This window comes from Martinezella lusitana (genome assembly GCF_900094565.1).
Lineage (GTDB): Bacteria > Pseudomonadota > Alphaproteobacteria > Rhizobiales > Rhizobiaceae > Rhizobium > Rhizobium lusitanum.
In genome coordinates, this window is sequence record NZ_FMAF01000017.1 from 1 (window position 1) to 115,343 (window position 115,343).

Sequence of the window (115,343 nt, forward strand, 5' to 3'; positions counted from 1 at the left end):
GTTCGGCTGCCGATATGTTCGAGACTGTTCGGGCCGGAAATATCCTGCTGGCTGATCGTGCCTACGACAGCGACGCGTTGCGCCAAAACCTCAAAACCCGTGGCGCATGGGGATGTATTCGCCCTATGCCAAACAGGGTCAATATTCCCGTCTTCAGCCCATGGCTCTACAAACAGCGCAACGCGGTCGAGCGGTTCTTCAACAAACTCAAACACTTCAGAGCAGTCGCAACCCGATACGACAAACGCGACGACAACTTCCTCGCATCCGTCCAGCTAGCCTCAATTCGAATTTGGCTCCGATCTTATGAGTCGGTCACCTAGACCTCAGCGCGGTTGTGCTTGCGATGCGGAGACAATTTGTTTGGACAAACTTGCGAAGTAGTCCTGCTGCCTCAGGTGCCTCTCGCACGGCATCAAGCAGTTCGTCTGGGTCTTTTCCTTCCTGGCGGAGAGCATCGGCCCTGAACTTGATAATTGCCGAAGAAGTTTCCGACGTGAACTCCGGATGAAATTGGGCTGATATCGCTCGAGGGCCAAATCGAACAATTTGGTGGGGATCATGATCTGATGCCGCGAGAGAATACGCACCCGGGGGCAGATCGATGATCGTCTGCATGTGGGTCAGATGTGCCTGGAATTGCTGAGGCAAACCGCTTAGCAGCACGTCCACCGGCGCGTCCGGCAGCAGGCGTATTGTATGGCACCCGATTTCGCGGCCCTGAGGATGATATTCCACTCGCCCGCCAAGTGCATGCGCCATGAGTTGATGTCCGTAGCATACGCCAAAAAGCGGCATCTCTAGCGCCATCGCATCGCGGATCCATGCAGCTGTAGCTTCACTCCAGGGTTCGCGGTCGGTCACCATGGACCACGATCCCGTAATGACAGCAATCCGGCTTGGATCGGGTTTCGGCAGCCCGTCGCCGTCGAATACACGTACGACCTCAATGCTGTCTGTCGCTCTGCCGAGGGCATGGCAATACCAGTCGGGCAAGTCGCCCAGCGGAATGCGGATTTCATCCGGAGGGGTGCCTGTCTGAATAAGGATGAGGTCGGGACCGTCTGCGAGCATATGCAAATTCCTGAATTGTTGTGAGCGCTCAGCTTGACGGAACAGACATAATGATGTCAAGTAAGTGCAAATGTGATCACAATAAGGGAATTGATATATGTCGTCGTACGAGGCGAGTCCGCCCGCGTTTCACGAATGGCTGGAGAAAAATGGTCCGATCGAAAGCATTCAGGCCGTCATCTGCGACTTGAACGGCATCATGCGTGGCAAAAGGCTTCCGGTTGAGCAAGCATCAAAGGTTTTGGGCGGTGGCATCCGCATGCCGCTTTCGATCGTCGGCGTCGATGTTTGGGGCGAAGACATAATCGGTAACGAGGAGGTTCGCGCGACCGGCGATCACGATGGTATCTGCGGCGTCACCGGACGCGGTGTGCTGCCAGTCAACTGGACTTCTCGGCCGAGTGCACTCGTGCCGCTGTGGCTGCAACAAGAAGACGGTAAGCCGTTCCTTGCCGACCCGCGCCAAGCACTGGCGGCAATCGTGCGGGAATATCAGAAGCTGAATCTTCGTCCAGTGGTGGCGACGGAGATGGAGTTTTACCTTATCGATCCGGAACCCGACAGCGCTGTTCCACCAATCTCGCCATATACAGGTAAGCGGCTCGATTCAGATGCAATTCTGTCAATCGATGAACTCGACGATTTTGGAGACTTCTTTTCATCAGTCTACGAGGAATGCGCCCGACAAAACGTGCCTGCGGACGCGGCAATTGCCGAGAATGGGATCGGTCAATTCGAGATCAACCTGCTGCACACTGACGACCCGCTGAAGGCGGCCGACGATGCGGTGTTCTTCAAGCGCATTGTAAAGGGTGTGGCTCGCAAACACGGGCTTGCCGCAACGTTCATGGCAAAGCCCTACGGCACGCGTTCGGGAAGCGGGATGCATGTCCATTTCAGTCTGCTCGATGAGAAAGGGAACAACATCTTCAACGACGGTACAGAGCAGGGCTCGTCGACCATGAAGCATGCTGTGGCAGGCCTGCTGCGTGGTATGGCCGAGACGACGCTCGTCTTTGCGCCGCATTTTAATTCCTATCGTCGGCTGAGGCCGGATACGCTAGCACCGACCGCAATATCGTGGGGCTATGAGAACCGTACGTCGGCGATCCGCATACCCGGGGGCAATCCAGTGGCGCGTCGTATCGAGCACCGCGTCGCTGGCGCCGATTCAAATCCCTATCTTGTCATTGCTGCGATTCTGGGCGCGGCACTCGTCGGGATTCGCAACAAGTGGCAGCCGCCCGAACCAGTTGAGGGCCACACTTACTCCATGGATAAACTCCCCAAAATCCCTGCCGAATGGGGGCAAGCGGTCGATGCCTTTGAGGCAGGATCGATTGCCGCCGAGGTCTTCGACCCGCTGCTCCGTTCCATGCTGATTGCCTGCAAACGTCAAGAGATCGCGGGCTTTGCCGAGCAGGTTACGGATTATGAATTTGGCGCCTATCTGGAAATCGTCTAATGCTTAAGAAACACAAATCCTATGCTGGCGACGGCAGCTATCCGACCAGCTACTATGCCGCCTCTCGCAACATCAGCCGCACGCCGGTTCGGCTGCAAGGCCGGATAAAGACCGACGTTTGCGTCGTCGGGGCGGGCTATTCCGGCCTGTCGACGGCAATCCATCTCGCAGAGAAGGGCTACAAGGTCGTCGTCATAGAAGGTGCTCAGGTTGGCTGGGGGGCCTCGGGCCGCAACGGTGGTCAGATTGTCAACGGCCTCAACGCCAGTCTCGCGACCATCCAGTGCCGCTACGGCGAGGACACAGCCCGTTTCATCGGCGGCCTAGTGCAGGAGGGCGGCAAAATCATACGCCGTCTCGTCAGCGAGTACCAAATCGAGTGCGACCTGAAGCCGGGCAACATCTACGCTGCTTATACGTCAGCGCATATGAAGGAGCTTGAAGCCAAGCAGGCGCTCTGGCGCAAGTACGGCATGGACGATCACCAGTTTCTTGACAGGGGGGCGCTTCGCAAGCTCGTCAACTCGGACGCCTATTGCGGCGGTATGCTCGACACAACTGGCGGTCACATGCATCCGCTCAATCTGGTGCTCGGCGAGGCGCGCGCCTTCGAGAGCATTGGTGGCACGATCTACGAAGGTTCGCCGGTTATACGCGTCGATCACGTTGCAGAGCGGCCGACTGTCTACACCGAAGGCGGCGAGGTCTCGGCTCCCATCGTCGTCCTTTGCGGAAATGCCTATCTCGGCGACGCGGTGCCGAAACTCGTGTCGCGCGTCATGCCGGTCTCCACCCAGATGATAAGCACGGCACCGCTCGGCGAACAACTTGCCAACTCGCTGATCCCAAGCGACATGTGTGTGGAAGACGTTCGCTACATCCTCGACTATTTTCGTCTTTCCGCCGACAAGCGGATGATTTTCGGTGGTGGTACCGTCTATGGCGGCACCGATCCCGCCGACGTTGTAGCGAAGCTGCGGCCCAACCTCGAAAAGGTCTTTCCACAGCTCAAAGGCGTGAAGATCGACTACGCCTGGAGCGGCAACTTCGCGCTCTCCTTCACACGCGTGCCGCAGATGGGGCGCATCGGTCCAAGCACTTACTTCGCCCATGGCTGCAGTGGCCATGGCGTCACCGGGTCGCATCTTTTCGGCCGCACGCTCGCTGAGGCGATCGACGGTGATGCGTCGCGCTTCGACATCTTCGAGAAACTGCCCTGGTATCCGTTCCCGGGCGGGCGCTTGCTTCGCGCCCAATACTCTACAATTGGTTCTTGGTGGTACTCGTTAAGGGATGCAGTCGGGTGGTAACCAGCGCTTCGCTGGAGCTGCTGGCCGCAATGGCAGGGATTGGAGGATCGAATGCTCGACAAATGGAAATTCTATATTGACGGAAAATGAGTCGAGCCCACCACGCAGAGCGAAATGCTAGAGATATCGATCTGGCGGTGGCCGCTGCCAAGAAAGCATTCCGAAGTTATAGCCAATCCAGCGTCGCGGAACGGCTGGGGCGGCATCGTAAAGTTAACGGAACTTGGAATTCGATGTGCAATTACAGGTCATGACGAACGGTGATCTGCTTTATCGCCGTCATCGCTTTCCCGCGGAAATCATCGCCCACACGGTGTGGCTTTGTTTCCGGTCCCCTCTCAACCTGCGGATGGTCGAGGATATGCTGGCTGCTCGCGGGATCATTGTCTCGCATCAGACGGTCTCATTGTGGGTGGAAAATTCGGCCCTACTTTTGCCAAGGAGATCCGCCGGCCTTCAACAGGCAAGTTTGGCGACAAGCGCCACCTCGATGAGGTAGTCATCGAGATCCGGGGCAAGAAGCACTGGCTGTGGCGCGCCGTGGATCAAGACGGCTTCGTCCTGGACGTTCTCGTGCAAAGCTGCCGCAATGCCAAAGCGGCCAAGCGCCTGCTGCGCAAGCTCCTGAAGAGCCACATCCGGGCGCCGCGTGTGATGATCACGGACAAGCTTCGATCCTACGGCGCTGCAAAGCAGGAGATCATGCTCGGTGTCAAGCATCGCTTCCACAAGGGCCTGAACAATCGGGCGGAGAATTCCCACCCACCAGTCCGGCGGTGAGAGCGGATCATGAAGCGCTTCAAATCGAAGCGGCATCTGCAACGCTTTGTCTCCATCCATGATCCAATTGCCAACCTGTTCCACATCCCGCGCCACGACATCCCCTCCAGCCATCACCGCGAACTGCGTGCCGCGGCGATGAACTTATGGACGAAAATCGCTCACGCATGAGCGATGTCTGCCGCCACCCATCATCCGCTTGCTACTCGGCTGTTAACTTTACGATGCCGCTTGTCCCTATGTCGTGCTGCGTTACGGCGATGCGGCGCTCACCTCGCAGTCAAATCCCGAATTTACCGCCGACTTCATCCGCGCGCTTGTCGCAACGCGCGGTCAGAGTTTGCCAGATGGGATCAAGAGCGGGGCGAGCAATGCCGATGATGCAGAAATCGCGCGCGCAAGGACAAGTGTGGAAATAGCTACGTTTGTGAAATCGCGTTGATTTCAACTGCCTGCTTTGACCAGCGTGCCGCGCTTCCGGTGTGGTTGGTCATCCATGATCCTATCGTAGATAAGGAGTCCCCATGCACTATCACTCCGATGCCGAACTCTTCATTGATGGCGAATGGCGCGATGCGCCGGCGGGTGAGACCCGCCACGCAAGACGCGGCAGAAAGCCCACGCATCCTGTTCAACATCCTCATTCCGAGGGAGAACCACAATCCGGCTCGATTACCGAGGCAGGCCCATTTAGGTGTTTGCTGTGGGCATGGCGGTTCACATCCTAATGTGCGGCTGCGCGGCTAACCTTATAGTGTGTCGTTTCCAAGCGTTTGCTTCAACAGGTGAATGGCGTCAAGGATATCGGCTTTGATCGCCACGCCCAGGGCTTCGGCATCCCTTCGGCGAATGGCTTCTAGCGTCATCTGGTGCTTATCGACAATGGATGTCGTTTCGCTCATTTCATAAACGCTGCGCATGAACGGACCAAACTGCATCCAAATGCTTTCCAGCAGAGCGACAATGACTTCGGACCCCCCAGCTCGGTACAATTCGAAGTGAAATTGATAGTTTTCGCGCATGTAGGCGTCTGCGTCCTTGGCTCCATAGCTTTGGTTCATGCGCGAATCGCAGGCCTCCATCACCCCAATAGTCTCGAGCGTCACATAGGGAAGCGCCAAACGTGCGCAAAGGGGTTCCAGCTGCAGCCGGGCATGCATAAGCTCTTCGAAACGTCGGCGAGTCAGCTCGGGAATGCAGACCCGGCCGTTACGACGCACCTCCAGAGCGCGCTCGCCGCCGAGCCGGGTAATCGCTTCACGGACAGGCATAAGCCCGACACCCATACTCTTGCTTAGGCCCCGTAGGCTGACGCTCGTGCCGGGAGAAAATCGGCCAGAAATAAGCTGCTCGCGAAGCGCCTGATAAACCTGTTGCTGTTGGGTCGATAGTTCTCTCATTATTTCATACGCCTTGATACCGCCGCCGCACGACCCCGCTGCGATGTGGTCAAGCCTTGCCGTTCCTCTTGGAGGCAGGAGGGCCATCTGCCGCGTAAGACGCGACGCCATAGCACAATCCAGTGCGCGACAACCAGTGCGTCGTTGCAACTGCCTTGCAAGGATTGCCAAATGACCAATCGAAACCCATCTGGTTCTGGGTGTTCAGTCCGCAATTCCGCTCACCGCCTTGGAAAGAGGTTCAAGCCAGTTGGACCTTGCGCTCCTGCAGGATGTTGCCGCCATCGACAACCAGCATCGCGCCGTTGATGTAGCTCGCTTCGCCAGAAGCAAGAAAGACGGCGGCGGCAGCGACTTCATCCGGGGTTCCAGCGCGTCCCAGAGGCGTGTACCGGGCAGCGACCTGCTCTTCCTCGGTTGATGAACCTGTCTCGATCCAGCCGGGGGCGACTGCATTCACGGTCACTCCGTAAGGGGCAACTTCGAGCGCCAGGGCATGGGTGAGCCCCACCATCCCCGCCTTTGCCACCGAATAGGCAGCCTCTCCCGGATTGGAAACCAGCGGGCCAGTCACGGAGGCGATATTCACGATACGTCCGCGCCGCCTTTCGACCATTGCCTCCAGAAAGGCGCGCGTGACAAGAAACGCGGTCTTGAGGGTGACGTCAATTCCGATGTCCCAATCGGCCTCACTCAGCGCCAGGAATTCGCGTTGCACGGCTGGCGCCGCCGTGGATCCCATGCCGGCATTGTTCACCAGAACGTCAACCGGCCCTACCAGTTTTCGCAGGCGCATGACCTCCTCGGCCTTGGTGAGATCTGCAACTTGGGCTATGACGTCAAAGCCTTGTGCCCGCAGTTCCTCAGCCCGCAGATGAATTCGTTCGCTGGCGCCGGTGATGCAAACGGCGAGACCTTTCTGTGCAAGCTTGCGGGCGATGGCAAAGCCTATGCCATGGGGCCCTCCCGCGCCGGTCACCAGAGCCGAGCGAAAGTCGCCTTCGCTCGCCGTCATATGACGTCGCCGTAATAGGCAAACTCTTCGTCTGTCACCTCGGCGGAAAAGAAGCGGTGTTCCACACGCTTCAACGCAATGAAGACCGAGGCCATGCGTTCGCCGAGAGCGTCCTTCAGGAATTCGGATTCAGCAGCCTGGTCGATCGCCTCGCGCCAGTCGCATGGCAGCAACTTTCCGGCGTCGTCGCTGTAGGTGGACGATTCTGCGTCTGGCTCGATCCGGTTATCAATCCCCTCGTACATTCCGGCAAGCACGGTCGCAGCAACCAAATAAGGGTTGGCGTCGACGCCGGCGGAACGATGTTCAAGGTGGCGGTTGGCTGGGCTGCCCGCAGGCACCCTGATGGCAACGCTCCGGTTGTTGCGCCCCCAGGTCGGCGACGTCGGTGCATAGCTGTTGCGCGAAAAGCGACGCCAGGAATTCAGATTGGGTGCAAACATCAGCATCGAATCCGCCATGGTCCGCTGCAAGCCACCGATGGCGTGGCGCAGCATCGGCGCGAGATCATCTTGCACGTCGGCGAAGAGATTGCTGCCCAACGGGTCCGCAAGACTGGCGTGAAGATGCATACCGGAGCCGGAGCGATGCGCGAAGGGCTTGGCCATGAAGTTGGCGCGCATGCCATGTCGGAGCGCGAGACCTCGAACGAGGCGCTTGAGCATCACGAGGTCGTCTGCCGCCCGCAGGCCTTGGGGCTGGTGACGCAGAGTGAGCTCATACTGGCCGGGAGCGTATTCGGAGATGATTGTTTCAACAGGCAGGTTTTGGACGGCGGCGGCGCGGTAAAGCGCATCGATAAACGGCTCGAACTGATCCAGCACGGCAACGCTGTAGACGTGGTTGCCACTTGATGCTGTTCCCGAGAGAGGCAGACGTGCTGCCTTAGGTTTTCCAAGAGCATCTTTTTCGGCGTCGAGAAGATAGAATTCCAGTTCGAAGGCTAACACTGGGAACAGATTTTTAGCCTCAAACCGCTCGATCTGGCGCACCAGAGCCTGCCGGGGATCGGCACCCATCGCAGATCCGTCCAGCTCATACAGCATGACACGAACTTCGCCGCGTTCGGGTGACGTCCAAGGCAAGGTGACAAGTGAACCGGCGATCGGCCATGCAATCCTGTCGGCGTCTCCATCGTCCCAGGTCAAACCGGTCTCATCGACATCGGCGCCGGTAACATCCAGCCCCAAAATGGAGCCGGGCAGATGCCGGCCGGAACGGAACAGTGGCAAGAGTTCATGGCGGCGGATAATCTTGCCGCGCGCAACCCCGTTCGGATCAATGAGCACGAGGTCAAAGGCTGCGATGTCTTGGTGTCGCTCCAGGAACGCTTCGGCTTCCTCGACAGGTGCCGCATTGAGTGGACGTGTTCCGGTCATTTCATACAGCCTTTGTCATACGATCGAGAACTTTCTCAAAGCTGGCGACAAGGCCAGCGACATGCTCTTCGCTGGTCGTCGGCGCCACAAGAACCATATTGTGGAAGGGGGTGACCAAATATCCCAGATTGAGGAATGCCGTATGCAACGCCTTCTGGATCACCGGATTGGCCGCGGCGCGTGCTTCACAGGCGTTCTGCAGGGGATGTGGCGCGAACACAACTTCGAGCCGGGCGCCGACGCGGCCGACGTGCCACGGTAATTCGTAGTGTTTGATGGCCGCGGAGAAGCCTCGCTCGACGGCATCAGCAAGGCGGTTCATTCTGTGGTAAGCCTCGGCTGTCATGACCTCTTCGAGGCAAGCTCTGAGGCAGGCAAGTTGCAAAGCGCTGCCCGAGAGCGTCGTGCCTATGCCTGAGTGGCCCGTGCCCGTACTCGCCGCGCGTACGGCTTCAAACCGGCTCGCCACATCGTCCGTCATGCCCCATACCGCGACGGGAATACCGCCACCGACGGGCTTTCCGACGACAAAAATATCTGGTTCGAGACCATGCACTTTCGTGTATCCGCCAAATCCGGTCGAAACCGTATGCGTTTCGTCGATCTGCAGCAGCGTCCCTGTAGAGCGAGTAAGATCCCGCAGGGCTTTATGAAACCCGGGAAGTGGGAGAATCATACCGCAATTGGTCATTACGGGCTCCGCCACGACGCAAGCGATGTCACTACCTTTCAACGCTGCTTCGAGAGCGGGAACATCGTTGAAAGGAATACAGACAGTCGTTTCGGCGAGATTCACCGTCTGGCCAAGTAGGCCATTGCGAGGGACCGTCTGCCCGTCGACGAGGTCCACCAGCGCTTCGTCGGCCGCGCCATGATAGCAACCATCGAATACCAGGATCTTTTTCCTGCCAGTCACCGCACGCGCCACCCGAAAGGCAAAGCGGTTGGCGTCACTTGCTGTCGTCGTGACCTGCCACATTGACATGCCGAATGTGCTGCGCAAAAGGCGGCCAACGGCATCCAAGTCTCTGGAGGGCAACATAGTCGTAAGACCCAGGGCGCCAGCGCCTGCCAGCACGTTCAAAATCGGCTGCGGTCCGTGCCCGAACATCGCACCGCTGTCTCCCAGGCAGAAATCAATCGCGCGATTGCCATCAATGTCCCAAACTTCGCTCCCGGCAGCCTTGGATATCACAATTGGAAACGGCATTGGCCAGTCCCGCATCCAGTACTGCGGGACTTGGTTGAAAAATCCCGACGATGCCGCGGCGAAAATCTCTTTGCTACGCGACCGCTGGCTCGCGAAGATCGACGTTTCTTCGGCAAGAATTCGCCTCGCAGCGGTGAGAAGGGAAGCGGAGTCTAGTGGTCCGCTAGGTAAGATGCTCGGCACTTGTGAGAACCTTTCGAAGTGATCATTGTGATCACATCTAGAAGCGATGGCGCTATCGTGTCAATGAGACATTCACGAAGGTGCAAATTATCGCGTTATGATACGTACTTTTCTTGGTGAAGCGTTTGGTGGTGAGAAAATCTCCTTTTATTATTGTGATCACGTTGTACCTATGCAGCCTTGTCGGAAATGGTAGGTAAAGAAAATTTGCGAGAAGCCAAAAACCCCTTGACGGCCTTCAAACTCGGTGTTTGGATAAGTGGATACAAAAATCCAGCGAGCGACAATGGCGATTTCATCTGCATCCACCACACATGTCGCCTCAACGGCCGAGGAGGAGGCTTATGCGTATCTCCAGCAGGCCCTGCGCTTCGGCCGCTACAAGCCGGGGGACCGCCTGATCCCCGAAGAGATCGCTACCGAAATCGGAATGAGCCGCATGCCGGTTCGTGAAGCCTTTCGACGCCTGGCTGCCGATGGTCTCGTGACGCTGCGGCCCAATCGGGGCTGTGTGGTGGCGGGACTCACGCTCGACGAGCTCAACGAGACTTTCGAAATCCGCTCTGTACTTGAGGGTCTTGCAGTCCGCATCGTCATGCCGCGTCTGACGCTGGAGAGCTTCGAGGATCTGGACCGGCTCCTCCTGCGCATGGAACGCGCGGGCGAGGCCGGAAGCAGCGACTGGGTGCTGCGCCACCAGGAGTTTCACGCCTATCTCTATGGGATGAGTGGGCGACCGAAGCTCATCCGCCAGATTGCCGCGCTTCACGTTGCCATCGAGCCCTACATGCGTATCTGGTTCGATTATATCGACAAGCCGCTTTCGGCGCGCGAGGAGCATCAGAATCTCATCGATGCGCTGAAGTCGGGCGATAGCGCCAAGGCCGAAAGGGTTATGCAGGAACACGTTCTCTTCACGGCGCCGCTGCTTGCCGATTTCGCAAGTCCCAGCCGGCGCTGATTGCCGGTTGGTCAAATTGTCCGAAGCCGGAGGGACATCCGGCAAGGACGGGGAACGCCGCTAATGCGGCATAACAAAAAGGGAAAAGCCATGACATTTCGTCGTATGGCCGCAATTGCGGCTGCCTTCATGACAATCATATCCGCGCCGCTTTCAATGGCGGCGGATGCGCCGAAAGCCATTACTATTGCCACCGAAGGTGCCTATGCGCCGTGGAACTTTACCACCGCCGACGGTAAGCTCGACGGGCTTGAGATCGACCTCGCCAACGATCTCTGCGCTCGCATGAAGATCAAGTGTACCATCATCGCGCAGAACTGGGACGGCCTCATCCCCTCGCTGACGGTGGGCAAGTTCGACGTGATCATGGCAAGCATGTTCATCACGCCGAAGCGCCTGGAAACCATTGACTTCACCCAGCCCTATGCGGTGGACCCTTCGGGCTTTGCAATCGCCAAGGACAGCGACCTCGGCAAGCTTGGCATCTCCAAAGAGAAGTTCAAGCTGGAGGACGAGGCCGCCGCAATGGCAGCGATTGAGAAGCTGAAGCCGTTGCTCAAGGGCAAGGTCGTCGGCGTGCAGTCTGGCACGACTAACCTCGAATTCCTGAAGAAGTATTTCGGCGATACCGTCCAGATTCGCGAATACAAGACGACGGAACAGCACGATCTCGATTTGGCTGCCGGCCGCGTCGATGCTATTTTTGCTCAGCAGACGGCGCTCGCCGCCACGCTCGCCAAGCCGGAATTTGCCGACTACACGATCGCCGGTCCCGGCTTTGTCGGCGGCATCTTCGGCCTTGGAACCGGGGCAGGGCTGCGCAAGGAAGACAAGGCGCTGAAGGACATGTTCAATACGGCTATCGATGCCGCGATTGCCGACGGCACGACCAAGCGCATCTCCGAAAAGTGGGTCCATACCGACGTCACGCCGGTGAAGTGAGCCGCGCGGGATCGGGTGGCCGAGGTCATTCGATCCCACCCATCTTTCACAAAGCGATCTCGCGGCGCCTCCGTCGTGCCCAGCCGAGTTACAGGTTTTGAGCCCTCATGTTCGATAAATTCAATCTGCTCGGTCTTGGAACCGGAGGCTGGGGTGCGGCGCTGCTTGAGGCCGCCGCCATCACCCTGCTCCTTTCCGCGGCAGGTTTTGCGCTCGGGATCGTCTTCGGTGGGATGGCAGCAGCCGGCCGGCTCTCCACCATGCGCTTTCCGCGGGGCATCGCGTCTGCCTACGGGATCGTGTTCCGCGGCGTGCCGGATCTCCTGACCATCTATCTCTTCTACTATGGCGGCAGCGTCGCGCTGACGGCGTTCGGCCGTCTCTTCGGCGCGAAGGGCTTCACTGGCCTGCCGGCGCTTGCCACCGGGATCGTGACGATCGGCTTCATTTCGGGTGCCTATCAGGCTGAGGTCTATCGAGGCGCGTATCTCGCGGTCGAGCGCGGCCAGTTCGACGCCGCCAAGGCGCTTGCGCTGACGCGCATCCAGATGCTCCGCCTCGTGATCTTGCCGCAACTGCTGCGCCACGCAATTCCCGGTCTTGGTAACGTCTGGCAGCTTGTCCTAAAGGATTCGGCTCTGATTTCCGTCATCGGACTTGTCGAACTGATGCGCCAGTCGCAGATCGGCGCGGGCTCGACCCGCGAGCCTTTCTTGTTCTATTGCGCTGCCGCGGCGCTTTATTTCGCCATTGCCGGCCTCACGGGCCTTATCTTCGGACGGGCTGAGGTCAACGCCTCGCGCGGGGTTATCCATTGATGATCGATCCCGGCTTCTTATTCGAAATCATCCCCACCCTCCTTTCCGGCCTGCCGCTGACGCTGGAACTGGCCGGCTCCTCGGTCCTCCTCGGCTTCGTCCTCGCTCTTCTTCTCGCGCTGGCTCAGCAGGGTAAATGGCCGGTCGTGGTCTGGCCGATCCGGACATTCGTCGCAATCTTTCGCGGTACACCGCTCCTGGTGCAAATATTCCTCATTTATTACGGGCTCGGCCAATTCCGCCCGACCCTGCAATCGGTCGGGCTCTGGTCATTGTTCCGCGAGCCCTATTGGTGCGCAATCCTGGCGCTGACGCTGAACACCGCGGCCTATGGCAGCGAGATCCTACGTGGTGCTATCCGCAATGTCCCGCGTGGGCTTTCGGAAGCGGCCTCGGCGTTGGGTCTGTCGCGCATGTTGGCTTTGCGGCTGGTGATACTGCCGCTGGCGCTGCGCCAAGCGCTGCCTGCCTACAGTAACGAGATTATTCTGATGGTGAAGGGCACCTCGCTTGCCTCCATCATCACGCTGACGGAAGTGACCGGCATAGCGCAGGAACTGATTTCCCAGACTTATCGCGCCATGGAGGTGTTCATCGCCGCCGGCGCAATCTACCTCGCCCTCAACTTCCTCATCGTGTGGGCGCTTTCGCTGCTCGAGGCAAGGCTTTCGCATTACCGCGTGCGCGCCTGAACCACCCGCCATGACCGCATACTACGGAGACTTAAAGGCAATGCGCAATTTCGAGAAGCCGACGCGATCGGTGGCTGTGTCCGCCCGGGCAATGGCTGCGACATCGCACCCGTCCGCCACGCTGACGGCGATCAACATCCTACAGGCGGGCGGCAACGCCATGGACGCTGCCATTGCCGCCTGCGCCGTCCAATGCGTTGTCGAGCCAGGATCGACCGGCATTGGCGGCGACTGCTTTGCGCTTTACGCGCCGAGGGGCGGAGCCGACGTCATTGCCTATAATGGTTCGGGCCGTACACCGGCAGCCCTGACGGTGGACTGGTTCGAGGAGCGCGGCCTGACCGAAGTACCACGCCAGTCGCCTTCCTCCGTGACCGTCCCCGGGGCCATCGACGCATGGACGCGGCTTCACGCGGATCATGGCCGTCTTCCCTTTGCCAAGGTTCTCGCGCCCGCCATCACCTTTGCCGAGACCGGCTATGCCATTTCGCCGCGTGTGCATCATGACTGGGTGAAGGAAGAGCGGCTGCTTGCTGCGGACGAGGCAGCAGCGCGCATCTTCCTGCCGCAGGGCCGCGCGCCGCGCGTCGGCGAGATACATCGCCAGCCGGAGTTGGCCGCGACCTTCGACAGGATCGCCACCGAAGGTCGCGACGGCTTTTATCGCGGACCGGTTGCCGAAGACATAGTCGAGCGCCTGCGCGCGCTCGGGGGGCTTCATACGCTCGAAGACTTCGCCGCCGCCAGGGGCGAGTACGTGACGCCGGTCACCACGACGTTCCGGGATTACACGATCCATGAATGCCCGCCTAACGGGCAAGGCATCATCGCGCTGATGATCCTCAACATCCTGTCACATTTCGAGGCTGCGGGCGCGCCGGACGCGATCGACCGCATTCATATCGAAATTGAGGCGACGCGGCTTGCCTATGCTGCGCGCGATGCCTGGCTGGCGGACCCCGCCAAGTCCGATGTACCGGTCGAGGAGATGCTGTCCGACGAGTTCGCCGGCCGGCTCGCCAGTATGATCGACCTGACGCAGGCGATTGCTGATCTGCCGCCGTTCGAACTGCCGCGCCATCGCGACACGGTCTATATTTCCGTGGTCGATTCAGAGCGGAATTCGGTGAGTTTCATCAACTCGATCTTCGACAGTTTTGGCACGGGCATCGTTGCACCGAAATCGGGGGTCATCCTGCACAACCGTGGCCAGAGTTTCTCGTTGAAGCGCGGACACCTCAACATGATGGCGCCGGAAAAGCGTCCGCTGCACACGATTATCCCGGGCATGGTGACGCGCAACGGTCGGACTGAAATATCATTCGGCGTCATGGGCGGGTACTACCAGGCCATGGGTCACGCGCATCTGATTTCCAAGGTGCTCGACTATGGCATGGACATGCAGGACGCCATCGACCTGCCACGCCTAGTGCCGGCAAGCGGGCTCGCGCCGAAAATCGAGGTGGAGCAGACCGTTCCGGCCGCGACCATTGCAGAACTTCAGGCGCGCGGCTTCGAGATCGTACCGACTGAGGACCCCATCGGTGGCGCGCAGGTGATCCGCATCGACTGGGAAAATGGCACGCTGACGGGCGGGTCGGAATCACGCAAGGACGGGGTTGCACTTGGCCTTTGAAGAGAGACGGGTGCCCTCAGGGGACGCCCTGCGGCAATGAATGCGCACCTTCGAAACAAGACCAAATAATGTGATCAAATCCTGAATATCGTCGATCCCAACGACACTTCATATATCCGCAGGAGTTCCAGATGAAAAAGTTCGGCCAGTTCTACATTGACGGCGCCTGGGTCGATCCGATCGACCCGCAGGGATTGCTCGAGGTCATCGACCCTTCCATCGAAGAGGCCTTTGCGACGATTGCGCTGGCGGGCGGGGGCGATGTCGATCGCGCCGTTGCAGCTGCCTCGCGAGCCTTCGAGGGCTTCTATCTGACGAGCCCATTAGAGCGTCTGGACCTGCTGAAATCGGTTCTGTCCGTGTATCGGAAGCGTTCGCAGGATCTCGCCTGGGCAATTTCCCATGAAATGGGTGCTCCGAAAAAAATGGCGCTCGAAAATCAGGTCAGCAGCGGCGCCGCGCATATACGTACCATGATTGACGTCATGAAGGACTACCGGTTCGAGCGCATGGTCGGCAAGACGATGGTGGCCAAGGAAGCGGTCGGCGTCGTCGCGATGATCACGCCGTGGAATTGGCCGCTCAACCAGATCACCTGCAAGGTCGCGCCCGCGCTCGGCGCCGGCTGCACCATGGTATTGAAACCGTCCGAGGTCGCCCCGGTCAGCGGGCTGGTCTTCGCAGAAATCATGCACGAGGCAGGCGCTCCCGCCGGCGTTTTCAACCTCCTCAACGGCGACGGCCCGACGGCGGGTGAGGCGCTGGCCGCGCATCCCGATGTTCACATGATCTCGATAACGGGATCGAACCGCGCCGGTATCGCCGTCGCGAAGGCCGCTGCCGCGACCGTCAAGCGTGTGCACCAGGAGCTAGGCGGCAAATCCGCCAACGTCATCCTCGAGGACGCCGACTTCGTGATGGCCGTACGCCAGGGTACGCTCGACTGCTTCGACAATTCGGGCCAGTCCTGCAACGCACCGACCCGCATGCTGGTGCCGGAAGGACGCATGCAGTCGGCAGCAGCCATTGCTGCAGAAGCGGCCGGTTCGCTGGTCGTCGGTCCGGCGGAGCGTGAAGGCGTCGATCTCGGCCCCGTCGTGAGCCAGGCGCAGTATGATAAGATTCAGGGCATGATTGCCGCAGGCATCGCTGAAGGCGCGACGCTGGTTGCTGGCGGCGAAGGCCGCCCGGACGACCTCAATCGCGGATATTTTGTACGCCCGACCGTCTTTGCCGATGTCAAGCCCGGCATGCGTATCGAGCGCGAGGAGATCTTTGGGCCGGTGCTCTCGCTCATCGGCTACAAGGACGAGGACGACGCGATCCGCATTGCCAACGACAGCATCTACGGTCTTGCGGCCTATGTATCCTCGTCGGACAGGGACCGTGCCAGACGCGTCGCCCGCAGGCTGCGCGCCGGCAATGTCCACATCAACTCTCCCGCCTGGGACACCTACGCCCCGTTCGGCGGCATGAAACAATCCGGAAACGGACGCGAATACGGGGAATTTGGTCTTGACGACTTCCTGGAGATCAAGGGCATCAACGGATATGCCGAATGAAATGGCGGGACGCGTTCGGTCAGGCGTTTTCGAAGATCAGGTCCAGAAGGCCCCTGATCTCCGGAAGAATCCGCGCCAGATGCGTCTCCAGCGTCATCGTTTCGTCCTTCAGGCAGGCCTGATAATGGCTGAGCCAGTGGTTGTAGATGATGGAGGCGAGGGCATCGGCGTCAAAACGGCCGCCGCGCCGCGTCCTGCAGGCATGTGCGACCAGCATCTCATTGATCGTTCTGATCAGTGTCGCGTCGATCTGGCTGTAGCGTTGCACGAATTCGGACTGAGGGTAGCGGATCGCGGTCGATTCCGCGTAGAGCCAGACGGATTTGCTGAAAATTTCCAGGGAGCGCTTGGTCAGGTCGCTCAGAAGTTCGCACAGATCGTCCGCGAGGCTGTCGGATTGGCGCTGGATGTGCGTGCGATAATGGTCGATTGCTTTCTGGTGCCCCTGGAAGATGATCGCCAGCAGCAATTCATCGCGGCTGCCGAAATAGTTGAAGACCGTGGGCGTCGAAACGCCGGCCGCCGCGGCGATCATCGCCATCGAGCATTCCTCGATGCCAAGGCGTTCAAAAAGAGTGCGCGCGCTTTCCATGATTGCATCCCTGCGCTGCTGCTTTTGCCGCTCGCGCAGGCCTGCCGTCGCTTTCTGAACCAATGTCTCGCTGCCTCCCCAATAAAATATTTTACGTCGTAAAACATTTTATTGACACAAATTGTTGACGCCATAAAGTAGGTGGCGTCCACTAATTAAAATACAAGCGTGGGAACAACACAAATTTCGCGGGCCATTCCGGTCTGCGGAATACAGCAGATAACTCCGTACAGGAACGCTAACGAGAAGCTCGTTCAGGCCGATTGTCCTCTGCGAAGTCAATGTATTCAATTTGGACTGATGTCGACTGCGGAGATATTCTTCGCGGCTTTGGATTTCTGCATCATTTTCGCTCTGACCCCAACATGGAAACTTGAAACTGGGAGACTGAACCGATGGATTTTCGGCCGAGTTCAAACTGGGTGGCTCTTAAAATATGAGCAGTATTACGCCTTTAAGGGCCGCCAAGGGCGGTGCTGTCTCGATCCTCAGTGTTCTGAAGGATTTCGGCAATTTCCGCGCCGTCGACGACGTGTCCATAGAGATCCGTCCGAACGAGTTCTTCACCCTTCTGGGGCCTTCCGGCTGCGGCAAGACCACACTGCTTCGAATGCTCGCTGGCTTTGAAGCGCCGAGCGACGACAAGATCCTGCTGGACGGCACAGACATTTCGATGCTGCCGCCGAACAAACGCCCGATCAACACGGTGTTCCAGAACTACGCGCTCTTCCCGCACATGACGGTCGCCGAAAACATCGGTTTTGGCCTCAAAATGCTCGGCAAGAGTGCCGCCGAAATATCGTCGTCAGTCGAGGAAATGCTTCGTCTGGTCCGGTTGGAGAATGCCGGCAATCGCTCCGTCACTCAGCTTTCCGGCGGCCAACAGCAGCGCATTGCGCTGGCCCGCGCGCTCGCCCCGAAACCGAAGCTTTTGCTTCTCGACGAGCCGCTTTCGGCCCTTGACCTGAAGCTTCGCAAATCCATGCAGATCGAGTTGAAGCGCCTGCAGCAGGAAACCGAGATAACCTTCATCTTCGTTACCCACGACCAAGAGGAAGCCCTGACCATGTCTGATCGCATCGCAGTCCTGAATGGCGGCAAGGTCCTGCAGATCGGCTCGGCGCCTGATATCTACGAACATCCCGCCGACCGCTTTGTCGCCGGCTTCATCGGGGAGACGAACTTCCTCGAGGGCGACCTGATGTCGAGCGCCGACGGCGTCGGCACGGTGGCGCTGCGTTGCGGTCCAGTCGTCGAGGCGTTGACCGCCAAGTCGGTAGCCAGTTCGGGGGCCGTCACCATCGTCGTGCGCCCTGAGCATCTGGAACTGGTCGCGCCCGGCTCGCCGCAGGCGGTGGACGCGACCGTCGAACAAATCGTCTATTTCGGCACGGACACGCATGTCCACGCCCGCCTGAGCGACGGTACGGCGCTGACCATTCGGCAGCAGAACCGCCCTGGCCCGAAAGAAGGCATTGCCGTCGGCCGGACGATCGGGGTAACCATTCCGCCCCGCGTCGCCCAGATCCTGAAGGACTGAGGCCATGTCGGAGATCGCCACCGCTCAGGACGAACAGGACGCCAGGCGTCATCTGCTGCTCTCGTCACCGGCCATCGTCATCATGATCCTTCTGGGCTTCATCCCCCTGATGATCGTGGTCGCATACTCCTTCATGGCGCCTGGCGACTACGGCGGCGTCGTGCCAAAATTCTCTTTCGAGGCCTACGTCTCTCTGATTTTCCAGCGCGACATGTTCGATGACACCCTTACGTTCTCGTCGTCCTATCTAGAGATCTACATTCGCACCGCCGTCTTTGGCGTGGCGACGACGATCTTCTGCGTGCTGATCGGCTTCCCAACCGCCTATTTCATGGCGACGCGCCCAGCGAAACAGCGCAATCTCTGGGTTTTACTGCTGACGATCCCCTTCTGGTCGAACCTCTTGGTGCGCACGATCGCGGTCATGTTCATTATCCGCGACGAGGGGCTCATCAATACGGTGCTGATGCATCTCGGCCTCATCGATCGCCCGATCACGCTGCTCTACACGAACTTCGCCATCCTGCTCGGCCTGGTCTACAGCTTCCTGCCCTTCATGGTGCTGCCGATTTATGCCTCGCTGGAAAAGTTCGATTTTCGCCTCGTCGAGGCGGGCTTCGATCTCTATGCGAGCCGTTTCAAGGTGCTGACACAGATCATCATACCGCTGGCCAAGCCCGGCATCGTTACCGGCAGCATCCTCGTCTTCGTGCCCGCCTTCGGGGCCTATGTCACGCCGCTTCTGCTCGGTGGCGGCAGCCACCTGATGATCGGCGACCTGATCGCGCTCCAATTCGGCTCGTCGCGCAACTGGCCGCTGGGCTCGGCCTTCTCGATCGTGCTCATGGTCTTCGTTTTGCTTGCGCTTCTCTTTCAGATCCGTCGCTCGGGACAGGTGAAACATGGCTAGCTTCGCGTCCACAGGAAAGATCGACATCAAGCGCCAAACGGGGTTCGGCTTCATCGCTGTCACCTGCCTGGTCAGCCTTTATCTGCCGATCCTCGTTGTCCTCATCTTCTCATTCAACAATGCCATGAGCATCGGCGCGTCCTGGCAGGGCTTCTCCATGCGCTGGTACGTGGCGCTGATGCGGAACGAGGGGTTCTTCAACTCAGCCATCCTGTCGGTGGCGATCGCCATTGCGGCAACGATCATGTCGACGATCATTGGCACGATGGCGGCGCTGGCTACCACGCGGGTCAAGCGCTGGCGGGGGCAGTCTGCTACCATTCTGGCAATCACCTCGCCGCTGATCGTCCCAGAAATCGTCAGCGCCGTGTCGCTGCTCGCCTTCTTCTCCTTCATCGCGCAGACCTTCGGCATCAGCTATGGCATTCTGAAGATCGTTCTGGCGCACACGTCCTTCTGCATCCCCTTCGTATACCTGCCGATTAAGGCGCGGCTCGAGGGCATGGACGTGACGCTGGAAAATGCGGCGGCTGATCTCTACGCTGATCGCTGGAAAACGTTTCGTTATGTCACGCTGCCGCTGCTGTTGCCGGGCATTTCTTCTGGCGCAGCGCTCGCCTTCATCGTCTCCTTCGACGATTTCACGATCACGCAGCTGATTGCCGGTCCCGGTGAGACAACGCTGCCACTCTTTATCTGGTCTCGCATCCGCAACATCGTGACGCCCGAACTCAACGCCATGTGCACGGCGCTGCTCGTCGTCTCCATCGCTTTCATTGTTCTCTCTTTCCTCCTGACAAAGATGAAGCAGAACCAAAACTAAAAACCAACCAGAAGGGTACAACAGAAATGAAGAAATTGTCATCTCTTGCCATCGCGGGTCTTCTGCTCACAACCAGCACGTCTTTCGCCGCCGGCGAACTTCACATCTATAACTTCGGCAACTACACCAGCGCCGACCTGATCAAGAAGTTCGAGAAGCAGTTTGACGTAAAGGTTACGCTCGACACCTATGACACCAACGAATCGATGATGGCGAAGGTCAAGGCTGGCGGCTCCGGCTACGACATCGTCATACCGTCCGACTACGCCGTCGACATCATGAAGAAGGAAGGACTTCTTGAGGCTACCGAGCCCGACAAGATGGAAAACTTCAAGAACATTAAGCCGGAAATTGTGAACCTCTATTACGACGAAGGCCGCCACTACACCGTTCCGTGGCAGATCGGCGTCACTAGCCTGCAAGCCGACACTGCTGTTTACAAGGGCGATCTCGACACCTGGGGCGTTCTCTTCAATCCGCCGGCTGAGCTGAAAGGCCGTATCAACGTCCTCGACGACATGATAAGCGTCATCCACGCGGCTGAGCACTACAAGGGCTTCAAGCTTTGCACCTCCGACAAGTCTGAGCTAAAGCAGATCAACGAACTTCTGCTCGCCGCCAAGCCTTCCTGGCGCACGTTCAGCTACGATGCCCCGACGCTGTTGCAGTCCAAGGATGTCGATGCCTCGATGATCTGGGACGGTGCCGCCTATCGTGCCCGCGCAAGCCGGCCGACGCTGCAATTCGGCTTCCCCAAGGAAGGTGTCGAGGGCTTCGTCGACAACGTTGCCGTGCTGAAGGGCGCAACGAACCTGGAAAACGCCAAGCTCTTCCAGAATTTCGTCATGGACCCGGAAAACGCCGCGATGATTTCCAACTTCGCGACCTATAGTAACGGCATCGTCGGCTCAGAGAAGTTCCTCGATAAGGATCTGGGCAACGCGCTGGAACTCCAGCGCCCGGCAAATTTCAAGGTCTCTTTCTCGCCGCCCTGCAGCCCCGAAGTCATCGAGCTCTACAACAAGATCTGGACCAACCTGCGCAAGTAGCGCTGGGTCTGGAGCCATTCCGCCATCAAAGGACATCAGCGCGCCGGCCAGACCGGCGCGCTACATAACAAATTTACCTAAAAGGGAAGAACGCTATGGGTCAGTCTGCGAACATCGTCATCAGGAACGGCAAGGTCATCACCATGGACGATGCCGCGCCGCGCGCTCAAGCCGTCGCCATTATCGGCAACCGGATCGTCAAGGTCGGCTCGGATGCCGAAGCCATGGAGCTTGCAGGCCCAGTCACGCACGTGATCGATGCGGGCGGCGGGACGATCGTGCCCGGTTTCAACGAATCTCACATGCATATTTTTGGCGGCTCCCTCAGCCTCATCCAACTGCCGCTGATGGGCGTTCGCGGCGAAGCGGCGCTCACAAACGCCATTGCGGCCTATGCTGCGCAAAACCCGGACCTGCCGCTTCTCGTCGGCAACGGCGCCGACTATCTCATCTTCGGCGATACGCCATCCGATCGCCGCAAGCTCGATGCGATCATGCCCGACCGGCCGCTGCTGCTCATCTCCCCCGACTATCATACGGCCTGGGCCAACACCGCTGCACTCAAGGCCGCCGGTATTCTCGAAGGTGCGAAACTGAGCATCGGCAATGAGATCGTCATGGGAGCGGACGGCCTTGCCGCCGGCGAACTGCGCGAGAGCGAAGCCATGGGACCCGTGCTGGAGCTCGGATCGACCGGCGGGCGCGAACGCTTCGGCATCGCCACCGGCGGCAACCCGGATTTGGTCACCGACGCTCAACGCGCCAGCGATATTGCCCTCCTCAAGAAGGGGCTCGCCTATTGCGCCTCGCTCGGCATCACCTCGTTTCAGAACATGGATGGCAACCTCTACCAGCTTGAGCTTCTCGACGAGATCGAGAAGACGGACGGCCTGCCGGTCCGTGTTCGCATGCCATACCACATGAAGAATTTCATGCCGCTCAGCGTCATCGAGGAAAAGGCCGTCGTCTGGCGCGAGCGCTACAATACGGACCGTTTGCGCTGTGACTTCGTCAAGATGTTCGCTGACGGCGTGATAGAGTCCGGAACGGCCGTCATGGTCGGCGGCTACGGCGACCGCCCCGACGAAAACGGCGATCTGCTGTTCCCGGTCGAACAGTTCAATGCGGTCGCCGTCGAGGCCGATCGCCTTGGCTTCCAGATGGCTGTTCACGCCATCGGCAGCGGCGCAGTCCGTGAGGTGCTGGACGGCTATGAGCATGCGCGCACGCTCAATGGTGCACGCGACAACCGCCACCGCATCGAACATATCGAGACCATCGAGCCGGATGACGTGCCGCGTCTGTCGGCGCTCGGTGTCGTCGGCTCGATGCAGCCGACCCATCCGCCGGGAACGGGCGACCTGCCGCTGCAGCCTTATCTCGGTCGTATCGGCGAAAAGCGCTGGCCGCTCGCCTTCGCATGGCGAACCATAAAGGATTCCGGCGTCACCCTCGTCCTTGGCACCGACTGGCCGGTCACGCCCATCGACCCGCTCGCCTGCATCCAAGGCGCGCTGATGCGCAGGCCATGGCGCGACGACCTGAAGGATCAGCGGCTTTCGCTGACGGAGCTACTGGAGGGCTATACAAAGAACTGCGCCTGGGTGGAGTTCATGGAGGACCGAAAAGGTGTGCTGAAGCCCGGCTATCTCGCCGACGTCGTCGTGCTGTCCGGTGATATCGAGGCGACCGCCCCAGAGGAGGTCTCCCGCCTCAAGGCCGCTTTGACGATCTGTGACGGTCGGGTCACGCACACCTCTCTCTGAAGCGCGTCAGAGCTACCGCTCCGCGCGAGCGCGCAGCATAGCGTTCAGTTTGGAGAATGCGTTTTCGATGAGATTGAAGTCGGGACTATAGGGCGGCAGGAAACCGCCTAGGTGTTCCAAAATTCGCATTACCACTGACAAGCTATCCAAGCGATCTGAAATCGCATGTCTATTTCACATCGCTCCCAAAATCGGCTGAGGTTTGCCGTTTGATTCTCATCAAGACCATGGGGTTGAAAGCAGCTCTAACCAGACCACCGCTTGGCCTTCTCGCCGGTCGGCACACGCTCATAAGTAAACTCCGAAACAGACGAATATAAGTTCCGGATCGGACGAGGTTGAAATCCGAACTGGACGCGTGTAGCTTCCGAGCCGAACGCGCCGGCTATCCTAGAATTTTGTAGCGCTCAGGAGGAAGAACAAATTGAAAGCGGAAAGCCCCTTTGACCTGCTTTATCCGAGAGGCGTGGCCGAGAGAATTAGGATTGCCTTGGAAGATACGCCAGTTGTACTCGTGAACGGACCACGTCAATGTGGCAAGACGACGTTGGCTCGAACCTTGCTTCAGACAGATCGTCCGTATTTTACGCTAGATGACGAAACGACCTTACTGTCAGCAAAGGCCGACCCAGTCGGCTTCATTCGTCAGATTGATACCGGCATCTTAGACGAAGTGCAGCGCGCGCCGGAGCTGCTACGTGCCATAAAACAATCCGTCGACAACGATCGGCGACCTGGCCGATTTTTGTTAACGGGCTCAGCAAACATTCTCGCACTTCCGACGATTTCCGACAGTTTGGCTGGGCGGATGGAGGTCGTCACCTTGTTGCCTCTAGCTCAATCCGAAATTCGACGTAACCGGTCGAACTTCCTTGATTCTGCCTTTGCTGGAGAGGCTATAGTTCCCCACAGCCCAATAGTCGGGAACGCCTTGATTGAGCAGGTGCTTATTGGCGGATATCCTGAGATGGTGGGCCGGGGCGATCCCCGCCGCCGATCCGCATGGGCTAGGGAGTACATCCGCGCCATCGTTGAACGAGATGTGCGCGACATTGCCGACGTCGAACGCCTGGACCAGATGCCGCAGCTTCTTCGGGCACTTGCGCATCATTCAGGACAGTTGCTCAATTTCACCCAATTGGCCGGCCAAGTCGGTATCGATGACAAGACCGCTCGCCGTTATATCGGGCTATTTGAACAGTTGTTTCTAGTTCGTCGCATAGAGCCCTGGTTTCGAAATCCGTTGAAGCGCCTTGTTAAGACTCCAAAGCTCCTGTTTCTCGACAGCGGCCTTTTGGCTGCGCTTATCGGACTGACAATGGATCGAATTTCACGGGACCGTTCACTATTCGGCTCATTGCTGGAGACGTTTGTCGCCGACGAAATCCTCCGGCTTGCGACCTGGAGCGACATCCAATCAACCTACCATCACTATCGGGATAAGGATCAGGACGAAGTCGATATCGTTCTCGAAGATGAAGCTGGCAATATGGTGGGACTTGAAGTCAAGGCTGCGGCAACGGTGACCGCCTCAGATTTCAAAGGCTTACGCAAACTAGCCGTAGCCACAGGCCGTGCCTTCAAGGCGGGCTGGGTTCTGTACGACGGCGACAAGATTCTGCCGTTTGGTGACAATCTTGCGGCGATACCGCTATCTTGTCTCTGGGGCCACTGAGACAAGCAGCGGGAATTAAGGTTCGGATCCCATCAAGACCTCCGTGTACTACCTCAGATCGAGTACCAAGATTCATCCACATATAGTATGCAAAAGTCGCAAGCGTCGCCTTTGATTCACCATCCGAATTCGTGCTGTTACAGCATGGACTGGCACGCGAATAACCGCTATTTCCTCGGCCTGTGGCGATGTTGAGTATCGCTGAATCATCCCGTGATACCCGAGGCGTCTTCCGGTGAAAAAAGTCCAACGCAGTTTCGTCGTCGAATATAAATCCGGTCGGCAGAAACCCGACCCGAAGTCGAACTCGATCTGGGGCAAGATCGATCTAAAGTCCGTTGCCCGCGATGTCGAGGACGACGCGGTGTCATTTTTGCCGGGTGGGCCAACAGATGGTAGTTCCGCCAGCGGAGTGTCTGTATCGAAAGCTGAGCCAGCGGAACCATTGTTGACACCGCCGACTGGGCATCACACAACACCAACAGTGACCGAGGAGACGATCATGGCCGACGAAATCGATACGATGACCACGACTGATGCGTCGGCCGTTGCGGAAACGCCAATCGCGACGAAAAAGCAGCGCCAACCGCGCGCAAAAAAGGTGAGTCCTCAAGTCGCCTCGGTCGATGATGCGGTGGAACCAGCCGGTACTTCTGCGGGCACGCCCGAGAAACAGAAGCGTGGACGCAAGGCCAAGTCGATCGAAGGTGCCGGAACCGCAAAGCAGGCACCTGTGAAACGCGCTCCCAAGGCCGTACCGGTGGCTCTCGCAGCACCGACGGCACCTGCGTTGCCGACAGCTACCGCAGAAGCGAGTGACGAGATGGCCGATCTGCTGCAGTTGGAAGAAGAGAACCAGAGGCTGCGCAAGCTGTTGGCCGAAAAGCTCCGTGCTGAAAACGCCGATCTGCGCAAGCGCCTCGAGCTCGATTAAGAAGCAACCGGCGGCCCATCGCCGGCCGCATTTGCATGCAACGAGCCAAATAGTCCGGTGGGCGGTCACGGCCGCCGCCAAACCATCAACTCGCAGCCTGCATGCGGGATTAACCGCGAGGTCGAATTAATGGCGTCTCCCTGGAAATTCCTTGCCAGACTTGTGTCGCCGCGGCGCCAGCCAAATCAGGACAACAGCGCGATCGAAGGCGTCAAGCCAAACGTTTTGGCGATAGCGGGTCCGACCGAAACCACAGTCGAGGAGAGCCGGCATAGCGCCGATCACCTGGCAAGAGAACAACTACGGCCGATCGATCGATCTGATGCGGTTGCCATCGCGCCTGAACCATCCGATGAAACCCGCAACGATTCTGCAGGCGTGTTGGAAAACGATAGCGCCAAGCTGGAGCCAGCTTCTGGCACAGTTTTGCCGGATGTCGGCGTGATCGTTGAGGAGGTCGAAGGCACCGCCGAAGCCACGCGCCGCGAGCGGAGAACTCATGCCACAAAGGTTGAAGCGGCCGCGGTCGTGTTACAGGTCTCTCCAGTCGCTGCCTCTGTTTCCGACGAAATGGTCAGCCTGGATGAAGAGATCGCCATGCTCCGGACCCAGTTGGCGGGCAAGCTCCGACTGCAAAACGCTCAGTTGAACAGGATGCTGGCACGTTTCGAGCGCTGATCTCTTGCAATGTCGATGTCTGCGGAGAATGCCAAGCGGAAATCAACAGACAGGTTCAAATGGATTGCTGCGGCCTATCTCTTTAGTCATATCTCCTCGTCGGACGGGACAACCGCGTTTATGGACTGGGTAACCTCTGATGAAAAATAGGTCGTTTTGGGTATGGATCTCTACACTCGCCGTACCCGTTGTTTCGCTGATCGCAGTTCAGATCGATACGAATTCTGGAGCATCTATCGGCGGTGGTGGCTACGATCTTGGTCCGTTCCTATATTCCTGGCTGCTGATCATAGTCACAGGCGGTTGGTCGCTTTGCACTTTTTCGGCGGCGTTAATTCATCGCGACCGAGCAGCTTCGATGCGGGCCGTCGGCCTGACTGTTATTGGGTTTGTCACATTCGTCACTGTCCTGCTTCTCTACCGACAGAACCTTTCCTAGAATAATCGGGGATCCGGGCAGAGTTCATCCTGTGTTCGGCGAAGCTCGAGATTCATTAGAATGGGAGCCGGCGCAGTTTCTGGTCGATGTTCGCTTGAAAGCTCTTTGTTCAAAACCTTATAGATTTCAGATGTCGGCCAAACGGGGGTTATGGGTTCAAGTCCATTCAAGGCGTTCACATTTGACGGCCCAAAAGCGCACTTCTGCGGTCGCTGGTTTAAGAGCGGACCCGCGCGCCGGGGGCTGTCGGTCCCGGTTTCCGGCGTTGCCGTCGCTATGCTAACCCTCCTGCGGCAACCCTTTTGACCGGTCTTGTGGGAGGCGAACGGCTTTCGCGGTTCCCGCTACAGCTGGTGTGCCCTTTATATTCTGGACGTTTCTGCCCAACGACCCAAGAGCTGTCACTGCGTGAAACCGTGCGATTATAAACCTTGCTCCCAGGTTGGCTGAACCCGCACCCCACCAACAAGGTTGATCTGCCGATCGTGCCGTGTTTTGAAGGTGGAAAATTAGCGGCGAGGCTTTGACAACAGGAATGGCAGAACAGTTTGACATGTTTTCGGAGCAGGCTCCGCGCGACCATGCGGTCACGCGTGGCTCCTCCAAATCCGTCAAACCCGACAAGCATACCATCCCCCTTAGTGAGGACGACATGGTCCGACATCTGTCGGAGACAGGCCGATATCGGATCCTGCAGAAACTCGTGCCGCGCGCGATCGCGCCAGTCCCCCGGCCAGGGTACCCGCTCAAGGGCATCATTCTCGACACCGAGACCACGGGCCTCAATGCTCGCAAGGATGAGATCATCGAGATCGGCGTGATCGCTTTCACCTTCGATGCAACAGGAAGTATCGGTGACGTGACCGGCATGTATGGCGGATTACGGCAGCCGAGCGTTTCCATTCCCGCTGAGATCACCAGGCTCACCGGGATTACCGACGATATGGTCGCCGGGCAGTCAATCGATATGGCGGCGTTGCGGGCGCTGATTGGGGCTGCCGATCTGCTGATCGCCCACAATGCCGGTTTCGACCGGCCATTCTGCGAGGCCTTTTCTCGCCTGTTCTCCGGCAAGGCCTGGGCTTGCTCCAACTCCGAGATCGACTGGTCGTCGCGGGGATATGAAGGCACCAAGCTCGGATATCTGCTCGGGCAAGCAGGATATTTTCATGAGGGTCATCGCGCGGTCGACGATTGCTTTGCGCTTCTGGAGGTTCTGGCCCGCGAAGTGGACGGATCGGTTTCCACCGCTTTTGCCGAGCTCTATGAAGCAAGCCAGAGATCGCGTGTCCGGATCTTTGCAGAGAACAGCCCGTTCGACATGAAGGACCAGCTGAAGGCGCGAGGCTATCGCTGGTCCGACGGAAGTGACGGTCGTCCCAAATCCTGGTGGATCGAGGTTGGAGAAGAGGCGCTCGATGATGAGCTCCGCTATCTCAGGGCCGAAATCTACCGTTATCCAGACGCCGATCCTCCAATCAAACGCCTCACTGCCTTCGACCGATTCCGGGCCTGATGACCCCTTCAGCCCCTCTCTGATTGGACCCATGCTTTGAGCACATGGCCGACCTGAGACCTTGTGCCTTATCGACGGGCGGGCAGGGGCCAATATCCCAATCATCGAAACGACGTTGGGACCAAGCATGGTTGCTGGCGTCAAGAGACCTCACGAAAGGGGATCATCATGAACGTAGCACGCTCTTTCAACACTTGGCGCAAGTATCGTCAGACCGTTAGCGAACTTGGCCGCATGAGCTCGCGCGAGCTGCAGGACCTCGGCATCGATCGCGCCGACATTCATAGCGTGGCCCGCGCATCGGTTGCTCGCTAAGCGACTGTTTCCAAGCCAAGCTGAATGACGACACGCCCGCTGATGACGCGGGCGTTTCTGTGTCTGGCCGCCGCGAGGCGCTGCGCTGGAGATCTATCTGAGGCCGTGTATTTTTCGCATGGCTGCACTGCAGCAAAGTCTATTTAATGTGCGGACGGAATGGGTATTCTGGTTTTCATCGAAGCGATGCACCTCCTCCCGCAGAGCTTTGATTTCAGACGGCCCACTCCTCCTCCCAGGGCGCGTCTGTCGGAACAGCGGCGCTCCTCCTCCCAGCCGTTGTTCGGTTCTTTTCGAAAAGCCTGCCGCACCTCCTCCCGCGGCAGGCTTTTTCGTTTTGGGCAGGGGCAATCACGGGAGCGACCGCTTGCATCGCGCCAGCACGATCACCACAACGCCGACCAGAGCTCCCCGATAAATCCAGGGCGACTGATCGATCATGAAGCTCTCGGCCGGATATGGCAAATACCCGCTGCCCTGACCCATCCAGAGCAGACCGATCAGAACGAGTAGTCCTCCTAAAACATACCCGTGCGGCTCTGGTCGAGCATTTTGCCGAGGGAAAACTGGTGCATCCGGCAGCGCTGCTTGCGCCATCAGCTGAAGACGTGCGGTCGTGGGCCGGAAGCTACACCATCACCATCACCGGCGAAACCTGGAAGCCTTACGAGCGCACGGTCGAACAGCCCGCGAACTCGGTCGGCAGACAAGCCGCGACTGCCCAGATGTCAGCCTTCGAGTAGCCGAGCCGCGGGGCTCAGGCCCCGCTTTTCTCCAATGCCCGCAACGCCGTTGCGACCTGCTTCTGAAAAGAAAAAAGGGCCGACGGAAAACCGCGGCCCATAAAGTGTGAAGGTCATGGACCTCCAGAGGGGAACAGCTGCTGCGGCGGAACTGGGAGGAAGCCGCCATGTGCATCAGCTGAAGTCTGTATGCCCTATTTTTCATCATGCTGCACCTAATTTTTGTGCAGTGCAGCTATGCGATCGCGGCTTGGGTGACCGCGATCCCTCCCGCCTGCATCTTTCGCTTCGACAGGCCATTCCAGCCAACCCTACCAGGTGATCAAGGGTGACCTATGTAGCCACCGATCCGTGGTGACTTGATCCAGCACGAAGGTCGCAACGTCTTCGCGCGAAATGGAGCCTCCGCGGAACTGGTTCAAATCCGTGAGCGTCTGGATCGTGTTGTGACGAGGCTTGTTGTTGAGAACTGAAGGACGGACGATGGTCCAATCCAGATCGCTGCCCTTGATGATTGCCTCCTGACGGTCCTTGTCGGCGTAAACCTTGCGCAGAAGCAGAGGGAAGATCAGCTTGTCGAAGAGGAAACCGCCGTGTCCTGCGCTGTCGCCAGCGCCCATACCGGTGATGGCGACGAGACGCGCGACGCGCTCTGCCTTCATGGCGCTGACAAGCGCTCGGGTCGCGGTCGAAAGAAGCGTGACTTCGCGAAACGGACTTGCGGGTGTGCCGAGCGCGCTAATCACGGCATCGCGACCCTTGACGGCCTGGCGCAACACCTTCTCGTCACGGGCGTCTCCAACGGCGATCTTCGCTCCCTTCATGTCTGCGGCCTTTTCCGGCGAGCGCACCAGGAGGGTGACATCGTAGCCGCGGCTGACGGCCTGGTTGACGATGTGACGGCCGGTTGGCCCAGTTGCGCCGAGGATCAGGATCTTCGGCGCAGCGGCCAGAGTTGTATCAGTCGTAAACGTGGTCATTGTTGTGCTCCTCTTGGAAAGCAGGCGCCTCTCAGGAGGCCGCCCTGTTGGGTTGGATGCTGGTGATAATCAGAGCCGGCCCTCTGCGAGAAGTTCGCGGGTCCGCTTCAGCGTCGACAGCAGGGCCGATCTGTAGCCCTTGTCGCTGTCGAACTGCGTCTGCTCGGCCTGTTCCTCTGGGCCGCCAGGTTCCTTACCGCGCAGGCCGAGGTAGCAGTAGAATTTCAGCTGCAGGGCGCCGGCTTCGTCCTCGAACAGCTCATTAATAATGGCGCCTTCGCGTGGGCCGGTGGCCTGGAAGAAGGTGACCTTGCTCTGCGGCTCGAGGGTGATGATCTCCCTGATGTCGGAGCCGGCGATGGTGGCTTCGCGCACGAAGTGCGTCGCGCCTTCCTCCACGACGTCGCAGCGGGTGCAGAGGCCGGGCGGGAGAAAGAGGCGCGCGTCGCGCGCCTTCAGTTCCAGGCCCTTCCAGACCTGCTCCCGGGTGAGTTTTGTTTCGCCTTCCGGATTCACCGTGACGGTTGTGGTCGAATAGATCATGACGATGGTCCTTGTTTAAAATTGTGGGCGCCTGCCTCAGGCAGAAGCAGCGGTTTCCAAGGCGAAGTTGCGATAGGAGCGGAGCGGACGGCCAAGAAGTGACGTCAGTCGCTCGACGTCACCGCCCTCGGGCAGCATTCCGTCGGTCAGGAAGCGCTCGCCCATCAGGCGCATGTCGTAGGCCATCCAGGCCGGCATGAATGGCTTGAGGTTCTGCTCGAACGCAGCAGTATCGCCACCGCCATAGTTGATCTGGCGAGCGAGAACGTCCGACCAGATGGCGGCGATGTCCGCTCCGGTGAGGGTGTCTGGACCGACCAAATTGATGCGAGTGAACGGGAGCGGCTGTGCGGCCTGTTCGCGTCGCAGCAGCTCAATGGCGGCAATCTCCGCAATATCGCGCACGTCGATCATGGCGAGGCCCTTGGTCCCGACGGGCATCGGATAGACGCCGTAGCCAGTGATCACGTCCTTGATCGTCAGATCGTTCTGGATGAAATAGGCGGGACGCAATATCGTCGCTGCCAAGCCCATCTGCTCGATCATCCGCTCGACGCCGAACTTCCCGGCGAAATGCGGCACGTTCACGTAGACGTCGGGGTGGATGACCGAGAGATAGACGATCCGTTCGATTCCGGCCGAGCGGGCGACATTGAGCGCGATCAGAGCCTGGGTGAACTCGTCGGGTACGACCGCATTCAACAAGAACAGTGTGGACACGCCATCGAAGGCACTGCGCAGGGAGTCGACGTCCAGGAAGTCGCCTTTTGCGACGGAGACACCCGCCGGAAAACTGGACTTCGAGGGATCGCGGACGAGAGCGCGGACATCGGCTCCGCGGTTGACAAGATGTTGAATAACTTGGCCGCCGATATTGCCTGTGGCGCCGGTAACGAGAATGGTCATGGGAGTATCTCCGGGTTGGTTGGTTTCGCTTGACACCCGGAATATGGATGGTTCATTGATGGCCCGATAGATCGTTAATTTGGACACTCCGTCTCACAGGTGGAACATTCATGGACCTCCTCGCTCTTGCCGATTTCAATCTCGTTGCGCGCCATGGTGGCTTTGGCAAAGCAGCGCGAGCCTCCGGCCGTCCGAAGGCGACCCTGTCGCGACGGGTAACAGAACTTGAGGCTGCCCTTGAGCTTCGGCTGTTCGAGCGTGGCCTGCGCAACCTAAAGCTCACCGAGGAGGGACGTGCCCTGCACGTGCGGACAGCCGCTCTCCTTACGGAACTTGATGAGACGGCAGCCAGTATCGCTTCCGGCGCGGAAAAGCCGCGTGGCAGGTTGCGGATCAGCGCGCCACTCTTATTGTCCCAGACCGCCATGGGAAAGATCGCCGCAGGTTTCGCGTTGAAACATCCAGATGTGAGACTGGAAATCACCACTGACGACAGAGCCGTGGACATGATCGAGGAAGGCTATGATCTGGTCATCCGGGTCAACCCGGAACCAGACGAAGCCCTCGTCGGCCGAGTCTTCCTGCGCGACCGGCTCGTTGTCGTTGCAAGCCCCGAGCTTATCCGCCCGGTTGGAGACGCTCCAGTGCCGGGCGTAGTGCGAGGTGCAGGTCATCGGCAGACCTGGAAATGCACGACATCAGCAGGGTCAGCGACATTCAGTATCGAGCCAGTCCTTGCATTGTCGTCGATCATCATGGTGCGGGATGCGGTACGGGTAGGTGTCGGCGCTGCACGCCTGCCGATCTCGCTGGTGAGCCACGATCTTGCTGACGGCACGTTGCTACATTGGGGAGATATTGAGGAATCGGAGGTCGCGCTATGGGCACTCTACCCATCCCGGCGACTGCTGAGCGCTCGCGTGTCGGCGTTCCTGGACTACCTGAAGCAGGCTTTTCCCAACGGAACGCCGGACGAACTGTCTGCTTATATTGGCAGGTAGTATTATCTGAGCCAGCTCTATGCAACTGCGCCTTTCCTGGAATAGGCTCCGGGAGGCATTCCGACATGGCGGTTGAACGCGACGCTGAAGGCGCTTGCGGAACCGTAGCCGACACGTTGCGCGATCTCCGCCGTGGCGACATCGTCGCGGAGGAATTCCTTCGCCAGCGCCATACGCCAGCCGGTCGCGTATTCCATCGGGGGCACGCCAACCTCCCTCCGGAAACGATCGAAGAAGGTCGAACGGGACATGGCGGCATCCCGCGCGAGTGTTTCCACCGTCATGCTGCGACCTGGATCTGCGTGAATCCGGCGCAAGGTCGGTGCCAGTAGCGGATCGGCCATACCGCGCAGAAGACCGGGCGGGGCCGCCGCACTTGCTGTTGATCGCAAAGCTTCGATTAACAGCACCTCCAACAACCGGTGAAGCACCATCTCACGCGCTGTACGGTCGGCACTCGTTTCGTCGTTTATCATCCCCACGAGCATCATCAGTCGCTCTTCGCCTTGGACATGGATGACCTCCGGTAGCAGCGAGACAAGAAGAGCCTTGTCATCCGAGCCAAAGGCACAATGGCCAACCATCGCCTTGATTTCGGCGGGCGCTTCTGGGTCTCCGAGCCGGAAGACACCCGGGCTGGTCTCAAGACGCTGGGCAAGCGCTCCGCGCGGCGGCGGTTCCAGGCTGCTCATCGTGAACGAGAAGATTTCCGGAACCAGAACGAAGTCGCCGGCAGTCAAAAGCATCGGCTCACGACCTGTGATCGTCATCCGGCAATGGCCTTCGACCACCGCGCAATAAAAGGGGCTTCCAAGTTCCGTGCGCTCGACGAGCCACTGACCGCCGCCTGTCACCAGCTTTGAGATCGACGGGCTTGGCTTGAGTAGGGAAACGACTTCGGCAACTGGATCGGTCATGGTTTCGGACTTACGCTAAAACATTACGAACAATCAAACATAGCAAGTCCGAGTCGACTGGTCCATCTCTTGGAAAGTTAATCGTCAGGAGACAGAACATGCCAAACATCCTCATCACCGGTTGCTCATCCGACTTCGGTCTCGCCATCGCGCAAACATTTGTGACGGCAGGATGGGACGTGGTCGCCACCATGCGTACTCCGCGGACCGATCTGATACCCCATAGCGAAAAGCTCAAGATCCTGGCACTGGACGTGTCCAACGCGGATAGCATCACGAAGGCGGTCGAAGCGGCCGGGCCGATCGATGCTCTGGTCAACAATGCAGGCGTCGGCATGCTCAACGTACTGGAAGGCGCCGAAATGTCGAAAATCCGCGAACTGTTCGAAACGAACGTGTTCGGCGCGATGGCGATGACCAAAGCCGTTCTTCCGCACATGCGTATCCGTCGCTCAGGCGTCATCGTCAACGTCAGCTCCAGCGTCACCATCAAGCCGCTGCCCGCACTCTCCGTCTACAGCGCCAGCAAGGCAGCGCTAAACGCTTTCACCGAAAGTCTCGCTCTTGAAGCCGCTCTATTCGGAGTGCGTGCGAAACTTGTTCTCCCGGGTTCGGCGCCGACCACAGGGTTCGGCAAAAATGCCGTCGCCCGTATGGGAATGGATGTCCCCGAGCCGTATAGCGCATTCGTCCACGACTACCTGACAACGCTGCGTTCCGGCACAGAATTCACGACGCCGGAAGACGTGGCAGAGGCCGTCTGGCGTGCTGTCACGGAACGGGAAGCGCCGATGAAAACTCCCGCCGGCGCGGATGCGCAAACCTGGTTCCGCGAGGCAGGCCACTCGGTGGCCTGAAGACGCTTACCCGGAAATCAATGCTTACGGATCCCGACCATGAACAATCTGATCGGTCTCGCCGAACATATTCCTGCGCCTGAGGCCACTCTCACCGTGGCCCATACCCCAATCCGTTTGCCGATGCCCGGCCGCCAACCGCTGGAACTGCGTCTGACCGCACCGGCGACCGGCGGCAACCTTCCCATCGTACTGCTGTCGCACGGGTTCGGCCCGTCCAACTATATCCCGTCGAAAGACGGTTACGCCCCACTTGCGCAGTTTTGGGCGGAACGGGGTTTCGTGGTGATCCAGCCGACGCATGCGAGTTCGCGCGTTGGTGGCTTGCCTTCAGATTCACCCGGCGCGCCGTTCTTCTGGCGCGAGCGCGTCGAGGAGATAAAGGCTATTCTCGACCAGTTGCCGGAGGTGGAGCGGCAGGCGCCCGCCATTGCTGGCCGGACGGATCACTCGCGCATCGCCGCGGCCGGTCATTCCTTCGGCGGGCATACCGTTGGCCTCCTGCTAGGCGCGCTGCTGAATGGTGAGGATTTCTCCGATCCACGCATCTCGGCGGGTATCCTGCTGGCTGCTCCCGGACGCGGCGGAAAGGACATGACTGATGAGAACGCCGCACGGTTTCCGTTCTTCGACGTTGAATTCTCGACGCTGACGATACGCAGCCTTGTCGTTTGCGGTGATGCGGACGATCCGCATTTCACCACCCGGGGGCCGGACTGGCATGCGGATGTGTTTCACGATGCGCCGGGCGCAGAAGCGCTGTTGATGTTGCACGGCGTCGGTCACGGGCTGGGCGGGATCGCCGGGCTTGACGCAAAGGAGACCGAGACCGAGGCGCCTGACGTTCTGGAAGCTTTGAGGCGTCTGACGCTCGCCTGGCTTCAGACAGTGCTGGGAGCAGATGAAGGTGCATGGCCCGGCGGCTGCCTCGCGCTCAAGGGTAAAGCGGCCCCGCTTGCGGATGTCACGCAAAGCTAGCACTAAATTTGGTGAAGTCGATTGGCGGCCAGGTTGCTCCTCGCGACCCCGCCGTTCGTGGTTTCAAGGAATGGGTTGACCGGCGGAAAACATCGCGCGGCTTGAAGCTCTGATTGGTCTTCCGGCCGGGGCGTGGTCCGTCTGAAGCTGCGAGTGGGGGAGTGATCGCTCCTCAGTCCTGTCATTCAGGCGTGGCATCACAACCAGCTACGCGAGGAAGCAACGCACCGTTTCCGGCAACCTCCCACATGCGGCGTTGGCTTCGATCACTCGGTCGGTGCTTGTGGGCGTTGTGCACCCATTTCCATTGGTCACCACTCGATGAGGCCATTGCCGTACCCCTTTATCTGACAGCTGGCGCGTCCACTGCGGTCTCGATGGGGCATGTCTGACCGAAGACCGCGTCGCGATGCTCGGCTCGATCGGCATCCGCAACGGCCGGATCGTTTTCTTCCCCTGTGCGCGGAAGCGCCCATTCCTCGCGGTGACCAAGAAAGCCTCTCCTTTGGCCGTCCTTCACTGCGTTGCGGCCCTTCAGGTGCAGGCCGATCGCCTTCGGTCTTGTCGACAGCCATCGAGATCGCGGTGGGCGCGATCCGAACAACCGAAAAGGAATACGACAATGGCAACCATCGGCTCTTTCACCGCTTCCGGCAACGGCTTCAACGGCACCATCAAGACCCTCAACCTCAACGTCAAGGCAACCATCCGTGCAGTCGAGCGCGCCACCGAAAAGGGTCCCGACTTCCGCATCCTCGCCGGCAATGTCGAGTTCGGCGCAGCCTGGAAGAAGACCTCGAACGAAGGCCGCGACTACCTCTCGGTCAAGCTCGACGACCCGAGCCTCCCGGCCCCGATCTACGCAACCCTGATCGAGGTCGAAGGCGAGGAAGGCTTCTCGCTCATCTGGTCCCGGCCGAACCGGGACTGATAGCAACGACGGCCCCGCCGAAAGGCGGGGCTCTCCCTTTTGGGGATCACTTGTTCAGTGCATCCTTGAGCGCCTTGGCAGGCGCAAAGGTCAGCTTCTTCGAAGCCGCTATTTTCACGGTCGCGCCAGTCGAAGGATTACGACCTTCGCGCTCCGGCGATGCCTTCACCTTGAATTTTCCGAAGCCCGGGATGGAGGTTTCAGCGTCGGAGCCGGCAGCGTCTGCGATCGCCTTGAACACGGCTTCGACGATGCCTTTGGCCTGCACCTTCGTCAGGCTGTTGTCTGCTGCGATCTTGTCGGCAATTTCATTGGTGGTGGTCATGGAAGTCCCTCGCTTCATTTATGAAGATGGAATCCCTCTCAGCTTGCGATGAGTTTGTCATTGACGCGCTGCGATGACAAATGCCGGATAGTCCGGATTTCCACAGGTGGTTTCGGTCTATAACCCCTTTTTCGCCTTTCGCGTAGGAGTTCGAGGAACAGACCGATGGCCTGTTTCTCTTCATTGAAGATGTGAACCTTCTGCTGGCCGTGTGTGCCAATCCTTCCCCAGCGACGCACCAGCGACACTTCCCCGAACAGTGTCGGCTGGACTGCGAGTACGCAGAACCGTGCCATGTTCTTCTCAGGCTCGATACGCTCGACATAGAGGTGGTAGGGCTGAACGATCATGACAGCAGAATCGCGCGTTTGGATTCCGCCGTCCAATGAGAGTTTTGAATCGGATAGGTATCATCGATTCACAACAGTGATCCGTCCGTGCTCGGATCATTCACACTAACCCCGGCGCGATCCTTGCCACTTCTGGGCCAGCCTTTCGCCGATGAGGATACCACCGACCGAACGCCGATCGCGGGCAGCTGCTTCCGGCACATGGCCCTACCGTGGCTGCTGTCTCGCACGGTCTCCGGTGCGGGGCAAATTCTCACTTGATCTCGTCGGGATCGCAGATCGCGAACATCAGGATTTGCGAGAGGCCAAAAGGCCGGCAAGCGTTGCGACGGCGATAATGGCGCCCGCCTGTATCAGGATCCACAGCTCCGGCCCGTAAACAATGCACCACAATGCTGCCAGGCAAAACACCAACGCACTGAAGATCAAGCACGTGACCTTGAAGGAAAGCCCCTTTCCTCTCTGCGACAGTAAAATGTAAAGCGCCACGGCGATTGCAACCAATCCGGCGAATGTAAAAAGCAATTCCATGAGCGTCGATACCTCGCGATATTTCGATGTGATGAGAGCTGGCACTTTCTTCCGAAATGACAAACCGTCATGGCTTTATTCCGAGTGATCTGGCACGTAGAGCGTCTTACGCTGGCGGACCCGTTGCGCTCCGCTCGATCAGCGGGCTTCAGACGTCTTACCGACCTTGTGAAATCTGTTCTGCCCGACACAGGCCTTCATGTCCTCGCGCCGGAACCAGATAGCGCGACCGCAGCGCAGCGGAGCATTGCCAGCCGTAAAGACGATCTGCTCATCGCCACGCATGCGCATCACCTCATGCGGCAGGATCAGCGGACGGCGCGTGAGTTGCTTTGACCGCGAGCGCGATGATCCTTTCATTCCGGAAGAGCGGTTTGTCTGGTCGACCTCGACCGTTGTGTCACCGCAGCGCTTCGAAATGTACTCGGCCGTTTCCGGGTCGTTGATCGCAGCAAACGAGATCCATGACGCGGATTCGAACCATTTGGAGCTGGCGTCACGGCCACCATAGGCCTCACGCATCTGACCGATCGACTGGAAGATCAGCGCCAGGCTGATCCCATACTTGCGTCCTGCGTCACGGGCCGTTTCGAGGATGCGCAGATAGCCGAGACGCGCCACCTCATCGAGCAGGAACAGCGTTCGCCCAGCAACCTCGCCATTGCGATTATAGATCGCGTTGAGGAAGGAGCCGATCACCACCCGCGCCAGTCCCGGATGCGCTTCCAGCACCTTCAGGTCGAGAGCGATGAAGATGTCCGTGACGCCGGTTGCCAGTTCGTCGGTCGAGAAACTGTCGCCTGAGACGAGGGCGGCATAGTTCGTGTAGGAAAGCCAGTGCGTCTCTTTCACCGCATTGGCGTAAACGCCGCTGAATGTCTCAGGCGTCATGTTGACGAAGACGGCAACGTTCTCGCGCACGAAGGTGGATTCCGACTGCTCGTAGATCCGTGTCAGCCGCTCGCGAAGTTTTGGCTCAGGCTCAGAGAGATTGGCCCGGACACGGCGCAGCGTCTGATCCTTTGCGTCCGTATGCCCCGACAGGCAAACGTCGGCGATCAGCGCGGTCAGCAACTGCATGGCGGAAGCCCGGAAGAAGTCGTCGCGCGCCGACGCGGCGCGAGCGTTGTCGGTCATGATCCATGTCGCGACCGCGACGATGTCCTCCTCTTTCGTGGCGCCGAAGCGGCCGATCCAGTCGAGCGCGTTGAAGCCGATGGCGGGGTTTGTGGGGTCGAGCACGATGACCTTGCGGCCGGCCATTCGTCGATGCCCCACAACCATCGGCGCGACCTCGCTGGACGGATCGAGCACGACGAGCCCGCCGCCCCATTTGAGCGCGGTTGGAATTGTCACCGACGTCGTCTTGAAGCCACCGGAGCCGGCAAAGACGATGCCGTGCGATGAGCCGAACGAACCATCGAAGCACAGAAGCGGAGATTTGCCGCCCGCGCCCCATGTGTGCTTCGCATCGGCGCTAAACGATATCGCCGACACACTGTCGCGGTCGACGCGGTAGCGCTCGCCGATGACGATGCCGCCGGCGCCGGAGAAGAGTTTCCCGGCCTCCTGCATGCTCATCCAGTCGGCATCACCATGCACGGCCCGCTTGCCGCCGATCCGCGTTGGCCGTCCTCGAGCAAACGCGGCATTGCCTTTGATCGCAACGCGCGCCGCAAACACCCCGCCAATCAATGCAGCGCTTGTGCCGACCCCTGTCGCGGGATCGGCATAGGCGAGAACCGATCTCCCCGCCGGCACGCTGCTGGCGATGCCGGCAAGTCGGATTGCTTCCCCGGCGACTGCGCTGATGATGACCGCGCCGTTTCCGGCAAGCACACTCAGCGCGGCAGCCTTGATATTTACCGATCCGTTCGAGGCGAACAGCACGATCACGCCGATTGCGGCGGCGGCGATGTAGGGCAGGGCGAGACCGGCCCGCCCGAGGAAAAGCTTTGCCTGCGGGCTGGTCCCCAATGCCGCCAGCCGGTGCTCCAAGCCTGTTGTCCCAACCATTGCGGCTAACATGATGACCGCCGGAAGGATCCCGAGAAGCAGTCTATTCGCTGTCATCGCCAAACGCCTCCGCGCCGAGAGCCGTCAGGCGCAAGCGCTCGGCCTCATTGCCTTTAATCCGCTTTCGGGCCTCGATCAGCAGGCCGAGGAGCAGTGCTCGCTTCTCGTAGCGCAAGCCCGCCTTCACGATCAGGCCACCGAGCTCGATCTTCTCGCGAGTGTCCTTCCTGCGCGCTTCCGTCGACATTCCCTTCGCCATCCGCTCAAGCCTCACCAGGCCCGCCCGCACCCGAGCCAGACGCGAGCGTCGAGGTGGTCTCGCTACCGATCCTGCCGCCGCTGGGTTTTTTTCTCGGCGTTGCCGCCGCACTACCTCCGCGAAACTGTCCTGCAATCTCTTCGAATGCCGCCTGAAGCTCTGCCTCCTCGATCTCGATCTCACCAATACCGGCCTTCAGCGCAATCCGGCCGATGCGTTCAGCCTCGCGCGTCTCGGCGGCTCTCAACTGATCCAGCAATCTGGCGATTTCTTCCCTGATCTTGGATGATGGCTTCTTCATTCCGGACGATCTCCTTGAGGTCCTTGGCGTTGCTGTTGCGACGCCAAACTCTCCCGGATGAGCCTGAATTGAAATCTGCAGATCTGCAGATCGCCAACGGCGATGCTTTTGTGGATGATCCCGCCGTTCCGAAGGAGCGGTTCCAAGGGCGCAATTATACGTCGCTGATGCGACGCGTGCTCAGAGGCCTCAGATGGCCCGCCGCTCCCAACGAACAAGGTTCATATCGGGGAGTTTCACCGCTGTGGCCATCGCCCACTTCTCAGTTAGCATCGTCAGCCGCGGCGACGGCCGCAGCGCGGTGCTGTCGGCGGCTTACCGGCACTGCGCCCGAATGGACTACGAGCGTGAGGCTCGCACAATCGATTACACCCGGAAGGAGGGCTTGCTGCACGAGGAGTTCGTGCTTCCTGCGAATGCGCCGCAATGGGCACGGAAGCTGATCGCCGACCGTTCGGTGTCCGGAGCTTCGGAGGCGTTCTGGAACAGGGTCGAGGCCTTCGAGAAACGGATAGATGCCCAGCTTGCCAAGGACGTAACCATTGCTCTGCCACTTGAACTCACGCCCAAGCAGAACGTCGCGCTCGTCCGGGACTTCGTGGAAAAGCACATCCTGTCGAAAGGCATGGTGGCCGACTGGGTCTACCACGACAATCCAGGCAATCCGCACATCCATCTGATGACGACGCTGCGGCCGCTGGCCGAGGCCGGCTTTGGGCCAAAGAAGGTTGCGGTCATCGGCGAGGACGGGCAGCCGCTTCGAAACGCCGCCGGCAAAATCGTCTACGAACTATGGGCTGGCGACAACAAGGACTTCAATGCGTTTCGCGACGCCTGGTTCGAACGTCAGAACCATCATCTGGCGCTGAATGGGGTCGCGCTGCACGTCGACGGCCGGTCCTATGAGAAGCAGGGTATCGAGCTCCGGCCGACCATCCATCTCGGCGTTGGCGCCAAGGCGATCGAGCGGAAAGCGATGGTGGAAGGGGAGCGGCCTTCGCTTGAGCGGCTCGACCTGCAGGAGGCACGCAAGGCCGACAACCTGCGGCGCATTCAGGCGCGCCCGGAGATCGTGGTCGATCTCGTCTCTCGTGAGAAGAGCGTCTTCGATGAACGCGACGTGGCCAAGGTGCTGCATCGCTATATCGATGATCCCGGCACTTTCCAGCAGCTTCTAGCACGTATTCTGCAGAGCCTAGAAATCCTGCGTCTGCAGCGGGACACGATCGAGTTCGCGACCGGCCAGAGGCTGCCGGCGCGATACACGACGCGAGAGCTGATCCGGCTGGAAGCGGAGATGGCACGGCGCTCGCTCTGGCTCTCCGAGCGGAAAACACATGGTGTATCTGAGTCGGTGCTGGAAGCGACGTTCGGGCGCCATGCCCGCCTGTCAACTGAACAGCGAGTAGCGATCGAACATGTCGCAGGTCCGGCGCGCATCGCCGCTGTCGTCGGTCGGGCCGGTGCGGGCAAGACCACGATGATGAAGGCAGCCCGTGAGGCTTGGGAACTTGCCGGATACCGTGTCGTCGGTGGCGCGCTTGCCGGCAAGGCGGCAGAGGGTCTGGAAAAGGAAGCAGGGATCCAAAGCCGCACGCTCGCGTCATGGGAGCTGCGCTGGAAAAAGGGACGCGACGCACTCGATGCCCGGACGGTATTTGTCATGGACGAGGCCGGCATGCTGGCGTCCAGGCAGATGGCCGGCTTTGTCGAAGCGGTCGTCAAGTCCGGTGCCAAGCTCATACTTGTCGGCGATCCCGAGCAGCTCCAGCCGATCGAAGCGGGCGCCGCGTTTCGCGCCATCGCGGACCGTGTTGGCTACGCCGAACTCGAAACCATCTATCGCCAGCGAGAGGACTGGATGCGAAAGGCGTCGCTCGATCTGGCACGCGGCCGCGTTGGCGAAGCGCTCGCCGCCTATCGTTCCGAGGGCAGGGTGGTTGGCGCGGAGCTGAAAGCTCAGGCTGTGGAACACCTCATCGCCGACTGGAACCGTGACTACGATCCGGCAAAGTCCATACTGATGCTGGCGCATCTCCGACGCGACGTCCGAATGCTCAACGTGATGGCGCGCGAGAAGCTGGTCGAGCGAGGCATTCTCAGTGAGGGGCATTCCTTCAGGACTGCCGACGGTATCCGCCATTTCGACGCTGGCGACCAGATCGTCTTCCTCAAGAACGAAGGTTCGCTCGGCGTTAAGAACGGTATGATCGGCCGTGTCGTCGAGGCAGCGCCGAACCGCATTTCTGTCGTGATCGGCGAGGGCGATCAGCGTCGCCAGGTGTCGGTCGAGCAGCGCTTCTACAACAACCTCGATTATGGCTATGCGACCACGGTCCACAAAAGCCAGGGCGCCACCGTCGACAGGGTGAAGGTACTCGCGTCCCTCTCGCTGGATCGCCATCTGACCTATGTCGCGATGACCCGCCATCGCGAGGACTTGGCACTCTATTATGGCCGTCGTTCCTTTGCCAAGGCAGGCGGTCTGAAAGAGATCCTGTCGCGCAGGAATGCCAAGGAGACCACGCTCGACTACGAGCGCGGCGAGCTTTATCGCCCGGCGCTCGCCTTTGCGGAGAACCGCGGCCTGCAAATCGTCCAGGTCGCTCGAACCCTGCTGCGTGATCGGCTCGACTGGACGCTGCGCCAGGGCTCGAAACTTGCTGATCTTGCTGTTCGCCTTCGAGCAGCGGGGACACGTCTCGGCTTGACGCAAACCCTAAAAACTCAAACGACAAAGGAGATCCGCCCGATGGTGTCAGGCGTAAAACTGTTCCCAGTACCGTTGAGCGATGCCGTCGATCGGAAGGTTGCGGACGATCCCGCCGTGAAGAAGCAATGGGACGAGGTCTCGACACGTTTTCGCTATGTGTTCGCCGATCCGGAGCCCGCCTTCCGTACCATGAATTTCGACGCGGTCCTTGCCGACAGCCAAGTTGCGTCGCAGACGCTGAACAAGCTTGCCGCGGATCCGTCGTCGATCGGCCCGCTCAAGGGCAAGACCGGGGTTCTCTCCAGCAAGTCTGACCGCGAGGCCCGCCGCGTCGCCGAGGTCAACGTGCCCGCGCTGAAGCGCGACGTCGAAACCTACCTTCGCATCCGCGAGGTCGCCGTGCAGCGGCTCGAGAGTGAGGAGAAGGCGCAACGCCAGCGCGTCTCGATCGACATCCCGGCGCTGTCGCCGGCAGCGCTAAGCGTGCTGGAACGAGTGCGCGACGCGATCGACCGCCACGATCTTCCCGCCGCGATGGCATACGCGCTCAGCATACGCGAAACCAAGGCCGAAATCGACGGCCTCAACAAGGCGGTATCCGAACGGTTCGGTGAGCGGACCCTGCTGACCAACGCCGCGCGCAATCCGCAAGGTCAGCTGTTCGACAGGCTCTCAGAGGGGCTGGCACCTGAGGAGAAGGAGCGGCTGAAAGAAGCCTGGCCGGTGATGCGCACAGTTCAGCAGCTATCGGCCCATGAGCGCGCAGTGGCAACGCTGAAGCAGACCGAGGACCTGAAGCTCGCTCAGCGTCAGGCGCCGGTGATGAAGCAATGAGCAGGCGAGGGGTGATTGTGTTCGTCACTGCCAGTGCGAGCGTCATGGTGGCTCTCGCAGGGATCGCGTTTGTAGGCGGCGTCAGGCTGAACCTGACGCCGAGCGAACCACTTGGTCTCTGGCGCATCGAGCCTTTTGGTCGAGACCCCCTCGTTGGCAACCTTGTGTTCATCTGCCCTCCGCCCACGCCGCAGTTTGAGGAGGCCTGGCAGCGCGGTTATCTCCGACGTGGGCTATGCCCCGGCGGCTTTGCTCCCCTCATCAAGACCGTCGTGGCGCTTCCCGGCCAGCATGTGGAGGTCGGCTCCAATGTGGTCATTGATCGGCTTCCTCTGCCCAACTCCGCTGTTCGTTCAAGCGACGGTGCGGGTCGTCCGCTCCTCCATTTTGCTGGTGGCATCGTGCCGTCGGGTCACCTGTTTCTCCACTCTTGCTTTGCGAGCTCCTATGATTCCCGATATTTTGGCCCTATCTCGATCAGCGGCCTCCGCGGCCTCGCCAAGCCGATCCTCACCTTCGATCCCTGACCGTTTGCACGGACCGATCCTGATCGCGCTGTCGATCGCGGTGGGTACCGTCGGCTGGAGCGGAAACATGCTGGCCCTTCCGGTCGCCATGTTTTTTCCATTGCTCTGGGCGAAATCGCCGACGCGTGTCGTCGCTGCTGTAGTCTCGGGTGGGTATTTTCTGGCGGCCTCGCGTGGGCTGCCGCAGGGCGTTGCAAATTTCTATGCGTCCGATCTGTGGCCGGGGCTCTTGCTCTGGATCGTCGCCTCGCTTGCCTTTGTGGTCGTCCACACGACGCTCTGGACAGATCGTCCGGGCAAGGGAAGGGCGCTGCGCTATGTGGCGGCTGCCGTCCTGATGGCAGTTCCTCCTTTCGGTATAGCAGGCTGGGCGCATCCGATTACTGCCGCTGGCGTGCTGTTTCCGGGATGGGGGTGGTTCGGCCTCGGCGCGACCGCGATTCTATTGGTCATCATGACCGGTCGAAGGTGGCAAATCGCGGTCGCAGTCCTGGGGGGACTTTACGTCTGGTCCGCCACGACCTGGACGCCATCCAACGTACCAAACGCTTGGGCGGGGGTCGATCTTGAGCTCGGGAAAAACCTCGGCCGTGACGCATCTCTCGAGCATCACCGTGGCCTCATCGCAACGGTCAGACAGGTCGCAGACAATGGCGCGCGCGTCGTCGTGCTTCCCGAAGGCGCCCTTGGCTTCTGGACACCGACTGTCGAGCGGTACTGGCAGGGAGAGCTGGCGGACAGCCGCGTCATCGTGATCGCCGGCGCTACAGTCATCGAGCGCGCCGGCTACGACAATGTCTTGGTGGCGATCTCCAGCGAAGGGGCACGCATCCTTTATCACGAGCGGATGCCCGTCCCCGCGTCGATGTGGCAGCCGTGGCTTGCCTGGAGTGGACGGGGTGGCGGCGCCCGGGCTGGCTTTTTCACCAACCCCGTCGTCGAGCTCGGTGGCCAGAGGATCGCGCCGCTGATCTGCTACGAGCAGCTCATCGTCTGGCCTGTGCTGCAGTCGATGCTGCACAGGCCAGAGATTATTGTCGCTGCCGGCAACGGCTGGTGGACATCCGGCACATCGATCATCGCGATCCAGAACGCCAGCACCACCGCCTGGGCCCGGCTGTTCGACTTGCCCCTCGTCACCGCCTTCAACTCCCAAGCAGAGGAATAGCAACTATGGTCGATGCCGCTCTTATCCGGCAATGCGCCGATCCGACCTTGAAACCTGCCATCGTCGAAAAGTTCATCGCGCAGGCCGGGTCGCCCGGTCCGCTCTCCGTCTCGGTTCGCTCCGGAAACAGCGTTATTCTGGTACCGCAGGCAAAAACGCCCGAGGAGGCGATGGCACTGATTGGGCAGTATGTCGGACAGGCCGTTGTCCGCGTGGGGATCACGCAGTATCCGGCCGGTCTCGGGATCAAGGATGTCTCGCAGCTGAAACCGGACCTGGTCGATTCTTGCCAAAACATTAGCATGGGCACGGCGCTGTTCGGAAAGGTCTACCGTATCGTCACGACATGGTACGGCAACGCCGTCGACGAGGCGTTTGAGGACGCCATCATCTCCTGGCGGAGCGGCTATTTCGAGGGAAAGGCGGTGTTTACTGCGGCCGATCCTGGCGAGGTAAAACTCGCGGAGCCGAAGGAAGGCGACCCTGTCATCGAGCCGGATGCAAACGCAAGTGCAAAGCCGCAGGACCAAGATGGCCAGGATGGTCCGAAGGCCGACGGTGCAAGCGATCCCAACAGAGCAGGGATGCGCATCGATCTCTCCGGGATCGGCGGCTCGAGATAAGCCGATTTCCGCCGCGTCACAAATGAAACGTTGATGATTCAACGCCGAATACGCCCACACCAAGCGGGATGGCAGATCGCCCGATATGCGGAGACAGTAAACGCGTCGCGCTTCTCGAAAGGAAACCAATGGAAAATCGACAACCGTCGCCATTGTCATGGTCGCTGGCGATATTGCGAAGGGTAGGCAGCAGAGCGGATTTGAATGTCGCTATCGCTGATATTCGAGAGCGATACCATTTTGCTCATCTGGTCTTTTTGGTGGTCCGGCCAGCAAATCGGGCAGACGCCTATCCCTTCTATTGCACGACATATCCAGAGGAATGGACATCCCTTTATCTTCGAAAAAACTATTTCGAGATCGACCCTGTCATCGAACTCAGCCGCAATGGCTTCCTGCCCGTCGATTGGTCAAGCCTCGATCAGAGATCCCCTGGGACGCGCTACTTTTTCAAGGAGGCGGCGTCATTCGACATTGGCCGGCACGGTCTGACAGTCCCGATCAGAGGCCCGGGCGGCGAACGCAGTCTGTTTTCGGTGACGTCGAACCTGCCGAGCCCTGAGTGGCGGAAACTACGCATATCGAGGAACCACGACCTGCAGATTCTATCCCATTATCTGCACGAGAAAGTGCTGTCCGTGTCGGGCCTACGCCAAAGTGGTGGCTACCGGAAACTATCCCGGCGAGAACAGGAATGTCTTCAACTCCTGGCGCGGGGCCTCGTTTCGAAGCGCATCGCCGCGAGACTGCAAATTTCGGAGAATGCCGTGCGCCTCTACCTCACGTTAGCCAAACGCAAACTCGATGCCAGGACGATGTATCAGGCTATCGCAAGGGCAAGCTTCCTTGAAATAATCGAGACCTGACACCGCGCAAATACGCCTTTTCGGCGTTTTGACGACGTCTTTGAGCAAGTCAAAGTTGCGAGTCAATCTCTCGATATCGGTAGATTGCATCGAGTCTCCCGGGCAATCAACTCTACGCAATCACGGTTAGTCGCGAAAAACGCCCTTGGCAGGGACGATCGGCGGAGCTGTGAGCCCTGATCCGAAAATCGGATCAAGGCGGCACCTGTCGTTTGGCTCGAAACGAGGATCGCACCATGGTGGACAGCAAGACAATAGATGCCTGGCGGAAGGCTCCGCGCCTCAATTCGTTTGCAACCTTCTTTGAGCAAACGGCCAGCGGACTGGGAGGGGCGCCCGATCTGGACAGGCCCGAACCTGAGATGGGTCTTCTGTCGTTCGATCTCGCTTGCATGACATTCTGGGATACGCACCGACGTTTGTGGGGACATTTCGATAGCCACTATTTTGCAAGCATTCCCTATCGGTTGGAGGAGGAGTGTCGCCTGGGCGCCGCTATCTTCTCGTTTGCGCAGAAGACGTGGGCGCGCCACGGACGCCCTGCGACGATCTACACCCTGGGGGCGGGCGCCGGCACCCTTGCGAGGACACTGGCAAAGCTGGGTGACGGGCGCCTGAGAACTCTCAATTGCAGTCCCACGGACGGCAACCGTATCTCCTTTTTCGCCCGGAGAGGCAGCGACAACGCGCAGTTTTACCACGGGCCATTCTTCGAACTGGACGATGAGCGGTACGCGACGGATGAAGCCCTTCAGCCTTTTCGGGACGGATATGATGTCCTTCTCGAAGACACTACGTTCCAGATGTACGGGCGTGACAGGGACAATCAAACCGGCTTCATCGCGCCCCGTGTCCGTTCCAACGGCGTATTGGTTCAGGTGCAAAAGCTCGCCCACGGAAACACTGAGGCCTACCTTGAACGAGAGCGCCAAAAGGACGAGGTGTTCAAGTCGAGGTTTTTCACGAAGACGCAGATTGTTGAGAAGAAGCGCGGTGTTCTGGATACGATGTTCGACTTCCAGGTCGATCTGGAGGCATCGCAATCGGCTCTGCGATAATACTTCCGATATGTGGTCGTCACCTGGAATAGCGGGAATTTCTATACGATCGTCTCCTCCAATTCCTTGAATTCGCTGCGAGACTTTATCACTTCGATGGTGAGACCGGCGATACCGTCAGGGTTTTGCTACGAGCAGGTGCCGCACATCCTCGTGAATGATGAGAAAAATCCGATACCGTTAGACTGGGCGTGGCGACCGCCGCAGTCGATCGACAGCGAAACCTGAACGGTCGGTTGATCATGCGAGAATAGCAAAAATGAGCAAAGAGCTGTCGAGTGCCATGAGCGGTCAAAGTGCTGCGGAGGATGTAAGACAGGCGTTGTCTTTTCTGATGCCCGACCTTGCCCGGTTCTGGGCGCTTCCGCTCAAGGACTACGCATCTGCAGTTTACGCAGAAGGCCGCCGCGGCCGATGTTCGATTCGCGATGACGCGATGATCCGGTTGCGGGCGTTTGTCACGCGTATCGCATTGAGGTCAGGGGCCAGTCAGGACGATGCAGAGGATGCAGGCCGGCAAATTTCGGCTTCGCCAGTTATCCAAACCGGCCCACATTGTCATTTGCTGATCGAGCCCGATGCTTTCTACACGCACCTGTTCAGCGCACTCGGTCTCACCGCCCATGCCCATCGTTGGCACATCTGCTACAATTCCTCGACGGTGAAGTTCACAGAGAAGTCGAAAAAAGGCCCCGGATGGCTTTCGCTGGGCGGCGAGGTTGTGAACGTGTTCGGCCTGTCTCGAAGCCGGATGGATCCTTACAGTATCTGTGGCTTCAACGGACCTTATCGGTTCACGCTGACGGAGCGAAATGCCGGCGGAGCCGCCAATCCCGCCGCTGCCCAGCTCAAGGCTATTTTGCCGGACAGTGACTTTCCGTCGGCAGCCGAGGCGATCAGAGCCGCCAATCAGGTCCTATGGCGAAGATCATTTCCGTCGTCTCTACGGCTGCTGCAATTTGACGATATCGATGTTGCCGATCTCGTCGCGGAACATTTTGAGGATCCGACTTCGTGGCTGTCATCTCGCTTTGCCGGCGGTGGCGAGTTCGCGGAAAACATGTTGCGGGCGCTGGACCGGCTGAATAGCGGTCCGTGGGCAGGATGGGTTCGCCAATCAACCGATTTTTTCTGGGGATTGGAGGGCGGCCGGATATTCCCCTTGCGTTTGCAGGACGGCGTTCTTTCAGGCGGATCCCCTTCGTTCCGTGAGGTGGGGTTCGATCCTGAAAGCATCGCGGCCCCGCTGCGCCAGCGCAAATTGGTGCCTAGTCTGCTGCTGACGTTTCTGGTGACGTCGATCCTGCCCGGCATTCGTGTTCTCGGCGGATGTCGGCAGACCGTCTACTATCCCCTCATGCGGTACCTTATCGCAACCGCACTCGATGTCGCAAGGGATCGGGAGCTTCTGGATGCGCTACATGCCGACGAGCAGCCCGGGATGTGGGGACACCGCGTCTTGCGCCAAAAGGACGGGTCTCCGTTCATGGAGATCGAAGAGAGCGGGGTGGCGATGGAGGTGGCTGACAGATATGGCGCCCATTCGCTTAAGGATGCCGCCGGCGACCTTGCGAGTTTCACCAGCGATCCGATTTGGGCGGAACTGTCGGCGCATATCAGGGCTGAAGCAATTCATCCTGCGTCCGCAGAGTGGCAGTGGGCATAATTCTTGCGGCTTTCTGGGGAGCTGCCGCCTGGGAGATTTGGGAAGAAAAAGCCCCTCCATGCGGCAAGTGGTCGATTGGGCTCGAAACTCTCCACGGTCGGAACTCGGTTCACGTTTCTGGAGTCCGTCATGGGAGTAGAGCGAGTATTGATCAGGCGAATTGTTCCTGACGAGATCGACGTTTTCCGGCGCATTCGGCTGGAAGCCCTTCGTTGCGAGCCGGCGTCGTTCGCAAGCAGATTTGAGGATTGGGTCATGCTCCCTGATGAAGCATGGCGTCAAAGGCTGAATGATCCCGTATTTGTCGCGTTCAGCAAAAGCGAGCCCATCGGCATTATGGGATTGTTGCGTTTTCGACCGAGAAAGATGGCCCATCGCGCCACCCTTGTGATGGTTTATCTGCGTGAATGTTTTCGCAGCACCGGTCTTGCCAAAGATCTTCTGGATGCTGTGATCGACTTTGCAAGAGGCGAGGGAGTTTTGCAGCTGGAACTCGCCGTCAACGCCGAAAATCCCGCGGCGTTGCGCTTCTACCGGCGCCATGGATTTATCGAGGTTGGCCGGATCCCCTGTGGGCTGCTGGACGGTGACAGGGAAATCGTGGACGTCATCATGGTGCGGCGACTGAGCGGATGAGCATTTACCGCGCTTCTATCGGGTTTGGAATTTGGTAGCGGCTGTCATCCGCAACCGCCTTGGTTAAAGACTCGGCGATTGGGTACTCGGCCCTGCGTTTGCCGCCGTGGGCGACGAAACGGTGCATGTTGTCAGTTGAAGGGCGATTTCGCGGCGTCCTCACGCGGCGTTCTTGGCACAAAACCGACAGCAAATCCGAACAGGCGGCCGATCTTGTCCAGTGTTTCAAGTGTCGGGTTTGCGGTGCCAGCTTCGATTTCTGCGACTTGCCGCCGCGTAAGACCGAGGGTTTTGGAGAACTCCTCTTGTGTCATCCCAAAGCTCTTGCGGATCTCCACCACTGCGCCCGGCAGACGCAGGGCACCCTGGCGCGCCTGCTCGGCCAGATTCCGACGGTGCTCCAGAATTTCTTCTTTCGTGGGTTTTTTCCAGCGGGCCATTTGATCAGCTCCTTTCTGATGTCACGCGCAGGCCACTGAAACGCTGTCCGCGATCTCAATGCAGCGGCTCATCGCCCGATCGAGAATTTCGAGCGGCGCGCCGATGTCTTCGGCAATTTGCGGCGCCTGCCTCAAGCGTTCGCCAAATTGGCCGAGCGCGGTTATGAGGCGCGCCTGTTCATCCGGATCGGGCATAAGCTCGGCGCAGATCAGTTTCCAATCCGGAAGGTGATCGCGCCCTGCATCGCGCATGGAAGCCCAGCGCGTGGAACGAATAATTCCTTCCTTGGCCAGTCGCATGGGTGCGAAATCGAATAGCGGCGACAGCCGGATCCGCCCCTCGGGAAGCTTGCTCAATGCCGAGTTCCGGCCATGATTGTCGGGATTGCCGAGCGCCAGGTTGGCAATGTCGCGCTTCAGGTATTCGACTATGTCAGCGAACGGATCGGACGAATATCGCTTCAGAACGTCGATATAGATTTCGTGCGATCCGATATGGCCGAAATCGGCAACGCCAATGGCAGAGACCAGGCTTTCCTGCCCAAGGTGTATCGTCTGGCCATTCTTCCCCTTCTGCCGATCGAAACGAGGAATAATCAGCACGCCTTCCGCATACGTTGAGACTTCGCTGACATTCAGGCCGATTTCAACAGCAATACGGGAATACAGTGCTTCGCCTTCGAGAATCAGGCGATCTACTGGCTCGGTGCTACGAACCAGTTTGACGATGACATGACGCATTGCCTCGTCGTCGTCGACGAAGCTGTCAGGGTAGTATAGTCCGTCGCTTGCTTGGGTCATCGACACTTTCGGCCACTCGCCCTGCAGGCCGCTTGAACCGGAGGCAAGCATTCCAAAACGATCGGCGACTTCCATGAAGCGGTCCGAGCGCGCCAGAATATCCGTCTCGGTAACGCCTTGGCGCTGCACGCCTTGCAAACGCTCCGCTTCCGCTTCCGCCGCTTCCCTGATTCGAAGATTGCCTATTCCGCCCGCCGCCGATCGAAGGAGCAGGGGAAGATCGGATGCCCGGGACGCTTCGATGAGACCAAGATGTTCGGCGAGCTTCCGCCGTGCGTGTCCCTGCGGCATCAGGTCCAGAAGGAAGGGAGGCCAATGACGGCCATATCGGTTTTCGAGGTCCACCGGGTACCGGACGGACAGCGCGCGAAAGTCGCAGACCGCCTTGCCTAGCGCGAATTCTTGGGACGCCGCCGCAATGAAATAGTCGAGGTCATAGTCAACGATCGACGCGCCTTGATAGCCAGTATCGTCGTCGCGTATCTCGAGTGTAGCAGCTTGATGCCACTCACCACTAAAATGGATTTGAAGCGTTAATCGCATCGCATGACCCTTTTAATGGTTCAATTAATGCTTCTTTGCGAAGAAATCAACCCAGTAAAATGGATCAATAATCTATTCCGATAGTCACCTTCCAATTCCCGAGGCGACCTTGTGAGCCTTTTGCTGGACTTTATACGGTTTGAAATTGGCATGGGCAAAATGCTGATTAAGGCACTGGCTGAACGCTGATTGAGGTCTGGCCGAACGTCAACTAGCATGCGGGCGAAATGTTAAGTAGAACACCGACAAAACGTTGATTTGCAAGTCGGCGAATACAAATTTCCTTACCAGAGCTGCCATGTGTTTCCAGCTTCATCCGCCATGACGGAAAGAGCGTGAAGTTGTCGCTACAGCCTGTGGTATTTACTTTCCAATAGGGCAGTTTTCATATGCTTCCGCCTGATGGCATCACCGCCTTCCGGTGACTCACGACATCGGCTTCATGAAGCGAACGCCGACGCCACTTCCATTTTCCCGGATGAATTCGATCCCGGCCTCTTGAAAGGCTACAATGATACTCGCGAGATTGTTGCTTATGGGCAGATGTGCCCCACGTTCAAAATCAGCAATAGTTTGGCGAGAGACATTAGCTGCCTTCGCAAGCTCTGCTTGGCTCCAGCCCAACATAGCTCGTGCTCCACGGCATTGCTCCACTGTGAGAAGGTTGTTACTCAAGGCAAACTTTCTGATTGACTTCTATCATTTTGTAGGAAAAACTGCAACTCAACGATCGAGTAGGTGCGCGAACACCTACCCGATCTAGCCACAACCAAGCTTACGGGAGCTCGGATCATGACTGATTCCGACAATAGCAGAACTTTGCCTCCGGTCACCCGGGGAGAATTCCATTCCTTCGTGGCGGCGTCTTTACCCACATATCCGGAGCTTGCAGCCTCACTCACCGGGCCGCTGGAGGCTTGCAAAGGCGATCTCGCGTTCACGATATGGCATGAATGGTGTGCGGCCCGGCAACATGTGATCGAATCATGCTTGCGACAGCAGGGCCTGGAAACCAAGCTCCTTTCGATTGTGGGCTCACCGCTGCAAGCTTCCGAAGCCGGAAAGGCTGCCGACGAAGTCGGATACAGCGAGGCTCTCCAAGAAGAGCGCCATGCATTTGCCCTCGAGGGAGAGATGGCGGAAACCCTGTGGGATACGCCGGCGGAATCGATCACCGGCGCAACCGCGAAACTCCATGCCGTCGTCACAAAGTGGCAACCCTCGCTCATCAGCGATGAGTATCCTTGGCCGCAAATCCGTTCCGTCATAGCCGATCTGCTGAAGATCGATGTGGAAATGTCCTTCTCGCAGTCCGGCGCAGCGACGTAGGAGCGATCAACACCAGCTTTCAGTCCGAGTTGCGCTTGGGTCAACTGGCATCCGCGATGCCGGATTTCTGAGGACTTCGCTCCAGTGATGAACGCGTGGTGGAACGCCTTCCGCCGCGGCGGTGCTGGCTGTGCCAAAAATCAAAAAAATTGGGAACTCGATAATGAAACAAGAAAATTCATTTCGTCCGCTTCTTCTGTCGGCCTTGCTGATCTCGCTTGCGTTCTGGAGCATTCTTTCGGGGCCGGCCCAGGCACAGGAGCTTCGCATCGCGACCTCCTACAAGCTGATGACGCTCGACCCGCATTACGCCAATCTCAACGAAAACACCTCGCTGCTCTCCCACATCTACGAGCGGCTCGTCTATCAGGATGAGCGTCTCGATCTGAAGCCGGGCCTTGCCGTCTCCTGGCGCGCGACATCCGGCACGCAATGGCAATTCAAGCTGCGGGAAAACGTCCGCTTTCATGACGGCTCGCCCTTCACCGCAGACGATGTCGCCTACACGATCGCGCGCATCAGGGATTTCCTGAACTCGCCAAGCGGTGGCTTTCGTTCCTATGTAAGCGAGATCAAGGCGGTCTCGGCGCCCGATCCTCTCACCGTTGTCATCGATACGAACGGCAATGTCCCCAACCTGCCGCTGGCCTTTTCCTCGATCTTCGTGATGCATCGACCGGGGCAGGGGTTCCAAGCCACGGAGGAGCTCAATGCCGGAAGCCCTCCCGTCGGCACCGGGCCTTATAAGTTCGAGAGCTGGAGTTCCGGTGAGATGCTGAAGCTTACGAGGAACGACGACTATTGGGGCGGCAGACCCGCTTGGTCCGAGGTGACGTTCCGGATCATCGAGAATCCTGCGGCGCGGGTGGCGGCTTTGGCCACCGGGGATGTCGACGTTGCGGACGCCATTCCGGCACGCGACGTGGCCTCGCTCAAACAGCGGGGCGCGAGGATCGAGAGCGTCACTGCGGCGCGTGTCAATTTCCTGCAGTTCGACGTGGAAAGAGAGACACTTCCCGGCGTGACGAGCAAATCCGGCGAGCAGATCCCCAACCCCTTCAAGAACCCCTTAGTGCGGCGTGCGCTTGCGATGGCGACGGATCGCGGAATTATGGTCGACAAGATCCTTGCCGGTTACGGTACGGCCGCGATACAGGTTTTCCCGGGCGGTCTGCCGGGCGCTTCGTCCAATCTGAAGCCGGAGGATCCGAATTACGACGAAGCGAAGGCGCTCCTCACAAAGGCAGGCTTTCCGAACGGCTTCAACGTGGTTCTCGCCGGACCCTCCGGTCGCTATCCCGGCGACGGTGAGAGCCTCCAGGCGATCGCGCAAAGCTGGGCGCGCATCGGGGTCGCCGTCCAGCCCACCGCCTTTCCGTTCTCGGTCTTCAACACCAAGCGCGCTAGCGGCGACTTTGCCGCCTGGTACGGCGGCACATCCGGCGAGACGGTCGACATCATTCTCCATGCTCTCCTGGCCTCGCCAAATCCCGAACGGGGAACCGGAGCCTTGAACTTCGGGCATTATCGGAACCAGGCCTTCGACGCGATGCTTGCAAAGGCGGAAAGCATCCAGGAAGGCCCGGAGCGGAACAAGGCGCTTGCCGAAGCGACGGATTTCGTGATGGCCGACCAGCCGATCATTCCCCTCTATCACTTCCATCACATCGTCGGCTTCGGCCCGCGGATTGGCTCCTATGTGATGCATCCCCGCGGCTGGACGACCGCGATGCAGACGCTTCCAACGACGGAGTGAGAACCATGGCCTTGATTTCAGCAGCATTCGGAAGACTGGGCCAAGCCTTCCTTCTCCTCCTTGCCATGTCGTTGATCGGTTTTATCGGCATTCACAGCATCGGCAATCCGGTCTTCAACATCGTCAACATCGAAACCGCCACGCCTGAGGATATCCAGCGCGCGACGGTCGCGCTGGGACTGGATCAACCGATCTGGCGCCAGTACTTCCTTTTCATCGACAACGTCGTCCATGGAAACTTCGGAACCTCATACATCTATCATCTGCCGGCTCTGGAGCTGGTGATGAGCAAGCTTCCCGCGACGCTTGAACTCGCATGTATCGCGATGCTCATCGCGGCTCCGGCCGGAACAGGAGTGGGGCTCCTGGCCGGCCGGAGGAGGGGAACACTGCTCGACCGGAGCGTGCTCAGATCGAGCGTGTTCGCACTCAGCGTCCCGTCATTCTGGCTGAGCATGATGCTGATTCTCATCGGCGCCGTCCTAACAGGCTGGTTTCCATCCGGGGGCAGGGGCGCGACGGCGAGCTTCATGGGCCAGGAGTGGAGCGTCCTGACCCGGGACGGCCTCTGGCACACGGTTCTTCCGGCGCTTGCGCTGGCAATACCGAACATCGCGCTGATCGCGCGGCTTTCGCGATCCGGCACGATCGAAGTCGAGAGCCTGGACTTTACGAGGTTTTGCCGCGCGAAAGGGCTTTCCCCACGAAGGATCCTGCTTCGCCACACTCTACCGAACATCAGCGTGCCGATCATGACGATCATCGGCCTGCAATTCGGCGGCATGCTCGCCTTTGCGGTGGTGGTGGAATCGATTTTCTCGTGGCCGGGCGTCGGCAAGCTCCTGATCGACTCCATCCAGCTCCTCGACCGGCCGGTGGTGATGGCGACACTGACCTTCATCTCGGTCGCCGTCGTCGCCCTCAATGCCTTTGTCGATCTCTTCCATGCCGTGCTCGACCCGCGCGTGCGCCTGTCTTCATAAAGGGAACTGCCATGAAAGCTCACATTCTCCGGGCGTTGAACCGGCGTCCTCAATGGCAAACGCTGACCCCGTCCAAAATCCTGCTTGTGGCCTACATCCTGCTTGCCCTTGCCGCACCGGCGATCGCGCCGCAAAACCCATACGACCCCCTGCAAATCTACGGGTGGGAGGCATCCTCTCCTCCGGGTACGTGGGGCAGCGGCGGCTATCTTTACCTGTTCGGAACGGACGGGCTCGGCAGGGATATCGTCAGCTGTATCCTCTACGGCTTGCGCATCAGCCTCGTGGTGTCAGTCACAAGCGCAGCGGTCGCCGCCCTGATCGGGCTAACGGCGGGTGTTAGCGCTGCCTATTTCGGCAGGTGGGCCGACATCGTGATCATGCGGCTCGTCGACCTACAGCTCAGCCTGCCGACGATCCTGATCGCCTTGATCGCGATCGTCACCCTCGGGCCTGGAATTGACCGGATCATTCTGGCGCTGATTATCGCCCAGTGGGCAAGTTATGCCCGGTTGGCGCGCAGCGTGGCACTCAGTGAGACGAACAAATCCTACATGGATGCGGCCCGGCTCATGCGGTTGCCGACCTCCAGGATCATCTTTCGCCACCTGCTTCCTAACAGCATCGCGCCGGCCGTGACCTTGATCCCGATCGAGGTCGGCCATGCCGTTGCACTCGAAGCGACCCTGTCCTTTCTTGGCCTCGGCGTTCCGATCGACAAGCCGTCACTGGGCTCCACAGTCGCAAACGGGTTCCAGTACCTTCTGACCGGCCAATACTGGATCAGCCTTTTTCCTGGCTTGGCTCTCTTTGGGCTGATCGCAAGCATCAATCTCGTCGGTGAAGATGTCCGACGCCGTCTCGATCCAAGGAGCCGTCCGGTATGACTCAAAACACTGGAAGAACGCCTCTGCTTCAGGTGAAGAACTTTAGCCTTCGCCATCGTTCGGCGTCCGGACCGTTGACGATCCTCACCGACGTGAGTTTCGAGCTCGGACGCGGCGAGATCCTCGGCGTCATCGGTGAATCGGGGGCCGGAAAGTCAACATTGGGCAATGCCGTCCTCGGCTTGCTTGCGCCTGAGTTTGAGGTGATGTCGGGTACGATCGAATTTGACGGCAAACCGATCGACGGCAGGAAAAAGGGGGAGGGCGCCATCCGAGGACGCCGGATATCCGCCATCTTCCAGGACCATACCGCCTCGCTCGATCCCTTGATGAGCGTCGGCGCACAGGTAGAGGAGACAATTCTGGCGTTCGACGGCTCACTTTCGAGGCGTACCGCCCGTCTACGTGCTCTTGACCTCCTTGATCGCGTCGGAATTCCGGAGCCGCGGCAGCGATACAGTAATTATCCTCACCAATTCTCTGGAGGGCAACGGCAACGGGTGGTCATCGCGATCGCGCTGGCGGGATCTCCCGACATCATCATCGCTGACGAGCCGACCTCAGCGCTGGATGCTACGGTCCAAAAGCAGATCCTCAAGCTCCTTCGAACCCTCGTCGACGAGACGGGCGTCTCCATTATGTTGGTCACCCACGACATGGGTGTGGTGTCCGAGATAACCGATCGGGTTCTCGTCATGCGAAAGGGCCAGGTGGTGGAACAGGACCGCACCGCGATCATTCTCGATGCGCCCGAAAACGACTACACCCGCAGCCTGCTTGCCGCAGTTCCGCGGCTGCGGATATCGGCGGCTGCAGTAGAGCCAGGAACCAATGGCAGCCGGACCATGTCCTCCGATTGCGGAGAGGGCGCCAAGGTTCTTCTCGTCGCAGAGGGTGTTTCGAAAACTTTCTCCCCACAAGGGTTCTCATGGAGCCTTGGCCGGAACGCGGCAAAGTTTGCGTTGCGGGACGCAAGCATACGGCTGCCGCGCGGCGAGATCACCGGCATTGTCGGAGAGAGTGGAAGCGGAAAGACGACGTTCGGCCGGATCATCGCCGGACTGGACATGGCCTCAGTGGGACGGGTGACGATTGGCGGAAACGAGTTCGATGTTTCAAAGAGTGGCCGTAGCAATGGTCTACTGGGCCGTGTGCAGATGGTTTTTCAGGATCCCTCTGTTTCGCTCGATCCCAGGATGACCGTCGGCGAGACATTGCATGAAAGCATCCGCTTTGGCGTGGATATGTGTTCTGGTGAAGAACCCGCGGACGTCGGGACGATGACGGATCAGCTTGGTCTCTCCCGGAACTTGCTCGCCCGTTATCCACACCAACTGTCGGGCGGCCAGAAGCAGCGCGTTTGCATCGCACGGGCGCTGCTCGCGAGGCCTGAGATAATAGTCGCCGACGAGCCGACCTCCGCGCTCGATGTGTCCGTACAGGCCGAAATCGTCACGCTTCTCAAAGACAGCATCGCCGAGAGGGATATGACGATGATCTTCATCTCCCATGACCTTGCCGTCGTGCAGCAGCTCTGCAGTTTCGTATATATTTTGAAGGACGGCCGGGTCGAGGATTTCGGGTCCTCCGACTTCATCTTCTCGCAATCGCAAAATCCATACACGCGCACCCTCATCGACGCCCGGCCCCTCCGGTTCACGTGCTGAGTGCTGCCGGGCCGCAGCCCCGCGCCAGCGGCCCGGTGTTCCACATCCGTTTCTCAGACATTGGTGGTGTCTTGCAGCCACAAAAGGTGACATATGAATGACAGGTTCACATTGGCCGTCACGGGCCAATCCCTTATAAAATACGACATCCGTGCTATCCGTGCTCCGGCGTTTCAGGAGGTACAGACCCTGCTTAACCGCGCGGATCTTTCGTTCACCAATTTTGAGGGAACGATCCTTGGAAGCCATGGTGGATGGCCGCTCAAGGGATCATTCTTCGGCTGTAGCGATCCTGTCGTCCTGGATGCGCTTCAGGCGACCGGGTTTCGGGCACTTTCGCTCTCGAACAATCATGCGTTTGATCTTGGCCCGTCCGGTGTGCTCTCGACCCTGGAAGAGGTCGAGAAGCGAGGTTTCCTCCATGCCGGCCTCGGCCGCAACCAATTCGAGGCTTCGCAGGCAGGCACCGGAACAATCGGCGGACGACGTGTCGCCATCGTTGCGATGGACGGGGGGCCGGGTCCCGACTTCATGTATGCAGCGAATGCAGACATAGGCCGCCCTGCGCGCCCCGGCGTGAACCGGCTGCGTCTTTCGCAGGTCATCAAGGTTGATGACGCAGCCTTCGGGCAGCTTCGCTCCATTCGGGAGAGTGTTGGCTACACCGCGATTGACCTCACCAATGACAGCCAGCCCGACGACCCTTCGTATGTTGATCCGCATGAGGAGATTGGTATCGCTCGCACAATCTTCAAACGATCGGAGATATTCGGCAGGAGCGTCAAAATTGACGAGTACGATATTACTCGGAACCTCGAGGCAATTGCTTCCTCTGCCAGGGATGGCTGCCTCGTCATAGCCTATCTGCACCATCACCACTGGGCATCTGACTGGTACGAGGTACCGGAGTGGGTCGGCGGCGTTGCAAGACAATGCATCGACGCAGGTGCGGCGATGTTCGTCAGCCACGGCGCTCCGGTCCTACAGCCCATGGAAATCTATCGTCGCCGTCCGATTTTTTACAGCCTCGGCAACTTCATCTTCCATGTCAGGTCGGAAAAATCGTCATGGCGAGCGCCTGAGGTCTGGGAGAGCGTTGTCGGTGTGTGCTCTTACGGGCAGGATAACGATCTGATCGACATCAGCTTCTATCCTATCGTGATCGGCGGAGAATACGGATTGAAGGATCGCTTGCTCGAAAGCCGATTGGTTCCACACCTCGCGACGGGAGGCAGCGCCGAAAGAATCCTGCGACGATTCAAGGAGCAATCGGCAAGTCTGGGCGTACAGATCGAATTGGAAGGCGGGATAGGTATTCTTCGCATCTAATTTTTCGGCCTGATCGGTATGTGGTTCCGGGCTTTGGACGCTCCTGTGATCTGGAGGTGAGGGGACGGATGACAGCCATCGGATACTTACCGGGCATCGCCACCCAAGAGCATAATCATTCATCGCCTATGAGGGAATTGAATGTATTCGACTGAACAAGAAACGATGGGCGTTCGCGACGAGCTTATCGGCCGATTTTTCCGCTACGTTGCCATAGAAAGCCAGAGTAATGCCGCTTCCACGCATTTGCCATCTTCTCCGGGGCAGGTTGAACTCGCCAGGCTGCTGGCGGAGGAGATGCGTGGTCTCGGCGTTGATGACGTCGTGGTCGACGAGCATGCGATCGTGACGGGCGTAAAGCGCGGCAATAGCCCGGGCGCCCCGCGCATCGGTTTCATCGCGCATCTCGATACGGTCGATGTCGGCCTCTCTCCGGTAATCCGGCCTCAAATCAAACGCTTCGAGGGGCTGGATCTGTGCCTCAATCCGGAGAAAGACATATGGTTGCGGATCTCAGACCATCCGGAAATCCACGGCTGGCGGGGCGAGGACATTATTGTCGGCGACGGAACGAGCGTGCTCGGAGCAGACAACAAGGCAGCCATCGCGGTCATCATGACACTCCTTACCAGGCTTGAGCCGTCGCGGCCTCACGGCGACATTTTCGTCGCCTTCGTTCCGGACGAGGAAATCGGACTACGCGGCGCCAAGGCGCTCGATCTGAGCCGCTTCCCGTGCGACTTCGCCTATACCGTCGACTGCTGTGAGCTTGGCGAGGTCGTCGTGGAGAATTTCAACGCCGCATCCGGTGAGATCGTCTTTACCGGCGTCAGTGCTCATCCGATGTCGGCAAAGGGCGTGCTGGTCAACCCGCTGCTGATGGCGCTCGACTTCATTTCCCATTTTGACCGCAACGAAACACCGGAACGCACGGAGAAACGCGAAGGCTATTTCTGGTTCAAGGACCTTGTTGCGAACGACAGCGAGGCCCGGCTCAAGGTCATGATCCGTGACTTCGACAAGGTCAAATTCGAGCAGCGGAAACAGCGTATCGGTGATGTCGTGGAACGGATCGCCTCGCAATACCGTTCAGGATCGGTGCAGTACAGCGTGACCGACACCTATCATAATATCGGCGACTACCTTCAGAAGGACAACCGCTCGGCCGAGCTGCTGTTCAACGCCCTGGGTCGGCTTGGGATCGAAAAAAAGCTCACTCCGATGCGTGGCGGAACCGACGGGGCCGCCCTGTCTGCCCGAGGTCTACCGACCCCGAATTTCTTTACTGGCGCCTATAATTTCCATTCGCGCTTCGAATTCCTGCCGGTTCCGGCGTTCGAGAAATCCTACGAGACCGCTCTCATGCTCTCCACTCTTGCTGCGGAAGGGGGCAGTGATCCCCGGACGTCAAAGCATGATTCATGAGCTAGCGAGCCCCGTATGCTCATGTGGCAGAATGGAATTTATCTGAGCCAGGTGTTTGCTTCACAAGAATGAGTGGATAGGTGAGGGGCATCTGTGAGAGATGTCACATCGTTTTGATTTGATGTATGTCCGGGCGCTTCGGTGCCAAAGGTTACAGGGCTCCGGGTGGAGGTTTCAACCCCGGTTGGGGATCATGGACAGACATTTGCGGGGCGGACCGCAGACGAAACGTCGGGAGGATTGGTAATGAATTTGAGTGACGCGACAGTGTCGGATAGCAGTGAACTGCGCCCGGTGATCGGGCTTACCCGGGGCCTGGATACCGCAGATATCGAGACTTTAACGATCAATGCCGTCCGGCTCCACAGGCTACTCGTGGACAAGGCTGATCAGTTATTCCAGGCATTGCCAGCAGACCATAAAACGGGAAAAGCTGTTGGAGGCGAGCAGCACCTCGAATACGTGGAGGCTATGATCGCGATGCACGCGCAGATGAACGCGCTGAATACGCTGGTTGGAGTTCTGGGTTATATCCCAAACGTATCCGTCAATTGATGCGTTCGCTCAGATGAGCCCTGCCCGAATGGCCAGTGCAACCAGGTGCGGCATGGTGTGAATCTGAAACCGCTTCCTGGCTTCTTCGAGCTTGCTTTTGACGGAGTTGTATTTGACACCCTCCAGATCGGCGGCTTCGTCCATCGTTTTACCGACGGAAATCCAATGGAGATAGGCGGCTTCCTTGGGATCCAGCCAGGCTGGGTGCTGTTCACTCGGCGTCAAGGGCAGGAAAGACATACGGGCATGGAGTTGCCCCACAGCTGCGGCGGCGGCCACAGCATCGATATCACGTTCAAGCTCGATCATGGTTTTTTCGGAGGCAAGCGTGAACATTGACGTAGATCCGTTTGCTGCCTTGACGGGAATGGTGATGCCGGAGCGAATGCCGAAGTCGGCGGCCTCGGCGTAAAACGCCCGCTCAGCTTTGGACAGGCGGTGTCTGTTCTGTTCGCCGCTCCAGGTGAAGAGCTGTTTGAAGGACTTGGCGCGTCTAACGACCGGATCGATGGCCGCTAAATTCCGTTGGAAATAAGTCTCTCGCCATTCGGGATGATAGTTGGACGCAGCAATCGTGTGACCGGGCTGGATGTGTAGATAGGCGTAGCCTTGGAAGCCGGCTTGTTTCGTAAGGTGTGCCAAGGCTTGCTTGAGGATTTTCTCGTCACCCCTGATCGCCGAGAGATCAGTCAGTCTGTCCAACCAATGCTGCATTTGGTCACTCCCTTCGGTGGTCAGTTGGGACAGGTCATTGTGCACCACTAGACTTTGTTATTGCAAACCAAATGGAGAAGCTCACCCAAGTGCATCATGCCGGCGTTTAGGGTAGGGGATCAGCCCTCTTCGTGCAAATGCGCCATGAACACTTCGGCTGGCGTTTTGTAGCCGAGGGACGTTGGTGCGCGGATCGTTAATCGCGGTGGGTTAGGTGCGGTGGCCAGCTCAATAACCGGTCTCCGCCACGATGCCTTTCAAGCACGACGCCTCCCGCCGCCATCGTATTGGCAAGATGAAGTTCCAGGTCACGAACTGGGCAGAGTATGAGGCTGGTCTTCGCCGACGTGGCAGCCTGATGCTTTGGATGACGCCGGAGGCGCTGTCGTCCTGGCAGGCGCCGAAGCGGACAACGCGCGGTGGACAGCCGCGTTATTCCGATCTGGCGATTGAAACTGCCCTGACGCTGGGACTGGTGTTCGGCCTGCGGCTGCGCCAGACGGAGGGCTTTTTGACTTCAGTGCTGACCCTGATGGGACTGGATCTCGCCGTTCCCGATCATACGACCCTGAGCCGTCGGGCAAGCAAACGGCGATTGCCGGACGGGCGGCGACAGCACCAAGCTCGGGGAAAGGGACATGTCCACGTCCTCATCGACAGCACAGGGTTGGAAATCTACGGTGCGGGCAAATGGCTGGAGGAGAAACACGGTGCCAAATCACGTCGGAACTGGCGAAAATTGCACCTGGCTCTGGATGCCGGCAGCGGCGACATCATCGCCCACGTCATGACCGACCAAGATGCCGGCGACGCCTCGCAGGTGGAGGCGCTGCTTGACCAGATCGATGCGCCGACCGGACAGTTCACGGCCGACGGCGCCTATGACGGCAGTCCAACTTATGACGCCGTGACCTGGCATAGTGCCGGTGCTATGGTGGTCATTCCGCCACGCGCAAACGCGGTGAAAGGGCCAGATGCCGATCCCTTGAGCCAACGAGACCGCCACATCGCGGCGATCAACACCGATGGCCGGATGAAGTGGCAGGCTGCGACCGGCTACGGGAAACGATCTCTGGTCGAGACCGCAATCGGTCGCTACAAATCGATCATCGGATACAGGTTGCGGGCGCGCTCATTCGGAGCGCAGCAAAGTCTCCATAGGCTGTGCCGTCCTCAATCGAATGCTGGCATGCGCACGCCCGAAATCCGTCCGCTATAAAACCGTCACCGCGTAGCCAGAGCATCAAAGACAGAAATCGTTCTTTCAGCGACCGATGCACCAACGCTGCTGACCGGTCATTCGTGCGCCGAGGGCGCCTCCATTTCCGAAAACATCCGTCAAATTCAAAACCCGTAGGAGGAAATTTCTACGTTATGGGGGCATCAAAAAAGTTTGCGAAAAGCCCGTGTAGAGGATCATCCACAGAAGGAGAATATCGTGAAACTTATCCAAAAGTCCGACCGGGTGCCTCGCCTCTCTGCGTGCCCTAGGTGAGGACGGCGAGGCAGAGGGATCACTATAATCTTTACAATCATGCCTAAGCACATTATATGTTCTCCACAAGGAGAATGATTATGAGTGCCACCCTTCGAGAATATACGCCTGCCGAGGCGGCTGCGGTGAGTCAGGTCGGGCTCAAATCGGTGCATAACGCTATCGATAAGCGAATTATAGATACCGGGCTTGCGAGCCATCGTGGGCGTGCGCTGACCGATGATGATCTTCTTCGTCTGAAGTTGTGGTATGGAGTTGGCTCAATCCTTAGCGCCGAACGCCGCAAGCGACTGTTCCAAGCCATCAAGGACAATCCGATGGCGCCGACCGTGAGAGCGGACGATTATCTGATCGTCGACGTCGCAAGGGCGAGGGAGCAGCTTTCCGCTCGCGCGGACGCCCTTAGGGAAGCCGAAACCATCATCCAGAGCGTCAAAGGTATAGTCGGCGGTGATCCCGTATTCACAGGAACGCGCGTACCGGTCCGCATGATTGCCTCGATGAAAGAGCAAGGGGCTACGACCGAGGAGATCCTTGAGGGCTATCCTTCCATTACCTCACATATGGTGGAACTCGCCGAGATTTGGACCGCCGCCCATCCTTCACGTGGGCGGCCCAAGAAACTTTCGGACCAGGGACTGACAGTAAAATCGACGAAGCGCCTTTCGCTCAAAGGGGATCCGAAGCCAAAATCGTCGGGCGTCTCTTCTTGAAATTCTTGATTGATGAATGCCTTCACACCTCACTCGTGGCCGTCGCGCAAGATCTTGGCCACGAGTGTTCCCATGTGAACTGGCTGGGACTGAGCGGCGAAACTGACTGGGATCTTATGCCTCGCATCGTTGAGGGCGATTTCACGTTTGTGACCAATAACGCACGGGATTTTCGGAAGCTCTACGCGAAGGAAGAATTGCACGCCGGCCTTGTCATAATCGTGCCGCAGGTCCTTCCTGCAAGGCAGCGCGAGCTGTTCAGCGCTATAGTCGATGAACTGGCGGCCACGGACAATCTGGTCAATGAGGTCATTGAAATATCTCTTGAGGATGGTGCGGCTGTGGTGACCAGATACGTGCTTCCGCTCGCTGAGTAAGGTTTTTGGAGAACCTAGTCCAAGTGCACCAAGTTTTGCCGAGATGTGGGTAGCAAACAGCACCAGCAGTACGGATAAATGTCTTATATTTTAATGACTTAGTGAATCGCACGTAATAGTAATTATGGAACTTCTTTAAATCACTGCCTTTGTAGGATGAGGGGTGCCGCGGTCCGATTCCGGTCAAGGAGTGCGTCCTTTGAACAAGCAATCATTCTGAAATCATCAGTGAAAATTCCGAATCTTCACCTTCAGCATATCGATAGAAAGGGCGGGAACGAAAATATCCCTTGGCTGGACCGCCGGCGCTCGATACCGCGAATCCGGACTTCCCGGCGATCCGTGGGCGAACTCGTCGCCCCGGCCCGTCGGCAGTTTGAACTCCCATCACGATCCGCCAAGGCGGATAGGTCGCCCGAGAGATCGAACAGTTGCTGGGCGATGAGGTGCACGACGTCCCCTTCCCGCTGGATGCGGCCGTTGGTCGCCATCATGCTTGATCCGAGCACAACGCGTCGGCGTCGCGCGCAGCTTCGGCCAGACGACGACGTTTGCCGGACCGGTCTCGTCCTCGATCGTCAGGAACATCACGCCTTTTGCCGATCCTGGCATTTGACGGACCCGAACGAGGCCCCCGGTCATCAACCACCGGCCATCGCGGGCAGACATGGCTTCACCGCAGGTGACGAGGCTTCGAGCGGCGAGATCCTTGCGCAAGAAAGCGATCGGGTGTTCGCGCAGGGTCAAGCCAGTATGGCTGTGTATACAGCCGGCGAAAGCCGCGGCCTCATGCGTCGCCTGCAGCAGGCCACGTCGAGAAACAGTACTCAACCGTTGCGCTTGCTGTCTCTTCCTAGTTGATACAAATAGCTCCGTACACTCTCTCCAAGGGATAAAACGATATTCGAGATATCCGTCATGTAGATCAGCGTGCTCATCATGGCTCTCCACCTTCGATTTATCTGCAAGCAGGTTGAAAGGATCGCGATGTCGAAGCAATGGACAGAAACACGGAAGTTTTGGATTATTTTGGTGATCGGTTGGCTATTCCCTGCAGAAGCCGGTGCTCTTGAATGGCTTTCGGACGCTGCGAAGTAGTTGCTGCATTCGTGGCCCCGGTAATTGCGAAGAGGCGTCCGTCGCGACGCCTCGCATTTTCGACTGGCAACACTCCCATCGAGGTTTGCCGCTTTGCCTTCGGCAGAAAGGCAGTCTCAATAAGTACGTGCTTGATCTCTTGCGTCAGTGGGTTAGTGGAAATTTTTACATCAGCAAATCTGCCAGGGAAGTCCGCGCAGCACCTCACATATTCGGATAGACAGGCCCTTCGCCACCCTGTGGAGGCACCCAGTTGATGTTCTGGTTGGGGTCCTTGATGTCGCAGGTCTTGCAGTGGACGCAGTTCTGGGCGTTGATGACATAGGTCTCCTTGCCATCCTTCTCCACCCATTCATAGACGCCTGCCGGACAGTAGCGCGTCGAGGGGCCGGCAAAAATGTCGTGCTCCGACGATATCTGCAACGCCATGTCCTTGACCTTGAGATGCACCGGCTGGTCTTCCTCGTGGTTGGTGTTCGACAGGAACACCGAGGACAGCCGATCGAAGGTCAGGACGCCATCCGGCTTCGGATAGTTAATCTTCTCGTGCTTGGACGCGGGCTCGAGAGATTGGGCATCCGTCTTGCCGTGCTTCAGCGTGCCGAAAATGGAGAAACCGAACAGCTGGTTCGTCCACATGTCCAGACCGCCAAGGCCGACACCGACCAGCGTGCCGAACTTCGACCACAGCGGCTTGACATTGCGCACCCGCTTCAGGTCCTTGCCGATATCCGTCTGGCGCCATTCGGTCTCGATCTCGATCACTTCGTCATTGGCGCGGCCCGCGGCGACCGCCGCGGCGATCTTGTCGGCTGCCAGCATGCCCGACAGCACCGCATTGTGGCTGCCCTTGATGCGCGGCACATTGACGAAACCGGCCGAACAGCCGATCAGCGCGCCGCCCGGGAAGGTCAGCTTCGGCACCGACTGATAACCACCCTCGGTGATGGCGCGTGCACCGTAAGAGATGCGCTTGCCGCCCTCGAAGGTGCCGCGGATCGCCGGATGCGTCTTGAAGCGCTGGAATTCCTCGAAGGGATAGAGATAGGGGTTCTTGTAGTTCAGGTGCACCACGAAGCCGACGGCGACCAGATTGTCTTCCAGATGATAAAGGAATGAGCCTCCACCGGTCTTGAAGCCGAGCGGCCAGCCGAAGGAGTGCTGCACCAGACCCCTTTTGTGGTTCTCCGGCTTGACCTGCCAGAGCTCCTTGATGCCGATGCCGAATTTCTGCGGCTCGCGATCTTTCGAGAGGTCGAATTTGGCAATGAGCTCCTTGGCGAGCGAGCCGCGCACGCCCTCGCCGATCAGCACATATTTGCCGAGCAGTTCCATGCCGCGCGTATAGTTCGGGCCGGGCTCGCCGTTCTTCTCGATCCCCATGTCGCCGGTGGCCACACCGATGACGGCGCCTTTGTCATTATAGAGCACTTCGGTTGCGGCAAAGCCGGGATAGATCTCGACGCCGAGCGCTTCCGCCTTCTCGGCCAGCCAGCGACAGACGTTGCCGAGCGAGACGATGTAGTTGCCGTGATTGTTCATGAGCGGCGGCATTATGAAGTTCGGCAGACGCAGCGAGCCGGCGGGGCCGAGCAGCAGGAAGTGATCGGCATTGACCTCGGTCTTGAAGGGGTGGTCAGCCTCCGCGCGCCAGCCGGGCAGCAGGCGGTTGATACCGATCGGATCGACCACCGCGCCAGAGAGGATATGGGCGCCGACTTCGGAACCCTTCTCCAACACGACGACCGATAGTTCCGGATTGACCTGCTTCAGGCGGATCGCCGCAGACAGACCGGCAGGTCCACCGCCGACGATTACGACGTCGAATTCCATGCTTTCGCGCACTGCTTTACTCAACGTTCATTATGGAGCACAGGTGCCGGTTTAAGCCGGGCAAGCCGCTTCAGTCATAGTGATCATTTAACCATTCTATAGATCGGGCCGCGCTCTATGACTGGATCGAGAATTCCATTTGAGAGTTCGTCTGCGGCATCAAATAAACCTGGTGGATTGCGATGAGGAACCGGATAATTCAGTTCTGCCTTCATTTCATCGGAATAGATGTACGCACCGACGATCAAGGTGGAGAGAATATAAAATCCATCTCCGTCCTCGTCCGCCAGCCTTCTCAGCCTGGCCCACATCTCTGTCGCAGGCGTGAAGCCCAACACCTCTAGAAGAGCTGTCAGCATTTCGAAGTGTTTGTCGAGTATCGCAGCGGCCTTCGTCACGAGTTCGTTGAATTCGGCAACGGAACTGCCAGAGCGAAAATCACCTTCTTGTGGAATTAAGGTATCCGCGATGATGCGCAACGTCTGCAGTTCCCGTTGCGTGAACGCTCGTGGCGGAGCGGAGGCGGGCCTGGAAACAGACAGGCGCTTGTCGCTGTTCAACTTACCGCTGTTCGTCATTGTGAAGCACCACCTTTGAGGTTGCGAACGAGTTCTTTGGCATTCCGGAGTGCAAGCGCGGCTATTGTACTGGTTGGGTTCGCGGCTCCGCCGGTGACAAAAATGCTCCCATCGGAAATGACCAAGTTCGGAACGTCGTGGCTGCGACCGTATTCGTCTACAACAGACGATTTTGGGTCTTTTCCCATTCTTGCTGTTCCAAGCAGGTGCCCCGGCTCGCCCTGGAGATCGGCGATCTCGATTGTCTTCTTCGCGCCAGCTGCCGCATGGATTTCACTGAGCCTTTTAACCGTGAAGTCCCTGATCTTCAGCGTATTCTCACTGTAGCGATAACTGATCTTCGGTGCCGGGATGCCATCGCCATCTGTCAAAATAGGATCAAGCGTCACGGTGTTCGTTTCTTCGGGCAGGTCGTCAATGTTGGCTGCCCAGAATATCGCGTTGCGTGCATCCCTGATGACGCGATGGAAACTCTTGCCCCAGAGCTCATCAAACGCTAACAACCTGTGTGGGTCTACGCCGTTGAATAGTAGGCCCGGCGTGGGACAGGCGTGCAATTTCGAACCGCGAACAAACCCCCGCGAGAGATCGGTTTCGTAAAACTGCATCGAACTTGCCGCGGATCCGGCCGGACCGCGCCAGGACTCCAGTTCATCGTCATAATAGCCGATGACCGCGCAATTGGGGTGCAGCATCAGGTTCTTACCCACTAAACCAGAGGAATTGGCCAGCCCCAAGGGATGTCTGTCGCTTGGCGAAAGCAGAAGAAGCCGGGGGGTGCCAATACCATTCGCGCAAACAACGACTGTTTTCGCTGATGTGTGATAGCTAGTGCCATTCGAGATCCAGCTTGCACCCGAGGCCCGGCCGTTCTCGTCCGTCGTTATTTTCGACACCCTTGCGCCGGTAATCAATTTCGCTCCGGCTTTAATCGCCGCGGGCCAATAGGCTAGGTCAAAAGAAGCTTTGGCTCCCTCTGGACAGCCCTGCGTACATGTGGCCCATCGTGCGCATGCTGCAAGGGACCCTATCTTCTGGCTTGGTATCGCATTTGAATGGGGCCACCAGTGCCAGCCAAGAGCGTTCATCGATTGCGCGGCCTTCATGCCATGTTTGCCAAGGGGCATCGGCGGCATTTTTGGAGCATAACCCTCGGGATAGGCAGGATCTCCCTCAAGCCCGGAAACTCCGATGAAGTCGTCGACTTCATCATAGAAGGGGGCCAATTCGGCGTAGCTGATAGGCCAATCGTCAGCCACGCCATCCGTTGTGCGTACACGGAAGTCGGAAGGTGCTAGGCGAGACCACAAAGCGCTGAAGTGGATGGTCGATCCTCCAACCGCGCTGTACATCGAAGGCGCCAAGTCTGTGTCGGAAACATCCAAGGGATAATCTGCGGGATTGCGCCGACGATTGGGTTCTGCTTGCCAATGCCCCCGGGCCACGAGCTCCCACATATCGAAGTTCGCGGCATAATCGGAAGGGAGCGCGTAGTCGCCCTGTTCCAAACATACGACACGGAGTCCTGCAAGCGCGAGGGTGTGAGCGGTTATGGCCCCCGATGGTCCTGAGCCGATAATTACGGCATCGTAGATATCTTCTTGCCCTGTCATTTCATTCATATCCGTCATCCATCCCTCTGTATATCGCTATCGTTTCCCGCCGCTTCGATAAGGATCTGAATCCCAATTCCCGGCGCGTAAAAATTCGGCTATCGCGTTAGATGGCCTTTTGTAGCTCAGGCAGCACCTCGAAGAGATCTGCCACGAGGCCATAGTCGGCGACCTGGAAGATCGGCGCTTCCTCGTCCTTGTTGATGGCGACGATGACCTTCGAGTCTTTCATGCCGGCGAGATGCTGGATCGCACCCGAAATGCCGCAGGCGATGTAGAGCTGCGGAGCGACGACCTTGCCGGTCTGTCCGACCTGCCAGTCGTTCGGAGCGTAACCTGCATCGACGGCAGCGCGCGATGCGCCGACGGCAGCACCGAGCTTATCGGCGACCGGCAGGATGACTTCCTTAAACTTTTCGGCTGAACCGAGCGCACGGCCACCGGAGATGATGATCTTGGCGGATGTCAGTTCCGGACGGTCGGAGGTCGACACCGCATCGTTGACGAAGGTCGACAGACCCGGATCGGACACGGCGGGGATCGCCTCGACCGAAGCCGATCCGCCTTCTGCGGCAGAACCGAAGGATGCAGTGCGCACCGTGATCACCTTCTTGGCGTCGGTCGACTGCACCGTCTGAATGGCGTTGCCGGCATAGATCGGCCGCTTGAAGGTGTCGGCCGAGACGACTTCGATGATTTCCGAGATCTGGGCGACGTCGAGAAGGGCTGCGACGCGCGGCAGGACGTTCTTGCCGACCGAGGTGGCGGCCGAGATGATGGTGTCGTAGCTCGCTGCCAGCGAGACAATCAGGTCGGCCAGCGGCTCTGCCAGATCGTTGGCGAGCTCGTCGCTTTCGACGAGCAGGACCTTGGAGACGCCCAAGAGCTTTGCGGCGGCATCGGCAGCAGGCTTGACGCCTTTGCCTGCGACCAGCACATGAACGTCGCCGCCAATCTTGGAAGCAGCCGTGAGTGCCTTGCCGGTCTGGTCGGAAAGGGTCGCATTGTCGTGGTCAGCCAGAAGAAGAATGGCCATTATCGTGTTCTCCCTTTCCAGATCTCAGAGTACGCCGGCTTCGTTCTTGAGCTTGTCGACAAGCTCGGCGACCGATTTCACCTTCACGCCTGCCTTGCGGCCGGATGGTTCTTCCGTCTTCAGCACCTTGAGGCGCGGCGCGGTGGAGACGCCGAAATCAGCCGGGCTCTTTTTGTCAAGCGGCTTCTTCTTTGCCTTCATGATGTTCGGCAGCGAAGCATAGCGCGGCTCGTTGAGGCGAAGGTCGGTGGTGACGACAGCCGGAAGCTTGACCTTGATGGTCTGCAGGCCGCCATCGATCTCACGGGTGACAGCGGCGCTGTCGCCGGCGATTTCGACCTTAGAGGCGAAGGTTGCCTGGGCGGAGCCGAGAAGGGCTGCAAGCATCTGGCCGGTCTGGTTGGAATCGTCGTCGATCGCCTGCTTGCCGACAATGATGAGGCCTGGCTTTTCAGCGTCGGCAACACCCTTGAGGATCTTTGCGACTGCGAGTGGCTCGACGGCGTCATCGGTTTCAACGAGGATGGCGCGGTCGGCGCCCATGGCGAGCGCGGTTCGCAAAGTTTCCTCGGCCTTGGCCGGGCCGATCGAGACGACGACCACTTCCTCGGCCTTGCCGGCTTCCTTTAGGCGAAGGGCCTCCTCAACCGAAATCTCGTCGAACGGGTTCATCGACATCTTGACGTTGGCAAGGTCGACGCCCGATCCATCCGGCTTGACACGGATCTTCACGTTGTAATCAACCACCCGCTTCACTGGGACGAGAATTTTCATGCGCTCTTACCTACACCTATGTATTCAAATCTGCCGATTGGACGCGGTCCAAGCCGAACTAACGCGCACTTTCAAACGACGACGGAGCTGAAGTGCCGTACAATCGCCTCTTGGATACTCAAAGCGGCCAACCAAGATGTTTTCGGGTTGTCCGGTAAAGGTTGGTTTTGTAGCTCGATTGAAAAACTGCCAAAGGCTCCCGTCGCCTCCACGCGATGTCCGTTCGTCGCTGTCCCGGGGTCTGCCAAAAGTGCTACGCTGGTTGCGTCAAACCCGACACCTGCGAGCGCCACCGCGGCGGTTACATTTGCGTTTTTTGGATAAAGCTGCGCGGCTTGTCGTGCGTTGCCTTCGAAGATGACCGTCGGCTCAAGAAGCGCCGTCAAGTCCATCCTATCCGCAGCCGGAGTGCCCGCCCAAGCGATTGGTGGCTTGATGCCAGTATAGGCTACTTTACTCAAGCCTGCGCTTCTCGCCGATCTCAAAACATCAAGTCCTCCAATAGCGCCTGACACGACCGTTAGACGGCAGCGTCCGACTTTTGCGGCAACCTCAAGATCATCGAACAACGATTTGTCAGCCAAGCTCCCGGTTGAGACAATGATTGTGTCGATCCCGTTCCGCAGCAAAGTCGGAACAAAATCGCGCACAGCATCGTGGCTTGCGCACTCAACGACCAGTGAAGGACGCCAGGCGACAAGATCCGCAACATCGTGAAATAGCTCTAAACCAGCAATTTCACTCGCCGGCGGCGCGAACTCAGCTGGTACGAGTACCGCTGCCACGGCCACACCGGCTTCGGACCGAAGAAGCGAAGCCTGCAAGCTGCGGGCCATCGCACCATATCCAATCAACGCAATGCGCTTGCTCTCGTCTGCCAAAGCAAACTCCCTTCCTTTGATTTAGCTGATTGTATGAGCAAGAATCGGCTGACGGGCACCCAACTTCACGTAGGTCTGCTTGGTATCCAGATACTCATTAAGTGCATCCAAACCGTTTTCACGACCAAAGCCACTTTTCTTGACACCACCTTGGGGAAGCTGCGGCGCCGCCTCCAGAAACGTGTTCGCAAATACGGTTCCAGACTTCAACTGGCGGGCAACCGTAAAGATTTTGTCGATGTCTTTGCTCCACACCCCGTTTGCAAGACCGAATTCGGTACTATTAGCCAAATGTATTGCTTCTTCCTGTGTTTTGAATTTTGTCACACAAAGAACAGGCCCGAATATTTCCTCCCGGAAAACGCGCATGCTAGAGGTAACTTCAGTAAGGATCGTCGGACCCACGAAAAAGCCATTATCGTAAGCTTGGCCCTGGAGACGCTCTCCGCCACACGTGAGGATGGCACCTTCTTTCTGTCCGTCGGCGACGTACCCGAGGACCTTGTTCATGTGCCCCTCATGGATCAGCGCACTCATATCCGCATTTTTGTCCATGGGGTGGCCAACAACGATCCGCTTTGCGCGTTCGGCAAGTTTTGACACAAATGCGTCGGCAACACTCTCTTCGATCAGCAGGCGCGATCCGGCCGCGCAAACTTCGCCCTGATTGAAAACGAACCCAAAGAGAACGCCATCCAATGCGGCATCAAGGTCCGCGTCGGCAAAAACGATGTTGGCGCCTTTACCTCCGAGTTCCAATGCTACGCGCTTAACGGCCTCCCCACATTTTCCAGCGATGTGCCGACCAACACCAGTGGAGCCCGTGAAGGATATCAGTGATACATCGGGGTGACTGGTCAGAGCCTCGCCCACGGCAGTCCCTGTGCCAGTCACGACATTAATAACACCTTGAGGAAAGCCCGCTTTGCTCGCCAACCTCGCAATCTCAATGGCGGTACTGGACGTTAGCTCGGAGGGTTTGATCACTACCGTGCATCCAGCCGCGAGCGCATACGGGAGCTTCTGAAAAAGGCAGATCAAAGGGAAATTCCACGGCACGATCATGCCGACGACCCCACATGGTTCTTTCGTTACAAGCCCCAGCGACAGAGGCCCGAGCTGTGTATGGGTTTCTCCTTTTTCGGTCACCGCAAGTGATGCTGCAAAGCGCGTCATTTCGACAACCATTGCAAGCTCGTATACAGACATCTTCGTCGCTTTGGCGGATTCCTCCGCTTCAAGTCGAACAAGATAGTCCGCGTTGTCTGCAATCAAGTCAGCAAATCTATTAAGCAGCCCAGCGCGGCCCGAGCCGCTCAGATCCCGCCAATTTTCCTGGTTAAATGCCTTTAACGCCGCCGCTACAGCAGCATCGACGTCTTCCGACGTACCTGCTGAAAAGCGCGCGAGTAACGTGCCGTCGGCGGGTGAGTGGCGGTCGATCAACGTGACCGAAGGATCACACAAGACCCCGTCGATAAAATGGCCGTAAGTACGGTGCGAGAGAGCGGGGTGCGCTTGCAACAAGTGAGCCTCCATCAACAAAAATTTTACTAGGGGTCAAAATGCCGGTACGTGTGTCGACGACGCGGCTCTCTTTAGCGGGGACGTCGAAACGGTCTCAATTTGCAACGACACGCACACTCTCCGGGGGCGCGTACACCCCAACGACATCACCTACTTGGCTGGCGCATCGATCGGTAACCGCAATCAGCCGCGTGTCCCCGATTGCGAGATAGACATTGGTGGTCTGGCCCAATGGTTCGACGAAGTCGACAACTGCACGCGCCGATCCAGGCGAACCAGGTTGGACGAGCTTCAGGTGTTCAGGCCGAATACCGAGTGTAAATTGGTGTGCTGGATCCAGTCTCGCGGCAATCAACTCGCGCTCGGTAATTGGAAGCGTATCAACAAACTCCTGGATCTGACAGGTCGGCTGACCCGGCGTCTTCATGACAGCCGGGAACAGGTTCATGGGCGGTGATCCCATGAAATCAGCGACAAAGCGCGTCAGGGGCCGGTCATAGATTTCCATGGGCGACCCGATCTGAACCATGTCGCCCCGACGCATGACGGCAATTCGGTCTGCCATAGACATAGCCTCGATCTGGTCGTGCGTGACATAAATCGTGGTGATTCCCAGTTCGGACACGAGCTTTTTGATTTCGGTCCTCATGACGGCACGAAGCTTCGCGTCAAGGTTCGAAAGCGGTTCGTCCATCAGGAAGACTTTAGGGTTTCGTACTAAGGCGCGCGCTAGCGAAACTCGCTGCCGCTGACCGCCGGACAGTTGAAACGGCTTACGGCCAAGATAGTCCGCGATACCGAGCTTGCCGGCTGTTTCCTCAACCTTCCTCTTGCGATCCGACTGAGGCACCTTTCTGATCTTGAGCGGAAAGGCAATGTTTTCAAAGACTGTCATGTTGGGATAGAGCCCATAGTCTTGGAACGCCATGGCGATATCGCGATGGCGCGGCTCTGCGAAGGTCACGTCCCTGCCGTTGATGTGCACGGATCCCGAGGTTGGTAATTCGAGCCCTGCGACCATACGGAGTGTTGTCGTCTTTCCGCAGCCAGATTCCCCCAGCATGACGAAAAACTCGCCTTCGGCTATGTCAACTGACACGCCGTTAACAACAGTTATCTCGCCAAAACGCTTTTGCACGTTTCTAATTTGAATGCCCACGATAGCCTCCTTAGCCTTTTACTGCGCCAAATGTCAGGCCGCGAACAAGATAGCGTTGCATAAGTAGAACGAGGATGACGACAGGCAGCGACATGACGACACCTGCGGCTGAAGCCAGACCCCAGGCAATTGACTTTGCGCTCAGAGTATTTGCAGCGATGACCGGTAGCGTTTTCGCAGCGTTCGACGTCAACATGGAAGCCAGGAGAAATTCGTTCCAGGCAAACATGAACACGATGACCATTGTCGCTGCCAGGCCGGGCAACAAGAGCGGGAGCGTCACCCGCCAAAAAGTTTCAAGTCGTGAACATCCGTCAATCAGTGCGGCTTCCTCAATTGACTGCGGGATATCCTGAATAAAGACGCGCATTACCCAGACAACAAATGGTAGACCGGAAAGAGCGTACGCCGCAGTCAGCAACCAGTAGGTATCGAAGATACCCAGCCACCTCGCGAGGATAAACATTGGAACGACACTGACGATCGGTGGCAGCATACGGATTGATAAAATCTCGAAGGCAATCATCTGCTTGCCTTTTATATCGAACCGAGCCAGCGCGTAGGCGCCCAAAGTTCCGCAAACCATCGCCAGGCTCGTGGACAATCCGACGATGACGACACTGTTGATAAACATCTTGGCGATGCCAATGTCCGTGATGAGCTTGGCGTAGTTTTGCAAGCTCGGGGTGAAAACCCATACAGGTGGGAATGCTGTAATTGCCTGGTCGCTCTTCAAAGATGCTGTGACCATCCAAAATATTGGAAAGGCGAAAAACGCTGTCGCAAAGAGTGCAAAAAAGTACGCCAGCAAGATTTGAGAATATCGGCGAATAGCGGGCCTTTTCATAGACATGCTGGGCTCCTATCGGCTTTCTTTTTCAGAAATAATTCGCGCAAAGCCAGAGAGCTTGGTGAATATCAAAATTATAGCCGTCACGATTAGTAGGGTAATCCACGACAATGCCGATCCGTAGCCGAGATCAAAAAAGCGGAAATTTATCCTCTGCAGGTAGACGCTGACGAGATCAGTGGAAAAATCTGGCCCACCTCGCGTCATGATGAACGCCGTGTCATAGGTTCGGAAGGCATCTACGATGCGCAGTAGCGTGGCGATAACGATGACCGGCCGAAGTAGCGGCAAAGTGACGGAGAAAAACACACGTATCGGCCCGGCCCCGTCAATGGCAGCGGCTTCGAATGGGCTGCGTGGGAGCGATGAAATGCCCGCGAAGACAATAAGAAACATGAAGGGAGTCCACTGCCAAATGTCGACAAGTACAATCGATAGCAGCGCGGTGCTTGCCGATGATGTCCAGAGCTGGGGTTGAAAGCCTAACACGGTCAGGAGGTAATTGAGGACGCCGAGGTCGGGCATCATCATGACCCGCCACACGATGCCAACAGCGATCGGCGTAACCAACATTGGCACCAGGATGATCGTCCGCAACAGGAAAAATCCAGGGTACCGCAAGTTGAACAGAAGCGACAAAAGTACTGCAAGAACCAATGACGACGTCACACTTAAGGTTACAAAAACACAGGTGAGGCCAATGGCATGCCAAAATTGTGGATCTAAAAGGGCGTTGGCATAGTTTTTCAAACCGATGAATTGAGAGGCTCCGCCATGGGTCGGGTTGTAGTTCGTCAACGAGATGTAAAGAGAATAGATCATCGGAAAAAAGCCGACGAGGTTCATAAGGACAAACGCCGGTGTGAGGAGAAGTACGCCTGTCCGGCGCTCTCCCGCCCGTTCCGCTTTATGGGTGCCAGTGACAACTGGCGTAGAGATTGAACGCGTCATAGCCATAGTAATTTCCCATTGCATGATAGGAACGGCCGCGGGCCGTTCCTTCACGTCAGTTCAAGCGGCCTTAACGAATGATGGCTTTGACGCGCGTTTCGGCGTCTTTCATCGCTAGGTCAGGCGATTTTCTGCCGAGAACGGCGGCCAGAATTTCCTCATATAGGACCCGTTGCACTTCCACCGAGTTCGGAACGCGGTAAGGGGGTAGTGCGATCGTGGTGGTTCCCCGCTTCTTGAAATCCTGATAGACGGCCAGCGAGGGGATTCTTGCTTGCACCGCCGGATCTTCTAGCTGCGATTTGAACACCAGATTCATTTCGCCGTTATCGAGAAACAGCTTGTACCCCTCTCCCTTAAGCATCCAATCGAGGAATTTATAGCTTTCGATTGACTTTTGTGAAAAAGCGCTGACGCCGATTGAAAAGCCACCGGTCATTTGCTGCTGATATTTTTCGCTTGGAACGGCGGCATAGCCGAACTTGCCCTTCAGTGGTCCATTCTCCAGGCCGGAAAACACATCCGACCAACTGATAAACATCGCGGCTTTTCCTTGGGAGAAAAGGGACAGACCGTCTGGATAGTCGAGACCTTCAGCGCCCTTGGGTGCAAAAGGAAACACCTCCTTGATCCGTTCAATCGCCTTCACACCCTGTCCCTCAGTATTGAAGGCAGGCTGATTTGAGCCATCCAACACGCCATCGTCGGTGGGCCCCAACTTTGTCATGCTCATTAACCGGGTAGCCCAGTCGCCTGACATGTGAGCATCCTGACCACCTAGTAGCAGGATGTTGCCAGCCACCTCATTTGTATGAAGCGCTTCGGCACACTTCCGATAATCGTCCCAGTTCGTGGGCACCGAAAGACCCTTTGCTTCGAACAGATCCTTTCGGTAAACAAAAATAGGGGTGGCGAGCGTCAGCGGTATTCCGTAATGCTTCCCGTCGCGCTGCACAAATTTCAGGGATTCCGGAATTACATTCTGATATTGCAAAGGCTGCAGCGATGCATCCTCAGCCTGGATATCCTCCACGGCCTTCACCCACTGATTGCCTAAAACCTGATTGATGAACAATGCGTCCAAGGTCAAAAGGTCATAAGTGGAAGATCCTTGAGACATTTCTACAAGGAGCTTTTCGTAATGCTCATTTTGCGGAACGGGGTCAGCGCTGATTTCGGCAGCGGTATAGGATTTCGAAATTTGGTTACCCAGCGTTTCGCCGAATAGGAGGTTCATATTCAGAATGTTAAGACTTTCACCGGCGGCAAGTGCACGCGTTGAACGAAGGTTGTAGGCAGCAAGCAACGCCGCTGCTGCTTTCAATGCCATTCTGCGGCTCATTTCACGATGATTTTTTACTATGGTCATGTAGGCCTCCACCATTGTTCCCGTATGGTTTACGACTTGGCAACGTTGCGTTGTCAGCTAAGAGGGTCCGTCTTCCGCGGCTTCCACTTGAACTTCGGAGCCGCTGATACGGCGGTTCCCATGCTCCTGTTATGGCTAACCTGAAAGGTCGCCGAAGCTTGGAGTCCAGTAACCATGTGGCGGCTTCAGGGACAATGGTAAAGTACCCCAAAATATTGGACAAATTGCTCAATTCCACGGTGACTGCCCTGCATGTTCGGCATCTTATAGCCGGCCGAGGTCTGTAGGTACCGCATCAAGTCGAGGCGGCAACGACGAGCGCGACCCGTGTAACCCAGCCGAGACTAGCACCGGACGGTCCTCTACACGCAGGAGCCGTCGCTCCTCGGTTTCGCAGGTTCAGATCTTCTTTGTCCGCAGCTCACGAAGACGGACTGGGAACTACGCCCCAAGCTGTTCCCCGCAGCGGGGTCCTATCTCACTATGGCCGAGAATTCTTGATGCTCGACACACTGAGCCAATTTGACTGGAAATGAAATAAGGACTTCGTTCGTGGGTTGATCAGGATCAATCCCGGACTGCCTGCATGGCCGCATTATACCTTAGCACCGATGATGAAGCAGGGCTCTCAAGCCGACGGCCAACGCCCATGCTCGAGTGTCAATGATCTTAGACGATCGCGCCTGCCGACAGCAAGATTTATGAAACGGGGCAGCGTGGCAATTCACGCGACTTTGGCGCCGTTGCCTGGAGGGATTGGAGGGACTTGCTGACGTGGAACCTTGCTTCTAGCCCGTCGCGTCAAGCCGATCCATCGCACTCACGTCTACGATGTCTAATCCCAAGCTCACTCAACTCGGTCGGATTTGGATTGGACATAGTACTTTTCCTTCCGAGCGTCCTTCGTGGCAGCGCCAGCAGATGGCACAACAGTCTGCCCGGCTGCGGTCAATTGTTCGTACATACTTCGCAATGCGCGCCGTGTCACGGCCATGTCGCTCTCGCTGAGGCCAGCCAGCATAAATGTATCGAGTTCGATCGCCTGCGGAATCAAGGCGTCCACCAACCCCTTGCCTTCAGATCGCAACGATACAACGATCTCTCTCTTGCTCTTTGTCGAGCGGACTTTCCGGATAAGTTTGCGTTCATGCATCCCCTCGGTGAGCCGCGACAGCGTTGAAGCATCGATTGATGTCAGCGAGGAGAGATCAACCAGTTTTGACTCTCCGAAATCATGAAGCACAACGAGAACGCGCCACATCGGTATCGTTAACGAGTGGATCTGCAGCTTCAAAACGAACCGCTCGTTTATTGCAGAGGCAACCCGGTTCGTGAGAAAAGAGAGACGGTCCTCGAGCTTGTAGTTTTCTTCACCCATGCGTCTCTTCACTTTTGTCGAAGTTCATCGTGCAGCGAGGTCGAATACCACAAACCTGTTTGGAATCCGATCCGAAAAAAGATCGAGATAACCGAGATTGAGGCGCGTCTCGGTCAAAAGTGGATAAATATGATTTCGGAGCGGCGGCCTACTGGCCGCCGCCCGCTACAGTAAAAGGGTCAGCTGCGTTCCTCGCGCAGGAGGCCCAACTTTTCATGCACCGGCCGATCGGAAAATGAGAAGAGAATGGAATCCGAACTGGAGCTTTCAAATCGATGGCGCAACCAACCGGGAACAGCGAACACGTCGTTCGGGCCCAATACGACTGGCGCCGATCCCTCCACAATCACGGTCGGCTCCCCTTCGATGACCACGAATACAGCGCTTTCGGTCGACCGGTAGAATGTCGAGTTAAAACCTTTAGGGAGCAGTCGGATCGTCGTGCCAAGCGTTGGGATTGCCCAATCCCCGTTCACAGGGTTCACATAACGCATGCAAATGCCGAGGTGCTTGTCGATGTCAGTGGACCGCTGTAAAACGTCAAGCGCCTCACGGGTTCTGGCGTAGGGATAGTTAAACACCGGCGACGTGCCGGACATGCTGGGCATGACCACCGGAAGCAGGCCGCTTCCGAAGCGAGCGAGAGAGTCGCCCTCCGGTTTGCTCAACACCTGCCGGTTGGCTTGATGTTCTTCGCGAAACCCTGCCTTTAGAAAATTGACCAATGGCACGTCGAGCCCGTCCAACCATATGACCGGCTCGTCGCCGTCATGCCCGTGATCATGCCAAGTCCAGTAAGGCGTGAGGACCAGGTCTCCACGATGCATCGTTGTCTTCTCACCCGATACTGCAGTAAAGCCGCCCACGCCTTCGAGCATGAACCTCAACGCCGATTGAGTATGCCGGTGAGCTGGGGCGACCTCACCCGGCATGATCAACTGCAGTCCAGCGTAAAGCGTATCGGTGATCTGAGATTTCCCCTCAAGCCCTGGGTTCTCCAGAACCAGAACACGACGTTCCGCCTCCTCTGCGGTAATCGCGCGACCTGCGGTCAACAACTGAGGGCGAACCAAATTCCATGCCCAGTGATAGGGGACCGCGTTCGGGCGAGGGTCGGTTGGGACAAGCCCCTTCAGGCGTTCCCATAGAGGCGCCAGCTGAAGAGCGCTGAGCTCAGCGTAGTAGGCCGATCGCTCGATAGTGTTTGGCGTGTTGGATTCCGTAGTCATCTAACAGTTCTCCTTGCACTGGATGGTGATCATCGTTGACAGACAAGGCATAGCGATATACTGCATATGCAATAAATGCAAATGCAGTAATTTAGCCGGAGGGAGATGCCATGAAGATTTGCAGGTTCAATCACAACCGGATCGGCGTGGTAGTGGGGGATACGGTCATAGACATCACTTCGGCCTTTGACCTGAATCCAGCATGGCCCTTGCCGCCCGGCGACTGGCTTGCCCGGCAGCTGCTGGATCTCCCCAAGATGCGCGCGGCTGTTTCCAAAAGTTCGTCGCGACTGGCGCTACACGAAGTCTCCTTGGCATCGCCCATCGCAAATCCAGGCAAGATAATTGGCGCGCCAATCAATTATCGCGCTCACATTGATGAAGCGAATGCCGACAGTGAGATCAACAACGGCACGACCTATACAAATATCGACGAGTTCGGCCTGTTCTTGAAGGCGGGAAGTTCGTTGATAGGACCTTCCGAAACTGTCATGCCCCGCTTCAGCGAGCGTCGGACAGATCACGAAGTAGAACTCGCGGTCATTATCGGCAAAGAGGCCAGCTTTGTGAAAAAGGATCGGGCTTTCGAGCATATCCTAGGCTTCACAATCGGTCTGGACATGACCGTTAGAGGAAAGGAATTTCCATCGTTTCGAAAGTCCCCAGACACCTATACCGTCCTCGGGCCATGGCTTGTAACCTTCGACGAAATCCCCTCTCCCGATGCTCTGGAGCTTCGTCTCAGCGTGAACGGAATTGAGAAACAGAGAGCGAATACGTCGCAACTCATCTTCAGCGTTGCACGCCTTATCGAGTATGCCTCGAGCTTCTACACCCTCTTTCCGGGAGACATCATAATGACTGGAACCCCTCAGGGAGTGGGACCTGTTCAGCCGGGCGATACTATCGACGTGCAGATAGAAGCCATCGGGGAATTGTCGATTTCAGTAGGGCGCGCCGCCTCCTGACGATGACGCTGAATGGCAACAATTGATGAGCTCGCTCCAACACACAACAAGGTAATTATATCAGATGACTAAAGTTCTCGTTCTCTACCATTCTGCTTATGGCCATATTGAAACGATGGCCAAGGCGGTTGCAGATGGCGCACGTTCCACTGGCGCCGAAGTTGTTATCAAGCGGGTCCCCGAGTTGGTGCCCGACGAGGTTGCCAGAGCTTCGTTCTTTAAGATGGACCAGGAAGCTCCAATCGCCGACCCGAACGAACTGGATCAATATGACGCGATCATCGTGGGAGCAGGAACACGATTTGGCACTGTGGCATCGCAGATGCGCAATTTCTGGGATCAAACCGGGGGACTTTGGGCCGCTTCGAAGCTCGCTGGTAAAATAGGCGCGGTGTTTACAGCTTCCGCGACGCAGCATGGCGGTCAGGAATCAACCATCCTGGGCTTCCTCCCGACACTGCTTCATCACGGAATGATCGTGGCCGGTCTTCCCTATTCCTTCCAGGGACAGCTCGGGTTGGAAGAGGTTAAAGGTGGAACGCCGTATGGTGCGACAACAATCACCGGGGCTGACGGTTCGCGTCAGCCTTCATCCGTAGAACTGGACGGTGCGCGTTATCAGGGCGCTCACGTCGCCAAGATCGCGGCCAAGCAGGTCGCCTAACCATCAGCAAGCCTTCGGAAAGCGGGAGTCTAAAGCGCGGCCTCCCTTTGCGCGCGAGGCTTCGTTAAGCCACGACTGTCGAGCGACAATCGGGATGAGATCACGTCTCATGTTGGTTGTCGCACTACGCACGGCCGTAACTATAGCTCGCTTGCGACCACACTGCACAATCGGCCAACCGACGGTGTGCACCAAGCATCAATGATCAAGGAAGACTGTGCGGCGCTCTTGTCCGCATGAACGGGATTGTGGCCCGAGCCGATGGTTCAGGGCATCAGGAAAGGCAAATATCGCATATCTTCAAATTACCCGGTCAAAACCGACAAGCTCATCCTTCGAGGCTGGGCCCGAAGTAGTTCGACGATGCTGATTCCGATGATCATTTACAAGTCCGTCGCCAGAGGCACGAGTTTGCGAGCAGATGCTCATTGTGGGGCGCAACGTCGTCGCTGATCTAACCGTTCGAGCGACAGGTTGTTGTGTCAGCCTTGCCCTTCCGTCTCGTGCAGATCGGTGCGTTTTACAATCGCTCATCGTCCCGTGAAGACAGGAGGACGTTTTTCGGTAAAAGCAAGCATGCCTTCCTTTGCGTCTTCAGTCATTGCTAGGCAATTAACGCTAAAGCGTTCGAACGCTAAGCCATTTTCTAACGTGGCACCGACAGCATTGCGCACGCAAGCTTTCGCCGACCTCACTGCGGCCGGAGCCCGCGCCGCTATTGCGCGGGCGATCTCGATAGTGCGTGTCACGGTAGCAGGTGGATCACAAACCTCGACGGCGAAGCCGAACTGAAGCGCTCGCTCCGCACCGATGGCTTCTCCAGTCATCAGCATATAGTTCGCCAGGTTCGGCGAAAGTTTGCGCGGCAATCGCTGCGTTCCACCGTCGCCTGGCACGCCGCCTAGACGGATCTCCGGCTGGCCAAACTGGGCATTCGAGCCTGCGACGACGAAGTCGCATACCAGGGCGAGTTCACAGCCTGCCCCGAAGGCGAGGCCGTTGACGGCAGCAATCAACGGCTTTTCAAAGGACTCGATCGCCGCCCAAGCGGCGACACGGGATGGGCTGTTTGACACTTCAACAGGACCTAAGGCCACCATTTCCTTGATGTCCGCCCCGGCTGCGAAAAACGCCTCCGTCCCCGCGAGAATTACGCAACGCACGCCATTGTCTTCATCAAGCTCGCTAAGCAAGCGTCCCAGCTCAATGATCATCGAGCTGTGCAACGCATTTTTTTTATCCGGGCGGTCGAAGCGAATAAGGGCAACGCCATCTGCCGGTCGTTCCAGGACGACTTTGTCGGCGTAATTCTCGGTCGGGTTCATGTTATCTCCAGTTGCTACGCATGCAGCCATTTGCTGCCCCAAGGGTCGCGTCTTTTCGTGCCAATCAAGCAATGACCGCCGTCCCGCGAGGCTAGAGGCGGTTGTCCTTCAAAATTGAACGAGCGCAAATGTAACCCCATGTCATATATGGTCCGATTGTCGTACCAACCTGGCTTGGCGTACGTGCTCCCGTGGGGCTGGCCATGACATTGCCGGCGCAATAAAGGCCGGGAATTATGCTGCCGTCCGCCCGAAGCGCTTGACCATACTCATTGGTTCTCACTCCGCCTTTGGTTCCGAGAAGGGACGGACGGAACCGATAGGCGACATACGGCGGCTTTTTGATCTCCGCCATAAGACCGACGCTCGATGCTACGCTCTTTTCATAGAAGCAGGAGCATCCTCGCTGATAGTCCTCGTCGATCCCGGTTCGAGCGAAGGCGTTGAAGCGTTCGACTGTCTTGCGCAGAGCGCCGGATGGAAGGCCCGTCTTTGCCGCCAGCTCTTCCAGGGAATCTGCTTTGAGTAACCAGCCGGGTTGGTACCGACGGTACCACCAGATCAGTGGAGTACGTTTGATCATCGGCCAATGGCTGATCACCCAAGCGGGTTGATGAATGAGACCTCCGTCGTCATCCCGATCCATGATGCGATCGTAAACCCAAAACTCATACTCGCTGGCGAACCGGTTACCAGACTGGTCGACAATGATCGCGTCCGGCTCAGCATGGATCCTGAGCGGCAAGCCGTGCAGTTTGCCCTCGTATTTTGTGGGCGGCTGGATGACGATATTACCCTGGTCCATATGTGCGAAGGTGGCGCCAATAGCCTGTGCCATCTTGTGGCCGTCACCCTCATTGCTGCTCGGAGAGCTCTTAAAGTCGATCTCGCTTGGAAAATACGTGGCCAGCATTTTGCTATCCCACTCGAAGCCCCCCGTAGCAAGAACGACACCGCTCCGCGCTTTGTAGGTGTGGCGCCGTCCATCGCGCTCCACCTCTACCCCTTTGACCACACCCGCGGCATCGACCTTCAAGGCGATCGCCCTTGTTGATAATTCAAACATGCACCCGGCGTCGATACAGCCCTTCAGAAGACCGGTGATAAGGCCGTTGCCCTGTGCCATTGAATCCGTGAGCCAGCGCCGGATTAGAGTAGGAAGGAATTTCAATGTACCTCTTATGGGCTGACGATCAAGCTTAGCAGCGACGGTTTCATGATACGTCAGCCTTTGCGGTATCGTCGAACGCCTGACCTTTTTACGCAAAGGCCCGAGAATCTTCTTGCTCAGTGGCTCGACGGAGAGAATTCGGGTTGACTTTGCGCCCACGCATTCTTGGAACGGATCTGGAACCGGCGTGAGGCGAAAACGAAGGGGGCTAAGTGCCTCCACCAACTTGAGCATTTCTGGCCCGTTCCTAAGCTGGCTCTTCCATAGCTCGTCTTCTGTCTCCCGCCACCCTATTGGAGACGCTGCTCGCATATAGGCTAACGCCTCTTCGAATGAATCTTCAACGCCAGCTGCCTGCGCGTAGTGATTGCCAGGCAGCCAGGTCATTCCGCCTGACATGGCGCTGGTTCCACCCAATTTGTCGGTTTTCTCGATGACCCGAACGGACTTGCCAGCCGATGCGGCTGTTAGCGCTGCCGTGAGCGCCGCAGCTCCCGATCCAACGACAATGATGTCTGTTGTGCCCTCCATTTGCCCCGGAGGAGTCGTCCTGACTGATCTACTGAACATCGTGTGCTCTAACTTTCGGCATAGCGGCGGCAAGCGACAACCCAAGTTATCGCCCTCCACGAAATAGGCGCTAAAGGGCGTCTGTGGACTGAAGGAAGGAGCCAATCAGTTCACGATAGCGGGCAGCGCGAGTATTGGGAAAGAAATGCCCTCCGTCGATTATTTCAATCTGAGAACCTCTCACCAGACTGGCAATTTCCCTGGATTGATATTCCGCTGCCAACATGTCATCCGAAGCTCCCACAACTAGGCTTGGCAAACCTTCAATTGCCCGAAGCTCATCGCGGCGATCGAAGTTGAAGGGTGCTTTCATCCGTGCTGCGAGGACATCGTCGGCCATGGTCTGGCGGATCGTCTTGATTCGGCTCATAAGGTCATAGCTCGGATCGAGCACATTCCCACCTGGCATTGCGAGGATGGCCGAAAGCTGCCCGCAGGTTTCCGTCCCCGCCGTATCAAGGACGCGCTGGCGTAGATTGTTGATGAATTCCATATAGCGATCAAATGCGCAAAATGTCCCGCTGAACACTGCTGCCTCGACCCTTTGCCGATGGTCGAGAACCAAGCACTGGGTAATGACGCCTCCCATGGAATGACCGATCACGGTAGCCTTTTTCACTTGAGCATCGTCAAGGATGCCGACCGCGTCGGACACAATTTCACGCAGGGTGTGAACTCCCTCCACATCGCGGTTGGCGCCACACCCTCTTTGATCGAAGCTTATGACGGTGTATTTTTCCGCGAGATAGGAACGATGAGCATCCCAGAAGTTTGCATGCCCACCAAGCCCGGTCACAAGGAGAACAGTGCGCGCACCGCTCCCCTGAATGTTGTAGTGTAAGGTCATTGAGTTGACGCCTTTTCATCTATGTCAAGTTTGCTGAGCCGTATTCGGTCGTCTAACGAGCAATGACGTCGCTATCGAAAAGCTTGGCAATTTGGTCTTGGGAGAAGCCGTACTCGGTCAGGATTTCCTCGGAGTGTTGACCCAGCAATGGAGGGGCTTTGAGTGCAATGTTGGGAAAGGCCGAAGACTTTATCGCATTCCCGACGGTACGGAAATTTCCGTGTTTTGGGTGGTTGATCTCGACGATAATCTTGTTCTCGTCGATCTGCGGGTGCTGCAGGACCTCTCCCAAGGGGAGTACCGGGCAACACAAGATGTCTGCCTTGTCCAGCCGCCTCACACATTCTTCCGTGGTGAACTTGCTAAAGCCGGCACTCATCCGCCGGCGATATTCACCGCGTTTGGACATTTGCTGGGAAAGCGTAGAAAACTCGGGATCCTTGGTAAGATCGGGGATCTCAAGCGCGTTACAGATATCGGACACTGGATTTGGCCTCAAAACCGCAATTACAGCGACGCTGCCATCTGAAGTCGTGAAGATGTCCATTGGGTCTTGCTCAAGAGGATTGAAGTCGTGACCGGTCCGAAGCTTTTGCGTGACTTCCTGTTGCTGCATCACCAAAAAAACGTCGAGAAGATTGATCTCAAGCTTCTGTCCCTGACCGGTGCGCTCGCGGTGGTAAAGCGCCATGAGCACCCCTTGAGCCAAGATCATGCCCGCCGAAAAATCCGCTGTCGAGATCGGGAACAATTGGGGTTTACCATCCGGATCCTTATTCCCAAAGGCAACGCCCGCCATCGCCTGTGCCACGAAGTCCATGCCGGCTTTGTGCGCGAGTGGACCCGTCGCCCCAAAGCCCGATCCCTCGACATAGATGACCTTTTCGTTTATGGCTTTGATATCTTCGTAGCCGAGGCCGAGACGCTCGACCACACCCGGCCGGAAGTTGTGCACAAACACGTCGGCGTTCCTGGCAATCTTTTTGACAATATCACGGCCTTCCTGGGATTTGATATCCAACGCCAGACTCCGCTTGTTACGGTTCATGGCCATGAAGTTCGCGCTTTCGTCGCCTTTGTTAGGGCGATGGCGGTCAATCGCCCGGCTGATGTCTCCGATGCCGGGCTTTTCGATCTTGATGATATCCGCGCCATAGTCACCCAGAACCTGAGTACCGCACGGGCCGAACATGATCTGCGACAGATCACAGATCCGAATTCCTTCCAGTGGAAGTGTCATTGAAGTTCCCTCTTAGACGTTTGTTAGACGCCTACAGTACGTTGATCCGAAATGCCGGGAATGATGAAACCGTATTTATCCACGAGGAGCTTTTCCGTCGTCGGATTGCGTGGAATTGACGCCGGACGGGGTTCGCCCGGAAGTTTCCTGACGCCCGTCTCTCGTAAGGCGCCTTCCACGCTAGGCGGAAGGAATACGCCGCCGTATTTGAGAGGCTCAGTTCCGTTATTGATGAAATGATGCATTAGCGTCGGCGGAAGGACAATGACGTCGCCTTCTGCAATCGGAAACTGTTCATCACCCAGAACCACGATACCTTTTCCGTGGGTAACGATCACTATCTCTTCGGACGCCACGTGGCCGTGATGGCGCACATTGGCCCCTGGTTCAAGCAGCTGTGACGCTGCACAGAAGTAGGTTACCGGCAAAACAGGCGCAGCGATCATGATGCTCACGTAGCCCAGGCTGGGTGCAGCCTGCCAATACTCCTCGCCTTCATCATCTTGGACGATAATGAAATGGCCGTTATCACGCTCCACGAGATTGTTCCCCGCACGAACTCCGACCGAGGCGCCACCATCGGCGGGGGTGCCGCCGCCGAGTGGAAACAGATCGAAGCGCGAGTCAGGTGCCGGCGGAAAAGAGATAACCGACAGGCGAAGAGGCTCGTCACCATCCTGCACGACTTCAACGCCAACACCCCGACCCCAGAACATGAAGGTTCCCTTGGACACCGGATGCTTTTGTCCGTCTACGATGACATGACCTCGGCCTCCGAAGCACAGAACCATCCGCTCGTTAAGTTCATAAGCATGTGGGCGAAGGTAAGCTCCTTTGGGAAGGTCGATGCCCACGACGGCAAAGTGCGAGAATTGATGGCTCACTGGCGACACTTTGACCAGAGCGCTCCCGCCGCCTTCTGAGCCAAGGCTTACGGGTGATCCCTCATCCGCCCGGACCACAACTGCCTCGAGTGGAATTTCAGTCGATGTCTTCTTTGTTAGCATGTGCATAATACTGCGTCCCTCGCATTGATATTATCTGCGCCGGCCGACGTACGATGGCTGCCACCGCACGATCCATTTCCGGCGCCTCGCCCAAGCGAAAATTCGTGGGATAATTGCCAGTTCCCGACCGCGGCACATCTAAAAACGAGAGCGGCCCGACTACAAAATCCGTCAAGTCTGATTTCAAAAAACCATTTTCTCGCAAAGGGAACAATGGTAAAAACTGACAAATAGCTGGACGTTTTGCTCAACGCTTCGTCCCGCGGTGAAGGGGTACTGGATGCCGAACGCGAGTCGAATAAACGTCGCCCAACCCACTTATGGCGGCGCTGCCACGCCTGCTTATTCACTCTATGGCGAAGGCCCGGAACTGGGGCAGTCGATCTACTCGAATGCGGAGTCGATCTTCGTCAGAAGTAAAAATCTGACCAACAATATCGAAATGCATTTGCATCGCGACCTTTACCAGTTCGTGTATATTTCAATAGGAAAATCTACCCTTGTAACACCTGCGGGTAGGAAAGACTTTGGGGATCGGACACTGTTGTTGGTCCCTCCGAATTTCGAGCATGGCTTCAATTCATATCCCGAGATCGAAACCCGCGGCCACGTCATCACGATCAGCGATTTTTTCTTTGGGCGCATGGCACAAAGGGGGCTGCTCGTCGCAGACGTGCTCGATAATATCATGATCTTCGAAGGCATAGATCCAATCAACAACGCCCCGCTGATCGAATCAATTGAGAAAGTCATTCAAGAACATCATGAGTTCCGCTACCCCCATGTCTTGGCAAGGGAAGCTTCCGTGCAGGCGTTCATCGTTGAATTTCTTCGCCTTCTGCATGAACGGAACGCCTTCAAAGAAGGACTGGACGCTGGAAAATACAGAGATCTGTCCGATGGGGGTCGGATCAAGCAGCTTTCATGGCTGATTGATAAATACTACAAATCCCACAAAAACGTCAATTTTTATGCTACGCAGCTCGGTGTTTCCGCTTCCAACCTTAACAAAATGTCTGTCATAGCAACGGGCGGAAGCGTTCATGCCAACCTCAGGGCTCGCATAATGGAAGAGGCTCGGGCTTACCTTGCAAACACAAGCTTGAGCGTTAAAGAAATTGCATACCGACTGGGTTACGAAGACGCTGCCTACTTCACTCGCTTTTTCACCAAAAATGCTGAGATGTCACCAATCGAGTTTCGCCGTATTGCAACCCAAACACAGGGATAGTTGTAAGGCCCGCTTGATTTTCAAACGCGGCATGGGCGGGTTGGACGGGCGAACGAAATTCTCTTTGAATCTCGTCACGTGGAATGCGTAAGGCTCCATGCCCGGCGTCTTGGGGTGGCTTGCGCGCGGTCCCTTAACGGCCCTTTCAGCAATTTTCGTGGCGGCTGTCGGTAGTGACTGCGACAAAGTGCATGCGCGCGGGCTAAATGTCCATTGTTCTCCTCTCTTGATGCCGTAGGCTCCCAGTATGCAGAGCAAGCGAACTGAGCAGCTCTGCCAGCTCAAGTATGCCCCTTCACGGGGGCAATCTCATAACCGCGTCTGACCGAAGCAATGCCCTAGACGCAAGAACACCTGATTTGAAACACCAAGACCGAGATTGGAACAATGACATTTTTTTCCGGCGTGATCCCTTACCTGGTAAGTCCAGTAAACTCTGACGGGAGTATCAAGGAGCGAGTATTGGGTGATCTCTGCTCTGACCTTATTCGAAAACGTGTGAGCGGCTTAACACCGCTTGGAAGCAGTGGAGAATACGCCTATCTGTCCGAGACGCAAAAGATGCGCATCGTTGAGGTAGTGGTTGAGGCCGCGAGCCATCGGGTGCCGGTACTACCGGGCGTCGCCAGCGTTTCCACTCAATCGGCAATAGATCAAGCCAAAGCTTATCGCGGCGTAGGAGTAGACGGAATTGTCGTTGTGCTCGATTCATATTTCCCTCTAAGGGAAAATGAAGCGAGAAAATATTTTTTGGACGTAGCAGATAACGTTGATCTCCCTATCATCGTTTATACAAATCCGAATTTCCAACGCACGGATCTGTCAATCGAGACAATCTGCGCGATTGCAAAACACCCAAACATCGTTGGTCTAAAGGATGCCTCGACGGACACCGGTCGATTGCTGTCCATCCTCAACCGATGCGATAGCGATTTTGCTATTTACTCAGCATCGTCCCATATCGCGACTACAGTACTCATGATGGGAGGCAGAGGTTGGTTCGCTGGACCGGCTTGTGTACTGCCCGAGCAAAGCATCGAGGTGTACGATGCTTGTATGCGCGGAGATTGGAACGATGCGATGACAATGCAAAAGCGCCTCTGGCCTTTCAACGAAGTTTTCGCACAATATCGGTTGGCAAGCTGCTTGAAGGCAGCGCTCAGCGCACAGCGCTACGACGTCGGAGATCCGATACCGCCGCAGGCACCCCTCGACGCTTCCGCAGTCAAAGTAGTTCTAGATGCCCTGACCACGGTCCAGGGTTTTTACTACAGGTGACCGTCATCGCGACGGCACTCAAGATGCTCGGCCATTGACGAGGGGTAGAACCGATTTGGGATAGATATGCTCTGGTGTCCCGGCGATCAAGCAAGCTCCTGTGCGAGCGACGACGTTGAACTCTGTCGCGACGGTCTTATATGACGCGCCCCTTGTCTCCCAAGAAAGCCATCAGCAAGTGAATGGGAACGCTCACGAAGCGTTCTTGAATACATTCTTTCTCCGCGGGCCGATATTGCGGAACGCAAACCACGACTGCTTGTGCCCGTTGAACAGACGTAGGTACACGTTGCAACTATTCCGGTTTGCCGCAAGAAAAACAATCTGATCTGCAGAAGCTCGAAGCAGTCTTGGCGCCCGCTCACAATGTTAAGCTTGCAGGACGGGCGACGCTGTCGAGGCGGTCCCGAATTGCTAATACGGAATTGTCTCACCCAGGTAGTTGCAGAAGGTGAAGGAAGAATCTGCGGGTGAACAGATCAACGCACTCAACCCTACCGCGGAAACCTCGACCTCAATATCAGCCTCCTCCCCACCCATATCTGTCTTCACCCAACCTGGATGAGCAACGGTAACTTTCACGCTCGGGATTTGAACGGACAGGCTGCGAGCGGCCGAGGTCAATGCTGCCTTGCTTGACCGGTAGAGCCAGTGATCGCCAACCGAGTTTAGCTCGACCGATCCCATGACCGACCCCAAAAACATGAGATGCTTGAGTGAATATTGATGCGTCTTAGCCAGCTCCTGCCCCAAGGCAACAGGCGAAACACTATTAGTCAGAAACAAATCAACAATCGTCTGCTTATTGAGCGTCTCGTCGACATCTTTAGGCATCACACCGGCGGATACGACGACAATTTCCACGCCAGCTAAGTGGGCGCTCGATACGAGTGAATGGCGCGACTGAGGATCATTGAGCTCGAGCGGAAGCCACAAGGCATCGCTGCTACGTTGGGAACCATCGCGGCTCGTTGCTATGACGTTGTAACCCTGTGTCGAGAGTGCGTGAACCAGCGCTAAGCCAATACCTCTGGAAGCCCCGACAACCAAAACTGTCGAAGATGATAGACCATTCATGATTTATTTTCCGGGCTATGCAGGCTCTGGCGACATCGTCAGAGCCTGCCGGTTCAGTTTTCTAACGATAGGCTGCAGCGCCTTTTTCTGTGACCCAACCAGCGGCAATATCTTTTGCCAGTGCTTGGCGGTCGCGCTTGCGCGCATCACCGTAGCCCCCCCCACCTGGGGCGACGACGATAACTTGGTCCCCTTCATAAACTACCGCATTCGAAAATTTCGATGCTGAGACCTTACCGCTGTCTTCTTGAAAATCCTTCCAGGCCTCCGAGCCCTTGCGGCGAATATGCAGACTACCGCAACCTCCGGACTGGCCCTTGAAGAGACCCCACGGCGCAAGCTCCTGTCGATCGGACATGAAGGACAGTTTGAGTTCATCAGCAAGGCACGTCATCTTCTTGCGTAAGGCAAGTCCGCCGCGAAACTCGCCGGGACCACCCGTGTCCGGAACAAACTCATGCGCATCAATGCGCCAGGGAAAACGGGTTTCAAATACCTCAACGGGATTAAGGCGCGAGTTGCCGTTAATGGCGTTGCAAGCACTATTCCCGTCCGCATGGCTACGCCCTCCCCAGCCGGGTGTCGATAAATCATAGCAGACGACGTACTCATCCGTCCGGGAGTTTTGCCCCCCAAACAGGAAGTTTGAATGCGTGCCGCCATCCGTTGCAAACGCCCGTTCCGGAACAGCTACTGCCAAAGCACCGATAACAGTGTAGCAGATCCGGATATGCGTCTCGGTGTTACCTCCGACTTCAGGTGCCGGGTAGTTGGCATTGACCACGAGGCCAGGAGGAGCGACGACCCGTATAGGTCTGAAGCAGCCCGAATTTTTCGGGATGCTTGGATCCGTTAGGTGTAAGATCGCGTTATAGGACGCCGATAGCGCAACAGACAGCACGCCGTTGATTGGCCCTTTCGCCTGCTTGTCAGATCGACGAAAGTCCACCACGATTTCATCATCCTGGACGAAGACATCGACCGCGATTTTGTAACGACGCTTCTCGATCCCGTCGTCTTCCATATAGTCTTCGAAGCTGTAGACGCCATTGGGAAACTCACGTAGTTCAGCGCGCATCCGGGCCTCCGAATAGTCTAGAAGACTGTCGGTCAGTTCGGTAAATCGTTCGAGGCCAAACTCTTCGATCAGGCCCCTCAGACGCTGTTCACCAAGTTCGACGGCGCTGATCATCGCCCGGAAATCGCCGAAATTCTGGCGCGGAGTCCGGTAGTTCGCGAGCATCAGGCGCCACACATCCTCTACGTCCTTGCCCTTGCGCCGAATTTTGATCGGCGGTACCCGTAAACCCTCGTGGAAAATCTCTGTAGCTTCGCCGGCAAACGCACCGGGAACCATGCCTCCCACTTCCGCAACGTGACCGATCGCGACGGAGTAACCGACAAAGACCTTGTCGACAAAAACCGGCTGGATGAAGGTGTGCTCGGGGGTATGCATGCCGCCGCGGTAGGGGTCGTTATGCACGATCACGTCGCCTTCCTCGAGGGTCTCGACCGGAATTTCCTGCGTTATCGTTTGAATAACGAGAGGTAATCCACCGATCATGGAGGGCTGAAAGTCGCCGGTTCCAATCAGGTTACCCTTGGCATCAGCAAGACCGCAGGTGAAGTCGAGGCCTTCGTTGAAAATCGTCGAATACGATGTCATCATCAACGTAATGCCCATTTCCTTCGCGATCTGGACGAGACGCCCGTCCAGAATACTCATTTGAACCATATGCTTGGCAGCGATTTTTTCCATTTACTTCCCCCCTGTTTCTGCCAGGCGCCTTTGGGACGCGACTTCCGATTCCCGCTTCATGTCCCAATCGACGCACCAGTCGGAGCAATACTGCTTGTTCGCGCCGTCGGTGGTAATACGGATAGGGGAGCGATAGAGCAGAACACCGCAGTTATCGCATTTGGTGTATTCTTCGAGATAATAACCGTTGTCGGAGAATTTCATCGCGCTTGCCTTTCTGAAACATGGAGATTGCCGTAGTCGTCTACGTGCATTTCTTGATCTGGATGGAGCACAACAACGGAGACGGCTTCTTCAATGACAGCCGGTCCCTGAATAGCGTCGCCGGCGAAAAGTTCTTCCCGTCGGTAGACTGGCGTATCGTGACGTCCCTCGTCATAACCAACCGAACGCATCGATACCGGCTTTGGGGCACTGGTGCTTTGAGCGAGCTTCGGCACCTGCGGTTTCCCGAGCGTCTCATATGCGGTTACATTGAAGTTGACGATCTCTATGAACTCACCGGGAATATTAAAACCAAAGCGGTCTTCGTGGGCTTTGTCAAAACTTGTCCAAAGCTCCTTTGCTGTCGCCTCGTCGAACGATGTAAAGCGCAGCGGAAGAGAGAGCTCATAGTTCTGGCCGTGATACCGCATTTCCACACGACGTTCGATGTCGATGCTGCCTGTAAAGCCTTGAGCGTGCATTTGCGCGAGGCAATCGTCCTCAAGCTCCTTGAGCAGTTGGGTTGCACGGGCGAAATCCATGCGGTTCGATGTCATTTGGACCGTACGTTGCCGATCCACGCGCGCGTCCGTTGCAGTGAACCCGAATGCAGAGAACTGGCCGGGATGGACCGGAATAATCGCCCTGGACATCGACAGATCTTTCAACAAGTCACAGGCATGGACCGGACCTGCCCCACCGAAGAACATCAGTGAGAACTTATCGGGAGATTCACCCTTCTCGATCAAGACGCTTCGAACGGCGCCAACCATATTGTTGTTAACGATCTTGATCACCGCCAAAGCCGCCTCATCGACGGTCATGCGTAGTTTCTCCGCAAGCCGGGCAATACCTGCGCGTGCACCTTCCATGTCAAGATTGACCGTGCCGCCGAGGAAATTGTCCGGGTTGATACGGCCAAGCACAAGGTTGGCATCGGTGACAGTCGGCTCAGTGCCACCACGGCCGTAGCATATGGGACCAGGACGCGAGCGCGCACTCTCTGGCCCTACACGCAGGAGACCACCTTTGTCGATCCAAGCGATCGAGCCGCCACCTGCACCGATCGTGCGGACATCAAGCATCGGCACCTGGATTGGAATGCCCCATTCGACTTCGAAATCTGTCGTGATGGAAGCAGATCCGTTCACAATCAGTGAGCAATCGGTAGATGTGCCGCCCATATCAATAGTAACGAAGTTCTTCTCACCAATGAGGCTGCCGATGAACTGGGCGGCAACGACACCTCCTGTCGGCCCGGACAAAGTCATCTGCACTGGCGCGTCACAAGCTCCTTTTACAGTCGTCTGCCCCCCATTTGATTTGGTGACAACAACGCGCGCGGCGCCAACGGCATCCGAAATACGGCTTTCAAGCTCACCTAGCTGCTCAGTCACGATTGGCTTCACGTACGCATCTGCAATCGTTGTCGACGCACGCTCGTACTCCTTCCATTTGGGGAGCACGTCATAAGAAATCGAGATGGGGAGATGAGGGAAACGCGACGCAAGAAAATCGCGCGCGGCGATTTCATGCTCCGGATTTATGTATGAAAAAAGAAAGCAAAGGGAGATCGCTTTAATTTCCGGTTTTGCTGCAATCGCATCGGCGACTTTAGCGACGCTGGCCATGTCGAGAGGGGTAATGACATTACCGTCACAATCAATGCGCTCAAGCACTTCGAATGCATTCGACCGCTCGATCAGTGGCTGCGGTTTGACCCAGCGCGAATTGAAGTGGAAGCGGCGATTGCCGCGTTGGATGAAGGGCACATCGCGAAACCCTTGGGTGGTTACGAAGGCAACTTTCGCTCCATTTCGCTCAAGAATTGCGTTGGTCGCGATAGTGGTTCCAAGCCGGATCCCGGAGATCTCTTCACCTGCTGGAAACTGCTTTAGGCCGTTGAGAATCCCGTCAGACGGGTCACCAGGCGTAGAAAAGTCTTTCCACACCGTTACTTCACGACTTTGCTCGTTGTAGGCTACGAAGTCAGTGAAGGTACCACCGACGTCAATTCCAAGGATATATGTCATTGCTCTTCCCACTTTCTAGTTCTTGGCGATGCTCTCTCGAGCCTGCGCGCTGGTGCGTTTGGATCAGTCCTCATTCGGAGTGTTGATCCCAGCCATGAGATGAAGAAGTTCGCCCTCGCTGGTGTCGCTTGCCTTGACTGTGGCCACGATCCTCCCGCGCCGAAGCACAAGAATCCGGTCGGCCGTGGTCAACACGTCGCTCAGACGGTGACTGATCAGGAGAACAGCAACACCTTGCTTGGGTAAGCGCCGGATAAGGTCAAGGACCGGCTGGCCCGCCGAAACTGAAAGTGCGGCGGTCGGCTCGTCCATGATCACAAGCTTGGGGTCGTAAGCGACGGACCGAGCTATCGCGACCATCTGTCGTTGCCCGCCTGAGAGCGCAGTGACAGGCTCCCTCAGGTTCGGCAACTTGACGTCGAGCATCGTCAGTAGGCTTTCCGCCTTTCGATGCATTTCGTCGTGCGCCAGGCGCCGAAAGCCCAAGGGCGATCGCTGGACGATTTCCCTTCCAAGGAAAATATTGGCACAGATATCAAGATTGTCGCAAAGGGCGAGATCCTGGTAAACCATCTCGACACCGTGATCGCGCGCCCAAGTCGTTGAAGAGCTCTGTACCTGGGAACCCCCAATCCGGATTTCGCCGGACGATGGTGCGACGTCACCCGCAATCATCTTCGTCAATGTTGACTTGCCCGCGCCGTTGTCACCGACAAGTCCGATGATTTCGCCTGGCATGATGTCGAAACTGACCCCACGGGTGGCTTCGACTGCGTCGTAGTTTTTGCGCAGGTCTCTTACCAAAACTGCGGGATTATTTGCTGTCTGGATCATCTCACTTCGCCTTTTGTTGTGCGGCATGGTCGGCGGTGACCGCGACGATGAGCAATGCGCCGGTGATGATCATCTGGTAGAAGGTATCAACGCCCGCCAGGCTAAGCCCATTTGTGATGCTTGCCATCAGAAGGGCCCCCAGAACTGCGCCAACGACGCGACCTTCACCGCCGAACAAGCTCGTGCCTCCGATGATCGCCGCACTGATGGCGCTCATGTTCACGAAGAGTCCGACGCCGGGAGGGCCGGCATCCAGCCTGGACGTTTGGACGATAGCCGCTAGCGCAGACAGTGCGCCCATCAGGCCAAACAGCGCCAAAATCATGGTATTCACTTTGATACCGGCGCGCTTTGCCGACACGGGGTTTCCGCCAATGGCATACACATATCGGCCAAAGCGAGTGTTCTTCGCGGCATATTCCATAGAGAAGACGATGATCAGCAGTAGTGCCAATGGATAGGGAATTCCTTGGGTCCAAGCAAATACCCAGATGGACATGCCGGCCGCTAAAAGCGTCAAGCCGAGAACCGCGATGCTAACTGGGCGCAAAGTGCGCTTCTGCGGCCCGAGGAAACCTGTGTATGTCCGCAGCCACGTGAACACATAAAGCGCGCTAAGTGTCAAGATGGCGGTCAGACTGATCCAGCTGGGAAATTCCCCATTGCCGATTTGATAAAAGGTGTCGCCGGCGCCTGACAGGGTTTCCGCCCCTGAGACAACGTAGGCCAATCCCCTTAGCCAGGAGAATCCGGCCAACGTGATAATGAACGACGGAATGCCGAGTTTTACGCGCAAGGAACCCTGAAGTAAGCCAATGGCGATACCCACAACGATAACCAGCAAGATGGTTGTGATCGCATCTAATCCATGTTTCTGCATCAACTGCATGGACAAGACACCACATAGAGCGAGCAATGATCCGACGGACAGATCAATCTCGCGCGCAACGAGAAGCCATGTCAGTCCTGCGGCCATCAAAGCGGTGATCGTAGCCTGGACGGCTAGATTAGAAAGGTTACGCGGGCTTATGAAGACACCGGTCCACGCGTGGAAGCCAATCCAAATTGCCACGGTGGCAGCGACAAGGACGATAAGCCGCCACTCGGCGCGCTCGGCCTCTCTGGATTGCTTTTGTGCTTCGGGTAGAGCTGACGAAGGCTCTGCCACGCCTGCAGTAGAATTTGTTCCCATTTTATTCTATCTCCGGTCAAAACGGGCAAACAGCCGCCGTCGCCGCGAGCGCAAGCTATGCGGCAGCACGATTGATTGCGATTTCCAGTCGGAAGGTCGAAACGGCTTCTGCCGCGTTCCCTTTATTTTTTGTAACGTTAAAGTAAATGACAATGCAGCAGCTTGTCAATACACAGCGGGGCAATTCGCATTAGGTATATTGTTTATGAATCAGTTACTTAGGTAAATCGCCCGGTTTTTTTCTAACCGCCCGATTTATAGCGGATCAAAAAGCTTTAACGTTACAAGTGCGTGTCTTTGACCGATCCTCTACCACAAAAAAGCCACCCGTTTTTCAACGGGTGGCTTTTTTGGGGAGGCAGTTTTCGTTAAAGAAGGGCCTCTGCGCCTTTGGGCCATTTTTCCTTTGGAACGCCTTCCAAGACGGCCTTGGCGTCGACGTAGACCGGGCTGTACTTTTTCAAGTATTCGACCATATTTTCGCGGGTGATGTCGCGGTCTTCGACCGGCATATAAGGGATAGTGACCCCATTGCCGGCGTCGTAGGTTTGCGTAATACCCAGATCTTGCCCCTTGGCTAGTTTGACGGCAAGTTCGCCGGCGATCGTTCCCATCTGGTCGAAAAGAGTAAAGCTTGATAGCGCCATGTTACCCAACAGAATGTGTCGGCAACCCTCGACCGTGGCATCTTGGCCAGTCACAAAGACCTTCCCCGCTAATCCCGCCTTCTGCAGCGCACCAATAACACCTCCAGCCATGCCGTCATTGTTGCAAAGGAACCCTGCGACATCGTTATTCGTCGACGTCAGACAATCTTCCGCCTGACGGCGCGCAGCATCTGGATCCCACCCATCGTGGAAAAGGTGGCTGACAATCTTCAATTGACCCTTGTCGATCAGGGGCTGCAGGATATCGTAGTATCCCTTGGTGATTTCCTCTGCCACCGTGTTGCCAGCCTGGCCGGACACAATAATCCAATTGCCCTTGAGCACACCGGCCGCCAACGCGGCGTTAGCAGCTTTTTGACCCACTCCACGGTTATTTCTCGCGACATAGACATCGACATCCTTTGATGGAATCGCGGTGTTGTAAGCGATCACAGGTACGCCCGCGCGCTTTGCCTTGCGCGCCATGTTGACGCCCGCTTCAGCCACGACAGCAACAATCGCAAGGGCGTCTACGCCCACGGTTAAAAGGTTCTCAACATCGGATAGCTGCTGTTCGACTTTAAAATCCGCCTGGTTGGTGATCGGTTTGAAGCCACCGGCCGACACCGCTTTTTCAAAGCTCGGGCGATCGAGATTCTTCCACCGCGGAACCGTATATGTCTCCATGGCAAAACCGATGTTCCCGCTCCCCTTGGCGAAAACTACGCCGGCGCCACCAAATGCAGTTACAGCAGCAATGCCCGCAGTAACGCCCATAAACCCACGCCTAGTGGTCTTCAGTTCATTTTTCATGCTCGTTCCCCTTTCTTAAGTTATCTTTAACGTTAAAATTAAGATCGACCGACGCAATCTGTCAAGGGGCACGGGCTGCATCTGTCAAAGAAATTTATTATTCTTCCGTTTCAATTAGATAACATCATTCCTCAGATCAAACTCAGCTGCCAAGACGGTTGCATGGACCGAAGCAAGCCATTTAACGTTACAATCTGTTCGCGCGTTAATTCGAGCACGGTTCCTAGGTGCTAGGTGCTAGGTGCTGCATTGCAGCGCGGCCAGATTTTTGTGTAAAGATAAATGTAGAAATTCATTCAGGATGCAGCAGTGCCCCGTCGCAAAAAGCAAGAAGTAACGCTGAAGGATGTCGCGGCCGCGGCCGGTGTTTCCGTGATGAGCGTCTCAAACGTCGTAAACGAGCGCTGGGATCTTGTGAGCGATCGGACGCGTGCAGTGATAGAAAAGGAGATCAAACGCCTCCAATATCAGCCCCAAATGGCAGGCCGCTCCCTGAGAACCGGAAAAACCAACACACTTGGCCTGGTGGTTCTTCAAGGAGAAGACGGCGTGCGTCCTAACCGGCGAGCGCAAGCAATCATCGCCGGATTTTTAGAATCGACCGCAGGGCACGGATATACCGTAAGCCATATCTTCAGGCGGCACACCACAATTGAGACGGCTATCGCATCCCTATCCCAGCGGGTCGATGGCATCGCTATGCTGATCGACCAGAGTATCGAAGTGCGCAAGAAGGATGTGGCGATACTTTCATCCTTTGGCATTCCCATCGTTGAATTGGAAGGGTTAAGACTCGTCGAGTTGGAGGATGCGTGCTCGGTTTATGAAAGAGCAGATATGCAGATAAATGCACTGGCAACATCGCTCTCAAAATCATTGCCAGGCAATGTATACTTTCTGAATGGCAAAGAGCACAACGAGCACGCCGTGCGCCGTTATAGGTTGCTGAAAGCTAACCCGAGTTTACGCCACTTCCATTTTCATAATACGCAGCTCAGATCCTATCTTGATGTTGATTTGGATAAAACGGCAGCGATTTTCGTCTCGAACGAAACAGATTACTGCGACCTGGTCATCGCGTTCGCGTCAAGCGCACAAAGCCGACTGATATCAAAGATAATATGTCTCGATACCGATGTAAATTCGGCTGGAATTGATCGCCAATCAACTATTCCCGGCTTTCAAACTGTGGCATTTCGCGTTGGAAACGTTGGAGGGAACGCCCTTATCGCCCGGCTACCATCGACGACATTCACCTATCGCCAAATCGGTGTCGATTGCGGGGTCATCTTGCCTGTGCCTAACAAACCAGAAAAATAAACTATACCAAATTATTCCGCACCTAACCAAAACCGGCTCCACGGAGAGAGGTGGCTCGTTTGTCTGAACTGTTTCGGGCTTTTTGCTAAGTGGATTTCCGCCTCGATTCTGCAGCCACCATCATTGGTGCCAGCGCGTTAACGTAGGCCTGATCCGGCGTCTGGCTGCCCAGGAATGAATGCGGGCGTCGGCTGTTGCGAAACGTCACGTATCGGCGGAGGCCAGAGCGTGCCTCGATCATGGTTTTGTTGGCGTGGAGGTAGATCTCCTCCAATTTGATCGATCGCCTGAGCGCAGGCCACGATGCGTTCTTAAATGCATCCATCGTTCGCGGGCATCCATTTGCCCCATAAAAAACTGTGTGTGGACATCTCTCGGACGAACGTGATTTTTCTTTGGTCAGAGAATGCGGTTAAATTCCGTCGTGTGCCCGGCCAGTTTAAGTGCAATCGCTCTAGATGCTGGGGTCGTGAGGGGTTTCGGTCAAGAACGCCTGACCGTCTAGGCCCCATCTCTCCTCGCAAGCGCCAATATCGCCGGATGTCTCAACGGATTGAATGACCATTTCTGGACCCCTTGCATGCATGGTGAGCATGCAAGTGCTAAACCGAGTCTTCAGCTTCATTCCCATTGTCTCGCTGACATGGACGCCATCCTGATCCTTGAACACTTCCTTCTTGTTGCTCGGACCGGCGTACAATTCCCTCTTTTGAATAAACCAGCGCAACGTTTGCCTGTCGCCGATTTTTTTCACAGTGTCAGGTGCGCCGAAGGTAGCTATGGCGTGCGCGCTCGTCATGCCAACAAAACGCGCACCAACGTCCTTTCCTGTCGACGTTGTCGAACACCCCGCCAATCCAGCCATCATCAATGCGAAGGTTAGGTTCAAGGGATTAGCCACGGCCGTACGTCCGTGCGGAATAGTGGGTGATTACCTTTTCAATCGCCGACGCGATTTGCAAGAGATGGCGCTCCTCCAAGCGATCGGTCCACCACATGCAGATCGTTTCCTTGCAGGCAAGCTCGGCCTCGGGGCAGAGACTGCTGTCGTAATCGATCTTGCGCACTCCTTTGAGCGTGAATGGCCAGCCGGAGTCGCCGAAGGTCTTGTGCTCGCGGATGACGGGGTAGCGGTAGAGCGGGATCTGGCCGGGATAGCCGATGAAACCGTCGATACCTTCGGCCGCGAGCGCCTTCATCACCTCGGTGACGGGGGCGGAGAGCTTTGTCGGATCGAGACGGAACGAGTAGAAGAAATAGACGCCGACGGTGCCTTCGAGCGGCAGAACCGGCCGCACATCGATGCCGGCCAGAAGCTCGGTAAGCCGGTCGGCGGAGGAAACGCGCGCCCCGACGAACTGTTCGAGCTTCTTCAGCTGTTCCAGGCCGACCGCCGCCTGCAATTCGGTCATGTGATAGTTCGGTGCCAGGAAAAGGTGATTGCGCCCGCCGCGCTCGCGCGGCCAGCCCTTGTCGGAGCAATGGCGAAGGCCGCGGCCAAACTTGCCGTCCTCATTGGTGATGACCATGCCGCCATCGCCCGTCGTCATGTGCTTGGACTGCTGGAAAGAAAAGCAGGCGACATCGCCGAACGTGCCGCAGAGCTTGCCCTTGTAATAGGCGAGATGGGCCTGGGCGCAGTCCTCGATGACGACGAGCTTATGCTTTTTGGCAATCGCCATGATCGCCTCCATATCGGCCGGATGGCCGTAGACATGGGTGACCATGATCGCGCGGGTGCGCGGCGTGATGTTGGCCTCGATCGACGCCGGATCGATATTCTGCGTGACCGGATCCACATCGGCAAAAACGGGGATCGCCAGCTGCGCGATGACAGGGATAGCCGTTCCCACGTCCGTTACCGGCGAAAGGATGATCTCGTCGCCGGGCTCCGGATTGAGATAGATGACGGCAGTGTGCAGCGCCGCCGTGCCGTTGGCGACGGCGACGGCGTGCTTGACGCCATACTTGGCTGCGAAGGCCTGCTCGAACTCCGCTGTCTTCGGCCCCGTCAGGAACGAGAGGCGTCCCGACTTGATGACCTCTGTCAGCGCTTCGATCTCCTCCTGGCCAAAGGTGCGGCCCGAGGTGTCGCGGAAGCTCGGCAGCGTGCCGTCGATCGCGCGCGGTCCGCCATTGATTGCCAGATCCTGCATGTCATCTCTCCGAAAATAAGAATTGAGGCCGCGCGAAGCGGCCGAGGTGGTCAGAGACCGAGAAAATTGGCCATCAGCTGAAGCTGGTGGTCGAGCATGTGGCGGCCCAAATGTATACGGCATCCGGTCTCGCGGGCAGCCTGCAGCAACGGCGTGATCTCCGGCTCCATAATGACTTCGGCAACCGTCATGCCCTGTTCGAGCAGCGATGCGTCGAGTGGTAGCGGATCCGTAGCATTCATGCCGAGCGTAGTGCCATTGATGACGAGGTCGTGGCCGCGCGGATCGGCGGTGCCGATCGCCACATCGAGTGCCGGATAGGCACCCTTAAGTTTTGCGGCAAGAGTCTCGATCTTTTCCACCGTGCGGTTGGCGAGCGTCAATCTCGTGATGCCTGCTTCTGCGAGGGCGAAAGCGATCGCGTTGGCGGCTCCCCCTGCCCCGACCAGATAGACGCTGCGGCCGCTCACCGCGATATCCTGATCGCCGAGGCCCTCGACGAAACCTATGCCGTCAAGCTGGTCGCCGATCAGGCGGCCATCAGGCTTGCGGCGCAGCACATTGGCAGCGCCGACGGCAAGCGCCTGCGGGCTCACCTCGTCGCAGAGCCGGATGATCGCCTGCTTGTGCGGAACGGTAACGATGGCGCCGTCGAAGCTTTTCAGAACACGCAGGCTGGCAACGAAGCTTTCGAGATCGGCGGGCGCCACATTCAGCGGCACCATCACGGCATCCCTGCCGCGCATCATGGCAATCCGGTTGATGCCGGGAGGGGCTTTCACATGTTCAGTCGGATGCGCGAGAATCCCGAGGACCCTGGTGCGCCCGGTAATTTCAACGATCTTGGGGTCTTCAATGATTGACATAGTGTTGCGTCCTCACTTGCCCCAGGAGAGTGCCAGCGGATTGACATTCTGCGCAAGCTCCAGGAGCCCCGCCCGGCTTGCCGGGTGCAGCGGCTCAAGCGGATGGCGGACATGATCGGACTTGATGACGCCGCCTTCCATCATGACCGTCTTGGCGGCCCTGAGCCCGCATTGGCGGTTCTCGTAATTGATCAGCGGCAGGATATGCTCATAGGCCTTTGCCGCCTGCTGGCGATCGCCTGCCTTGTGATGCTCGATGACGGGGCGGATCAGATCCGGCAGCATGGCGCTCGACATGACACCGGTGGCGCCGGCATCGAGGTCGGCCATCAGCGTGATCGCCTCTTCGCCATCGAACGGGCCTTCGATCGTCTCGCCGCCAAGCTCGATGAGCTTGCGCAACTTGGCTGCGGTGCCGGCCACCTCGATCTTGAAGTAGCGAACGAGTGGTAGATCGCGCGCGATACGCGCCATGAAATCGGTCGACAGCCCAACACCGCTGAGCGGTGCATCCTGGATCATGATCGGAATGCCCGCAGCATCCGCGACTTGGGCGAAATGCTCGCGGATCGATGGCTCATCGAGCTTGATGCCTGCCCCATGGTAGGGTGGCATCAGCATGATCAATTTTGCACCGCGCTCAGACGCGTGCCGTGCGCGCGATGCAGCGATCCGGGTGCTGAAGTGACTGCAAGTGACCATAACGGGCACGCGGCCTGCGACATGGGCAAGGCTGAGCTCGGTCAGCTGAAGGCGCTCCTCGTCCGACAACAGGAACTGCTCGGAATAATTGGCTAGAATGCAAATACCATCGACGCCCTGGTCGATCATGCAATCGAGTACGCGGCGCTGACCGCCGAGATCTATATCTCCCGCGTCGGTGAAAGGCGTCGGTGCCACCGGGAAAAGCCCGGAATAGTGTCTATCACTCGCCATTTTTGGAAATGCCCCGCAAATTTTTCTCGTAGCTCAAGTCTTTACTTGACTTCCGGAGGTCTATCACGAATGATTTTTGCACGCAATACTCATTTGGGAGATATCGATGCCTGTGCATAAATCCGGCCCCTCGATCATCCGGCTGCATGATACGGACAACGTCGTCGTCGCGACGCGCCGGCTTGCGGAGGGCGAGAATATCGGTGAGGCTGTAACGTTAAGTGTCATTCCGAGCGGTCATAAGATTGCGATGCGCCCGATCCGGGAGAGCGAAGCGGTTCTGAAATACGGACAGGTCATCGGGTATGCGAGCCGAGACATCGCCGCGGGCGAGCAGGTTCACCTGCAAAATCTAGCCATGCTCGACAGCGCCGTTTCCCACGAATTTGCAATCGACGGCGGCCCAACGCCGCTCCTGCCGGAAAGTGAGCGCCGTACGTTCAAAGGCTACCTTCGTTCCACCGGTCTTGTCGGCACACGCAACTATATCGGAATTATCACCTCGGTGAACTGTTCGGCGACGGTCGCCAAGGCGGTTGCCGACTATTTCAAGACGAACGGCTTCGGCAATTACGCCAATGTCGATGGCGTTGTAGCGCTGACGCACGGGACAGGCTGTGCCATCCCCACCAATACGGAAGGCTTCACCTATCTCAGGCGTACGCTGAACGGTTACGCTCGCAATCCGAATTTCGCGGCGATCCTGATGATCGGCCTCGGCTGCGAGACGAATCAAATTAGCCATCTCGTCAAGGCTTTCGAGTTGGAAGAAGGCCCGCGCCTACGCACGATGACTATCCAGGGGCTGGGTGGCACGCGTAAAACCATTGAGGAGGCTGTCGGAATCATTCAGGAACTCCTCCCCGAGATCGATGCGGCGAACCGGACCGAGCAGCCGCTTTCGGGGATCAAGCTTGCCTTGCAGTGCGGTGGATCCGATGGCTATTCGGGCATCACCGCCAACCCGGCGCTGGGCTACGCCGCCGATCTGCTCGTCAAGAACGGCGGGACGGCAGTGCTCAGCGAAACCCCCGAGATCTACGGCGCCGAACATCTCCTGACGCGCAGGGCAGCCACTCCCGAGATTGCCGTAAAGCTGATGGCGCGCATCGACTGGTGGCGAAACTACACGGAAAAAAACGGCGCCGAGCTCAACAACAACCCCTCGCATGGCAACAAGGAAGGTGGGCTGACTACCATCCTCGAAAAATCGCTTGGCGCCGTTGCCAAGGGCGGCTCGATGCCACTGATGGCGGTCTATGAATATGCCGAGCCGATCACCGAGCCCGGTTTTGTTTTCATGGATACGCCAGGCTACGACCCGGTCGCCGTGACGGGCCAGGTTGCCGGCGGCTGCAACTTGATCGTCTTCACGACCGGCCGCGGTTCCGTCTCCGGTTTCAAGCCGGCGCCCTGCATCAAGGTTGCCACCAACAACGAGATGTACGAGCATATGAGCGAGGATATGGATATCAACTGCGGTGGCATCATTGACGGTAGCGATAGCATCCAGGCTGCCGGCGAACGCATATTCGAGAAGATCATTGCCATAGCTTCCGGCGACCGGACGCTGAGCGAGGGCTACAACTATGGTGACCTGGAATTCGTGCCTTGGCAAATAGGGGCGGTGACCTGAGACTGGGAAAGGATCGAATGACGCATCGCACTCTTGCCTATGAAGTCATCGCCGATAAACTGCGAAAGGCCGTGCTTTCAAAAAGCCTTCCGGACGGAACGGTCCTTCTCGAAGGTCCGATCGGGGCACTCTTCGACTCCAGCCGCTCGCCGGTCAAGAAAGCCTTGGTTACTCTCGAAGCCGAAGGGCTTGTGCGCCGCTTTGATGGCCGCGGCGTGCTGGCTGGTGCAGAAGGCGGGCCTCTGCGCATAAGGATCACGTCCGAAATGCTGGGCCTGGACGACGAAGGATCGGCAAGTCCCAAGACCTTCGCGTGGCAAAACTTCTACTACGACTTCGAAAACACCGTTATCCTGCGCGCGGTGTTCGGCCGCTTCAGGATCAACGAACTGGCGCTTGCCCGCCACTACAATGTTGGACGCACGGTTGCCGGCGACATTCTCAACCACGCCGCCGAGAGCGGTATCGTGGAACGTGACGAAAAATCCCGTTGGTGGATCAACCCGCTCGACGAGGAGCGCTTCCGAAACATCTACGAGGTGCGCCTGCTCCTGGAACCTGCTGCGCTGAAGAGCGCTATGCAACGCATTCCAGCTGACACGCTGGAAACGATGCGTCAGCGACTGATCGAAGTTTCAGATAGGTTCCCGCAAATCGCAAGTGCCGAACTCGACTCACTCGAGGAAGATCTGCACATCACCACACTGCAGTACAGCGCCAATGGAGAGATCCTCGAAGCGTTGAAGCGGACGCGTTGCGTACTTGTCGCCGGCAAGCACATCCAACGCGCGGTCCGCGGCACGCGACCCATCGACGCATTCATGGACGAGCATCTGGCCATCATGAACGCGATCGCCGCCGGCAACTATCCGCTCGCCGAGCAGGCATTGACGTCACACCTTCAAGCATCGAGCACGAAAGCCAAGGAGCGTCTGCAGGCCTATCTCGCCACCTCGAAGGGGACGCCGATTTCCTATGTGCTCGATTGACGTAGAAGCTCGTTACGCCTTTCCCTTTACCTGCTGCTCGGAGATGATCTGTTCCTTGATCACCTCGCGTAGCGTCTGTGCAAGGTTCGGCGTGGCGCTGGAGCAGCAGACCACAATCGAGCTGCTTGGCGCCTCAAGCGACATATAGCCGTGCTTCATTGTACTATCGAGATAGATGCTATCGCCCTCGTCCAGGTCGGTCGGTTCGTAATACTCGCTGAACAGCCTGACCTTGCCTTTGAGGACGAGAATAAACTCCTCCCCGACATGAGCCGTCAGCGGCCCCATCTGCTCCGGCGTTAACGCACGCACCTCAATATGGATCGGGATGATGCGCTTGTGGGCGACGTCGGAGGAGAGGTAACTGTAGCGGTAATATTGCCGGTCGAGTTGCTGCCCTTCAAGCTTGCGGCTGATGCTGCGTCGCGCAACGACGAGTGGCGGCGTAGGCTCATTGGACGACGAGTTCAGGAGGTCGCCAATCTCGACGCCGAGCCCGTGCGAAAGCTTGAGGATTGTATCAAAATTCGGCGAGATGTGGCCGTTCTCCACTTTGGAAAGAGTGGAGGTCGCGATTCCGGTCATTGAGCTGACTTCCGCAAGCGTCCATCCGTGGTAGGAGCGCCGGTCCTTCAGTAGCTTGCCGAGGTTTTTAACTTTCTCGTTCATGTCGTGCCGTGTTTTCCAATCTGGCCGGTGGCTTTCGTCCAAGTCATGATTTCCGCTCTATACTCTTTCGCAGCGACATAGCCCCGAGGGTCGCGAACAGAAACGTCACACAAAGCACAACCGAAACGAGCGCGTTGATTTCGGGAGTGAAGCCGGTCCGCATCATCGCCCAAAGCCGCATGGGAAGCGTTGTTTCCCCACCGACGAGAAAAAACGTTACCAATGTTTCGTCGAACGAGAGCGCAAATGCAAGTAGGGAACTTGTAACGAGCGCCGAGCGCAGTTGCGGAAATACAACGTACACAAAGGTTTCCCAACCATTTGCTCCGAGATCGCGCGAGGCTTCGATCTGCGAATCTTCGAGCGCATCGAGTCTGATAGAAATCATCCGGTAGATCACGGCCAGAATCAATACGACATGACCGGCGGTGACCGTGATCAAGCTGCGGTCGATCCCAATCTGTCGGAACGCGATCAGGAGAGAAATGCCGGTGATGATCGCGGGCAGCACGAAGGGTAGGAAGATCACGAACTCGACATAGGACTGACCGCGGCGCGCGCCGGTTTTCATGTAGTAGGCGAGGCCAAGCGAAATCGCGCTTGCTATGACCACGGCACAGACACCGACCATCAGCGAGTTGGTGAGCGCCTCTATGAGCTGCGAATTGCTAGCGACCTTGCCGTACCACTGCAGGCTGTAGTCCGACCAGTCGAGCTTGCGGTCCTTGATGCCGATGAAGGAGAGCAGGATGACGATAACGGCGGGCGCGTAGAGCACCGCAAAGGTGATGCCACCGACGATCCAGAGCAGGGTGACGGTGATGCGTTCGAGCAAGGTCATTTGATCCTCGCGGTGCGCGAAATGAGAGAAGCAAGCGCAATCAACGCCACGACTGCGAAAAGCAGCATGACGGCAAGCGCTGCGCCGAACGGCCAGTTGAAGGCCATGCCGAACTGGCTCCAGACGGCGCGGCCGAAGGTGAAGCCCTCGCTGCCGCCAACCATCTGCGGCGTTAGGTAGTCGCCAAGCGCAATCACCATGACGAAGAGCGCGGCAGCGATCGAGCCCGGCAGGCTGAGTGGCAGGACCACAGTCAGGAATATCTGCCCGGGCTTTGCCCCGAGATCGGCCGCCGCCGCGATCAGCGACGACGGAATGCGTTCCAGCGCCAGGAAGATCGGGAGGATGCCAAATGGCAGGTAGATCACCGCCATCGTCAACATAACCGCCGTCTGGTTGAAAATGAAAAGCCTGCTCGGCATGTCGATAACGCCGAGCGTCAACAGGGTCGAGTTCAGGAAGCCGTTGAAGCCGAGGATACTGCGCATCGCATAGATCTTCACCACATAGTTCATCACCAGCGGAAGCGCGCTCAGCAGCAGAAGGAGATAGCGCGCTGAGCCCTCCAGCCGCCAGATCAGATAGGAGAGGATGTATCCAAAGACGAGCGATATCAGCGCCACGATGAAGGCGAGCTTCAGCGTGCCGTAGAAAACATAGAGGTAGCTGCCGCTGGTGAAGAAAGCGGCGTAGTTGGCGAAGGTCAAGTCGCCCGTCAGCCTGCCGTTGTCCTGCTCCAGGAAACTCGACGCAAGAAACGAAACAAGCGGAAGCAAGATCATGACGGTCGGCAGGCCGTACACCAGCAGACTGGCAATGGGCTTGCCAAGGCCCCGCGTTGGTTTGGAGGGAGCTTGCGCGATGTCGATAGCGGAAGGGGAGGTGGCGATGCTCATGACCTCATCCTCTCGGCAGGAAGCTGACATCGGCTTCCGACCAACGCAGCATGACGTCGTTGCCCGCTGCAAGGCTTCGGGTCGATAGCGTCGTCGGTACTCTTACCTTGACGCGATGTTCGCCCGATGCACCGACGGATAGAGAAAGCTGTGTGCTCGCGCCCAGAAAAGTAATGGACTCAAGCCGCGCGCTCGCGATGCGCTCGTCGGATCGAAGGTCGCTGCCATCACAAAGCCGGAGGCTTTCCGGCCGGATCGCCAGCAGCAATTCGCCGTGCTGGCCCGCAGTGGCGGCATGCCTGCCGAGCGGACTTTCGATACTTGGTGCCGGTGGCAGTCCGCTGGCGACCGCCGGCAGAATGTTGTTCTCGCCGAAGAACTTAGCGACGAATTCGCTCTTAGGATTGTAGTAGATCTCCTGCGGCGTGCCGACCTGAACGAGATTGCCATGGTCCATCACGGCGATCCGGTCCGACATGGAGATAGCTTCTTCCTGGTCGTGCGTAATGAAGACGAAGGTCGTACAGATGCGCCGCTGCAACTCTTTGAGGAATTCCTGCATTGAGCGCCTGAGTTCTGCGTCGAGCGCAGCCAGGGGCTCATCGAGCAGGATTACTTGCGGCTCACAGACGATTGCGCGCGCTAGCGCCACGCGTTGACGCTGACCGCCGGAAAGTTCGGCCGGATATCGGCCTGCCTTATCGCCGAGGTTGACCGTACCGAGAACCGCTTCGACCCGCCGCTTGATCTCGCCAGCCGGCGTCTTGCGGATACGCAGGCCGTAACCGACATTGCGTGCCACCGTCATATGCGGGAACAGCGCATAGTCCTGAAACACTGTGTTAAACGGCCGTTTGTGGATGGGCACCTGCGCTATGTCGGTACCGCGCAGGAGGATTTTGCCTGCGGTTGGGCGCGTGAAGCCGCCGATCATCCGAAGGATGGTCGTCTTGCCCGAGCCTGAAGGGCCAAGGATGGTGAGAAACTCACCATCCCGAATATCCAGATCGACGGGGCTCAGCACGCCAATGCTTTTGTAGGATTTGGTTACCCCGACGAGCTGGATGACGTTCTGTCTCCCGGCGGCCAGATCTGCAGTATCGGAAAGCAGTGCGCTCATGGTTGTACCGGTGTCGCCTTGATCTCGTTCCAGACCTCGATACGTTTTGCAAAGTCCTCGGGCGCCTGCAGGAAGATCAGCTTGTCGGCATAGGTGAGGCCTGCATCGATGTTGACGGCCTGGTTTGTCGTGTTGCCATAGCCGGTTTTCGTACTGATGTAGGTGCCAACCGCGGGATCCAGCATTGCATTGATCCATGCGTGGGCGAGATCGAGATCGCGCGCCTTGGCGCTGATCGCCCAGCAGTCGATCCAGCCGATCGCACCTTCCTTCGGGATGACGAGACCGACATTGGCACCCTGTTTCTTCAGCATCGGTGCCTGCGGCTCGCCCATCGACATCATCAGATCGATGCCGCCCTGCGCGAAGATGCTGACTCCGTCATCGAAGCCGGCATAATAGCTGGCGACATTCGCCTTCTGGGCAAGCAGTTTCTTCTTCACCTGGTCGAACTGCTCATCGGTAAGGTTGAACGGGTCGCGGATGCCGAGCGTCAGCGCCGCCGTCACGATGGCGTTATTGGCGTCGTCCATGACAATGACGCGGCCCTTGTACTTTTCGTCCCAGAGCACTTCCCAGCTGACCGGCGGCGTATTGAACGTGTCGGCATTATAGATGAGCGGGATGGAGCCCCAGGCGAAGGGCGCGGCATAGGTCTTGCCGTCGAAGACGATCGCCGAGACATTCTTGAAAGCGCCGGCAAGGTTCTTGGCATTCGGCAGCTTCGAACTGTCGAGCGGCTGGATCAGCTTTTCCTGAGTAAGGCGCTTGTAGGAGGATGTCTCTATCGCAATCACATCGAAATCGGCGCCTTCCGAAGCCGTCATCTTGGCGAAGATCTCGTCGACGCTGCCGGTATAGCTGACGCTGACGGAGGCGCCGGTCTGCGCCTCGAATGCCTTGACCCACTGATCGTCTGCATAGCCTTCCCAGGTGAGCATCCGCAGCTCCTTGCCGGCCGCACGTGCTGGCCGGACTAAAGCCGGAGCAGCGAGAGCCCCGACGGCCACCGCAGTGGACGCGGTCAGAAATTCACGTCTTTTCATTTGCGTTCCCCTTCGAACGAAGTTGTTTTGATTGAATAATCGACCGGTGTCTGATGCCATCCAGCTTTATGCTGTTTCCAGTAGGACGACTTGAGCCTGAGGCTGACCCCGCCCGGTCTGCCGTTGCCCATGATGTGGTCGCCGATCCTCGATACGGGCATCACGCCGCCCGCCGTCGTCGTGCAGAACATTTCGTCCGCCGATGCCAGATCATCGCTGGTCAGAGGTGCGATGCGGGCTGGAATGCCGAGCATTCCGCACAATTCCAGCACGGAACGGCGGGTAATGCCTTCGAGCACTCCGCGATCCGGCGTCAGCACTTCGCCGTCCTTGACGATGAAAACGTTGAAGCCCGGCCCCTCGGTCACGAACCCTTCCGCATCCAGGAGCACCGCCGTGTCCGCGCCGGCGTCATGGGCTTCGAAGAGACCGCGGGTCAGATCGCCCCAATGGTAGTTCTTGATGGTAGGATCGATCGATGCGGACGCGATGCGCGGCACGGAAGCAATATGCAGATGTGCTCCTCTCTCCTGCACATCGAGCGGGATCACGTCGATCCACGGGATCGCGTAGACGATCAGCTTGTTGTCGCAATCCTGCGGGCGACGGGATCCGAAAATCCGCGGCCTGCCACGTGTGCAGATCATCGCGACATAGGAGTCACGCAGGCCGGACAAAGCGACGCACCGCATGGCAATCTCGCCGATCTCGGCCATAGAAGAAGGCGGCGAAAGGCGCAGTCCCTTCAATGAGCGCTCGAACCGGTCGAGATGATCCTGCAGACGAAAGAAAGCGCCGTCGCGGACATGGACGACGTCATAGGTCACGTCGGAGCGGGTAAAGCCCCAGTCGAGAACAGAAATCGCAGCTTCACCGGCCGGGACGAATTTCCCGTCAGAAAATGCAGCACCTTTTGAGAAGTCGGCAGTCATGTTGAGGTCTTCTATGCTCGAAACCGATGTTCAGAAGCTGACAAAATCTTTGCGCATATGCAAGTTAATTTTCTCAAAAGAAATTTATTGACACAACGGAAAGAGAATGAAAATTAAAAGCAAGCTGGATTTCCTGCGCTTTTCGGATGGAATTTTCATGAAAGAAAAATTTGAGAAACGACGCCTTGGCACCACGAAGCTGGAGGCGACCACGCTCGGTCTCGGCACGACGGCAATCGGAGGCCTCTATTCCGCGACTAGCGAAAAGTCCGCTGAACAGACAATGGAAACGGCTTGGCAACTCGGCGTTCGCTTTTTCGACAGCGCGCCGCAATATGGAAATGGTATGGCCGAACAGCGCCTGGGCGCGTTTCTCAAAACCAAGTCACGCAACGACTATGTGCTCTGCACGAAGGTCGGCCGTCTGCTCCGCCTGCCCGAGAAACCGGAGGGCGAAGACGCTTATTACAAGGGCACGCCGCCGGAGCGCCCAGTTTTCGATTTCAGCTATGACGGCGTGATGATCTCTATCGAAGAGAGCTTGAAGCGCCTCGGCGCCGACCGCATTGACGTGCTTCATATTCACGATCCGGATAATCACTACGCCCAGGCTATCGACGGCGCCTACAAGGCGCTCGACAGATTGCGCAGCGAGGGCACGATCGGCGCGGTTGGCGCCGGCATGAATCAGAGCGAAATGCTTGCCGAATTCGCCCGCAACGGCAATTTTGACTGCTTCCTGCTTGCTGGCCGCTACACGCTGCTGGAACAGGGAGCACTTGCCGATTTCCTGCCGCTTTGTGTCGAGAAGAACATCTCCGTCGTTATCGGCGGCGTCTATAACAGCGGATTGCTGGCTGATCCAAAAGCGGGCGCGAAGTTCAACTATCAGGACGCGAACCAATCGCTGATTGACAGAGCGCTGCGGCTAGAGGCGGTCTGCTTGAGCCACGGTGTACCGCTGAAGGTGGCGGCGATCCAGTTTCCGCTCGCCCATCCGGCCGTTGCAAGCATCCTGACAGGCGCCCGCAGCCCCACGGAGATGGAGGAGAACGCAACCCATTTCCGTCAGCCGATACCAGCTGCGCTCTGGCAGGACTTGAAGGCTGAGTGCCTTATCGCCGCCGAAGCGCCGACAGCGTGAGCCGATGATGCCGAACCGAGTTATAGACGCTCACCAGCATTTCTGGAATCTCGCGACGGGAACCTATCCATGGATGGCAGGCGATGAGTTGAAGCCGCTGCGTCGCGACTACGGCCCCGCCGAGCTGATGCCGCTGATGGCCGCGTCGGGCGTCGATGCAACCATTCTCGTGCAATGCCGCCACGATCTCGAAGAGACGCGCGATTTCCTGTCGATAGCCGACAAGTACAGCTTTGTCGCAGGTGTCGT

The 115,343-nt window shown here is 57.6% G+C and carries 106 protein-coding genes and 6 pseudogenes (1 of these 112 running past the window's edge); 54 read left to right on the forward strand and 58 right to left on the reverse strand.

Going from position 1 to position 115,343, the window contains the following annotated elements; translation table 11 throughout:
- The coding region (locus GA0061101_RS25620; protein WP_047639254.1) for an IS5/IS1182 family transposase at positions 1–323 on the forward strand (323 nt) is incomplete at its 5' end.
- Here the strand turns inward: GA0061101_RS25620 and GA0061101_RS25625 are convergent.
- On the reverse strand, positions 316–1,074 hold the full coding sequence (locus GA0061101_RS25625) for a glutamine amidotransferase (protein WP_092575589.1): 759 nt from the start codon (positions 1,072–1,074) through the stop codon (positions 316–318). The two genes, GA0061101_RS25620 and GA0061101_RS25625, sit on opposite strands and share 8 nt — an antisense overlap.
- A 97-nt stretch (positions 1,075–1,171) precedes the next feature.
- Here GA0061101_RS25625 and GA0061101_RS25630 point away from each other — a divergent pair, with 97 nt between their 5' ends.
- The 3 genes and pseudogenes from GA0061101_RS25630 to GA0061101_RS25640 all read left to right on the forward strand — a co-directional run bounded on the left by GA0061101_RS25630 (position 1,172) and on the right by GA0061101_RS25640 (position 4,800).
- Positions 1,172–2,539: a glutamine synthetase family protein gene (locus tag GA0061101_RS25630; protein WP_092575592.1), complete on the forward strand. Its 1,368-nt coding sequence runs from the start codon at positions 1,172–1,174 to the stop codon at positions 2,537–2,539.
- Complete coding sequence (locus GA0061101_RS25635) at positions 2,539–3,849, forward strand: NAD(P)/FAD-dependent oxidoreductase (protein ID WP_037197828.1); 1,311 nt, start codon at positions 2,539–2,541, stop codon at positions 3,847–3,849. Before GA0061101_RS25630 ends, GA0061101_RS25635 begins: the two co-directional genes overlap by 1 nt.
- A gap of 250 nt (positions 3,850–4,099) precedes the next feature.
- A pseudogene (locus GA0061101_RS25640) lies at positions 4,100–4,800 on the forward strand (IS6 family transposase).
- Between the two features lie 578 nt (positions 4,801–5,378).
- On the opposite strand, the gene GA0061101_RS25645 reads toward GA0061101_RS25640, so the two are convergent.
- From GA0061101_RS25645 to GA0061101_RS25660, 4 genes are all read right to left on the reverse strand, one after another.
- Positions 5,379–6,140, reverse strand: a complete 762-nt coding sequence (locus GA0061101_RS25645; RefSeq protein WP_051963658.1) for a GntR family transcriptional regulator — start codon at positions 6,138–6,140, stop codon at positions 5,379–5,381.
- 130 nt (positions 6,141–6,270) lie between these two features.
- Complete coding sequence (locus GA0061101_RS25650) at positions 6,271–7,044, reverse strand: SDR family NAD(P)-dependent oxidoreductase (RefSeq protein WP_037197827.1); 774 nt, start codon at positions 7,042–7,044, stop codon at positions 6,271–6,273.
- Positions 7,041–8,423: a glutamine synthetase family protein gene (locus GA0061101_RS25655; RefSeq protein ID WP_037197826.1), complete on the reverse strand. Its 1,383-nt coding sequence runs from the start codon at positions 8,421–8,423 to the stop codon at positions 7,041–7,043. Before GA0061101_RS25655 ends, GA0061101_RS25650 begins: the two co-directional genes overlap by 4 nt.
- A gap of 1 nt (position 8,424) precedes the next feature.
- Positions 8,425–9,816 carry a transaminase gene (locus GA0061101_RS25660; protein WP_197072769.1) on the reverse strand — a complete coding sequence of 464 codons (1,392 nt, stop codon included), beginning with the start codon at positions 9,814–9,816 and terminating at the stop codon, positions 8,425–8,427.
- Positions 9,817–10,102: 286 nt separating this feature from the next.
- Between GA0061101_RS25660 and GA0061101_RS25665 the strand changes: the two genes are divergently transcribed.
- The 6 genes from GA0061101_RS25665 (at position 10,103) to GA0061101_RS25690 (ending at position 16,427) form a co-directional block, all read left to right on the forward strand.
- A complete protein-coding gene (locus GA0061101_RS25665; protein ID WP_037197825.1) occupies positions 10,103–10,777 on the forward strand; it encodes a GntR family transcriptional regulator in 675 nt (224 codons plus the stop codon).
- Between the two features lie 90 nt (positions 10,778–10,867).
- Complete coding sequence (locus GA0061101_RS25670) at positions 10,868–11,719, forward strand: lysine/arginine/ornithine ABC transporter substrate-binding protein (protein WP_037197824.1); 852 nt, start codon at positions 10,868–10,870, stop codon at positions 11,717–11,719.
- 107 nt (positions 11,720–11,826) lie between these two features.
- Positions 11,827–12,537, forward strand: coding sequence for an ABC transporter permease (locus GA0061101_RS25675; RefSeq protein WP_037197822.1), 711 nt, complete (start codon positions 11,827–11,829; stop codon positions 12,535–12,537).
- Positions 12,537–13,229, forward strand: coding sequence for an ABC transporter permease (locus GA0061101_RS25680; protein ID WP_037197820.1), 693 nt, complete (start codon positions 12,537–12,539; stop codon positions 13,227–13,229). Before GA0061101_RS25675 ends, GA0061101_RS25680 begins: the two co-directional genes overlap by 1 nt.
- A gap of 40 nt (positions 13,230–13,269) precedes the next feature.
- Positions 13,270–14,865: a gamma-glutamyltransferase gene (ggt, locus tag GA0061101_RS25685; protein ID WP_037197818.1), complete on the forward strand. Its 1,596-nt coding sequence runs from the start codon at positions 13,270–13,272 to the stop codon at positions 14,863–14,865.
- A 131-nt stretch (positions 14,866–14,996) separates the two neighbouring features.
- Positions 14,997–16,427 (forward strand): aldehyde dehydrogenase family protein, encoded by a 1,431-nt coding sequence (locus tag GA0061101_RS25690; RefSeq protein ID WP_037197817.1) that lies wholly within the window; start codon positions 14,997–14,999, stop codon positions 16,425–16,427.
- Between the two features lie 19 nt (positions 16,428–16,446).
- Here the strand turns inward: GA0061101_RS25690 and GA0061101_RS25695 are convergent, their stop codons facing one another.
- Positions 16,447–17,082 carry a TetR/AcrR family transcriptional regulator gene (locus GA0061101_RS25695; RefSeq protein ID WP_051963656.1) on the reverse strand — a complete coding sequence of 212 codons (636 nt, stop codon included), beginning with the start codon at positions 17,080–17,082 and terminating at the stop codon, positions 16,447–16,449.
- 373 nt (positions 17,083–17,455) lie between these two features.
- Here GA0061101_RS25695 and GA0061101_RS25700 point away from each other — a divergent pair, with 373 nt between their 5' ends.
- The 5 genes from GA0061101_RS25700 to GA0061101_RS25720 all read left to right on the forward strand — a co-directional run bounded on the left by GA0061101_RS25700 (position 17,456) and on the right by GA0061101_RS25720 (position 23,107).
- Positions 17,456–18,559, forward strand: a complete 1,104-nt coding sequence (locus tag GA0061101_RS25700; RefSeq protein ID WP_092575595.1) for an ABC transporter ATP-binding protein — start codon at positions 17,456–17,458, stop codon at positions 18,557–18,559.
- 4 nt (positions 18,560–18,563) lie between these two features.
- Positions 18,564–19,469: an ABC transporter permease gene (locus tag GA0061101_RS25705; protein WP_037197815.1), complete on the forward strand. Its 906-nt coding sequence runs from the start codon at positions 18,564–18,566 to the stop codon at positions 19,467–19,469.
- Complete coding sequence (locus GA0061101_RS25710; protein ID WP_037197814.1) at positions 19,462–20,292, forward strand: ABC transporter permease; 831 nt, start codon at positions 19,462–19,464, stop codon at positions 20,290–20,292. The genes GA0061101_RS25705 and GA0061101_RS25710 overlap by 8 nt, the downstream gene beginning before the upstream one ends.
- 26 nt (positions 20,293–20,318) lie before the next feature.
- Positions 20,319–21,341: an extracellular solute-binding protein gene (locus tag GA0061101_RS25715; protein ID WP_037197813.1), complete on the forward strand. Its 1,023-nt coding sequence runs from the start codon at positions 20,319–20,321 to the stop codon at positions 21,339–21,341.
- 95 nt (positions 21,342–21,436) lie between these two features.
- Complete coding sequence (locus tag GA0061101_RS25720) at positions 21,437–23,107, forward strand: amidohydrolase (RefSeq protein ID WP_092575598.1); 1,671 nt, start codon at positions 21,437–21,439, stop codon at positions 23,105–23,107.
- Between the two features lie 15 nt (positions 23,108–23,122).
- Here GA0061101_RS25720 and GA0061101_RS38850 read toward each other — a convergent pair.
- Positions 23,123–23,209 (reverse strand): annotated as a pseudogene (locus tag GA0061101_RS38850) (transposase); the annotation flags it as partial.
- 322 nt (positions 23,210–23,531) lie between these two features.
- Between GA0061101_RS38850 and GA0061101_RS25725 the strand changes: the two are divergent.
- The 7 genes from GA0061101_RS25725 (at position 23,532) to GA0061101_RS40325 (ending at position 29,407) form a co-directional block, all read left to right on the forward strand.
- Positions 23,532–24,782 carry an ATP-binding protein gene (locus tag GA0061101_RS25725; protein WP_092575601.1) on the forward strand — a complete coding sequence of 417 codons (1,251 nt, stop codon included), beginning with the start codon at positions 23,532–23,534 and terminating at the stop codon, positions 24,780–24,782.
- A 235-nt stretch (positions 24,783–25,017) separates the two neighbouring features.
- Positions 25,018–25,716 carry a transcriptional regulator gene (locus GA0061101_RS25730; protein WP_037197811.1) on the forward strand — a complete coding sequence of 233 codons (699 nt, stop codon included), beginning with the start codon at positions 25,018–25,020 and terminating at the stop codon, positions 25,714–25,716.
- A gap of 57 nt (positions 25,717–25,773) precedes the next feature.
- Positions 25,774–26,394, forward strand: coding sequence for a hypothetical protein (locus tag GA0061101_RS25735; protein WP_141694120.1), 621 nt, complete (start codon positions 25,774–25,776; stop codon positions 26,392–26,394).
- Between the two features lie 139 nt (positions 26,395–26,533).
- Positions 26,534–26,833: a hypothetical protein gene (locus tag GA0061101_RS25740; RefSeq protein WP_081938750.1), complete on the forward strand. Its 300-nt coding sequence runs from the start codon at positions 26,534–26,536 to the stop codon at positions 26,831–26,833.
- 535 nt (positions 26,834–27,368) lie between these two features.
- Positions 27,369–28,349, forward strand: a complete 981-nt coding sequence (locus GA0061101_RS25745; protein ID WP_037197808.1) for a 3'-5' exonuclease — start codon at positions 27,369–27,371, stop codon at positions 28,347–28,349.
- Between the two features lie 168 nt (positions 28,350–28,517).
- Complete coding sequence (locus GA0061101_RS25750) at positions 28,518–28,664, forward strand: DUF1127 domain-containing protein (protein WP_081938749.1); 147 nt, start codon at positions 28,518–28,520, stop codon at positions 28,662–28,664.
- Positions 28,665–29,233: 569 nt separating this feature from the next.
- Complete coding sequence (locus GA0061101_RS40325) at positions 29,234–29,407, forward strand: hypothetical protein (RefSeq protein ID WP_245297573.1); 174 nt, start codon at positions 29,234–29,236, stop codon at positions 29,405–29,407.
- Positions 29,408–29,718: 311 nt separating this feature from the next.
- Here GA0061101_RS40325 and GA0061101_RS25760 read toward each other — a convergent pair whose 3' ends face one another.
- From GA0061101_RS25760 to GA0061101_RS25770, 3 genes are all read right to left on the reverse strand, one after another.
- Positions 29,719–30,387 (reverse strand): NAD(P)-dependent oxidoreductase, encoded by a 669-nt coding sequence (locus GA0061101_RS25760; protein WP_092575604.1) that lies wholly within the window; start codon positions 30,385–30,387, stop codon positions 29,719–29,721.
- Positions 30,388–30,456: 69 nt separating this feature from the next.
- Complete coding sequence (locus GA0061101_RS25765; RefSeq protein ID WP_037197807.1) at positions 30,457–30,930, reverse strand: SRPBCC family protein; 474 nt, start codon at positions 30,928–30,930, stop codon at positions 30,457–30,459.
- Between the two features lie 36 nt (positions 30,931–30,966).
- On the reverse strand, positions 30,967–31,836 hold the full coding sequence (locus GA0061101_RS25770; protein ID WP_092575607.1) for an SDR family oxidoreductase: 870 nt from the start codon (positions 31,834–31,836) through the stop codon (positions 30,967–30,969).
- 110 nt (positions 31,837–31,946) lie between these two features.
- Here GA0061101_RS25770 and GA0061101_RS25775 point away from each other — a divergent pair, with 110 nt between their 5' ends.
- Positions 31,947–32,837, forward strand: coding sequence for a LysR family transcriptional regulator (locus tag GA0061101_RS25775; RefSeq protein ID WP_037197805.1), 891 nt, complete (start codon positions 31,947–31,949; stop codon positions 32,835–32,837).
- Between the two features lie 17 nt (positions 32,838–32,854).
- On the opposite strand, the gene GA0061101_RS25780 is transcribed toward GA0061101_RS25775, so the two are convergent.
- Positions 32,855–33,754, reverse strand: coding sequence for an AraC family transcriptional regulator (locus GA0061101_RS25780; RefSeq protein ID WP_037197804.1), 900 nt, complete (start codon positions 33,752–33,754; stop codon positions 32,855–32,857).
- 98 nt (positions 33,755–33,852) lie between these two features.
- Here GA0061101_RS25780 and GA0061101_RS25785 point away from each other — a divergent pair, with 98 nt between their 5' ends.
- From GA0061101_RS25785 to GA0061101_RS25800, 3 genes are all read left to right on the forward strand, one after another.
- A complete protein-coding gene (locus tag GA0061101_RS25785) occupies positions 33,853–34,611 on the forward strand; it encodes an SDR family oxidoreductase (RefSeq protein WP_037197803.1) in 759 nt (252 codons plus the stop codon).
- 39 nt (positions 34,612–34,650) lie between these two features.
- Positions 34,651–35,589, forward strand: coding sequence for an alpha/beta hydrolase family protein (locus GA0061101_RS25790; protein WP_092575610.1), 939 nt, complete (start codon positions 34,651–34,653; stop codon positions 35,587–35,589).
- A gap of 622 nt (positions 35,590–36,211) precedes the next feature.
- Positions 36,212–36,520 (forward strand): DUF736 domain-containing protein, encoded by a 309-nt coding sequence (locus GA0061101_RS25800; RefSeq protein ID WP_037197800.1) that lies wholly within the window; start codon positions 36,212–36,214, stop codon positions 36,518–36,520.
- A 46-nt stretch (positions 36,521–36,566) separates the two neighbouring features.
- Here the strand turns inward: GA0061101_RS25800 and GA0061101_RS25805 are convergent, their stop codons facing one another.
- From GA0061101_RS25805 to traC, 6 genes are all read right to left on the reverse strand, one after another.
- On the reverse strand, positions 36,567–36,845 hold the full coding sequence (locus GA0061101_RS25805) for an HU family DNA-binding protein (protein ID WP_037197799.1): 279 nt from the start codon (positions 36,843–36,845) through the stop codon (positions 36,567–36,569).
- Between the two features lie 38 nt (positions 36,846–36,883).
- Complete coding sequence (locus GA0061101_RS25810) at positions 36,884–37,195, reverse strand: WGR domain-containing protein (protein WP_051963648.1); 312 nt, start codon at positions 37,193–37,195, stop codon at positions 36,884–36,886.
- 288 nt (positions 37,196–37,483) lie between these two features.
- Positions 37,484–37,726, reverse strand: coding sequence for a hypothetical protein (locus GA0061101_RS25815; RefSeq protein ID WP_037197798.1), 243 nt, complete (start codon positions 37,724–37,726; stop codon positions 37,484–37,486).
- A gap of 138 nt (positions 37,727–37,864) precedes the next feature.
- Positions 37,865–39,799: a Ti-type conjugative transfer system protein TraG gene (gene traG, locus GA0061101_RS25820; RefSeq protein ID WP_037197797.1), complete on the reverse strand. Its 1,935-nt coding sequence runs from the start codon at positions 39,797–39,799 to the stop codon at positions 37,865–37,867.
- Positions 39,786–40,001 carry a type IV conjugative transfer system coupling protein TraD gene (traD, locus tag GA0061101_RS25825; RefSeq protein WP_037197796.1) on the reverse strand — a complete coding sequence of 72 codons (216 nt, stop codon included), beginning with the start codon at positions 39,999–40,001 and terminating at the stop codon, positions 39,786–39,788. The genes traG and traD overlap by 14 nt, the downstream gene beginning before the upstream one ends.
- A gap of 4 nt (positions 40,002–40,005) precedes the next feature.
- A complete protein-coding gene (gene traC, locus GA0061101_RS25830) occupies positions 40,006–40,302 on the reverse strand; it encodes a conjugal transfer protein TraC (RefSeq protein WP_037197794.1) in 297 nt (98 codons plus the stop codon).
- A 244-nt stretch (positions 40,303–40,546) separates the two neighbouring features.
- Here traC and traA point away from each other — a divergent pair, with 244 nt between their 5' ends.
- The 8 genes and pseudogenes from traA (at position 40,547) to GA0061101_RS25870 (ending at position 50,393) form a co-directional block, all read left to right on the forward strand.
- The gene (traA, locus tag GA0061101_RS25835) at positions 40,547–43,849 is read left to right on the forward strand and encodes a Ti-type conjugative transfer relaxase TraA (RefSeq protein ID WP_092575618.1); all 3,303 of its coding nucleotides are present in this window, start codon (positions 40,547–40,549) and stop codon (positions 43,847–43,849) included.
- A complete protein-coding gene (gene traF, locus GA0061101_RS25840; RefSeq protein ID WP_092575621.1) occupies positions 43,846–44,376 on the forward strand; it encodes a conjugative transfer signal peptidase TraF in 531 nt (176 codons plus the stop codon). Before traA ends, traF begins: the two co-directional genes overlap by 4 nt.
- A gap of 16 nt (positions 44,377–44,392) precedes the next feature.
- Positions 44,393–45,544: a conjugal transfer protein TraB gene (locus GA0061101_RS25845; protein WP_037197914.1), complete on the forward strand. Its 1,152-nt coding sequence runs from the start codon at positions 44,393–44,395 to the stop codon at positions 45,542–45,544.
- Between the two features lie 5 nt (positions 45,545–45,549).
- On the forward strand, positions 45,550–46,167 hold the full coding sequence (locus GA0061101_RS25850; RefSeq protein ID WP_092575626.1) for a TraH family protein: 618 nt from the start codon (positions 45,550–45,552) through the stop codon (positions 46,165–46,167).
- Positions 46,168–46,235: 68 nt separating this feature from the next.
- The gene (locus GA0061101_RS25855; RefSeq protein WP_245297575.1) at positions 46,236–47,033 is read left to right on the forward strand and encodes a LuxR family transcriptional regulator; all 798 of its coding nucleotides are present in this window, start codon (positions 46,236–46,238) and stop codon (positions 47,031–47,033) included.
- A 236-nt stretch (positions 47,034–47,269) separates the two neighbouring features.
- Positions 47,270–48,319 (forward strand): annotated as a pseudogene (locus tag GA0061101_RS25860) (class I SAM-dependent methyltransferase).
- Positions 48,320–48,350: 31 nt separating this feature from the next.
- Complete coding sequence (locus GA0061101_RS25865) at positions 48,351–49,757, forward strand: hypothetical protein (RefSeq protein ID WP_092575629.1); 1,407 nt, start codon at positions 48,351–48,353, stop codon at positions 49,755–49,757.
- Positions 49,758–49,886: 129 nt separating this feature from the next.
- Positions 49,887–50,393 (forward strand): GNAT family N-acetyltransferase, encoded by a 507-nt coding sequence (locus tag GA0061101_RS25870; RefSeq protein ID WP_037197909.1) that lies wholly within the window; start codon positions 49,887–49,889, stop codon positions 50,391–50,393.
- Positions 50,394–50,524: 131 nt separating this feature from the next.
- Here the strand turns inward: GA0061101_RS25870 and GA0061101_RS25875 are convergent, their stop codons facing one another.
- From GA0061101_RS25875 to GA0061101_RS25885, 3 genes are all read right to left on the reverse strand, one after another.
- Positions 50,525–50,833, reverse strand: a complete 309-nt coding sequence (locus GA0061101_RS25875; protein ID WP_037197787.1) for a helix-turn-helix transcriptional regulator — start codon at positions 50,831–50,833, stop codon at positions 50,525–50,527.
- Positions 50,834–50,854: 21 nt separating this feature from the next.
- Positions 50,855–52,177 (reverse strand): type II toxin-antitoxin system HipA family toxin, encoded by a 1,323-nt coding sequence (locus tag GA0061101_RS25880; protein ID WP_092575632.1) that lies wholly within the window; start codon positions 52,175–52,177, stop codon positions 50,855–50,857.
- Positions 52,178–52,603: 426 nt separating this feature from the next.
- On the reverse strand, positions 52,604–52,831 hold the full coding sequence (locus GA0061101_RS25885; RefSeq protein WP_280951443.1) for a helix-turn-helix transcriptional regulator: 228 nt from the start codon (positions 52,829–52,831) through the stop codon (positions 52,604–52,606).
- 138 nt (positions 52,832–52,969) lie between these two features.
- Here GA0061101_RS25885 and GA0061101_RS25890 point away from each other — a divergent pair, with 138 nt between their 5' ends.
- The 8 genes from GA0061101_RS25890 to GA0061101_RS25925 all read left to right on the forward strand — a co-directional run bounded on the left by GA0061101_RS25890 (position 52,970) and on the right by GA0061101_RS25925 (position 62,108).
- The gene (locus tag GA0061101_RS25890; protein WP_051963641.1) at positions 52,970–53,506 is read left to right on the forward strand and encodes a hypothetical protein; all 537 of its coding nucleotides are present in this window, start codon (positions 52,970–52,972) and stop codon (positions 53,504–53,506) included.
- A gap of 163 nt (positions 53,507–53,669) precedes the next feature.
- Complete coding sequence (locus tag GA0061101_RS25895; protein WP_092575635.1) at positions 53,670–55,262, forward strand: ABC transporter substrate-binding protein; 1,593 nt, start codon at positions 53,670–53,672, stop codon at positions 55,260–55,262.
- A 5-nt stretch (positions 55,263–55,267) separates the two neighbouring features.
- The gene (locus GA0061101_RS25900) at positions 55,268–56,245 is read left to right on the forward strand and encodes an ABC transporter permease (protein WP_037197782.1); all 978 of its coding nucleotides are present in this window, start codon (positions 55,268–55,270) and stop codon (positions 56,243–56,245) included.
- Positions 56,246–56,256: 11 nt separating this feature from the next.
- The gene (locus tag GA0061101_RS25905; RefSeq protein ID WP_037197780.1) at positions 56,257–57,132 is read left to right on the forward strand and encodes an ABC transporter permease; all 876 of its coding nucleotides are present in this window, start codon (positions 56,257–56,259) and stop codon (positions 57,130–57,132) included.
- Positions 57,129–58,799, forward strand: a complete 1,671-nt coding sequence (locus tag GA0061101_RS25910; RefSeq protein WP_037197778.1) for a dipeptide ABC transporter ATP-binding protein — start codon at positions 57,129–57,131, stop codon at positions 58,797–58,799. The genes GA0061101_RS25905 and GA0061101_RS25910 overlap by 4 nt, the downstream gene beginning before the upstream one ends.
- A gap of 93 nt (positions 58,800–58,892) precedes the next feature.
- Positions 58,893–60,128 (forward strand): CapA family protein, encoded by a 1,236-nt coding sequence (locus tag GA0061101_RS25915; RefSeq protein WP_037197777.1) that lies wholly within the window; start codon positions 58,893–58,895, stop codon positions 60,126–60,128.
- A gap of 165 nt (positions 60,129–60,293) precedes the next feature.
- Entirely contained in the window at positions 60,294–61,553 is a 1,260-nt protein-coding gene (gene pepT / locus GA0061101_RS25920) for a peptidase T (RefSeq protein WP_037197907.1), read from the forward strand.
- A 246-nt stretch (positions 61,554–61,799) separates the two neighbouring features.
- On the forward strand, positions 61,800–62,108 hold the full coding sequence (locus GA0061101_RS25925) for a transcriptional repressor TraM (RefSeq protein ID WP_037197776.1): 309 nt from the start codon (positions 61,800–61,802) through the stop codon (positions 62,106–62,108).
- 9 nt (positions 62,109–62,117) lie between these two features.
- Here the strand turns inward: GA0061101_RS25925 and traR are convergent, their stop codons facing one another.
- The gene (traR, locus tag GA0061101_RS25930) at positions 62,118–62,822 is read right to left on the reverse strand and encodes an autoinducer-binding transcriptional regulator TraR (protein WP_037197774.1); all 705 of its coding nucleotides are present in this window, start codon (positions 62,820–62,822) and stop codon (positions 62,118–62,120) included.
- A gap of 250 nt (positions 62,823–63,072) precedes the next feature.
- Between traR and GA0061101_RS25935 the strand changes: the two are divergent.
- From GA0061101_RS25935 to GA0061101_RS25945, 3 genes and pseudogenes are all read left to right on the forward strand, one after another.
- Positions 63,073–64,057: pseudogene (locus GA0061101_RS25935) on the forward strand (IS5 family transposase).
- A gap of 340 nt (positions 64,058–64,397) precedes the next feature.
- Positions 64,398–65,030 carry a DUF433 domain-containing protein gene (locus GA0061101_RS25940; RefSeq protein ID WP_037197773.1) on the forward strand — a complete coding sequence of 211 codons (633 nt, stop codon included), beginning with the start codon at positions 64,398–64,400 and terminating at the stop codon, positions 65,028–65,030.
- Positions 65,027–65,407, forward strand: a complete 381-nt coding sequence (locus GA0061101_RS25945; protein ID WP_092575638.1) for a DUF5615 family PIN-like protein — start codon at positions 65,027–65,029, stop codon at positions 65,405–65,407. The genes GA0061101_RS25940 and GA0061101_RS25945 overlap by 4 nt, the downstream gene beginning before the upstream one ends.
- Before the next feature lie 225 nt (positions 65,408–65,632).
- On the opposite strand, the pseudogene GA0061101_RS25950 reads toward GA0061101_RS25945, so the two are convergent.
- From GA0061101_RS25950 to gtdA, 14 genes and pseudogenes are all read right to left on the reverse strand, one after another.
- Positions 65,633–66,169 (reverse strand): annotated as a pseudogene (locus GA0061101_RS25950) (OB-fold nucleic acid binding domain-containing protein); the annotation flags it as partial.
- Between the two features lie 540 nt (positions 66,170–66,709).
- A complete protein-coding gene (locus tag GA0061101_RS25955) occupies positions 66,710–68,362 on the reverse strand; it encodes an electron transfer flavoprotein-ubiquinone oxidoreductase (RefSeq protein ID WP_342587928.1) in 1,653 nt (550 codons plus the stop codon).
- A gap of 59 nt (positions 68,363–68,421) precedes the next feature.
- Positions 68,422–68,916: a hypothetical protein gene (locus tag GA0061101_RS25960; RefSeq protein ID WP_047558435.1), complete on the reverse strand. Its 495-nt coding sequence runs from the start codon at positions 68,914–68,916 to the stop codon at positions 68,422–68,424.
- Positions 68,913–70,547 (reverse strand): GMC family oxidoreductase, encoded by a 1,635-nt coding sequence (locus GA0061101_RS25965; protein WP_208865034.1) that lies wholly within the window; start codon positions 70,545–70,547, stop codon positions 68,913–68,915. The genes GA0061101_RS25960 and GA0061101_RS25965 overlap by 4 nt, the downstream gene beginning before the upstream one ends.
- 88 nt (positions 70,548–70,635) lie before the next feature.
- Positions 70,636–71,565 (reverse strand): electron transfer flavoprotein subunit alpha/FixB family protein, encoded by a 930-nt coding sequence (locus GA0061101_RS25970; protein WP_092575640.1) that lies wholly within the window; start codon positions 71,563–71,565, stop codon positions 70,636–70,638.
- Positions 71,566–71,589: 24 nt separating this feature from the next.
- Entirely contained in the window at positions 71,590–72,339 is a 750-nt protein-coding gene (locus GA0061101_RS25975) for an electron transfer flavoprotein subunit beta/FixA family protein (RefSeq protein WP_047558426.1), read from the reverse strand.
- A gap of 71 nt (positions 72,340–72,410) precedes the next feature.
- Complete coding sequence (locus GA0061101_RS25980; RefSeq protein WP_208865035.1) at positions 72,411–73,220, reverse strand: aspartate dehydrogenase; 810 nt, start codon at positions 73,218–73,220, stop codon at positions 72,411–72,413.
- 21 nt (positions 73,221–73,241) lie between these two features.
- On the reverse strand, positions 73,242–74,747 hold the full coding sequence (locus tag GA0061101_RS25985) for an aldehyde dehydrogenase family protein (protein ID WP_208865036.1): 1,506 nt from the start codon (positions 74,745–74,747) through the stop codon (positions 73,242–73,244).
- 94 nt (positions 74,748–74,841) lie between these two features.
- Complete coding sequence (locus GA0061101_RS25990) at positions 74,842–75,906, reverse strand: ABC transporter ATP-binding protein (RefSeq protein WP_092575645.1); 1,065 nt, start codon at positions 75,904–75,906, stop codon at positions 74,842–74,844.
- A gap of 10 nt (positions 75,907–75,916) precedes the next feature.
- On the reverse strand, positions 75,917–76,759 hold the full coding sequence (locus tag GA0061101_RS25995) for a carbohydrate ABC transporter permease (RefSeq protein ID WP_092575647.1): 843 nt from the start codon (positions 76,757–76,759) through the stop codon (positions 75,917–75,919).
- A 9-nt stretch (positions 76,760–76,768) separates the two neighbouring features.
- Entirely contained in the window at positions 76,769–77,713 is a 945-nt protein-coding gene (locus tag GA0061101_RS26000; RefSeq protein ID WP_052212411.1) for a carbohydrate ABC transporter permease, read from the reverse strand.
- 64 nt (positions 77,714–77,777) lie between these two features.
- The gene (locus tag GA0061101_RS26005; protein WP_167669595.1) at positions 77,778–79,076 is read right to left on the reverse strand and encodes an ABC transporter substrate-binding protein; all 1,299 of its coding nucleotides are present in this window, start codon (positions 79,074–79,076) and stop codon (positions 77,778–77,780) included.
- Positions 79,077–79,923: 847 nt separating this feature from the next.
- Positions 79,924–80,454, reverse strand: coding sequence for a MarR family winged helix-turn-helix transcriptional regulator (locus tag GA0061101_RS26010; protein WP_092575654.1), 531 nt, complete (start codon positions 80,452–80,454; stop codon positions 79,924–79,926).
- Positions 80,455–80,633: 179 nt separating this feature from the next.
- Positions 80,634–81,683, reverse strand: coding sequence for a gentisate 1,2-dioxygenase (gene gtdA, locus GA0061101_RS26015; RefSeq protein WP_092575656.1), 1,050 nt, complete (start codon positions 81,681–81,683; stop codon positions 80,634–80,636).
- A gap of 110 nt (positions 81,684–81,793) precedes the next feature.
- Here gtdA and GA0061101_RS26020 point away from each other — a divergent pair, with 110 nt between their 5' ends.
- Both GA0061101_RS26020 and wrbA read left to right on the forward strand, forming a co-directional pair.
- Positions 81,794–82,651 carry a fumarylacetoacetate hydrolase family protein gene (locus GA0061101_RS26020; RefSeq protein ID WP_092575659.1) on the forward strand — a complete coding sequence of 286 codons (858 nt, stop codon included), beginning with the start codon at positions 81,794–81,796 and terminating at the stop codon, positions 82,649–82,651.
- Between the two features lie 64 nt (positions 82,652–82,715).
- The gene (wrbA, locus tag GA0061101_RS26025; RefSeq protein ID WP_092575661.1) at positions 82,716–83,315 is read left to right on the forward strand and encodes an NAD(P)H:quinone oxidoreductase type IV; all 600 of its coding nucleotides are present in this window, start codon (positions 82,716–82,718) and stop codon (positions 83,313–83,315) included.
- Positions 83,316–83,845: 530 nt separating this feature from the next.
- Here wrbA and GA0061101_RS26030 read toward each other — a convergent pair.
- The 5 genes from GA0061101_RS26030 to GA0061101_RS26050 all read right to left on the reverse strand — a co-directional run bounded on the left by GA0061101_RS26030 (position 83,846) and on the right by GA0061101_RS26050 (position 89,481).
- A complete protein-coding gene (locus GA0061101_RS26030; RefSeq protein WP_047558403.1) occupies positions 83,846–84,640 on the reverse strand; it encodes an enoyl-CoA hydratase-related protein in 795 nt (264 codons plus the stop codon).
- A 91-nt stretch (positions 84,641–84,731) separates the two neighbouring features.
- Positions 84,732–86,342, reverse strand: coding sequence for an FAD-dependent oxidoreductase (locus GA0061101_RS26035; RefSeq protein ID WP_167669596.1), 1,611 nt, complete (start codon positions 86,340–86,342; stop codon positions 84,732–84,734).
- Between the two features lie 109 nt (positions 86,343–86,451).
- On the reverse strand, positions 86,452–87,228 hold the full coding sequence (locus GA0061101_RS26040; protein ID WP_047558397.1) for an alpha/beta fold hydrolase: 777 nt from the start codon (positions 87,226–87,228) through the stop codon (positions 86,452–86,454).
- A gap of 52 nt (positions 87,229–87,280) precedes the next feature.
- A complete protein-coding gene (locus tag GA0061101_RS26045) occupies positions 87,281–88,468 on the reverse strand; it encodes a CaiB/BaiF CoA transferase family protein (protein WP_092575667.1) in 1,188 nt (395 codons plus the stop codon).
- A 23-nt stretch (positions 88,469–88,491) separates the two neighbouring features.
- Complete coding sequence (locus tag GA0061101_RS26050; protein ID WP_092575669.1) at positions 88,492–89,481, reverse strand: cupin domain-containing protein; 990 nt, start codon at positions 89,479–89,481, stop codon at positions 88,492–88,494.
- Positions 89,482–89,755: 274 nt separating this feature from the next.
- Here GA0061101_RS26050 and GA0061101_RS26055 point away from each other — a divergent pair, with 274 nt between their 5' ends.
- Positions 89,756–90,706, forward strand: a complete 951-nt coding sequence (locus tag GA0061101_RS26055; protein WP_047558386.1) for a helix-turn-helix domain-containing protein — start codon at positions 89,756–89,758, stop codon at positions 90,704–90,706.
- Positions 90,707–91,093: 387 nt separating this feature from the next.
- Positions 91,094–91,984, forward strand: a complete 891-nt coding sequence (locus GA0061101_RS26060) for a dihydrodipicolinate synthase family protein (RefSeq protein ID WP_092575672.1) — start codon at positions 91,094–91,096, stop codon at positions 91,982–91,984.
- A 414-nt stretch (positions 91,985–92,398) separates the two neighbouring features.
- Here the strand turns inward: GA0061101_RS26060 and GA0061101_RS26065 are convergent, their stop codons facing one another.
- The 7 genes from GA0061101_RS26065 to GA0061101_RS26095 all read right to left on the reverse strand — a co-directional run bounded on the left by GA0061101_RS26065 (position 92,399) and on the right by GA0061101_RS26095 (position 100,543).
- Positions 92,399–93,061 (reverse strand): SDR family NAD(P)-dependent oxidoreductase, encoded by a 663-nt coding sequence (locus GA0061101_RS26065; protein WP_092575673.1) that lies wholly within the window; start codon positions 93,059–93,061, stop codon positions 92,399–92,401.
- 61 nt (positions 93,062–93,122) lie between these two features.
- The gene (locus GA0061101_RS26070; RefSeq protein ID WP_047558380.1) at positions 93,123–94,820 is read right to left on the reverse strand and encodes a hydantoinase B/oxoprolinase family protein; all 1,698 of its coding nucleotides are present in this window, start codon (positions 94,818–94,820) and stop codon (positions 93,123–93,125) included.
- Entirely contained in the window at positions 94,821–95,024 is a 204-nt protein-coding gene (locus GA0061101_RS40330) for a hypothetical protein (RefSeq protein ID WP_047558377.1), read from the reverse strand. It abuts the gene before it with no gap.
- Entirely contained in the window at positions 95,021–97,057 is a 2,037-nt protein-coding gene (locus tag GA0061101_RS26080; RefSeq protein WP_047558374.1) for a hydantoinase/oxoprolinase family protein, read from the reverse strand. The genes GA0061101_RS40330 and GA0061101_RS26080 overlap by 4 nt, the downstream gene beginning before the upstream one ends.
- A 63-nt stretch (positions 97,058–97,120) precedes the next feature.
- A complete protein-coding gene (locus GA0061101_RS26085) occupies positions 97,121–97,918 on the reverse strand; it encodes an ATP-binding cassette domain-containing protein (RefSeq protein ID WP_092575676.1) in 798 nt (265 codons plus the stop codon).
- Positions 97,893–99,083: a sugar ABC transporter permease gene (locus tag GA0061101_RS26090; RefSeq protein ID WP_092575678.1), complete on the reverse strand. Its 1,191-nt coding sequence runs from the start codon at positions 99,081–99,083 to the stop codon at positions 97,893–97,895. The genes GA0061101_RS26085 and GA0061101_RS26090 overlap by 26 nt, the downstream gene beginning before the upstream one ends.
- Before the next feature lie 368 nt (positions 99,084–99,451).
- Complete coding sequence (locus GA0061101_RS26095; RefSeq protein ID WP_092575680.1) at positions 99,452–100,543, reverse strand: sugar ABC transporter substrate-binding protein; 1,092 nt, start codon at positions 100,541–100,543, stop codon at positions 99,452–99,454.
- Between the two features lie 309 nt (positions 100,544–100,852).
- Between GA0061101_RS26095 and GA0061101_RS26100 the strand changes: the two genes are divergently transcribed.
- Positions 100,853–101,863, forward strand: coding sequence for a LacI family DNA-binding transcriptional regulator (locus tag GA0061101_RS26100; protein WP_052212402.1), 1,011 nt, complete (start codon positions 100,853–100,855; stop codon positions 101,861–101,863).
- Positions 101,864–101,948: 85 nt separating this feature from the next.
- On the opposite strand, the pseudogene GA0061101_RS26105 reads toward GA0061101_RS26100, so the two are convergent.
- The 5 genes and pseudogenes from GA0061101_RS26105 to GA0061101_RS26125 form a co-directional block, all read right to left on the reverse strand.
- Positions 101,949–102,155, reverse strand: a pseudogene (locus GA0061101_RS26105) (hypothetical protein); the annotation flags it as partial.
- Between the two features lie 162 nt (positions 102,156–102,317).
- On the reverse strand, positions 102,318–102,752 hold the full coding sequence (locus tag GA0061101_RS26110) for a hypothetical protein (RefSeq protein ID WP_141694121.1): 435 nt from the start codon (positions 102,750–102,752) through the stop codon (positions 102,318–102,320).
- Positions 102,753–102,756: 4 nt separating this feature from the next.
- Positions 102,757–104,019, reverse strand: coding sequence for a DegT/DnrJ/EryC1/StrS family aminotransferase (locus tag GA0061101_RS26115; RefSeq protein ID WP_162732586.1), 1,263 nt, complete (start codon positions 104,017–104,019; stop codon positions 102,757–102,759).
- A 50-nt stretch (positions 104,020–104,069) separates the two neighbouring features.
- A complete protein-coding gene (locus GA0061101_RS26120) occupies positions 104,070–104,885 on the reverse strand; it encodes a shikimate dehydrogenase family protein (RefSeq protein WP_047558356.1) in 816 nt (271 codons plus the stop codon).
- 12 nt (positions 104,886–104,897) lie between these two features.
- The gene (locus GA0061101_RS26125; protein WP_047558353.1) at positions 104,898–105,821 is read right to left on the reverse strand and encodes a dihydrodipicolinate synthase family protein; all 924 of its coding nucleotides are present in this window, start codon (positions 105,819–105,821) and stop codon (positions 104,898–104,900) included.
- Between the two features lie 112 nt (positions 105,822–105,933).
- On the opposite strand from GA0061101_RS26125, the gene GA0061101_RS26130 reads away from it, so the two are divergent.
- Together GA0061101_RS26130 and GA0061101_RS26135 are read left to right on the forward strand one after the other, a co-directional pair.
- Positions 105,934–107,457 carry a UxaA family hydrolase gene (locus GA0061101_RS26130; protein ID WP_167669601.1) on the forward strand — a complete coding sequence of 508 codons (1,524 nt, stop codon included), beginning with the start codon at positions 105,934–105,936 and terminating at the stop codon, positions 107,455–107,457.
- Positions 107,458–107,474: 17 nt separating this feature from the next.
- Complete coding sequence (locus GA0061101_RS26135) at positions 107,475–108,446, forward strand: GntR family transcriptional regulator (RefSeq protein ID WP_047558341.1); 972 nt, start codon at positions 107,475–107,477, stop codon at positions 108,444–108,446.
- 12 nt (positions 108,447–108,458) lie between these two features.
- Here GA0061101_RS26135 and GA0061101_RS26140 read toward each other — a convergent pair whose 3' ends face one another.
- The 6 genes from GA0061101_RS26140 to GA0061101_RS26165 are packed head-to-tail and all read right to left on the reverse strand — an operon-like array spanning position 108,459 to position 113,950.
- Entirely contained in the window at positions 108,459–109,157 is a 699-nt protein-coding gene (locus GA0061101_RS26140) for a helix-turn-helix domain-containing protein (protein WP_131512112.1), read from the reverse strand.
- Position 109,158: 1 nt separating this feature from the next.
- A complete protein-coding gene (locus GA0061101_RS26145; protein WP_047558335.1) occupies positions 109,159–109,956 on the reverse strand; it encodes an ABC transporter permease in 798 nt (265 codons plus the stop codon).
- Positions 109,953–110,852, reverse strand: a complete 900-nt coding sequence (locus GA0061101_RS26150) for an ABC transporter permease (RefSeq protein ID WP_092575691.1) — start codon at positions 110,850–110,852, stop codon at positions 109,953–109,955. Before GA0061101_RS26150 ends, GA0061101_RS26145 begins: the two co-directional genes overlap by 4 nt.
- A gap of 4 nt (positions 110,853–110,856) precedes the next feature.
- Positions 110,857–111,972, reverse strand: coding sequence for an ABC transporter ATP-binding protein (locus GA0061101_RS26155; RefSeq protein WP_052212396.1), 1,116 nt, complete (start codon positions 111,970–111,972; stop codon positions 110,857–110,859).
- Positions 111,969–113,018, reverse strand: coding sequence for an ABC transporter substrate-binding protein (locus tag GA0061101_RS26160; protein ID WP_052212394.1), 1,050 nt, complete (start codon positions 113,016–113,018; stop codon positions 111,969–111,971). Before GA0061101_RS26160 ends, GA0061101_RS26155 begins: the two co-directional genes overlap by 4 nt.
- Positions 113,015–113,950: a branched-chain amino acid--2-keto-4-methylthiobutyrate aminotransferase gene (locus GA0061101_RS26165; protein ID WP_047558332.1), complete on the reverse strand. Its 936-nt coding sequence runs from the start codon at positions 113,948–113,950 to the stop codon at positions 113,015–113,017. The genes GA0061101_RS26160 and GA0061101_RS26165 overlap by 4 nt, the downstream gene beginning before the upstream one ends.
- Positions 113,951–114,107: 157 nt before the next feature.
- Between GA0061101_RS26165 and GA0061101_RS26170 the strand changes: the two genes are divergently transcribed.
- Together GA0061101_RS26170 and GA0061101_RS26175 are read left to right on the forward strand one after the other, a co-directional pair.
- Complete coding sequence (locus tag GA0061101_RS26170) at positions 114,108–115,094, forward strand: aldo/keto reductase (protein WP_092575721.1); 987 nt, start codon at positions 114,108–114,110, stop codon at positions 115,092–115,094.
- 7 nt (positions 115,095–115,101) lie between these two features.
- Positions 115,102–115,343 carry the 5' portion of an amidohydrolase family protein gene (locus GA0061101_RS26175; protein ID WP_092575724.1) on the forward strand. Its footprint extends 622 nt past the window's final position, so the window shows 242 of its 864 coding nt (coding positions 1–242); the start codon lies at positions 115,102–115,104; the stop codon falls past the right edge of the window.

Bases quoted from the DNA above. Each gene is read 5' to 3' on its own strand.
- GA0061101_RS26070 (WP_047558380.1), bottom strand. From the start codon at position 94,820: ATGGAAAAAATCGCTGCCAAGCATATGGTTCAAATGAGTATTCTGGAC.
- traR (WP_037197774.1), bottom strand. From the start codon at position 62,822: ATGCAGCATTGGTTGGACAGACTGACTGATCTCTCGGCGATCAGGGGT.
- GA0061101_RS26135 (WP_047558341.1), top strand. From the start codon at position 107,475: ATGACGCATCGCACTCTTGCCTATGAAGTCATCGCCGATAAACTGCGA.
- GA0061101_RS25805 (WP_037197799.1), bottom strand. From the start codon at position 36,845: ATGACCACCACCAATGAAATTGCCGACAAGATCGCAGCAGACAACAGC.
- GA0061101_RS25815 (WP_037197798.1), bottom strand. From the start codon at position 37,726: ATGGAATTGCTTTTTACATTCGCCGGATTGGTTGCAATCGCCGTGGCG.
- GA0061101_RS25690 (WP_037197817.1), top strand. From the start codon at position 14,997: ATGAAAAAGTTCGGCCAGTTCTACATTGACGGCGCCTGGGTCGATCCG.
- traC (WP_037197794.1), bottom strand. From the start codon at position 40,302: ATGAAGAAGCCATCATCCAAGATCAGGGAAGAAATCGCCAGATTGCTG.
- GA0061101_RS25630 (WP_092575592.1), top strand. From the start codon at position 1,172: ATGTCGTCGTACGAGGCGAGTCCGCCCGCGTTTCACGAATGGCTGGAG.
- GA0061101_RS25910 (WP_037197778.1), top strand. From the start codon at position 57,129: ATGACTCAAAACACTGGAAGAACGCCTCTGCTTCAGGTGAAGAACTTT.
- wrbA (WP_092575661.1), top strand. From the start codon at position 82,716: ATGACTAAAGTTCTCGTTCTCTACCATTCTGCTTATGGCCATATTGAA.
- GA0061101_RS25770 (WP_092575607.1), bottom strand. From the start codon at position 31,836: ATGACCATTCTCGTTACCGGCGCCACAGGCAATATCGGCGGCCAAGTT.
- GA0061101_RS25665 (WP_037197825.1), top strand. From the start codon at position 10,103: ATGGCGATTTCATCTGCATCCACCACACATGTCGCCTCAACGGCCGAG.
- GA0061101_RS26150 (WP_092575691.1), bottom strand. From the start codon at position 110,852: ATGAGCATCGCCACCTCCCCTTCCGCTATCGACATCGCGCAAGCTCCC.
- GA0061101_RS26065 (WP_092575673.1), bottom strand. From the start codon at position 93,061: ATGAATGGTCTATCATCTTCGACAGTTTTGGTTGTCGGGGCTTCCAGA.
- GA0061101_RS26060 (WP_092575672.1), top strand. From the start codon at position 91,094: ATGACATTTTTTTCCGGCGTGATCCCTTACCTGGTAAGTCCAGTAAAC.
- GA0061101_RS26125 (WP_047558353.1), bottom strand. From the start codon at position 105,821: ATGGCGAGTGATAGACACTATTCCGGGCTTTTCCCGGTGGCACCGACG.
- GA0061101_RS25940 (WP_037197773.1), top strand. From the start codon at position 64,398: ATGAGTGCCACCCTTCGAGAATATACGCCTGCCGAGGCGGCTGCGGTG.
- pepT (WP_037197907.1), top strand. From the start codon at position 60,294: ATGGGCGTTCGCGACGAGCTTATCGGCCGATTTTTCCGCTACGTTGCC.
- GA0061101_RS26165 (WP_047558332.1), bottom strand. From the start codon at position 113,950: ATGACTGCCGACTTCTCAAAAGGTGCTGCATTTTCTGACGGGAAATTC.
- GA0061101_RS26050 (WP_092575669.1), bottom strand. From the start codon at position 89,481: ATGCACATGCTAACAAAGAAGACATCGACTGAAATTCCACTCGAGGCA.
- GA0061101_RS26085 (WP_092575676.1), bottom strand. From the start codon at position 97,918: ATGCCGCACAACAAAAGGCGAAGTGAGATGATCCAGACAGCAAATAAT.
- GA0061101_RS26120 (WP_047558356.1), bottom strand. From the start codon at position 104,885: ATGTCAATCATTGAAGACCCCAAGATCGTTGAAATTACCGGGCGCACC.
- GA0061101_RS25645 (WP_051963658.1), bottom strand. From the start codon at position 6,140: ATGGCGTCGCGTCTTACGCGGCAGATGGCCCTCCTGCCTCCAAGAGGA.
- GA0061101_RS25765 (WP_037197807.1), bottom strand. From the start codon at position 30,930: ATGATCTATTCGACCACAACCGTCACGGTGAATCCGGAAGGCGAAACA.
- GA0061101_RS25670 (WP_037197824.1), top strand. From the start codon at position 10,868: ATGACATTTCGTCGTATGGCCGCAATTGCGGCTGCCTTCATGACAATC.
- GA0061101_RS25680 (WP_037197820.1), top strand. From the start codon at position 12,537: ATGATCGATCCCGGCTTCTTATTCGAAATCATCCCCACCCTCCTTTCC.
- GA0061101_RS26090 (WP_092575678.1), bottom strand. From the start codon at position 99,083: ATGGGAACAAATTCTACTGCAGGCGTGGCAGAGCCTTCGTCAGCTCTA.
- GA0061101_RS25965 (WP_208865034.1), bottom strand. From the start codon at position 70,547: ATGACGGATATGAATGAAATGACAGGGCAAGAAGATATCTACGATGCC.
- GA0061101_RS25785 (WP_037197803.1), top strand. From the start codon at position 33,853: ATGCCAAACATCCTCATCACCGGTTGCTCATCCGACTTCGGTCTCGCC.
- GA0061101_RS25750 (WP_081938749.1), top strand. From the start codon at position 28,518: ATGAACGTAGCACGCTCTTTCAACACTTGGCGCAAGTATCGTCAGACC.
- traG (WP_037197797.1), bottom strand. From the start codon at position 39,799: ATGACAGCGAATAGACTGCTTCTCGGGATCCTTCCGGCGGTCATCATG.
- GA0061101_RS25625 (WP_092575589.1), bottom strand. From the start codon at position 1,074: ATGCTCGCAGACGGTCCCGACCTCATCCTTATTCAGACAGGCACCCCT.
- GA0061101_RS25850 (WP_092575626.1), top strand. From the start codon at position 45,550: ATGGTCGATGCCGCTCTTATCCGGCAATGCGCCGATCCGACCTTGAAA.
- GA0061101_RS25655 (WP_037197826.1), bottom strand. From the start codon at position 8,423: ATGACCGGAACACGTCCACTCAATGCGGCACCTGTCGAGGAAGCCGAA.
- GA0061101_RS26005 (WP_167669595.1), bottom strand. From the start codon at position 79,076: ATGACCATAGTAAAAAATCATCGTGAAATGAGCCGCAGAATGGCATTG.
- GA0061101_RS25870 (WP_037197909.1), top strand. From the start codon at position 49,887: ATGGGAGTAGAGCGAGTATTGATCAGGCGAATTGTTCCTGACGAGATC.
- GA0061101_RS25775 (WP_037197805.1), top strand. From the start codon at position 31,947: ATGGACCTCCTCGCTCTTGCCGATTTCAATCTCGTTGCGCGCCATGGT.
- traF (WP_092575621.1), top strand. From the start codon at position 43,846: ATGAGCAGGCGAGGGGTGATTGTGTTCGTCACTGCCAGTGCGAGCGTC.
- gtdA (WP_092575656.1), bottom strand. From the start codon at position 81,683: ATGACTACGGAATCCAACACGCCAAACACTATCGAGCGATCGGCCTAC.
- GA0061101_RS25710 (WP_037197814.1), top strand. From the start codon at position 19,462: ATGGCTAGCTTCGCGTCCACAGGAAAGATCGACATCAAGCGCCAAACG.
- GA0061101_RS25880 (WP_092575632.1), bottom strand. From the start codon at position 52,177: ATGCGATTAACGCTTCAAATCCATTTTAGTGGTGAGTGGCATCAAGCT.
- GA0061101_RS26045 (WP_092575667.1), bottom strand. From the start codon at position 88,468: ATGACACTTCCACTGGAAGGAATTCGGATCTGTGATCTGTCGCAGATC.
- GA0061101_RS26145 (WP_047558335.1), bottom strand. From the start codon at position 109,956: ATGACCTTGCTCGAACGCATCACCGTCACCCTGCTCTGGATCGTCGGT.
- GA0061101_RS25895 (WP_092575635.1), top strand. From the start codon at position 53,670: ATGAAACAAGAAAATTCATTTCGTCCGCTTCTTCTGTCGGCCTTGCTG.
- GA0061101_RS25855 (WP_245297575.1), top strand. From the start codon at position 46,236: ATGGCAGATCGCCCGATATGCGGAGACAGTAAACGCGTCGCGCTTCTC.
- GA0061101_RS25715 (WP_037197813.1), top strand. From the start codon at position 20,319: ATGAAGAAATTGTCATCTCTTGCCATCGCGGGTCTTCTGCTCACAACC.
- GA0061101_RS25720 (WP_092575598.1), top strand. From the start codon at position 21,437: ATGGGTCAGTCTGCGAACATCGTCATCAGGAACGGCAAGGTCATCACC.
- GA0061101_RS25960 (WP_047558435.1), bottom strand. From the start codon at position 68,916: ATGACGAACAGCGGTAAGTTGAACAGCGACAAGCGCCTGTCTGTTTCC.
- GA0061101_RS26035 (WP_167669596.1), bottom strand. From the start codon at position 86,342: ATGGAGGGCACAACAGACATCATTGTCGTTGGATCGGGAGCTGCGGCG.
- GA0061101_RS25905 (WP_037197780.1), top strand. From the start codon at position 56,257: ATGAAAGCTCACATTCTCCGGGCGTTGAACCGGCGTCCTCAATGGCAA.
- GA0061101_RS25740 (WP_081938750.1), top strand. From the start codon at position 26,534: ATGAAAAATAGGTCGTTTTGGGTATGGATCTCTACACTCGCCGTACCC.
- GA0061101_RS25635 (WP_037197828.1), top strand. From the start codon at position 2,539: ATGCTTAAGAAACACAAATCCTATGCTGGCGACGGCAGCTATCCGACC.
- GA0061101_RS26000 (WP_052212411.1), bottom strand. From the start codon at position 77,713: ATGGCTATGACGCGTTCAATCTCTACGCCAGTTGTCACTGGCACCCAT.
- GA0061101_RS25970 (WP_092575640.1), bottom strand. From the start codon at position 71,565: ATGGCCATTCTTCTTCTGGCTGACCACGACAATGCGACCCTTTCCGAC.
- GA0061101_RS25760 (WP_092575604.1), bottom strand. From the start codon at position 30,387: ATGACCACGTTTACGACTGATACAACTCTGGCCGCTGCGCCGAAGATC.
- GA0061101_RS26030 (WP_047558403.1), bottom strand. From the start codon at position 84,640: ATGAACCCGACCGAGAATTACGCCGACAAAGTCGTCCTGGAACGACCG.
- GA0061101_RS25900 (WP_037197782.1), top strand. From the start codon at position 55,268: ATGGCCTTGATTTCAGCAGCATTCGGAAGACTGGGCCAAGCCTTCCTT.
- GA0061101_RS26020 (WP_092575659.1), top strand. From the start codon at position 81,794: ATGAAGATTTGCAGGTTCAATCACAACCGGATCGGCGTGGTAGTGGGG.
- GA0061101_RS25705 (WP_037197815.1), top strand. From the start codon at position 18,564: ATGTCGGAGATCGCCACCGCTCAGGACGAACAGGACGCCAGGCGTCAT.
- GA0061101_RS25975 (WP_047558426.1), bottom strand. From the start codon at position 72,339: ATGAAAATTCTCGTCCCAGTGAAGCGGGTGGTTGATTACAACGTGAAG.
- GA0061101_RS25650 (WP_037197827.1), bottom strand. From the start codon at position 7,044: ATGACGGCGAGCGAAGGCGACTTTCGCTCGGCTCTGGTGACCGGCGCG.
- GA0061101_RS26080 (WP_047558374.1), bottom strand. From the start codon at position 97,057: ATGACATATATCCTTGGAATTGACGTCGGTGGTACCTTCACTGACTTC.
- GA0061101_RS25790 (WP_092575610.1), top strand. From the start codon at position 34,651: ATGAACAATCTGATCGGTCTCGCCGAACATATTCCTGCGCCTGAGGCC.
- GA0061101_RS26095 (WP_092575680.1), bottom strand. From the start codon at position 100,543: ATGAAAAATGAACTGAAGACCACTAGGCGTGGGTTTATGGGCGTTACT.
- GA0061101_RS25925 (WP_037197776.1), top strand. From the start codon at position 61,800: ATGAATTTGAGTGACGCGACAGTGTCGGATAGCAGTGAACTGCGCCCG.
- GA0061101_RS25780 (WP_037197804.1), bottom strand. From the start codon at position 33,754: ATGACCGATCCAGTTGCCGAAGTCGTTTCCCTACTCAAGCCAAGCCCG.
- GA0061101_RS40330 (WP_047558377.1), bottom strand. From the start codon at position 95,024: ATGAAATTCTCCGACAACGGTTATTATCTCGAAGAATACACCAAATGC.
- GA0061101_RS25810 (WP_051963648.1), bottom strand. From the start codon at position 37,195: ATGATCGTTCAGCCCTACCACCTCTATGTCGAGCGTATCGAGCCTGAG.
- GA0061101_RS25890 (WP_051963641.1), top strand. From the start codon at position 52,970: ATGACTGATTCCGACAATAGCAGAACTTTGCCTCCGGTCACCCGGGGA.
- GA0061101_RS26155 (WP_052212396.1), bottom strand. From the start codon at position 111,972: ATGAGCGCACTGCTTTCCGATACTGCAGATCTGGCCGCCGGGAGACAG.
- GA0061101_RS25700 (WP_092575595.1), top strand. From the start codon at position 17,456: ATGAGCAGTATTACGCCTTTAAGGGCCGCCAAGGGCGGTGCTGTCTCG.
- GA0061101_RS25915 (WP_037197777.1), top strand. From the start codon at position 58,893: ATGAATGACAGGTTCACATTGGCCGTCACGGGCCAATCCCTTATAAAA.
- GA0061101_RS25675 (WP_037197822.1), top strand. From the start codon at position 11,827: ATGTTCGATAAATTCAATCTGCTCGGTCTTGGAACCGGAGGCTGGGGT.
- traD (WP_037197796.1), bottom strand. From the start codon at position 40,001: ATGGCGAAGGGAATGTCGACGGAAGCGCGCAGGAAGGACACTCGCGAG.
- GA0061101_RS26040 (WP_047558397.1), bottom strand. From the start codon at position 87,228: ATGACCTTACACTACAACATTCAGGGGAGCGGTGCGCGCACTGTTCTC.
- GA0061101_RS25995 (WP_092575647.1), bottom strand. From the start codon at position 76,759: ATGTCTATGAAAAGGCCCGCTATTCGCCGATATTCTCAAATCTTGCTG.
- GA0061101_RS25875 (WP_037197787.1), bottom strand. From the start codon at position 50,833: ATGGCCCGCTGGAAAAAACCCACGAAAGAAGAAATTCTGGAGCACCGT.
- GA0061101_RS26115 (WP_162732586.1), bottom strand. From the start codon at position 104,019: ATGCAGGATCTGGCAATCAATGGCGGACCGCGCGCGATCGACGGCACG.
- GA0061101_RS26010 (WP_092575654.1), bottom strand. From the start codon at position 80,454: ATGGGTGAAGAAAACTACAAGCTCGAGGACCGTCTCTCTTTTCTCACG.
- GA0061101_RS26160 (WP_052212394.1), bottom strand. From the start codon at position 113,018: ATGAAAAGACGTGAATTTCTGACCGCGTCCACTGCGGTGGCCGTCGGG.
- GA0061101_RS25745 (WP_037197808.1), top strand. From the start codon at position 27,369: ATGGCAGAACAGTTTGACATGTTTTCGGAGCAGGCTCCGCGCGACCAT.
- GA0061101_RS25865 (WP_092575629.1), top strand. From the start codon at position 48,351: ATGAGCAAAGAGCTGTCGAGTGCCATGAGCGGTCAAAGTGCTGCGGAG.
- GA0061101_RS26055 (WP_047558386.1), top strand. From the start codon at position 89,756: ATGCCGAACGCGAGTCGAATAAACGTCGCCCAACCCACTTATGGCGGC.
- ggt (WP_037197818.1), top strand. From the start codon at position 13,270: ATGCGCAATTTCGAGAAGCCGACGCGATCGGTGGCTGTGTCCGCCCGG.
- GA0061101_RS25800 (WP_037197800.1), top strand. From the start codon at position 36,212: ATGGCAACCATCGGCTCTTTCACCGCTTCCGGCAACGGCTTCAACGGC.
- GA0061101_RS26170 (WP_092575721.1), top strand. From the start codon at position 114,108: ATGAAAGAAAAATTTGAGAAACGACGCCTTGGCACCACGAAGCTGGAG.